Origin of the sequence: Sphingobacterium populi (genome assembly GCF_001586775.1) — a bacterium.
GTDB lineage: Bacteria > Bacteroidota > Bacteroidia > Sphingobacteriales > Sphingobacteriaceae > Sphingobacterium > Sphingobacterium populi.
In genome coordinates this window covers 288,357-403,699 of the sequence record NZ_LQXS01000002.1, presented here as the reverse complement: position 1 = coordinate 403,699, position 115,343 = coordinate 288,357, and the positions used below count along the sequence as shown (strand labels likewise).

The window sequence follows — 115,343 nt, the reverse complement described above, 5'->3', positions numbered from 1 at the left end:
CAGACAAAAGTACTGAATAAATATGATTATATCAAGAGCGTCCAGTTTAAAATTAATTTTATCTTCAGAATTTTGCGCAACACTATGCCTTTTGGCAGGGTAATTGCTCACCTGTCGCCATATCAAATACAAAAATTATTAAGTTATCTAATTACATCAACTATGAAAAAGGTACTACTATCATTAGGCGCTGCATTTGCACTTGCATTTAGCGCACAAGAAGCAAAAGCACAGACTCCGTACGGAACAGCCCTTGGTTTAGGTATTGATTTAGGAGATGGCCGTACATTCGTAGGTCCACAAATTAAGCACAACTTTGGCGGCAATAACGCAGCAAATGCACAGGTTTTATTTGGTGGTGGCGCAACTATTCTAGGAGTAGATTACTCGTACAACCAAGCAATACAAGGCGCTAATGGACTAACATGGTATTTAGGTGTAGGTCCGCAAATCGGTTTTAATAATGAAAGAACTTACTTCGCGCTTCGTCCAGCAGCCGGTCTAGAGTTCAAAGTCCCTCAAGCGCCCTTAGCTATGCACTTTGACTGGAAGCCTTGGTGGAATTTAACGAACAGATCAAACTTTGAGCCAGCTCGTTTCAGCATCGGTTTGAAATTTACATTGAACTAAAAAAAAATCAAATAATAAGAAAGCGCTCTTTTTGCTATGCAAAAGGAGCGCTTTCTTTTGCTATACTGTTAAACATTATGGCGAACACAAACTTAACCGTCAATTGTTTGTGATAATACTCTTGTTTTTTCCATTTTTTTATACCTTTGCAAATCTTGAATATTTTTATTATTAAACTGAAAATACAACAAATCTTAATTATAACGACTGATAGAAATGCAGAGTAAAGGGCTGATTAAATTTTTGGTAGTAGTGGTTTCGTTAGCATGCCTCTACTCCCTATCTTTCACTTTTGTAACCAGAAAAGTGGAAAGCGATGCCGCAGAATACGCACAGGGCGACATGCTCAAAGAAAAAGCGTATTTGGATTCGGTTGCTGGGCAGGTAGTGTACAATCTTGGTGTGGCCAAGTATACCTATCGCGAAGCGAAAGCACGGGAGATTGCTTTAGGACTAGATCTTAAAGGTGGTATGAACGTTACGATGGAAATCTCACTCGATGAGTTGATCCGTAACCTAGCGAACAATCCAAAGGATCAAGCTTTCAACAAATCGTTGGAAAGTGCTTTAGCTAAAAGCAAATCGACTAATACGTCGTTGATCGACTTATTTGTAGATGAGTACAAAGCATCTGGTTCAGGCACACCGATTGCCTCTTTCTTTGCTACAAAAGATAATGCAGCATCTGTTAATGCTAACAATTCAGAAGGTCAAGTTCGCACTTGGCTGAAACGCGAAGCAGACAATGCCATCGAAAATTCATACAAAGTTTTGCGTACGCGTATCGACAAGTTCGGTGTAGCTTCTCCAAACATCCAGATTCAGCAAGGTACTAACCGTATCTTAGTCGAACTTCCGGGTATTAAAGACGAAGATCGCGTTCGTAAATTGCTACAAGGATCCGCTAAATTGGAGTTTTTTGAAACGCATAGCAACCCTGATGTCTACCCATTATTGGAAAATATCGACAAAACTTTAGCAGCAGCTTTGCGTAATGATAAAACAAGCACTGCTTCAGCAACAAGCAACGATACTACCGCTACAGATAGCACTGCTTCAGATGCTAACCTATTAGCCAATTTAGGTGCGAAGAACAATGAGACAGATACTTCAGCAGTACAAGCGCAGCTAGCGCAGCAAAATCCGCTGTTTGCAATTCTAAATCCTTCCGTGTACCAAGGGCAAAACGGACAACCTTCACTTACGCCTGGTGCAACAGTAGGTTATGCACATTTGAAGGATACCGCACGCGTTAACCAATACTTAACTCGCCCTGAAGTACGTTCGATGATTCCTTCGAACTTAAAATTTATGTGGTCTGTAAAACCGGAACACAACTCACCTGATTTTTTATCACTTTTTGCGATAAAAACAAGTAATACCGAGACAGGTGCCGTACTTACAGGTGACGTAATCACCGAAGCACGCGACGATTTCGATCAGAACAACAGACCTGTTGTATCTATGGGAATGAATGCCGAAGGCGCTCGTCAATGGAGACGCATCACAGCACAAGCCGCACAAAGCAACGCTTCTATCGCGATTATCTTAGATGGCGTCGTTTATTCGGCACCTACGGTGAATGAGGAGATTCCAGGTGGCAACTCTTCTATCTCTGGCAACTTTACGATCGATGATACCAAAGATTTGGCCAATGTATTGAAAGCAGGTCGCCTTCCTACTACCGCAAAAATCGTAGAAGAAGCGATCGTCGGACCTTCCTTAGGTCAGGCAGCGATTGACGCTGGTGTCAATTCAGCAGTAATTGGTTTTATTGTTGTCATGATTTTCATGGTAGCGTATTACAACCGTGCAGGTATTGCTGCCAACATCGCTGTGGTATTCAACGTGTTTTTCTTACTAGGAATTCTAGCTTCGCTGAATGCAGTATTAACCTTACCAGGTATTGCCGGTATCGTATTGACAATGGGAACCGCCGTCGATGCGAACGTGCTAATCTATGAACGTATTCGTGAGGAATTGGGTCTTGGTAAATCCATGCGTCAAGCCATTGCAGATGGTTATAAGCATGCAATGCCGTCGATTCTCGATTCACAAATCACTACATTATTAGTAGGTGTCATCTTGTTCTTCACCGGATCTGGACCTATTCAAGGTTTCGCAACGACGTTGATCATTGGTATCATTACCTCATTGTTCACAGCGATTTTCATTTCTCGTTTAATTTTCGAATACTTGTTAGATAAGGGCAAAAAGATTTCTGTGTCTTTCCCTTGGTCTGCGAATACATTGCAAAATGCCAACTTCCAGTTTGTAGCAAAAAGAAAATTATATTTCACTATTTCGATCGTAGTATCTATACTGTGTATCATCTCGATCTTCACGAAGGGATTCTCTCTTGGTGTAGATTTCCAAGGTGGTCGTACGTACACCGTACGTTACGATAATAATGTAAACTTAGAGGATGTACGCAGCAATTTAGATGCTGTATTTGGACTAACTACCGAGGTAAAAACCTTCGGTAGCGAAAACCAGATTAAAGTAACTACGACGTATCACATCGAAGAAACCAGTGACGAAGCCGATGGCGAAGTATTGGCAAAGCTGAATGAAGGGTTATCAAAAGTCGGTGACAACAAATACGAAATACTTTCGCAACAAAAAGTTGGTCCTTCTATTGCTAGTGATATTCGTGACCGTGCAATCTATGCAGCTATATTCTCTATTTTAATCATCGCTGCGTATATATTGATCCGTTTCCGCAGATGGCAATATTCAGTGTCTGCGGCCATTTCTACTACACACGATGGTATCGTATTATTGGGTATCTTTTCGGTGTTAGATGGTTTAGTGCCATTCTCTTTAGATATTGATCAGCACTTCGTAGCTGCGTTATTGACCGTATTAGCTTACTCAGTAAATGACACCGTCGTAGTATTTGACCGCCTTCGTGAATACTTATCAAAACCTTTTGGTAAAAACGAAAACTTAGGCAGCACGATCAACAAAGCGATCAACTCTACATTAAGCCGTACTATCATTACGTCGTTGACGTTGATCTTTGTATTGGCGGTACTGTTTATCTTCGGTGGCGAGGTGATTAGAGGTTTCTCTTTCGCGATCTTGATCGGTATTATTGTAGCAACCTACTCATCCATCTTTATCGCAGCACCTACAATGTACGACTTGACACCAGACGATAGTGCGGTGCAAGAAAGTTCACCAAAGGTGAAAGAAACAAAAGCAGTAACAAACTAATCGGATAAGATAGTTTCTATACAAAAAAAGAGCGGGCTTTCTAAAAATAGAAAGCCCGCTCTTTTTCATCATGATGCGAAGTAAGGGTTAACAAAAGTTAAAGCAATTGCAAACCGAGCAATCTTGGCGTATATTTGACTATTCATAATTTTAGGTTAATAATTGGTTAGTTTAGCATTGCCACTCTCCCGAGTGGCAATGCTTTTTTTATACATAGCCATACGGTGCTAAGTAATACTATTATAGCAGGTCTATGACATATTTAGCAGGCAAGCTATTGTCGATATTCCCCATTTTTAATTAGCTTTGAACCGTATTTAGACGACAATGATGAAAGGTAAATTTTCAATAGTAGCTGTTGCTATCGCCCTTATGATATCGGCCTGCAACAATAATGATAACAGTAATAATCAGGTAGCAGATCCGCACGAAGGACACGACCATAGTACACACACAGAATCGGCTGCTACACATGGGCAAACTCCTCCACCGGCGCAGCCTGAAGAACAAGATCCAACAGCTAGTATCCCGGATTTCAAGTTTTACAAAGTAAAATCAGGATTTGGATATGAGAAAAAAGATATCCCAAGCGGTAAGAATACAGTATTCATCTTGTTTGACCCATCATGCGGGCATTGCCAGCAGGAGGCCCAAGCCTTATCCAAAAATTATGATAAGATTAAAGACATCAATATCTTATACATTTCCATGAACGACCCCGGTTTAATGGTTAACTTCTTACCTTCATTTGGCAAGGAGCTGGATGGTAAACCAAATGTTGAAATGTTGTACGACAGAAATCAGGAATTTATCCGCAAATTTCATATTCCAAACATGTTTCCGGCAAATTATGTATACGGAGCGGATGGCAACTTAAAAACGCATTGGGTCGGAGAAAAAAGTATAGAAGAAATCTTGACAGCCTTCGTACAATAATAGTATAAATGAGGATTGCAATCAATGGATTCGGAAGAATAGGTAGGCACACCCTACGTCATTTACTTCAGCGAGAATTGGATGGTGTTACGGTGGTAGCGATCAATGATCTGGCCGATGCCGCAACGCTGGCTCATCTTTTCAAATACGACTCGGTACATGGTCCTGCTACTATGCCTGTGTCTCATGAGAATGGTCATCTAGAAATTGGAACACAATCGATACAGATTTTAAATGAAAAAGATCCTGAGCGATTACCTTGGTCGATACTAGGAATAGATTTAGTGATAGAATCGACTGGATACTTTACCACATCTGCTGCAGCCGCGAAACACCTCACCGCTGGTGCTCGACAAGTTGTCATTTCTGCACCTTCACCAGATAAGGAAATTCCAACGGTAGTTTTAGGCATCAACGATGCTACGTTTGATTGGAATGCGCCGATATTCTCAAATGCCTCCTGTACTACAAACAATGTAGCACCACTTGTTAAAATATTAGACGATAACTGGGCTATTCAAGATGGTTATATTACCACAGTGCACTCCATGACAGGAGATCAGAACTTACACGATGCCCCACATCGAGATTTGCGACGCGCACGCGCGGCTTCTTCATCGATTATTCCGACCTCGACAGGAGCAGCAAAAGCTATTACCAATGTATTTACCCACTTGGATGGCAAGCTCGGTGGTGCCGGCATTCGTGTACCGGTTTTGAATGGTTCTTTGACGGATTTCACCTGTACCCTGGCCAAACCGACGACCGTCGAAAAAATCAACGAAAAATTCAAGCAGCTGCCGAAGGTGATCTGAAAAATATACTGTATTACACCGAGGATCCGATTGTGTCGGTCGACATCATTAATAATCCGTACTCCTGTGTGTTTGATGCCCAGCTTACGTCTATCGTTGGGGGATTAGTAAAAGTAGTTGGGTGGTACGATAACGAATACGGCTATTCGAGTAGGATGGTGGATATTGTGCATATCTTGAGTCGCTTAAAGTCGACCTTCGACGCCTAATCCAAAAAGCGCAAAATCATATTTTACTGGATCCAATGGATCCAGTAATCGCAATTGAGCGGTGAGTTCCATCGCCATATTCCAGTTGACAGTTGGTGTTGTGATCATGCCTAGCTTTCGTCCTACGCGCTCTACATGCACATCACACGGACATATCAAATCCGCTGGGCGGATTCTGGTCCAAATTCCGAAATCAACCCCTTGTGCATCGCGACGTACCATCCAGCGCAGAAACATATTTAAACGCTTGCAGCTTGACTTCTGCATTGGCGAGCTAACGTGTTTACGCGTGCGTTCCGGATAGTCTAATAGAGAAAAGAAATAGGATTTAAAATAATTTAGCGCTTGCTCTACAGATACACGTTCACGATCTTCTTGTCCCCATACGAAGGCCATTTCCAGCGAGTCGTGCTGCGTATAATGATGGCGTAAGAAAGCTATGAAATAGAGTAGATCCGTATCGTTGAACGTACGATGCTTGAACCCCAGCAAACCTGCGAGATCCTGATCAGAATGATGCAGTACAAAGGCATATGGTTCGCCCTGCATGCGTGCAATCAGTTCCGTACATTTATTGATAATCGTCTTGCGCTGTCCCCAAGCCAATATGCTGGCAAATAACCCCATTATCTCCACATCCTGCTTCAAAGTAAAGCGATGCGGAATCACGATTGGGTCGGATTCAATAAAATCCGGACGGTTGTACTCAGCCACTTTTTGATCCAAAAATTCTTTTAAATCAAAATGAGCCATATCTGATTAACCTACGATCTGTTTGTAAATAGCGTCTTTGAGCTGCTGAATATTTTTACCGGAAACCGATGAAATAAACAGGTATGGAATATCTTGCGGTACTTGCGCTTTCATCTGTTCTTCTAATTCATCATCCAACATATCGGATTTCGTAATCGCCAGCAAACGTGGCTTGTCTACTAACTCCGGGTTGTAGGCAGTAAGCTCGCGCAGTAGGATATCGTACTCTTCAGCGATGGTGCGATCAGTATCTGCTGGCACCATAAATAGTAAAACAGAATTTCGCTCGATATGTCGTAGAAACCGATAACCTAATCCTTTACCTTCTGACGCTCCTTCGATAATACCCGGAATATCTGCCATGACAAAGGATTTATTGTCGCGATAAGAGACAATTCCTAAGTTGGGCACAATCGTGGTAAAAGGATAATCCGCAATTTCTGGCTTAGCTGCAGATACTACGGATAGTAAAGTTGATTTTCCAGCATTCGGAAATCCAACTAAACCTACGTCCGCTAGTACTTTTAGCTCCAAGATCATCCATTCCTCTTTTCCGGGAATACCAGGTTGCGAATACCGTGGAGTTTGTTGCGTCGGTGTCTTGAAGTGCCAGTTGCCCAAGCCGCCTTTACCACCTTCCGTTAAGATTTTTGTTTCACCATCTTCGGTGATTTCAAAGAGCACTTCTCCGGTTTCTGCATTTTTGGCAATTGTACCTAGCGGTACTTCCAATATTTCATCTTTACCCGTCGCACCGGAGCGCAGCGCGCTGCCACCCCGTTCGCCATCGGCTGCGATAATATGTTTACGATATTTTAAATGCAGTAACGTCCAGTGATTGGTGGAGCCTTTGAGAATGATATGGCCACCGCGACCACCGTCGCCGCCATCAGGACCACCTTTGGCAGTAAACTTGTCTCTATGCAGATGCGCCGAGCCTGCACCTCCGTGGCCAGAACGACAACATACTTTTACATAATCAACAAAATTAGAACCCTGTGCCATATCAATATTATAATTACTGTAGATTAACCTACTTGATGTTTATCGATCACATTAGATAAGTTGCCGAATATCTCGTCAATCTCTCCAATACCGTCGATCTTATTTAATTTTCCCTGTTTTTCGTAGTACGGCAATACGTGTATCGTCTTGCTAAAGTACTCTTCAATACGCTTTTTCAATTTATCAGCGGCATCATCTGCACGACCAGAGATTTCTTGTCTTTTGGCAATACGCGTAGTTAGCTCTTCTTCGCTAACATCTAACGCAAGTACCGTACTGATCGGCTGTCCATTAGATTCTAAAAACTGATCCAGCGCTTCTGCTTGAGCTACCGTACGCGGAAAACCGTCGAAGATAAAACCCTTTGCATCTTGATGCTCATTGATCTCCTGCTCAAGCATAGAGATAGTAATCGAATCCGGCACCAAATTACCATCAGCGATAATTTGATTTACCTTCTTGCCCAGTTCAGTTTCGTTCTTAATATGCGCACGAAACATATCTCCAGTAGAGATGTGATGCAGTCCATATTGAGCGATTAGTTTTTCCGACTGTGTGCCCTTACCTGCACCAGGGGGGCCAAAAATTACAAGGTTTAACATAACTTTCTGTTATTTTGTTTATTGCAAAATAAAAGCCTAATCCGTGGATCGAATTAGGCTTTGATGTTAATAACGTGCGCTCAAAGGGAGTCGAACCCCTAACCTCCTGATCCGTAGTCAGGTGCTCTATCCAATTAAGCTATGAGCGCCGCTTCCAAAATTCAACGAGTCAGGCTCGATTTCGTTTTGGTGTTGCAAATATAGTAAAATGCTAGATGTTAACAAATATTTTTTCTTCAAATATGAATTGAATCAAGTGTTGCATGCTACCTATACCGAGCAAAGAGCCTAAAAATGAATAATCTAGCGCAATGCGAATAAGTCATCAACACCTAGCAATTTTCTACTTGTAAAGCCCTCGCCATACGTAGCCTGTATGCTACGTCCAAATTCGCGCGCCCTACCCTCGGTATACAAAATAAAATCTGGTGTAGAAATATAAGTTTGCGGTTCGTCACTATCCACCGGCGCATTAAACTGTGTTGTATAAGCCAAAATTGACTCTTTCTTAACTTCCCAGTAAGGTGTTATATCTAATATAATGTCAGGCTGTATGTATTTATCCTGAATTAACTGCAACTGTAAACGTGGACGAAAGCTCTCTTGCAAACCATTTGCATCGCGCGTCTCTATTCTTCTCAATCCTGACAAGAAGAGCGCATCATTCACCAATTTGCTCGCCCGGCCATGATCCGGATGACGATCATCGACTGCGTTCGTAATCACGACTTCAGGACGATATTGCCGAATGCATTGTATTATCGCAAGCTGATGCTCTTCATTATTTTCGAAAAAGCCATCTCTCAAACCCAGATTAACGCGCATTGCGACGCCTAGAATAGTGGCCGCGGCTTGTGCTTCTGCCGCACGGGTTTCTGCTGTTCCACGCGTACCCAACTCGCCTCGTGTCAAATCCACGATTCCTACCTTTTTACCCTCTGCTACATACCTAGCAATCGTACCACCTGCACCCAGTTCTGCATCATCGGGATGCACTGTAATCACCATCAAATCCAATTCCATACCGGTAGATTATTGTTTAAAAAATATAAACAAATATAATGTTTAAACGCGTATTTTGGGAGAATAATTAAAATTATAATTTCGACGTACAATGATCATTACATACAATAAATAACTAGTAACTAGCGTGTACCAGCCATCGGTCGCGCCTGTTCGTATTCGCGTATAATGGTTTCTATTACGTAATCTTCTTGTGGATCGTAGGTACTTTTGAGATTGTGCCCAACGACACGAGCCACACCTTGATACACAAAGGCAGCTACGCCACCTTTCATCTCTTTAACGAGATCGTAACTCGTATTGCCCGTTTGCCGCTCGATTAATTTGATTAATATTTTGCCTTGACTGATCGAAAGATTCTTGACCTCCGAATTGATTTTGTGCTTGATTTCGCGTTCGCATTCTTTGACCAACTGCTTATGCTCTTTTTTATTCTCAGCCTGAGCCAAATCCCGATCCAATTGCGCATAGCGTTTTTGAGCATAAATTGCATAGGGAAGAACGCGCAAAACATTGCGTTTTAGACGAAGATACTGCATACGCTCTTCTTCGCTTTTCCATAGTCGAACACCAACAACGACCACTTCGGGAATCAAAAAAGCAGGCACCACCTCTCCACTTTCCAAACGAACCGTCTGATAGCTATCAACCACTTGCGCTTTGCCCTCCCCATAGTGGGGCATAACCAATTGTTGAGCACGACCTAAAAAAGGAAGAAATACACACATTACAACCGCACATATCAAGACTCTCATACCCGAATTAAATCGCAAATTCATTTTAAAAACACACGGATTTTCCTTAAATTTATGTTTAAACAAAAATCATGCTACTTTAGTACACTCGCTAGGACAAGTAAAGATAAAGTAAATTGAAGGAACTCACAACCTTGGGAGACGATATGGAAGAATATGTGATTGATATTGAGGCGGAAAACAAGGAGATAAGAAAACGATATCGAGCACTGTTAAGAGCATGTAAGCCTACCTTACAACGTGGGGACAAACAGGAAATTCGTCGGGCGTTTGACTTGTCGCTCGAAAGCCATAAAGAAATGCGCCGAAAATCCGGCGAACCATACATTTATCATCCAATAGCGGTTGCTCAAATCGCTGCTGAAGAGATCGGACTAGGTACCACATCCATCGTGTGTGCTCTGCTACATGATGTGGTAGAAGATACAAGCATGACCGTGGAAGCCATCGAACAACAGTTCGGCAAAAAGGTAGCTCGCATCATCGACGGATTGACCAAGATTTCGGGCATCTTCGATACGAATAGCTCTATTCAAGCGGAGAATTTTAGAAAAATGCTCTTGACGCTGGCAGATGATGTTCGTGTGATCTTAATCAAACTTGCTGACCGACTGCATAATATGCGGACGATGGAATTCATGGCACGACATAAGCAGCTGAAGATCGCCTCAGAAACGAGCTATTTATACGCGCCGCTTGCTCATCGATTGGGGCTGTACGCGATCAAATCAGAATTGGAAGATCTGTCTATGAAATATACAGATCCTGACACGTACAAGTTTATCGCACGAAAACTGAATGAGAAAAAGGCTGAACGTGAAAAGTTCATTGCCAGCTTCGTGGCTCCAATCAAAGAAATTTTGGCTGGCGAAGGCATCAAGGCAGATGTATTCGGCCGGCCGAAATCGATTCACTCTATCTGGAACAAGATGCGCAAGAAATCAATTCCTTTTGAAGAGGTGTACGATCTTTTTGCCATTCGTGTGATTATCGATACGGTCGACGAAAAAGAAAAAACAGAGTGTTGGAAGGTTTATTCGATTGTAACAGACCTTTATCGGCCCAACCCCGATCGTTTGCGCGATTGGATTTCTTCTCCAAAAGGAAACGGCTACGAATCGTTGCACACCACCTTGATGGGTCCGCGCGGACAATGGGTCGAAGTGCAAATCCGCACGAAACGCATGAATGAGATCGCGGAGAAAGGTTTCGCTGCACACTGGAAATACAAAGAATCTAATTCCGATAGCGGTCTCGATCAGTGGATCCAGAAAGTACGTGATGTACTTAGCACGGCAGAACCTGATGCGATCGATTTCGTGGATGATTTTAAGATGAATCTTTTTTCAGACGAGATTTTCATTTTTACTCCAAAAGGTACATTAGTACAGTTGCCGCATAATGCCACAGCGCTAGATTTTGCCTTTGAAATTCACTCCGACATTGGCGCTACCTGTATTGGAGCGAAGGTAAACCATAAGTTAGTACCGCTATCTCATCCGCTTCATAACGGCGATCAGGTGGAAATCATTACATCAGCAAAACAGAGCCCCAAAGAAGATTGGCTTAGTTTTGTCGTCACCGCAAAAGCGCGCTCGAAGATCAAATCTTCCCTCAAAGAAGAGAAACGGCGCGTGGCTGAAGATGGTAAGGAAATTCTAGAAAGGAAGTTAAAATCCCTAAAAATCACCTACAACACCGACAATATCAACAAGATCGCTAATCACTTCAAGTTTGCGAGCTCTCAGGATTTGTTTTTTCAAGTAGCAAAGGGCACAATAGATATTAAGAACTTAAGAGAATTTGCCGCATCCGAGAAATCGGAAGACGCCAATAAAAATGAGTTCCAATCACATGTATCCGGATTGGTCGATAAGATCAATAGAAAGGACATGGATACTATCCTAATTGGTGACGATCTGCAGAAAATTGATTATACATTGGCGCCCTGCTGTAACCCAATACCAGGAGATGATATTTTTGGATTCCTTACAGTGAATGATGGAATCAAAATTCACCGTACCAGCTGTCCGAATGCATCTCGCCTTATGGCCAATTATGGCTACCGCATTTTAAAAGCACAATGGTCTTCGTCACAGCGCAACACTTCCTTTCTTACTGGCCTTCGTATCGTAGGAATTGACGATGTTGGACTAGTCAATAAAATTACCACCGTAATCTCTAGAAACTTCAACGTCAACATTCGCTCACTATCCATCTCCAGCAATGAAGGCATATTCGAAGGCAGTATCATGGTTTTTGTAAATGACATTGAGCAACTAGACAACCTGATCAGCAACGTATTGCGTATCCCCGGTATTACCGGCGTAACACGCTACGAATCAGAAAGTAGAAATTAAAATAGCACAACACACAGCGCGCCTTTAATAGGACATTAAGTTGATATGATATTCCCGCAAATTTTGGTAAATTTGTACAGAAGAATACAAGGAATGTATGAAGCAAGGTGAAAGTTACGAAACAGTAAAAAAGATATTTGAAGCATATCTGGAAAACAAGAATCTGAGAAAGACTCCAGAGCGTTATGCTATTTTGGAAGAGATCTATTCGCGGACAGATCACTTCGATGTGGAATCGTTGTACATCCACATGAAAAACAAGAAATATCGCGTAAGTAGAGCGACGGTGTACAATACATTAGAGCTATTAGTGTCGTGTGATTTGGTGACCAAGCATCAGTTTGGACGCAATATGGCACAATTTGAAAAATCCTATGGCTATAAGCAGCATGACCATGTCATCTGTATTGAGTGCAACAAAGTGGTGGAGTTTTGCGATCCGCGTATTCATCAGATTCAAAGCATGATGGGTGAGTTATTGAAGTTTGAAATCAAACATCACTCGCTCAACTTATATGGAGTCTGCGAAGAATGCAGAGAAAAACAATCAGCTACGACGATTCCTACTGTCACCACAGCAAGCGAAGTTTAGTGATTAACATGCTTTTTTGACATAAGTTTCACTTTTCTAGATAACAATAGTACTTTTGTTCGGGATAATTGAACACATCATTATCCCGAACTTTTTATTTAGTACACATTGCAAAGTATACAATTTATTTAATCATATATCTCAATTCAATATGCAAGTTGATGTCCTTTTGGGCTTACAATGGGGAGACGAAGGTAAAGGAAAAATCGTCGATGTTTTTTGCCCAAAATACGATTTGATTGCCCGTTTTCAAGGCGGCCCGAATGCTGGCCATACGCTGGAGTTTGATAACAAGAAATTTGTTTTAAACACTATTCCTTCCGGAATCTTTAACGAAGATACCTTGAACTTAATAGGAAATGGTGTAGTTATTGACCCGATCATCCTCAAAAGAGAACTGGACAATCTGAAACAAGCTGGATTCGACCCCGTTTCGAAAGGCAAATTGGTCATTGCGCGCAAAGCACATCTGATCTTGCCTACACACCAACTATTGGATGCAGCATCTGAGAGCAACATGGGTACGGGCAAAATTGGTTCTACCTTAAAAGGTATCGGACCTACCTATATGGACAAAACTGGTCGCAATGGCTTGCGTGTGGGCGACACTACCTTGCCAGACTTCTTGGATCGCTACGAGAAACTAAAGCAAAAACACCTTTCAATTTTAGCGCACTACGGTGATTTACCTGATTTTGCTGATCGTGAAAAGGCATTTTTAGAAGCGGTAGAATTCCTTAAGACTATTCCACACGTCGATTCAGAACATCTTGTCAATCAATACTTGAAAGCCGGTCAACGCGTATTGGCAGAAGGTGCTCAAGGCACTTTATTAGATGTCGACTTTGGATCTTATCCATTTGTCACTTCTTCCAACACCACGACAGCAGGTGCTTGTACCGGCTTAGGCATTGCTCCTAATCGGATTGGCGCTGTTTACGGCATATTCAAAGCATACGCGACACGTGTTGGTGGCGGCCCTTTCCCGACCGAATTACACGATGAAACAGGTGAGCAACTTCGTAAATTAGGCCATGAATTTGGTGCGACCACTGGTCGTGCTAGACGTACCGGATGGATTGATATTCCAGCGTTGAAATATGCCATCATGATCAATGGTGTGACCGAATTAATCATGATGAAAGCAGACGTACTAGACACGTTTGATAAAATTTATGCCTGCACGCATTATAAGCATAATGGCGAGGTAATCGACTATATGCCCTACGAAATCATCACCAATGAAGCAGAGCCTGTTTATGAAGAAATTGAGGGCTGGAATCAGGATTTAACGGGTATCCGCAAAGCTGATGAAATTCCGGCTGCGCTTAAAAATTACATTACATACTTAGAGAATGCACTGGAAGTGCCGATCAAATACCTTTCTGTAGGCCCGGATCGCGTACAGACTATCGTACTTTAAGAAAGTATATAGAATGCCTACGGCAACGTTTACGATAGAAGGAGCCGATTTTCTGCCTAAAGCAGTGCTTTGGGCAGAATCTTTTGAATCCGCTTGTTTGCTACACTCCAACGCATTTGCAGATCCTTATACTGCTATTGAGAGTATACTGGCTGTGGGTGTACGAGATGAGATCGTAGCCGATCATACAGGCACATTTCAGAAAATAGAAAATTTTAAAACCAAACATCCTAACGACTGGATGTTTGGTTTTTTTGGGTATGATCTAAAGAACCAAATCGAAGAGCTACGTACCGACCTACCGGATGGACTGGCATTTCCGGATGCCTATTTTTTTATACCTCAAATACTTATCCACTTCCAAGAAAAGCATGTTTTGATCCATGCTCCAGACGGCATAGATATTCAATCAATCTACGAATCCATTTGCCACACAAGCATAAATCTGAAGAAACCGATATTAAATCGCCCTTTCCAGAAGCGCATGAGCAAAGCAACCTATTTGGAATCATTTCATCAGTTAAAGAAACACATTCAACGTGGGGATATATATGAAGTGAATCTGTGTCAGGAGTTTTATCAGACGGATTGTTTTATTGATCCTCCTAGTGTGTATTGGCATCTAAATACGGTTTCCCCTACTCCGTTTTCCACCTTTTTCAAGTTTGGCGATCAGTACATTCTGTCGGCTTCACCCGAACGTTTTATTGCCAAACGAGGCAATACGCTTCTTTCTCAACCAATCAAGGGCACAGCCAAGCGTGGCAAAACCACGCACGAAGATCTCGAAATTATAGAGCGCCTACGCTCAGATCCCAAAGAAATGGCAGAAAATGTCATGATCGTTGATTTGGTACGTAACGATCTGACGCGCAGTGCCAAAGCTGGTAGTGTTACCGCGCAACGTATACCACAGGTTCACACCTTTAGCCAAGTTCATCAATTAGTATCTACTATTACCTGCGAAATTGACCCCAAAGTCACAGATCTGGAAGCGATCAAACGTGTGTTTCCTGCTGGCTCTATGACGGGTGCACCTAAAGTAAGTGCGATGGCTTTATGCGATCGTTATGAAAAGTCAAAACGCGGTGTGTACGCCGGTGCTGTGGGCTATTTCTCACCGGACGGCAATTTTGACTTTAATGTTGTAATCCGAACATTGCTTTACAATCGCTCTAAACGCTACCTATCTTTCCATACGGGCGGTGCTATTACAATTGATGCAGATGCTGAAAACGAGTACGCCGAATGCCTTTTGAAGGCCAATGCTATCTTAACGGCATTGCAAACAAAACTAGAAAACTGACGCCTTCCTTTTCGTATCTGTATGCCATTTGGCACATTTACCATGCCAGTAGAGTGTTAAGAATACGTTATTTAATACGAATCCCCGGAATACCACAGCTAATTCTCAAAATAAACGAGTACATTTACAAAGTAAAAAATTGCATCGCCTGATAAATAGCTGTGCTCATAAAAATATCAAATATTTCGCTACATACGTAATACCCTTATTTCTACATCTTTCCAACTTATATAACCAAGGAAAGTAAGGCGAAATTATGCAAAACATCACCATGAAAAAATCAACAAAATTCAACAATACAAATACATCCTTCTCCAAAATTTTGAAAAGTAGGGTAAATGACTATTTCGCCAGCTCTGCACAACGGACCACTGGCGGTACTAAAATGTATAAAAAGACAATCGTCTTGATCAGTTCTGCGGTGCTGTTATATAGTATCTTGGTTTTTGCATCGCCTTTCTGGCCGATATCTGTAATATTGTGTGTTTTGTTGGGGATTAATTTTGCAGCTATTGGGTTCAATATCATGCACGATGCAGGCCACAATAGCTTATCGAGCAACAAAAATGTAAATACCTTTCTTTCCTATTCACTCAATGCGCTGGGAGGTAATATCTACCTGTGGAAACTGAAGCACAATATCGCCCATCATACCTACACCAATATTGAAGGTGAAGACCATGATATTGAGATCAAATTTTTGCGCATACACGATTCTCAGGAACCCAAGCTGCACCATCGCTTTCAGCATCTTTACTTCCCAATTTTATACGCCATATCGTATTTAGCATGGATCTTTTTCCAAGATTATGAAAAATATTTTAGACGCCGTTTAGGGAAGCATTCAGCCCTATTTAACATGCCTAATAAGGAAAAATGGATTTTTTGGATCAGTAAGGTGCTGCACTTTCAGGTTTTCATCACGATCCCAGTTCTCCTTGTTGGCTGGCTTCCGGCCTTAATTGGTTTGCTGATCGCAGGTTTTGCCTGTGGCATATGCTTAGCTACTGTATTTCAACTAGCACATGTAGTTTCAGAAACTGAATTTACTGCAAGCGAACCGGGCCGAATGGAGGACGAATGGACTGTACATCAGCTAAATACGACAGCGAACTTTGCCACGCGCAACAAGGTACTCACGTGGTTATTGGGCGGACTTAACTTTCAAGTCGAACATCATTTATTCCCGAAAATTAGCCATATACATTATCCAGAGATTAATAAGATCGTAAAGAATGTTTGTGCGGAGTTTCGGGTAAACTATATAGAATTTGCTTCATTAGCTCAGGCTTGGAAATCGCACACCAGCGTCATCAAAAGTATGTCGCGCTAGGCTATTATGTTCAGAACTAATAGAAAAAACAGCTGCAATTGATAAAAAAGTCACATTTGCAGCATGCATCGGTATATCGTGGTGTGAGTAGTTGAAGCTATTTACACCATTTTCATTTAATGATCTATACACCAACGTATTCGCAAATATTTGGGCACAAAAAAACCGTCTTGCATCGCAAAACGGTTTATACAATATATGCAAAAATTAACTTATATCAACTTAACATTTACTGCGTTTGGTCCTTTACGACCTTGTTCAACTTCAAAAGACACGTGATCATGCTCACGGATATCTTGAGTCAATCCTGAAACATGAACGAAAACTTCTTGACCACCGTCATTTGGAGTTATAAATCCGAAACCCTTGGTCTCGTTGAAAAATTTTACTATGCCTTCTTGCATTACTTTTTGGTATAAAATATTATTAATGATGTAAATGTACACAAAAATTATTAACAATAGGTACAAAACCTAAAGCCATTTCGGTACGTAATATTTCTTCGGCGACCTGGCATTGGTGTAGTGTGTACTTTAAATTTTACTTATTCCCTATTCCATCTGATTATTCATAGCTATAGATATGTATCCATCAACGCTGACCGTTCCCTTATATTCTCCAACCAGCACGCCAGCTTCATGCATTTTCAGTACAATCTCCTGCTTAGGAATAGCGTCGATGGCACTGGCACTCCGTCCATGCACAATACATTTTTTTTCATAGCAAAGATAATTTAAATTCTAATGTAATTGGTTGTGAGACAAAGACGGAACTAGCAGTTGTAGAAATATATGAACGCCCAACCACTTGCTGTGGAAGACCGCATTAGTAACTGAAAAAATACTTGATCTTAATTGCCTAAAAACAATATCCGTAGTTCAATCCTTTTTTATACTGAATGCATAAACATGCTTCATTAGGCACAAAATATAGACACTATGGCAACGAAAGTAGAGACAAAAATAACAGGTTTAAAAAAGGATAAAAAAGAAGATACTTATCGAGAATTGACCTCTGTCGTAAAAAAGAATAAGGAAAACAAGCAGGATAAAGACGCAGAAGCCGGCGTAGATGCTGGCGACGAACAGCTGAATGATACGCCTAACGATCCAGAAGCCAAAATTACAAAGAAGAAAAATTAGCGAAGCTGGTCATTTTAGTCGGATTTGGCTTATTTAGGTTACTCGTAGCGCTTTTCGTAGCTTTTGAAAAGATATTAGCCAGCTTCCTTTGTGAGATATCGCTTCACGATCATGATGAGATCATCCATTTCAAATGGTTTGGCCAGATATCCATCCGCACCAGCGCTATCTGCAATCTCGGCAATGTCTTTATTAGCAGACATGAGCACAATTGGTACGTGACGCGTATGCGGTTGATCTTTTAGCTGCCTACAAATCACTCGGCCATCGGCGCCAGACATCCAAATATCCAGGAGAATCAAATCTGGCATATCTGCGGGCGGTAGCTGTGTCACCCGGTTAGGTTCGATTAGCTGATGTACTTCGTATCCTTCACTTTCCAGAATAATACTAACCACATCTAAGATGCCCTCGTTATCATCGATTACCAGTATTTTTTTCATTTTTGTCTTTTTAGTGGAAGTGAGATCATAAATGTCGATCCCTTGCCTTCAGTACTATGCACTGTAAGATCGCCATGATGCCTGCTCATAATTTTGCTGGAAATGAATAACCCCAACCCTAAACCCGCGAAGGTATTTTGAAGAAAACCATCGGCCCTGAAAAACTGATCGAACACATTCTGCTGATTTTTATCGGATATACCAATTCCAAAATCCTGAACAGATAGCCTAACTTGATCCTTCTCCAATGAAGTTTTTACCAATACTTCATCGGCTTGTGGAGAATATTTGATGGCATTGGACAATAAGTTGGTAATTACTTGCCCAATACGATTGCGATCACCTAGTACCTCTACTGATTGATCCAAATTGATTTTAATCTGGTGCTTTCTAGAGGTTTGTTGCATCTCTTCCGTGACTTCGACTACTAAACTATTAAAATCAAAATGGTCTATATTATACTCTAGTTGGCCTGCGGTTACTTTTGTGGCATCGAGCAAATCACCAATCAAAGCGGTAAGTTTATTGATCTGATTATCCATCTTGGCCAAAAAACTCTCCGCCTCTTTGTTGCCTTCTTTCTGAAATCGACGATGTAGCGCTTGCGTGTAACCCTTAATACTTGTTACCGGAGTTTTCAATTCGTGTGAAGCCATACTGATGAAATCGTTTTTCTGCCTTTCCAGTTTGACCTTTTCTGCAATTTGCTTTTGTAATTCCTCCGAAAAGACCTTCTGCTGTAGCAGATCATTCTTTCGTTCGGTAATATCATCCAAAGCCAGCAGAATGAGTTGCTCACCATTGGCCTTTTTTACCGGGTGAATATTGAATTTGACAACTCGCTCGCCTAGCGTTGGGAAAGTAAAACTAATTTCTTTCTCTATAACCTGTTCATCATTTTGCTGGATACGCGTGAACTCGCTAGCTAATCCCGGAATATTCCAGCCGCCATTTTGCAACTGGTAAAAACTCTTACCTACGGCTTGTTCTTGACTTATTTTGAATGTTTTGCAGAAGGCATAATTGACACTCTGAATCATCAGGTCGCTATTCAACATAATGAGTGGCTCGTGCAACACTGCAATGGTTGCCTCCGCGAGCTTGCGACTAATGTTCAACTCCTCATTACTTTCAAAGAGCTCTTGATTTACAGTAAGTAATTCTTCATTGGTACTCTGAAGTTCTTCTTTACTGGTCTCCAGTTCTTCGTTCAGACTTTGTAGCTCCTCGCTACCACTTAAGAGTTCCTCATTAGAGCTTTGCAGTTCTTCTTTAGCAATTTCCTGAGCTTCCGTGATATTACGCATATCTTCACGAATCTGCGTCAGTTCTCTTTCAAGTTGCAAAATTCGTTCCTGCTCCGCTGTCTTCACCGTTTTAGAAGACAACTTTCGCCGTGTCGGCAAGGCGGGCTCCTCTTTAAATAGTACTAAATAATAAGGATCAAAGGTGTTGAGCAGCGGAATAACTTCTATTCCAACCAATATCTCACCACCATTGATAGAGACGCCAGATTTAGAAAATGGTTCAACTGATGATTTTGCGCGATGTAGTGCATTGCGCAACTCAAACGACAGACCATCTTTTGCCATCTTCATCAGATTAAAGGTAGCTTTACCAGATGGTGGCTCCAAAAACCGGCTTGTACTTCCACGAAATTGCACTATATCGAACTGATCATTGACTATGACGCCTGGAGGCGCATGCTTTGACAATACAATTTCGTCTGCACTTTTCTGGTAATCTTCTGTCTTTACTTCTTTGCTACGAAGCGTCATATTTTCTTCCTCAACGGCCGTTTGTTTACCACCACCCATGATGGTGATGTACCTGCCGACTCCAGGTTTTCGGGTATAAAATTTACTTTTACGCTGTAGTGGGTTAAAAAAATCGGATGCTGATCCGACCGTTTCCGAATTACCGAGCCACAATATTCCTTTATCTCGCAGTGCGTAATGGAAGATCGCGATGGTCTTCTTTTGCAAAAATGGTTTGAAATAGATCATTACATTCCTACAGGAAATTAAATCCATCTTAGCGAAGGGAGGATCTTTCAGAAAATTGTGCACCGCAAACACGCACATATCTCGGATCGTTTTAGAAACCACATAATGATCCTTATGCTTGTCAAAGTATTTTGCCAGACGCGCAACACTTACGCCCTCCAATTCTTTTTTGTGGTACATCCCGCTCCGAGCAATTTTGATGGATTTATCGGAAATATCTGTAGCAAAAATATGAATGCGTTGCTGATGCAATTGTTGTCCAAAGAATTCGTGCAAAGCAATCGCGATAGAATACGGTTCTTGACCGGTGGAGCAGCCTGCCACCCAAATGCGTATTGGTTCACCGTCATTTTTACCCTCTAAAATTAGTGGGACAATCTTCTTAATCAATAATTCAAAGCAATACGGATCTCTGAAAAATGCCGTGACGGATATCAGCAAATCATAGAACAATAGATCCTGCTCTATCGGATGATCGGTAATATAGGTCAGATAATCCGATATATCTGCAATCTTTAACATCAGCATCCTGCGGACGATACGCCGGCGAACTGTTGTCTGCTTATACAAACTAAAGTCAGCTTCTTTGCGCTGATGCATCAACTCCATGATCTTGCGATAGGTCGTTTCCTCATCTACGGATTCGGATACTGGCTCGCTGGCAGACCAGCCCTGCCGTAGCATGGCAAAATAATCCGTCAGCTTTCTACCAATTTGATCCGGAGGTAAAACAAAGTCGATAATGTTGGCGTCGATCGCATGCCCGGGCATTGCCGTGTAGCCAGCAGAATTGTCTTGAGCAATGGTTAATCCGCCTTGTTCTCTAATTGCACGCATTCCTGCGGTACCATCAACGCCCATTCCCGAAAGTATAACGGCCGCGGAACTAGCTTCGTACGATGTTGCCATGGACATAAATAAGGCATCTACTGCCTTATTTGCTTTTTCTTTGGTCGGTCTGGGATTGAGTTTTAGCAAACCATTGGCAACGGTAACTATCTTGCCTGGTGGAATGACATAGATATGATCCCGCTCGATATGCAGATGTTCTGTAATGGATACTACAGGTATAGATGTAATCTTTTGCAGAAGATCGGGCAATAAGCTATTTTTCTCAGGATAAAGATGTTGTACTACGATAAATGCCATACCGGAGTAGGCAGGTATAGTAGACAGCATGGCTTTGATAGCTTCCAATCCGCCTGCGGATGCGCCAACCCCTATAACAGGAAATTGTTCATTGATTTCGGACTGATTATTCTTTCTGTTTAATCCCATAGATCTCGGCCTTGCTATCGTAGGCTATTTGATAGCAAGATAGCATTCTAAGAGCACAAATCGTGCTAAATTTACTCGTTTAGCATAAATTAATCGCTTAATTATGGACCAGTGAGCAGCACGGTAGCTACATCTTCATTTTTTATTGAATGTACTAAGAGATAACATCTACTGCTACAAAGGTTTGTATGAATTTGGCACATAAAATAACAATCGGATACTAACAGGGGGAACCTATCAGGTGGCCTTAGTAAAAATCCGCAGAATTGATAAAGTATATGTATCCACATTACTTTTAATAGAACCATACAAAAATCAATACACCCAAATTTCCCATTGGTATGTCGCAATCGGTCTTTATCGTTATTCATGTAGCGCTCCTCCTACAAAAGAAAATTACTTATCACCAACCCCATCACTTTAACATTATTTTTACCTCAACAATTACAGTTTAAGTAGGAGTTAATTACCAAAAATAGGAAAAACGAATCCATCTTTAGACAACCTTAGAACTATGAAAAATTTCACCAAACATGATAATGCTAGCAGCTTAAAGCTATATGCTACACCAAATATCGATACAGAATTTGTTTGTTTGGAACACAGCATTGCTGCTGGATCTGCAATTGTAACACCTTTAGACGAAAATTCAGAGGTATTACATGAATGGGAGACAGGAACGGATGTGTCTGGGGATTTATTGTGGTAAATCCGTGTTAACCGACACCGGTCAACACGGATGTCGGTTAATGTATGCTATATCCATTAATCTTCGCGTCATTGTCAGATCGACAATGTCTTGTTAAGACAAAAAAATGACTCAACAGCTTTCTCATGTATTGCCAATTGCTTAACTTGTCGTATGATCATCGTACGACATGAAACAACACGTTTTATTCGCTGAAAGCGGCAAATCTCCTAAGTGGCTAACGATATTATTTTTGATATCTTATATACTACTTTTGTATGGGGTATTCCGACAGTTTTTTTATAACTCGCCCATTGGAAACAAACCAATGAAAGACGTGCCATTACTCCTGTTCACTATTCTTTACGGCATCTTTATCTATTTCATGGCCAACCTCCGAAGAGAACTCAAAATTACTCAGGAAGGATTCTATCTTAATACGATTCCCTTGGTATATGGCGATTTACTTAGATGGGATCGCATTAAGGAAATTCGAATTGAAAATTATAATCCCGTAAAAGAAAACTTAGGAATTGGATTTCGGAGCGCAAACGCACAAATGGCTTATTTACGAGGAGGACAACCGGGAATAAAAATTATTTGTCATAATGATGATCGCATACTATTGGCAGCTCGCGATCAACAAAAGCTCATATTTACGTTCACCCAACTTGGTCTCATCCACAATCCATAATAAGCATCGCTTACTAGATACTAGTTGAGGAGTGCAGTGTGCTAACGATTATCCAACTCTGCGCAAAGTTGCTTACAATTGAATTTGCAACGCAAAATGCTTTACATTTTTACGGTTATACGTATACGAAACGTGGATAACGCCATCGGCTGCTCGAATAATAGTTGGATAGCTAAATTCTCCATTCTCTTCGTCCTCAAATGTAAAAATATCCTGCCAATTCTGGCCATCTTTAGAGCATGCTAATCGTAACTTTGCCCTTCCTTCCCACCAGTCTTTTCCCGGTACATCTGGATTGTACACGATAAATAATGTGTCGTTTATACAAATTACGTCAGTGCCCGAGTTGGGATTAATTAAGTTGGTGCGCTCCATGGTAGACCAAGTGTGCCCTCGATCTTGCGAGGTTGCTGTGGTCACTACGCCTTCTTTACTACGACAAAATATTTGTAGTTTCCCATTTTGATACTCCACTACACTTGGTTGAATGGTGTTAAGATCTGCAGGATGATTGATAGGCTGAACCGTCCAGGTTTTTTGATGATCATCACTAATCTCGATATGTGACAGCCAGCGTTCTTCACTGATTTCTACGCTAGAAGGAGATACGATGGATCCATCCTGTAGTTGCAGAGGACGATTTTTGATTGGGCCAAGAATTCCATTGGGCAATTTTTGTGGCTCACTCCAGGTTAAGCCGCCATCATTCGATGTTTTGAACATTCCCCACCATTCGCGTGGATTGGGCCCGACTTTGTAATATAAATGAATTTTTTGCTCATTTTTTTCCCGAAATAACACTGGATTCCAACAGGGATACTGTAGCGTGTCATTAATCTTACCATCAGCCCATACGGTTGGTTTCTCCCATTTACCATCTACTTGACGTGAACCATAAATAGCGACATCTTGATTTCCTTCATGACTACCAGCAAACCAACTTGATAGCAAAGTACCATCTTGAGTTTCTTCTAATGTAGAAGCATGACATTGGGCGAAGAAAATTTTTTCTTGGAAAAGAAACTCATCTCGCAGTTTTAGTACGCTTGGTAGCGTGGTAGTTTGCTGCAATGTTTGGGCGGATAAAGATAAGGTCATCAGGCACAGCAAAATCGAACTAGGGAAAGCAAATTTCATAAATTATATATTTTTTAAAGGCAGTGATTTCAGCACCTTGATATCGTTTATTGTCAAGATGGCAAAGACAGAAAAATTAGCTGTATTTAGCAAAAAATTAGGGATAAATAATGACGAAAACAATCGATTTAAATATTAATGATGCTCAGTACAAAGCTACTCTTTATCGACTGCTAGCTCACGAGCTGCTGCTTCGCTCAATAAGGCATCTAAGTATTCTATTGCTTGAGGCGAGGATGGTCTTATGCCGTCATTATCCACGATTATTCCTTGCCCGTTGAGAATGACGGTGTGTGGAATAGCATTTATCTGAAAGAAGTCTTGAAATTGTTTTTTTGCGTCTTCTAATAAGAGCCAGTCCATCTGCTGATCTGCAATGATTTTTTCTCGTGCATCGCGTTTATCGTCAGCTAGCGCGATGCTTGCAAAAATGATATTTTCATTATCTTGATAGTGCTCCTTTAGCTTTTTGAGATGAGGTATTTCTACCAAGCAAGGACCACACCAGCTGGCCCACGTTTCTAGATATATTACCTTACCTTCAATATCCTTCAACTTTAAGGTTGCGCCTGTCCTTTCGTTACGCACAATGATATCTGCTGAGACAACTTTGCCCTGCTCAATTTGACTCGCAAATTTTACGACCTCATCAGATTTAGATTTAAGATCGCGCAGGTAGTGCTCATTTTCTATGAGCGCCACAGTCTTTTGTAGTTGTAGTGCCTCGTCCAATGTGCGGGTTTTCTGTATGCGCTTGCTAATGTTCTGATGCAGTACGACATCTCGAACTTGACCCGAAAACAATTCGTTCAAGATATAAATATCTTTCAGTGAATGATCCGCATATTGCTGCGCTACGGCTTCAGGATAAGCAAAAAAATCACTCGCTACGAATGAATTAAGATAACTAAGAAATAACTGAAAACTTCTTGAATGTAGATTGTTGGGATTGTTGACCTGTGTCCACAAGTCTGGGAATCCCAGTCGAGGCAAATTCTGCATGACCTCCGACATAGTCAAATCATTACTATATGCATAGTTGCCCAAAAATTGCCAAAGGCCGTAATAGGTGTTATCGGTAACTAGAAGAGATTTCCACTCTTGGATGTAAGGCAAATCAGGTTGACGCTGTGCTAAGCTATCTAATGTTTGCGCTGTTTTACTTACGGATGTATTGAGATCTTCTATATATTGAGCCAGCGGAAGTTCTATATCACTCCATAGATAATTAACCGCCAAATTTTGAATAAAGATGTTATTGATTTCACTTCCTTCGCCGGCCATACGCATTTGTTTTCTATCTATACGAAAAGTAGCTGTATCTACTCTTGCCTCGAATAGTAGGTGATAACTAGGAGCGATACAGATCGCGACAGATTCGCCTCTTTGTATCAGACTATCTACTTGTACATGTAAATCTACCTGCATAGGTACATCAATCAAACTCGATAAATCTACGTCAAAAGTACCTTGTGCTGATACTGGTATCTGAATCGGTGTTAGGTGTGAGGGATGTGTCAAAGTTAATAGCATGCGTGATTTATCGCCAGCATAATTGATACGCCCCGCAAGCGTAGTAGTTTTTTGTGCGAAAAGAAAGAAATGGCATGAGCAGAAAAAACAAAGCAATAAATATTTCATAAATAATCGTTCAGCAGACGGGGATAGTAGATATAAACCTAAAGATAGTGAAAACATACTTATTATAATATTTAAAAAAAAGCATGCTGCACGAATACTAGTCGGTAGCTGCCACCCACTGGGAGTAAGTGCGTGAATATTTATCTTATGTATACTATGTTCTTTTAGATAATACTCACTTTTGCAAAAATAGTTTATGGATCACTATCGCTGCATCATGTTTCTAAAAGAAGTATTTACATTCCCCATTATTGCTCGTTTAGCATTTATTTGGTTGGTAGCAAGCTTGTTCTTGTTTTCTGATTCTATATTTATTGAATCAACGCTATCTAATACGATGGCGATCACGGTATTCTTCATCATCCTTATTACCATCATCATCGCTTCATACGGCGCTGTAGCGCAAGCAGACAAACTTGCTAACTTATTAGGCGAACCGTATGGCACATTAATCCTGACCTTATCGATTGTATCGATCGAAGTTGTACTGATTGCCGCAATGATGCTAGGACCTACGGAATTACCTAGCATTGGAAAAGATTCGATTTTTTCGGTAATGATGATTATCATGAATCTCGTTATTGGTTTGTGTATTTTAGTTGGCTCTGCAAAGCATAAAGAGCAAAATTATAACGGCTCAGGTGCATTAACATATATTGCTATGATTAGCATTTTGGGCGGTTTTGCGCTGATTCTACCCAACTATATTATAGGCAATGGTAGTGGCGAATTTTCTTTTGCACAAGCGATGACAATTGCGACATTGATCTTGTTGATTTATGCACAATTTTTGAAATACCAGATGACGGACTATCGACATCTATATGTACAACCAGAGTCACCGCATATCATTACCGCTAGCTCCCAGACTACAAATCCTAAAGATGAGGACTTACCGATTTCGTCCAACGCGGTAAGTTCATCCCGTTTGGTAGTTTATTTTCGCGTTTTTCTTTTATTCTTAATGATCTTACCAATCGTACTACTATCACACGATATGGCGACAATTGTTGATTTTGGTATCCGAAAAGCAAGTTTGCCTCCCGCGTTGGGCGGCGTTCTGATCGCGATCATTGTTTTCATTCCCGAATCCATGACGGCATTGAATGCAGCATTGAATAATGAATTTCAACGCACCATCAATCTGTGTCACGGTGCATTTGTTTCTACAGTCGGATTGACCGTACCAACTATCTTATTTATCGGATTGCTCACGTCCAAAACAGTTCGTTTTGGTCTAAATTCTACCGAGTTAGTGCTTTTTTTGCTTACCCTATTTCTTAGTTTAATTACCTTTCATGGCAAACGTACCTCCCCTATATTAGGAATGCTCCATCTCGCATTATTTGCACTTTTTATATTGTTATTATTTAATCCGTAAAATGTTAATCTTCGTCATTATTACTTATAAATAATTCATTATCCTTTTGGGACACGATCTCCAAAAACCGGTCATAATGTTTCAAGACGTCACTAATGAGTTCATTTTTGGTAAAATACTTCACATCGTACCCTTCCCTACCATCGCCAAAATACGTTTTAGGAAAGTATGTTTTCTGATGCTCTACGTCTGGCAAATTACGCTCTTGTCTAAAATATTCGGCTACAAGTTTGCGATGACATTTGATGCCATAAACAAAGTTGTCCACTGTATCGTGTGAAATTGATATCTCGATGCGCAGCGGCTCGTCGTATTTCTGTATCATGGCGTTAATACCATTACTGTCAAACTCGGCTTTTAGCTCGGTGAGCGCAGGCTCTACATGGCTATCAATAAAATCATTTATTGCAGATTTGCTTTTAAAATTGACCATCTTTTTTAATCGTTCTTTCCATGATTCGCCCGACCAAGGTATAGTCGTTACCGAAAATGTACTATCATAATAATTCTGATCGATAATTAAAGCTTTCATCAGCGAAATGGAAAATAAGACCATAATAACGGCAAATGGTAAGGCGGTAATTAAGGTCATGATTTGAAGCGATTGCAACCCACCAGCATTTAATAACATCAGCGCCAGTAAAGCCAGCAACACACCCCAAAAAATAGTCTGCCATTTGGGCGAATACTTCGCATTTCGTGTAGAATAGTATTCATTACCAAGATACCGGAATCGGCAGAAGTGACAAAAAAGATGATGACGATAATAATCGCCAGTGCACTAGCAATCTGCGAACCTGGAAAGTAATTAAGAAATTGAAACATCATAGAATCTGGGTCTGAAACCAATGCACCTAATGCTCCTTTGGCTATATGTGCATCAATCCAAATCGCAGAATTTCCAAACACGGTCATCCAGATGAAAATAAAAAATGTCGGTAATAATAAAACCGCACCTATAAATTCTCTTACTGTGCGACCTCGAGAAATTTTGGCAATGAATAGTCCGACAAACGGCGCCCACGATATCCACCAAGCCCAATAAAGGATGGTCCAATTATAAAACCACGGCAAGGCTCTTTCATCATAAATATGGGTATCGAATGTGAGTGCAAAAAAATTGTTTATATAATTACCGACGCCATCGGTAAAAGCCCCAATAATATAGTTGGTGGGCCCCATAAATAAAACAAATAGCATGAGCAGTATGGCTGCAACAATATTTGTATTACTGAGTAATTTGATGCCTTTGTCAACGCCTGAGATGGCAGATATAATGGACAGGGAAACCAAAACAGACACTAAAATCATTTGGTAGAAGAAACTAGTTTCTGGCAATATACCCAACTGCTGTAAACCTGAATTTATCTGCACCACACCAAAACCCAATGTAGTAGTGATACCAAAAAAAGTACTACAAAGTGCGAATACATCAATCAAAGTACCCCATTTGCCAGTCATTCGATCTTTGAGTAATGGATACAAACAACTGCGAAGAGACAACGGCAACTTATACCTAAAAGCGAAGTAGGCTAGGCACAAACCAACTAAGCCATATATTGCCCAAGCATGAATTCCATAATGAAAGAAGGTATATAATTGCGCGTTCTTCGCGCGGAGCTGAAAATCGGTTTCTGAAAATGCAGTAGTCGTATAATGCGTCATCGGCTCTGCGACACTGAAGTACATCAAACCGATTCCCATGCCTGCCGCAAAAAGCATGGCTATCCAAGAGAAAAAGGAGTGCTCGGGCGTGCTATCATTGGGGCCTAGCTTAATATTACCATATTTGCTAAATATCAAAAACAGCAAAAAAAGCACGAAAATAGTAATGGCCCAGACATAAACCCAATTCAAATTTACAAATACAAACTCCTTAATCCTGCTCAATGTTGCTTCGGTTGCCTGCGGAAAAATAGCCGAAAAAAGGCATACTGATAGGATAAATATCAAACTTGGAATGGTAACGCTAAGATCCATACTGGTGCTTAGACCGCGCTTATATTTTTTCATAACTTGTCGTAATGTGTATTAAACCTATTAGGTCGCCTATTTGTTTAGATTTTTATTTTGCCGAGATCAGTGTGCGTGTGATAAATCGTGACATCTCAGTAGAAAAATATAAAAAATGAGTAGATTTATACTTAGAATCTAACATTACGACAACCTAAAATTTCACCTATGTCATTTCAATCGTATATTGATAATATCCAAAAAAAGACCGGCAAATCTCCATCAGACTTTAAATTGCTAGCTGAAGAAAAAGGCTTTTTAAAAAATGGTGCATTAACCGTTAAAGCTACGCAGGTTACCGACTGGCTTAAGGAAGAATTTAGCTTGGGACATGGCCATGCAATGGCCATATATGCTAGTTTAAAAGGAAAAACTAGCTAGCAACGTCTAGCTTTTTGTTTGGTGGTTTTTTGTTTTTTATTCCACCACAAAATATAACCGGTCACAGGCAAACTCGCACAGCCAAGCGCAGCCATAAAAACTAAAAACTTCGTAGTAAAACCCCATATTGCGCCTGTGTGCAAATCAAAATTGAGGGCCGCTAATAAATCACCAGTTTTTAACTTCTCGTGTGAGGCTATCTGCGCTATCGTCATATCTGCGCTGTGCACATAATACCAATAAAAGAGCCCACTCCGATCTTCCTGCAAACGAATTTGCACATCGATAATTGGTGCGTCGGCGGGGCGCAATCGTATAGACATCATCCCCGCATCTGGATGCTTGTCTAATGCGTGAGCGAGCAAATTATCTAGCGGTGATTCAAATGGTTTAGAAATCTGCAACTGTGGTTCGTGTGGTGGTCTCTGATCTACGTTCGCCGATGCGAACTGATTGATAAACTGGCTATATGTTTTTTTCCAACTCGGGAAGCTGAAGAGTAATCCTGTCACACAAAGTAGTACTGCCAGTGGAAATACATAAAACCCAAAAACATTGTGCATATCGTAATTGAACCTCTTCCACTTTGCTTTTCGATTAAGCCACAGGCTTCGTTTAAGCGGCTTACCGCGCCACTTTTTTGGCCACCAGAGCACCATACCTGTCAACAAAAGAATCACAAAAAATAGTGTACTATATGCAACCAATGCGTGCCCATATGTTTTACCTAATAATAGATTCATATGCAGCTGCAAGACAAGTTGAAAAAACTCATTCTTAGAATCTTCGATGGCAACACACTCACCCGTGTACGGGTTCATGAATACGCGCTTATAATAGCGGAAGTAATTCCAATGCCCAAATGCAGATGGATCCACATCAGAAGCGCGAAATATCCAACTACGATTTGGTGCAGGATACAAATCTATTCGCGATATGTTTTGTTCTGCGGGAAGCTCTGCTTGCGCTCTTTCGATCAGTTCGGTGAGCTCCAGAGGCGGCGTTACAGTCGTTGTAGGTGGTTCAATAAAATATTTGTTGGGATATATCCACAACTTTAGTTCATCATGAAATGTATAAATAGCTCCGCTAAGGCTCACCAAGAATACGATCAATCCGGTTATTAAGCCGAGCCATTTATGCGCCCAAAGAACACCTTTTTTAAGCATATTAGAACTTGTACTGCAAATTTAATGAGGCAAGAGAGCCTTCACCACGCACATAGTTAGCCGCATTAGCACCATACTGGCTGTACACTGTATAATATGTTTTGTTGAGAAGATTTGCCACTCCCAAACCCAGCATCCAGCTGTTATTTAAGCGATATGAAGCATTAAAGTTCAATAAATCTACTGATTCGACCGGGCCTTCATTTGCACGAAAAACACCATTGGCATTGCGCTCAAAACGGTTGCGCGATCCAGTATGCACCCAAGATAGCTGGAAAGAAAGATCATTACGCGGGTTGAAGTCAAGATATCCAGTTGCTTTTGGTGGCATTATACGGCTACCATTCAAGTATGTACTGCTGCCATCTTCTGCCGCTTCTACTTTACCTTCAACAAAGGAATATGTGCCACCGATCGTCCATTGCGGACTAATGCGTAAATCGGCTGTTGCTTCAAAACCATGAATTCGCTCGGGCGCTCTTTGTGACACGAAATAACCTGCATCATTAGCAACCACACTCAAGCCCAACTTTGAAGTACTTATGAAATAGGCTGCCGAAAAATGAAGATTGCGCCATTGACTGGAGAATCCGGCTTCATAATTATTTGTCACAATCGGATCGGTCTGTACACGAGAAAGATCGCTATCAGTGGCATTGCGTACTATGCGGCCCAATTCATTGATCGTAAAACCCTGCGAAAAGCTGATAAAGGGATTAAAAAGTGCGTATTTATTATAACGCAGACCTGCGTTTAGTGTGGTAGCGCTGTAAGGTATTCGCCCTCCTTCGACGGCGACACTTCCTTCACCATCTGGGCCAGTGGCCAATGTATTAAAGTCATTGATGTTGACTTTTGCATTTTCGTAACGTATGCCTCCCTTGAAAATCAACTGATCTAAGAGATTTACAGTCAATTGTGCAAAGGGTGCATAGTTTATCATATCCATCTTTGGAACGAAAACACGGCCATCTGTAAGATCTTGGAAGGTTACATCATTTAGGATATCCAAGCCATAAGTTACTTGAGAAGGTAGCTTAGCTACTTCGAAAGAAGTATTTAAATCTAATCGAAGACCCTTTTTATTAGAATTGATCATGGTCTGCCCGGGACCAAACCAGGAAGGAGTTTGTTCGACGTAACGATTCATAGAACTAAAACTATTGACAAACGCGGCGGCATTGAGCGAAGTGTTTGCAAATATTTCGGCATTACGATAGCTTAACATGGCATTGTGATTGAATCGCGTACCTGTGTGCTCACCAGGATCGGTTCCTTGCACGCCATAAGTGGGATTTTGGCCGTATACGCCAATTTGGCTAATGTAGCGAGCCTGCTGTAGGCTATTGAAAAAGTTGTAACTAGGGTTAAATCAGACTTTTGATCTATGGCATATCCCACTTTCAAGAAGGCATTGTATTGTCTGTTGTTCGACAATCCGTCGGTTTGACCTAAAGGCAAACCATCACCATCTTTTTGCAAACCTGTATAGTCCATTACCCCACTTACTGCATAATTCCATTTATTTTTTCGACCATACAGACTTTGCGCTAAACGGTATCCGCCTGTTTCGCTCGCGTTATATGGGGCAAGAGTACCACGCAACGTCGTGCTTCCGCCAATGGTGGCTGCATTAGCGTCATTTCGTTTAGTAATGTAATTGATCACACCACCAGCTGAACCGTTTCCATAAATTGAAGTTGCACCTTTAATGACTTCTATACGTTCTAGCACGGCAGGATCGATCGAGCGCATATCTCGTGCTCCATTCATCAATGGCGTAGATTGCGGAATACCATCAATTAAAATAAGTACTGCGCGACCTCGCAATGTCTGCCCAGCGTTGCTGCCTTTCGCAGTTGATGTTCCTAAGCCGGGAATGGTATTGCCCAATACGCCTGCCAAATTGGTACTAATTTGACTTTGCATAGCAATATCACGCTCATTGAGTATAGAAATGGACGAAGGAACGTTTGCCATGCTTTCGGGCTTGCGGCCTGCAGTAACGACTACTTGTTCCATTCTTTGACCAGAACCTAAGGTAAAGTTGATCGGTCCGCTTACAGTGTCAATATTTATATTTCGCACTAAATCCGAATAGCCAACCTTACTGATTCGGATCTGAAATTGCTTGCGGCTTGGACGATCTACTTGTAGCGAACCCCGTGCATTGGTTTTTCCTAATTCGTGGGAATCGATCCATACTTGTACATTGGCTATTGGTTGAGATGTGGCATCTGCAACAGCAACTTCAAGAATTTGTCCGCAGAGTTCTGTACTAAATAATAGTAGCGTTGTGAATAATATAAGATATCTACCTGTATTAGAAAGATTCATTTTTATTTAGACTTGTTTTAAATAATTGCAAACATACAAAAACATTCTAAATCGTTGACACCAAATGTGGGTAAAATTCAAAATTTGTGCGGACAAATTATTTCTTAGCGATCAGCCTCAATAGCATCTCCGTGTAGGTATAAAGCAGGTGGGCTTATATTGGATATAAATACAGATCGTGGAATTTCTTACAGAAAATCCACGATCTCAACATGGTTGTTTTTAAAAAAGAGAATTTTGTTTTTACCAGTTGTATCCGATTGAAAACATGAAGTTTCTCGGTGTACCGACAAAGCCCCGAGTATAATCAAAGCCACCAAGATAGTAGTAGCGATCAAATATATTATTCATATTTAGGGAAACGCGCAATCGGTGAACGTGATAATACAACGCCGCATTAGCTACTGTATATGCTGGCCACTGATCCCAAATCATCGTCCCTGAATCGTCTGTACGTGCGGCATTATCCATCCGACGACGATCCACATAGTTTACACCAACGCCCATTCCTAAGCCTCGTAGCTTTGTTTCGGAAAACAAATATTTGAGCCAAGCTCCTGCCATGTTTCTGGGAGCGTTACTTAACGCTTGTCCTTCTTCGCCCACCAAGTTAGATGAACGTACTTCAGTATGGTTGAATGTATAATTGGCCATCACTTGAAACTCGCGACTCAGCTGCCCACGAAGATCCAACTCGACTCCCTGCGAAATTACATGGCCCGACTGTCTGTACACTGGAAATCCAGCGTCCGACTGAGCTCCAGTCGCTAACAGCATATTGTTTCTTGCAATATGGAAAACAGACAATTCAGTCTGCAATTGATTTTGAAAAAAACCGGCTTTAAAGCCGCTTTCTACTTGGTAACTATCTTCTGCCACGAATGGTCTGTCTGCACCATAATCGGTGTAATTATAAATAAAATCAGCACCTACCGGAATATATCCCTTTGAATAGCTTGCAAAATAATTGACTTGCGGATTGATGACAAAGGTTAAACCGGCTCTTGGCAACCAAACATTTTGTGCTGTCGAAAAGCTAGACTGCAAATCGGCACTGCTAGAACGGTAATATTCGTGGCGCAACCCTAGAATTAAATGCAAGCGATCTGCTATTGACACTTGATCTTGCAAATAAAAACCATAGCTATTGTACGGATTTAAAAATGGGAACGAGGGCTCGGGTAGAAACACGAGAGATGAAATATCATAAATCGGCCTAGTAGTAGCATTAAGATCAATCGTAAGCGGAACTTCGGTATCGCCTTCTCGACGAGAGCGTGCTTCCCTTAATACATTATTTTTATCCCCTGCATATTGCGCATAGTCCATTCCCAAAACAATATGATGAAGATGGCCTTGCGATCCCAAAGCATAGCGCAAATAACCCACTACGTTATCTGTATAATCAGTAGCTTGCTTAGACTGAAAGCGCATGTTCATGATGGTATTCTCTGGCGGATTGGCATACGTATTTAAAGTACGAAACTCATTGAGCTCTTCTTTATATATGGACTTCATATAACTAGCATGTAAAGAAAGAGCAGGTGTTATTTGTTGTGTCAACCTACCGGAAAAAGTTAGAAAGTTATTTCGCATGAAATCGGTAGGCTGATTCACATTAAAGGAGCGCGGCTGCCCGAAGAAATCATCATTTCGAATTCCCAAACCGCGATCCAGAAAGCCATCAAATTTATCGTATGTGACGTCGACATCTATTTGTGTTCCATCAATCGGTTTAAAAGTAAAAGACGGCGCAATTAAAATAGTCTTCCGACTATTGTTGTCGCGAAACGTTCGTGAATCTTCATGGGCAACATTGAGACGATACAAGATTCGTTTAGAAGAATCTAACCCACCACCAATATCCAACGTTGATCGAAAAGTTTGAAAACTACCCAACGAGAATGCAACGGCACCATGTCGCTCTTCCATCGGTTTTTTGGTAACCAGATTGATTGTACCACCAGGTGCAATATCACCAAAAAGCGAAGCTCCAGGACCTTTCAATACTTCGATACTTTCCAAATTTGCTGTCAACGGTGTGCGCCAAAAGCTGGTACCATATCCATAGCCTGAGCGCATCCCGTTTAATAACCTAAAGCCAGTAGCATAACCGCTGTTAAAACCACGAATAGTAAGATCATCGTAAGATGAAGCTTGGTTCACGCCTGCCAGATCTTGAACCATCTCTGTAATCACAAATGCTTGCCTATCCTCCATCAATTCCCTACTCACTAGAGATACAGATTGCGGTAGTTGTTTCAAAGCACCAGAAAACTTACCACCTAGCTCTGTTTGATTAATTAAATATGAATTATTACGCCTTCCCGTAACTGATATTTCTTCGACATTTACTTGATCCGTAAACAATTGTACAAACAGCCCTGTATTCGGATTCCAATTTTGTGCGTCCAGCGTGATTCTGCGAAACTGATAACCTACGAGGCTAAACTGTATCTCTACAGGCAGTTGAACAGGTTTCAAAAAGCGATAACTACCGTCAGCTTTCGTCTGAATGGCTGGCTGGTCATTTACGGAAACAATAACGCCCTGAAGAGGCTGTCCATTGGCTTGCATAACCTTACCGTGAAATCCAGAAATTGTCTGCGAGAATGAATCTGTGCTGAAGAGTATCAGCAGCATAGCGGCTATATGCCGGAGATTTTTAATAAGCCTCATGTTTTAAAAAGTAATTTTTTTAACCAAAGGTACAATTTAGCTTTCAATTTGCATAACCATATGAATGGTTTCTAGACCATCGTGCACAGACGAAATTAAGTTGTTAAAGCTTTGCTTTGCCCAAAAAACTTCTGCTCCAGGCAAAAAAGGATGCGTATGCATGTACAAATTTTGCACATCACGCTCGGCAGCAATGTCTTTCAAACATTGCACTAAATAACTGGCCAATCCCCGCCTTCGCCAGTGTGGTTCTACAAATAATTTGACAACCTCCGTAACGCTACTATCTCCAAAATTAAAATGATCGGTAAAACGGCCGTCGTATTTAAGCATGCCAATAGTTCCTATGATATTATCATTTGAATCTCTGGCTACTAGAAAAACACCATCTTTATCCTTGATATAAGTTTCTTCAAACGCGCACAAGTCGCGTGGTAGTACGTCATGGTCCAACATCGGGAAAAGATGTCGGCGCACGCTACGCACATAATCGACTACCTCGTCAATTTGCATTTTGCCGATCGAAACGATTGTTACATTGTCTTCAAAAATCATTTGAGGTAATCCGTGGGATAATAAGATTTCTATCACCATGTTTAACTGATGCAAGCGGCACCTGATAAGCTTCTTCAAGCGACTGATGAATTTCTAAAACTGATAATTGGCTCAGCGAACGTAGTTGCTGATTCTGCATTAAAAACAAGCGTTCACCATACAAAAATGCCAAATTTGGATCATGCATAATACAGATAATCGTTTTACCTTCTGAAGTAAGACGTTGTAAATTCTCCAAAACTTTTACTTGATAATGCAAATCCAAGTGATTAGTGGGTTCATCGAGCAGGATAATATCAGGATCTTGTACCATTACTCGACATAATAATACTAATTGACGCTCACCACCCGAAAGTTGTGTGTAAGGCCGATCTTTATATACCCAAAGATTAAATTGCTTTAGCACTGTTTCGACACGCTGTCTATCTTCCGCACGTGGTGCAAAATGAGTAAAAGAAGCTCTTCCAGTCATCACAACATCAAATACGGAAAACGGAAACGTGGTCTGGTGAAATTGGCTCATGAATCCAATGCGAACATCAGATGCACGTTGTCGCTTAATAGCTCTACGCTCGATGCCATTTATCTTAACACAGCCGTGATAGTCTTTTTGTACGCCTGCTAAAATCTGGAATAAGCTCGATTTTCCACTACCATTACGGCCCAAAATTACTGAGAATTCACCGCGCATAAATGTAGCATCGAGCTCCTTGAGGATCTGGAGCTTCCCATAACAGAATGACAACTTCTCGATGGTGATCAATTTCATCAGGCACTCCAATTTATAGCATTTTTACGCATCAGATAGATAAATAATGGCGTGCCCAGCATCATGGTAAATACGCCAACCGGAATTTCGAACGGTAGCAATGTTCTTGAGAAATCATCTATTAACAGTAAAAATGTGCCACCAATTAAGATGTTAGCCCACGTGCCCTGCGCGTTGCTTGGACCGACCAACATTCTGCTGATATGTGGCACAATTAATCCGAATAGACTGATCATGCCTACTGCTGCTACAGACGATGCCGTAATCATGGTGGCAGCACCAATCATGACCAATTTAATGATTTTGGGATCGACGCCCACTGCAATGGCTTCCTGTTCACCTAGCGAAAGTAAATCTAATTTCCACCGTAAAGCCAAGATAACTGCAATACCTAGTAAAATAGGTAGTACCGCTGTACGAACTTTTGCCCAAGAGGCTGTATGCAAATTACCCATCGTCCACTGTACGATGGACTGTAATTTATATGGATCACTAAGATATTGTAAGACGGTAAGAAATGCGGTAAAAACACCAGAGATGATCATTCCTGCCAACACCATAGTTACCAACGAGCCTCTGGATCCAGTGTACGAGACGAAATAAGTAATCACCACGGCAACCACTCCAAAAAGAAATGCGGACAAATTGAGTGGTATTAGGGAAATAAGCATAGACAAAGCTGCGCCGAACGCCGATCCAGAGGATATTCCTAATGAAAAAGGATCGACTATGGGATTACGAAATACAGCCTGCAAAACTCCACCTGCAACAGCTAGAGCCGCGCCCACCATAAATGTAAGTAATATCCTAGGTAATCGTACTTGCCAGAGAATTGTTTCTAAATTACGATCGCTCACCGAAATTTCTAATCCGAAAGCAGAGGCACAGCGTGCGTACATATGGTATAACAAATCCGTAATACTGACAAACCCTGTACTACCCAATGCTAAAGAAAATAATAATACCATAACAGGTATTATTATTAGTAAACATATCTTCCACGCTTGCATTTTATTCTATACTCATTTTCTTTTCATATAAGAAATCTACAATTTCTTGCAACGCATCCTTAAAATCTTGGTCAGTAGTGTAGTCTTGATATCCCCAATGCCGGAGCTGTTTTGCAAATAAAAGAAATTTTACGGTGTGCGGATCGAAGAAGAAAGTAGGTTCCATAGCAAAAACCTGTTTATTTACTACTGCAGGAAGCGCCGCCAACTCCGCTAGGCGGTACACGTCTTCCACATCAGAATTCCATAAGACGATCATATCTGGATTCCATTTGTAAATCGATTCTGCGCTTACATTTGGTGCTTCCATTTCTAAAGGGCAAGCATTTACTGCGCCAGCAACCTGAATAGCGAGATCCACCAACGAACCTCGACCTGACGTAGAAAATACTCGACCTTTGGACCAACCATAGTACACACTTTTTTTAACAGTTTCTACTTCACTTCCAATTTTTTCAATCGCATTATTAACATAATTGACGATATCTTCTGCTCGCTCTTTCTTTCCTATCAGTTTACCGACATTGATAAGTTCATCATAAATATGGGCTTTATCTTTGCTAGACACAACGAATACAGGAATATCTAAGCCTTCCAACTGCGCAATGGTCTCGATATCATACTCATAGACAATGGCTAGATCGGCCTGTAGGCTTATCACCTTTTCTACATGAGTCGATCTTCCTCCAAAAGTGGGCGTTGCAATCGATTTCTTAGCTATTCGCGGATCTAACTGCGATAAATAATAATACGAAGAGGAATTTTGATACACCTGCTGTGGTATTCCCACCAGTTTATCTCCTGCACCAAGCATATACATCTCATCAACAAATGGTTCAAACAGTACGACGACGCGTTCTGCATGGCGTGGCAATACAATTTCCACTCCTCGCGCATCGGTCGCACGTACTTGGCTAGCAGCTGCACCTGATTCTCCTTTTTGTGCACAGCCAACTGCCAGCGATATGATGACGCATAGTACTACAAAGAAATGTATTAAACCTACCTCTTTCACCGACATCCAACTTTTGTTTTTTATACTATTGCTTGCCATTCTTAGAATTGCTGTAAGGCTTGATTTGGTATAAGTTTTCTATTTTCTAAACGAATATTCACGCCATATTTTGCAGACAGAGCTTCGTAAAGTCGTGCGTCATATGCTACTCCAAATGTATTATGTTCGACATAAAATACGGGAAGATGCCGATTTCCTACGTCGTAACAGAAATCTCCTATGGTATCCGCATCATTGCTGGTTAATACCATGCAAGGACATGCGAGCGTACTGATGCTGATATACATATCATCATTACTATAGATCACTTGGCCATCATTCAGGTATTTGTGAAGGCGGCGCTGCAAGCAAACTTCAGTTCCTTGTACCGTATTGCGCTTTATGAGTGATCTCCCTGCCTCGAACCATTCGATGCAGAGCTGTTCTTCGCGCAAATGCGTCAAATCGATGTCCAGCTGTTCATCTGTTATTTGTAGCATAGTTTTTTAAGAAACTGAAGCTGCTGATTTTTTGGCATTCACTTTCTCTTGCAACCAATCACACCATTGATCCAAACCATCTCCTTTCAGACTACTGATGGAGATCACTTCGAGATTTGGATTTACTTCGCGCGCATCTTTGGTTACTGCATCTACTGAAAAGGGCACATATGGTAGTAAATCTGCCTTCGAGACGACCATCATTTCACTAGTTAAAAACATACGTGGATATTTTTTTGGCTTATCGTCTCCTTCTGTCGCAGCCAATAGTGTTACGCGATAATCTTCTCCTAAGTCAAATGCTGCAGGGCATACCAAGTTTCCTACGTTCTCTATGAATAGTAGATCAACATTATCCAAATTGATGTGATCTAGTGCTTGTAAAATCATTTGGCTTCTATGTGGCACATACCGCCAGTGACAATTTGTAAAGCGTTGATTCCGACTTCACGCATTCGTACTGCATCACGTTCTGTTTCTGGATCACCCACCAAAACGGCGATATTGATTTTTTTGCCTAATCGTTTACCCGTTTCTTGCATAAGCGTTGTTTTGCCGCTACCTGGTGACGAACAAATATTGATTACACAGATGTCACTCAATCGCTCGCGGATAGCTTTGGCCACAAAATCATTAGCTTTCAGCAAGTTAAGCGAAGTATTCTCACATTGTACAGAGCCTACTGGCATCTGGTTGCTCTTCGGGCTAATTGTATTACTCATATAGCATCTTTTTTAAATATAACCTGACTAATTCTCAACTCTTCTCCTTGTATTATTTGGCTAGATGGTGTACCACAATGACATACAAAACGATGGAAGAGCACTTCAAATGCTTCTTTGCAGTTCGTGCAAAAAGCATGTATTGATAATACTTTCACCTCCAACTCTACATCCGCAAACTGCGGATGATCAATTACGTAGGCTTCAAAAGCATTTTGAATCAATATGGGCTGGATATTACTAAGTAATCCGGCCTCTAATTGGATTTTCACTATTAATTTGTAGCGATCTGGATACTCCTGCTGCAGCGTGTCGAAGATTTCTTCTACTATCCCTGTTTCATGCATATTGATTACTGTCTTACTAACTACGCTGCATTAGATCTCTTTTGCCTTTTTCTTGCTACGACCGATTTCTTTTTTGTGGAAGACAGCGTTTCGTCGATAACTTCACTTTCTTCATCAGCTTTATTCTGTGTATTTTCTTCTGCTACTATCGAAGCTTGCCGGTGTTGAGTGTACTCCCAGCACATTTGCCCCAACATAGATAGAAAATTGTATAACAATTCGCCATTATCACCTAGTGCACGCAATAGAATAGTATCTTCACCAGCATCTGTAAATCCGAAGGATATATCTTCGTATTCGCCAGCTAGAATCTCGTCCATCTCTTGTTTCATACCTGCGGCATAAGGGCTAGAATAAATAAAAGTAGCCTGATGCGTATAGCCTTCAAAAAATAGCATATCGGATACTGGCTGCTCTGCAGATTTGAGACATTGGTTATCGGTAAAAATTAGCTTATTATCCCTAAACAATGTGGTACGCATATGTACTTTATTGAATAAAAAAGCTTCGTTCATGTAAATTCTTCCTGCAGCCAATATGTCACCCCAAATCAATGTCGAGGAAGCTTCCATCTCGATTTTATTTTCTGCCTTGAAAATCGAACCTTTAAACGGCGTTATCGGATGCGGAACATAATGCAATATACAGTTTTCGTTTAAATTAACAAAAGTATCTTGAAATGAACCTGTTTTTGCCGGATGCACTTTGTTGAACGACTGAGTATGCAGCTTCATATGAGCTCCTGCCTTCATATCGACATTGATCGTTAGCCGGTCTCCGTCCATGATACCAGGTGAGGCGCTCATAATGATCATTTCTAAATGTGCCTGAGCACGAGGTGCTCCGTAATGCGTAAGTTTATAAGGGGCATTATGAAAGCTTTCCTTTAACACGCTATACTTTTCGTCCCGTTCTACATTAATATTGATCCTGCTCTCCATCAATTGGTTTTTAGTTTTCTAATAAAGCATTTTTTTTGATCCAGCTTTTTACATCTTCGAGGCCTTGCAGTGTCATTAGATTCGTGAAAATGAATGGTCGATCTCCACGCATCCGTTTGGTGTCGCTTTCCATGATCGAAAGATCGGCATGTACGTACGGAGCTAAATCTATTTTATTAATGAGCAAAAGATCTGACCGCGTTATTCCAGGACCTCCTTTACGAGGAATTTTTTCGCCCTCGGCTACGTCAATAACGAAAATGGTCAGATCGGCCAGATCCGGACTAAATGTAGCTGTAAGATTATCTCCTCCACTTTCTACAAAAACAATTTCTGTATCGGGAAAACGGGATACTAATTCTTCAACTGCTTCGATATTCATAGAGGCATCTTCGCGAATAGCCGTATGTGGGCACCCGCCAGTCTCTACGCCAGCAATTCGTTCTGCAGGTAGTGTTGAGTTTTTTTGTAGAAATTGCGCGTCTTCGCGTGTATAAATATCATTAGTGACCACACAGATGCTGTAATCTGTAGCCATCTGACGAGTTAATCGCTCGATTAGCGCTGTTTTGCCAGAGCCCACAGGTCCTGCAACGCCTATTTTCACATATTTTCTTTCCATACTATTTTCTATGATATATAGATTCGGGTATATAATTTTTCATGCTGCATACAGCGCATATCTTGCGCTACACAACAATTGCCAAGCATATCTTCATCCATATCTGCTTGGCTGTTTACTAATTCCTGAATTAATCCTTGCAAGTCGAACAATATTTGTTGACCGTCCATCTGACTAATAGGTACCAACTTGGCACAATTCGTAACGATACCATTTAGCGTGTTATAATAAAACGCACTCAGCGCATCCTCATACGAGATGCCTTGCGAATGTGCATACATCGCAAAAGCAATTGGATAATGCCCTCCGGCCTCACCAGTTTGTATGGCCTCGAAATAACTTTTGCAACGACGCACGGCGCCAAAGCCATCCACCACTTTCAGAAAGCGTATTGCTAACTTTTTGCTAGCCTGACGGATTTCATAAGGCGATTTGAACGAACTAATTAATCGATCTAGAGAAAGCATTTTGACTTTAGAAAACTTACCGTCGCACAACTGCCAGGCTTTGGTAAAAAATGCGGCATCATTATAATACATATTGTACCGCAACATCCTTTTCGCATAGGTTTTCGTGGTAGCACTGTTATGCACTATTCCTTTATGGATATAAGTTTCCAAACCATATGAGTGCGTAAAGCTCCTATCGGAAATACGGAATCATTGATTTGTAGCAAGGTCAATAATGGATTCATTTACGTTTTTTGATAAGGTTACTTTAAACTTTGTTTTACGTGTCCACTGATGTATTTTCAGGGTTTTTAATTGCTCCAGTACAGCTTCCCGTTGCTCCACGATATAGCCTTGTTTTTGAAATCGATGATGGAGCGGGGCTTCATACGCTACCACAATCTGATCTGCTGATTGAATTGCAATAGGCACGTGCCTATTGCCAATATCAAAACAAATTTTGGCCATCTCCAAGCTATTTCTTGGTTTAATGAACAGACAGGGACAAGGCACCACACGTACTACGACACAGAAATCATGCTGTACGTACAGCACATCCCCAGTCTTCAGCGGTTTAGATTGGTTATTTTTAAAACCGATCTCGCGCCCAGCAACGGTAGTCCTACGCAATACACCCTTATCTAAATCGAACCAATCTAACTCAAGATAATCCTTTTCCAAATCTTGCAAAAGGTACGTTTCCGTATGTGTATTGCCTAAAACCTCTGTCGCCAAAATCATTAAAACAGGAAATATCGCTGTGCCATTGGCAACTCAGCCAGTGGTTCACAGGTTGCTAGAACTCCGTCTACAGTTACATCATATGTTTCTGGATCGACCACAATGTTTGGGGTCGCATCGTTATGAACCATATCCTTTTTCATAACCGTACGACATCCTTCTACAGGAAGACTTTTACGGGCAAGACCAAGCGAGGCAATTGTACCATTATCGATAGATACTTTGGATACAAAATTGAAACAAATATTGCTCATCGCCTTTCCATAATTTCCAAACATCTGACGGTAAAGTACAGGCTGAGGCATCGGAATTGATCCATTAGCATCTCCCATTTTTGCTGCCAAAATCATCCCACCTTTGATAATCATTTCGGGTTTTACGCCAAACATTTCGGGCTTCCAAAGAACTAAATCAGCATGTTTGCCGACTTCTATCGAGCCGACATATTTATCAATACCATGCGCCTTGGCTGGGTTAATTGTGTATTTTGAAATGTATCGTTTTACACGGTAATTGTCATTACCTGTACCTTTATCTTTATCTAAAGGTCCTCGCTGGATTTTCATTTTGTGAGCCGTTTGAAAAGTACGCGAAATTACCTCGCCCACTCGGCCCATTGCCTGACTATCAGAACTCATAATCGAGAATACACCCATATCTTGAAGAATATCTTCTGCAGCGATGGATTGAGGACGAATACGAGAATCAGCAAAGTCGACATCTTCTTTTACACTCTTATCTAAGTGATGTACTACCATCAACATATCCAAATGTTCATCGACCGTATTCACGGTGAAAGGTTTGGTCGGATTGGTTGACGCAGGGAGGATGTTTGGATACATCGCAATTTTTATAATGTCTGGCGCGTGTCCTCCTCCTGCTCCTTCAGTATGGAAAGTATGAATTACTCGGCCATCTATTGCTGCAACAGTATCTTCTAAAAAGCCCGCCTCATTAAGTGTATCAGTATGGATAGCAACCTGTACATCGTACTTATCCGCAACTTTTAGTGCAGCATCGATTGTTGCTGGTGTAGCGCCCCAATCTTCGTGAATCTTTACGCCCAAAGCTCCAGCTTCAATTTGCTCTTCTATTGGACGTGTCGTCGACACATTTCCTTTACCAAAAATACCGACATTAATAGGCAAAGTTTCAAAGGCTTCTAGCATCTTGTGTATATGCCACTTGCCCGGAGTTACGGTTGTCGCATTTGAACCATCAGCTGGTCCAGTACCACCGCCGATAAAGGTGGTAACACCGCTATACAAGGCGGTTTCGATTTGTGTAGGACTAATAAAATGAATATGCGTATCAATACCACCAGCAGTTAGAATCATACCAGCGCCGCCATGTACTTCTGTAGAAGCGCCAATGATCATACCTGGAGTTATTCCGTCTTGTGTATCTGGATTCCCGGCTTTTCCTACACCGACAATTTTACCATCTTTGATACCCACATCGGCCTTTACTATACCCCAATGATCAATAACAATGACGTTATTAATACAAAAATCAAGTACATCCTCATCTCTCAATGCGCGGGCCGATTGTCCCATACCATCGCGGATCGTCTTGCCACCACCGAATTTATTTTCTTCTCCGTAGATGGCGTAATCTTTTTCAATCTCAATCAACAACTCGGTATCGGCCAATCGTACTCGGTCTCCCGTTGTTGGGCCAAATAACGAGGCATATCTATCTCGCGGAATATACAACTCGCCGTCCTCATAACGGATTGATGCTTTATCCAAGCCAAGTTTTTCTAATCCTAAAGCATTTAACTTTGTGGTAGCAATGCTGGCAGATGCAAGTCCTACAATCTTAATCCAGTCTCTTCTATTCCATTCACCCATAGTATACGAATTTTTGGTGTTACTGTGTTGATTTATACTTCTGTTTTTTCATTTTACCGACTCCGGCTTTTTTCACCTTTTCGTCGGTGTACTTACCATTGGTAAGACTATTGAAACCAAATATTTCGCGATTTCCACCCATTTCGACCAAGATGACATCTTTCTTTTCTCCTGGTTCAAAACGGATCGCAGTACTTGCTGGGATGTTAAGCCGCATACCAAACGCTTTTTCGCGATCGAAATCCAAGGCCTTGTTTACCTCAAAAAAATGATAATGCGATCCCACTTGAATCGGGCGATCACCTGTATTTGCTACAGCAATAGTCGTGGTGCGGTAGCCAACGTTGGCTTTGATCTCTGCCGCTTGTAAAAAATATTCTCCAGGTACCATATGTATCTTTTTTATGTTATCGAATAGGATCGTGTACAGTTACCAGCTTGGTGCCGTCAGGAAAGGTAACTTCAATTTGTACGTCGTGAATCATCTCTGGCACACCTTCCATCACCTGCTTACGTTTTAATAGTTTGGTGCCCCATTCCATTAATTCGGCTACGGTTTTTCCATCGCGCGCCTTCTCCATAAGCTCTGCACTGATGTAGGCTATACTTTCTGGATAATTGAGTTTCACCCCACGCTTTAGGCGCTTCGCTGCGAGCTCTCCCGCCATATGCAGCATCAACTTTTCAGTTTCTCTTGGTGTTAATTGCATCGTATATATGTATTAGATAAAAACCTGTGTGACCATTTATTAGTAAATCGGAATGGTAAAATACCCTCCTACAGCAATTCGACTAAATTGAACGGGATCTAAATTTAAGCGATCAGCATAAGTGACATTATTGCCAATGTATCCTAGATAAAAACGTAAATCCTGATTAGGAAAAGGTTTGTGTTGCAGCGCGGCAAAATAGGTGTAGTTGGTACGAAAATCTTTGCCAAAAGTATCATCATCACCGCTACCCGCCGTTTCAATAGCACCTTTCAATGCCAACTCCCATTTATCCGTGAGAAATTGATCATAGCGCAAGACAGCAGATTTGTACACAATATTTTGAGCAAGCTGACGAGCTGCCCCAGTATAAGAATAAAAGTCATTGATGGCATTTGAAGCAATAAGTGCATGATCCACACCCAAGTGAGAATATTGTAGATCTAAATAAACCATCTGCCTATCCGTCAAAAACTTATTAGCTAACGAAATAGCTTGTGTTGGTTTACCTTCAGCAAATTGTGCTAAATTATATGACCACTTGGTATGAAAACGTTGATCTGCAAAAGCACCTATCCACGTCAAATAACCACCAATTGGCGCTTTAGCCCGCCGAAGATCACCGGCAACAAAACCATTGTTGGCCAAATGTGTGTCAAACGTATTGTTGACCGTATTGTACATTTGCACATGAAAGCTGTGATCGGCATTAAGATCATATGATAGCTTGCCACCGACAACGAAAAGATTCAAAATTCTGTCGACGTAATCTGTAAAAAGGAATTCGTAAATTGGATTGTTCTGAAACTCGTACGAACCTACCATGGCACTTTGTTTACCCAAGGTAACTGCCCAGTCGTTGTTTTTGCCAAACTTATACTTCATGAAAGCAAAATCTAATGCTTGTGATGAATTATCTAAACCAGATTGGCTGAATGAGCGATTGAGTCTAAAACGAATATTGTAGGATAATCGATCGTTGTAATCGCCATGAAATAGAATCCGGGCTTCCTCCAAGTTAAAGCGCGCTAATGCATCTTCCCTTCCTAGATTGTCCGCGTCAAAAGCGGAGCGCATCAGGAAATCAAAATTGAACAATTGAGATCGATCGTTTTCTCGTGCGGCGGTTGTATCTACCTGATTGAGGCCTAATTTGGGAATCAATGCCTCACGATCATCCTGTGCCCAAACAGGTAATGCCAAAATGCTAATAAAGAAAAGTGCTAAAAGGTGCTTCATTATGGAATGTAAAGTACGCGTGTTAGCAAGTATACTTTACACTCCTAAGAATGTGGTAAGAACAAGATTAAAATAGTCTTAGAGTTTATTTAATTTAGGCAGCACCACGCTGACATGTGTACCTTTTCCTTCCACAGAATGTATAAACAGGTTTCCGTCGTGCAGATCTATAATATTTTTCGCTAATAAAAGACCTAATCCCGTTCCTTGGATGTTACGAACATTACTTGCTCGAAAGAAGGAATCGTAGACATAATCTTTCTCACTTGATGGAATGCCTACTCCATAGTCTTTTATGTCTATCACAAATTCTGTTGGTTGACTTTGGAGCGAGATGATTACATCTGCCTCTTTTCCATATTTGCAGGCGTTGGACACAATATTACTAAGGGCGATAAATAATAAATTTTCGTTCCCGAAAACTTCTAACATTTCCCCTACTTCCGGCGTAGTTGCTAAATCCAAATAGATGGAAGGATGGCCGCTCGCTTTACTTTCCGAGCTCAGTACGCGAAACAACACTTCATCTAACCGTACATTTGAATAATCTTTTTTGCTATCCTCCAAACCTGACCGTGCTATCATCAATAGATTATTAATCATGGTGATGATTTGATCCGTCTCATTGATGATACGCAATAAAGATTGCATTGAATCTTTATTTAGCCCTGGCACTTGTACAGCAAGCTCGGCTTCACCTTTTATGATCGTTAGCGGCGTTCTAAATGAATGCGAGGCATTTGCCACAAAGCTTTTCTGCGAGTTTACGGATACTTCTAGACGTTCGATCATTTGGTTAAAACTTTCTATTAATCTAGCTATCTCATCATACGCCTTATTTGGGCTGGCTATTCTTAGGTGTAGATTTGTGATACTGATTTTATTGATTTCTTGATTAATGGTAGCAATAGGTTTAATGATATGCCGGGCAAATAAATAAGAGATTAGCGCAACAATCAGCATACATACGCCTGCGGCATTTAATAATGTACGATCTAAATTAACTTGCTCAGCTAATCCATAATTATCTCTGCCAGAAGAAATGACAATCAAATTTTTGTCGGCATCGGGATCGGAAAAGTACAATGCAAAATAGGCGGTATCTCGATCCATATACTGCGCTTTGCCGTCTGTAATTACATCGCGATAGAAATGAGTAGGCAATGGCAAATCAGGCTTTGCAACCACGTCCGAAAAACGCTTATCAACTCGAATAATGTAGTCTTTACCAGCAGACAATTGCCGGAGATAGGTGCGCATTATCTCGTAATAAATTTCATTAATATGCTCTGCTTCTTCAATCGTATGCTTGCCTACGATTTGAGCATTCTCTTCTAGTCGATGAAAAAATTTAGTACGCAAGCTATCGCGTGTGAAATACGATATATATACCGCAAAACCTGCGATAAGCACCCAACAAATGAGATTAAATAGTACTATAATCTTAGTTTGTAGCTTCATCGGGGTCTTTTAAGATATATCCCATGCCTACCTTTGTGTGCAATAGCTTTTTATCAAAACCTTTATCAATCTTGTTGCGCAGATAATTGATATACACATCGACGACATTGGTACTAAGATTAAATTCCATATGCCATACATTTTCAAGAATATCCATACGAGATACTACACGTTTGGCATTGCGTATCAGATACTCTAGTAACCGAAATTCGGTGGCTGTTAACGCGATTGGATTTCCGGCACGCTTCGCACTTTTACTATCCAAATCCAGGTGCAAATCGGCTAATGATAAAGTGTTTGGCTGTAGTTTTTCTTTACTATCTGTTTTCTTTCTCAGGAAGCGACTGACTCGTGCTTTGAGCTCCGTCATGTTAAATGGTTTGGTCAGATAATCATCTGCGTCATTCTCAAATCCATCTACGATATCTTCTGGCTGATCGAGGGCTGAAAGTATTAGCACCGGAACTTGGCGACCGTGTTCGCGAATTTGTTTACAAACCTTGAGGCCATCCATACCAGGAAGCATAATATCCAAGATGATGAGATCGTAAACATTAGAGAGCGCCATATCAAGACCAGATGTTCCGGATAGTGCAACTGATATATTGAAATTTGGATCTGCCAGACCACGACGAACTAGCGATACGACGGCGGTATCATCTTCAATTAAAAGAATTTCCATCATTACTAATTCAGTTTTGCTTTTTGATATTGCGACATCATGCTAGTTGGCAGCGATAATTCCAAATATATTAAATTATTGAGTAGAATACTGCTCGGCGGCTAGATTTGTATGGATCTGGAAGCAATCATCATAAGCTAATCCATATTTCTTGCGAAGTCGGTGTTTTGCTTTACGAATAGATTCTTGACCAACTCCCAGCAAATTCGCCATTTCATGGTTGCTGACGCCAATTTTCTGTAGCAGTACGATGCGTAATTGCGATTCTGTTATGCCTACCAAGTGTTGTATCACATGATCGTAAAATTCGCGATACTCGGCGAAAAATACGCGTTTGAAACGTGACCAATTATCCTCACTCATCAAATGTTCTGACAGTAAATCTTGCAGTTTTTCACGCTGTGCTACGTGGATGCTTGTAGTAGCACTTTCTAGCTTGCTTACCTCTTCTTTGAGATGATCTATTGCCGCATTACGCTCTTCGATAAACTTTCTATAGGATTTAATCGTTTGCTGCACCTGTGCGTATCGGTCTTCAGATTTGTATTTGGCTAAAGATATCGTAGCGATTTTACTTTCGAAAACGGCATGCTGCAAACGTAGTGTTCGTACTTTGGATATGCGCAATAACACCGTTAATAGCAGCAGTAAGGTGCAGATCACCAATAAAGCTATACCTATTAGATTTGATTTTTGCAACTTGGTTTCCTGCGCTTTTTTGTTCCATTCTGCTTGCTCGCGCAAAAGAATTAGCTTCACATTTTTCACGGCGTCGGAGCATCGGTATATTTGAGCTGTTCTTCTACCAGACGTAGTTGTTTGTACAGGTCAAGCAGTGCATCATGGTTGTTTATACTTTCAAACAATTGCAATTTGAGCAACAAAATATCTCGCTGAAAACCTAAAAGATTATCTTTATCAGCGGCAAAACTTTCTGCTTTTAATAATAGCGATTTTGCCTCATCCCAGCGCTGCATATCTAGGTACAATGTACTGAGTCGTATCTGCGCAAACATGGCATTACGTTTATCTTCATGTTGCTCTGATAATGCAATATCTTCCAATAAAAGTTGTTCTGCGGCCGCATATTCCCTGTTTTTTTTCTATGACTGCGAGCTCACCCAACACCTTCGCATAGCGAATGGGATCGTACGTTTTTGCACTAGCTTTGGCTTTTATAAAATACTCTTTTGCTTTGATAGTATCATTCAGTAACAGGTATTCGTATCCCAAACTGTATTCAATAACTGCCGTATCTTTTTCAGCGATGTGCTGCGCCAATAGCGCTTGCTCCAAATTTTGTATTGCTAATTGATGGTCACCAACATTGCCATAGAAATATGCATTTTTGATAAGACAGTCAACAGGATCTAACTCGATTGTAGTATGTGATTCTGCTAAATATTTTGAAGTTTCCAAAAAATAGGGCAAAGCCCGCTCGAGATGGGTATGACGATAATAGTAAAAACCTATTTGAGATTTGACCCAAACGGTTAAACTGGCATATCCAAGTTTTGACGCCAGAGAATCTGCCTGTTTGAGCACTTGTTCTGTACTTGGCTGAATCTGCATCTGATAGTTGGCATTTAATTGCTCACTTCGCACCATTTTCACGATATCAAGCATGGCGTTTTCTCTCGAATTTGCCGGCTTGATCACTGATAAGGCTGCGTCTGATCGTTCGTTATCAGCTCCAGATCTTTCGTGCATAAGTGCGCTATTGATCTGGTTTATTATTTTATTACTGATTGGCTCAGTGCAGGCACCGGATAGGGTTAAAAGTAATAATAGAATTAACAATTTAGGCAATCGCATGGTATTGGACTTGAGCTTGCGAAGATACTCAAATTAATTAGCCCAATCATACAGGATCTAACATTGTCATCTTTTAGCTTTGCTACGCTACGGGAACGCGCTAAATTCTTAGCAAGCACACTTAACCACCTCGTGATTAACGTTTTATAGAACTAAAGTGATGCAATTAGGTCATTTTCCGTAGCTTTGCCCAAATGAAAGTAGCACATCTTATTACTATTTCTTGCTTGATGGGTTTATTTTTTGAATATCATCAACCGTGGACCACAAAAAATAGAACAAAACCCTCGCTGATCACGTCTCAGAATGCGGCTATTTTGGAAACGAAAGAATCCAATCGCTCAGCAGAAGACGATCTGATTGTATTTGCTAGAAAATTTTTGGGTGTCAAGTATCAATACGGACAAGCAGATCCAAAACGTGGTTTTGATTGCTCCGGCTTCGTTTACTTTGTTTTTAAGGAATTTGGAATCAGCTTACCCAGAAGTTCATCTGGCATGGGGCAAGCCGGAGCAGATATTTCTCTGGAAGAAGCAAAAGCGGGCGACATCATCTTATTTACGGGCACCAATCCTGCCAATCGCCGTATTGGGCATGTCGGCATTGTCCTGACCAACACGGATAGTCAAGGTTTACGATTTATACACGCTAGCTCTGGCAAAGCGCAAGCCGTGACCGAAACGAATCTAGAAGGTAGCTATCAAAGAAGATTTATGAAAATTGTGCGTGTTCTTTAGCGCAAATTCAAAAGCACGTAAAGCATTCTCCTGCTATTTATTTCTATTATACTCGTAATTTCATGACACCAGATAACTTAACCAAACAGCTAGCATTTATCAAAGAGATCGATAAATTAAAATACGTACAACGCAGAACAAAGCTATTCAATAGTGATCGTTGCGAGAATAGCGCAGAGCACAGTTGGCATTTAGCCGTGATGGCTATCGTACTCGCCGAGCATGCCAATGAGCCGATAAACATATTGAAGGTGATCAAGATGGTGCTTGTGCACGATGTCGTAGAAATCGATGCGGGTGATACCTTCATCTACGATACAGAGAAAAATCATGAAAATACGGAAGAAGAGCGCCTGGGAGCACAGCGAATTTTTGGATTACTGCCAGAAAATACTGCCGCAGAATTACTAGAAATTTGGGAAGAATTTGAAGCTGGAAAAACGCCAGAAGCCAAGTTTGCACGAGCGATGGATCGCCTAGAACCATTATTACAAAACAGCTCAAATAATGGTGGAACGTGGAAAGAGCCAGGCGTGCACTACGACAAAGTATTTGCCAAAAAAAGCGTAATCAAAGAAGGTGCTAAGACGCTATGGACTTATGCGAAAACTTTAATAGAAGATGGCGTAAAAAAAGGCTTTTTAAGAAAAAACCCAGCAGAATAATTTTTATTCTTCCACGTAGTCAAGATCTTTCCCAAAGCTTTCTTTTAATTGATTAAGAGCTAATAGGGCTATGACGACTGTCATTGCCCCGATCACCATGGCTCCTTCCAAAATACCAATTTTATCTTTAAAATATTGAAAACCTAGCGTAATGGCTACTAATGAACCACGCACAAAATTAGGAACCGTCGTCGTGACCGTAGCCCGTAGATTTGTACCGAATTGCTCTGCTGCTATGGTGACAAATGTTGCCCAATAGCCCGATGCAAAACCCAATAGCAAACTAAGCATAATAAACCCCTCTGGCGTGAGCCCAAAAGAATTAAGGTAAATGCCAACTACGACGGTAGTAAGAATAATGAAGCTCAACATCACTTTTTTACGAGATTGTAAAACTTGAGCCAGTAAACCCGCCACCACATCGCCAATAGAAATACCAATGTAGCAGTACATAATGCCCTTTCCAGCATCAATTATTCCTGTAGCATTCAATGCTCTTCCGAATTCGGGCGAAAAGGTAATAAGTACACCTACAACATACCACAAAGGTAAACCTATCAAAATACAGCACATATATTTTTTAAATCGGGACCAATTGTTGAAAAGCATGAGCAGATTTCCACGTTGAACATTTTTATCTGTAGCCTCTTTGAACATGCCAGATTCCACCAAACCAATACGCAATGTGAGCAACAATAAGCCCATGCCCCCGCCAATGAAATAACTCGTTTGCCAAGTGTAGCGAGCACTAATTAAAGCAGCCATCACTGCTCCTAACAAACCCACAGAAGCTACAATCATAGTTCCATAGCCTCTATATTTTTTACTCATTGTTTCTGTCACCAGCGTTATCCCGGCACCTAATTCTCCTGCCAAGCCTACTCCACCAATAAATCGAATGACCGCATATTGATCCACATTGGTCACAAAACCATTTGCAATATTGGCAAGCGAATAGGTAATAATAGAACCAAACAAAACGCTCAACCTGCCCTTTTTATCGCCTAGCACACCCCACAAAATTCCGCCAACAAGCATACCAAACATCTGACTATTAATGATCATCGCTCCTACACGCAACATATCATCTTCAGAAACTCCCAAATCTGAAAGACTTTTTATTCGCACTACTGAAAAAAGTATTAGATCGTATATATCGACAAAATATCCTAGCGAGGCTACCAGTACGATAAGTACAGTGTTTTTGCGGTTAAGTGGCGCATTCATGAATAATTGACTTAGATTATAATTTAGTAAAACTACATTTTTTTAACTACAAATTTTCAAATGATTTTTTTTAGAAGTCATTTGAATGCTTAATAGGGCTTGCTCTACCAACCATAAAAATTCAACTTATGTGGGATCAAGCATATAGTTAAATGAATACCCTACGGTAAGTAATTACAAATTAATCCCATAATGATCTGCAAGCGCAGTTTTTGCAGCATGATAGCCAGACATGCCATGCACACCACCACCTGGTGGGGTTGAGGATGAGCAGATGTACACATTATTCATTGATGTCCGATATGGTGTTAGCGAACGCACAGGTCTGGTATACAGTTGGAAAACATCCATAATTCCACCATTAATATCTCCCCCTACATAATTCGGATTGTAGGCCTCCAATTGTGCTGGAAGATAAGTGTGTCTTGCCAATATCGTGTCTCTAAACCGGGCGCAAATCTTTCGACTTGCGCTTCTATCTCTTCGGTATAATCTTCTGGAGAACCATTCGGCACATGACAATAGGCCCAACCCGTATGCTTACCATCTGGAGCGCGTTGCTTATCAAATGCACTTTGCTGTGTAAAGAGCACAAAAGGTTTATCTACTTTTTTTCCGTAGTGGCTTGCTTTTTCACTTGCCGCAATTTCTGCATAGGTATTTCCCAAATGAACCGTAGCAGCTTCTTGACAACGTATATCTCGAAAAGGTGTTTTTTCAGAAAGTGCCCAATCAATTTTAAAAACGCCCATGCCCTGCCGGAATCGTTGTAGCTGACGAACATATCCTGCCGAAAAGTTTAGTCCTTTCAATTCTAACAACTGTTTTGGAGTCAGATCAAGAATTAGGAGTTTATACGAAGGTAGCGAGGCCGTATCTGTTACCCAACTTCCGGTTTGCAAATGTCCGCCTAAAGATTGATAATAGCTCAATAAAGCATTGGCAATAGCTTGCGAACCACCAATAGGCACTGGCCACCCATATTTGTTACCTACAGCAGACAGCACCATGGCGATGGCCGAAGTCGTCCAATTACTCAAAGGTTGAATGCCGTGCGCTGCCATCCCTGCCCAAAGCGCAGCAGCTTGATCGGTTTGAAAACGTTGCGCCGTCCAGCTCGCGGGTTGCAGCGCATGTAGACCAAATTCGACTAGTTTCCATGGTTTTTCTGGAAATCGTAGTGGCCCCATAATCGCTCTTGCCAATAATTCCCAATCTGCTACGATTGGCTCGATCAGACTTTGATAACGTTGGCCATCTGCGCCCAAAGCGGCAATTGTATCAGACAGATTATTATGTAAAAAAGCAGTAGTACCATTATCCAAAGGATGCGCTACCGCGTACTTAGGCGTAAGAAATTTGAGACCGTGTGCCCCTAATGGCAACGAGTTAAAGAAAGGCGAAGCCATGGCCATAGGATGTATCGCAGAGCATACATCGTGCTTAAAACCTGGTAATGTTAGTTCTTTCGTACGCATTCCGCCACCGATCTGTTGATCGCCTTCGATTAAGAGCGTACTGAGTCCTCGCTGCTGCAATGTAATAGCAGCAGCAAGCCCATTCGGACCAGAACCTACAATAATAGCTTCGTACCTACTCATCCTATAATTCTACCTCAAAAATCAAGATATAAAGAAATATCCAGAAACCCCGTCTCTACATGCGGTAACGAATCCGTCTGGAAAAGCTTCAACACAAAAAATTCGACATGCTACTAAGATCAATTTCTAGAAAGACCTGCCTAAGTACCGCACCTGGTGCACAAAAAGCAAACTGTCATATTAAAAACATAATCTTAAATGCGCATCGCACCGCTTAGTACAAATTCTCACCATACCACAATTATTGGGAGAAAGTATAAAATGCAGTGAAATAGCTATGTGCGAGAGATTGTTTCATTCAAACAATATAAACGCCTGCATTTACAAAATTTGGAACAATTTTTGACGATGTAATTGTTTACTAAACCTTTTCTAATCTCCTCATTCTGAATACGTATAATATCGGTATATTGGCAAATATTACGGTTATTTTTCGTATTTTTGCAAACATTTCATTAAGGAAGGCATTTAATATAGTAGATGAGACAGCTTAAAATTACACAATCCATTACCAACCGTGAATCTCAATCGTTAGATAAGTATCTTCACGAAATTGGTAAAGTAGACTTAATTACTGCGGAAGAAGAAGTAATCTTAGCGCAACGTATCCGAGAGGGTGATCAAGTAGCGCTAGAAAAACTTACCAAAACGAATCTACGGTTTGTCGTCTCTGTCGCCAAGCAATATCAGAATCAAGGTTTAACATTAGGTGACTTGATTAACGAAGGTAACTTAGGCCTAATTAAGGCGGCAAAGCGGTTCGACGAAACTAAAGGATTTAAGTTTATTTCTTACGCGGTATGGTGGATTCGCCAATCTATATTACAAGCCATCGCTGAGCAGTCAAGAATCGTTCGTTTGCCTTTGAACCAGGTCGGTTCTTTGAGTAAAATTAGTAAAGCTTTTTCTAAGCTTGAACAAGAATACGAACGCGAACCTTCTCCTGAAGAATTGGCAGATATCCTAGAAACCACAGTAGATAAAGTATCTGATACATTAAGTAATTCAGGTAGACATGTTTCGATGGACGCTCCATTTGTACAAGGGGAAGAAAACACATTGTTAGATGTGTTAGAGAACAAAGATCCGGATACGGATAGCTCTCTAATCGACGAATCATTATCCGAAGAGATCAAACGTTCATTAGCTACATTAACCGAGCGTGAGCGCGAAATTATCGTGTTGTTTTTCGGATTAGGATCCAATCACCAATTATCTTTAGAAGAGATCGGTGAAAAATTCAGCTTGACACGCGAGCGTGTAAGACAGATTAAGGACAAAGCATTGCAACGTTTGCGCCACACTTCCAGAAGTAGAATTCTGAAGTCGTACTTAGGCTAGAAAAGCATTCTTGCATCATATTGGACATGAAAACGTAGATGCGTAGCCATAAGCTACGCATTTTTTATTGCCACCATCATTAGCGGGTCTTTCTTTGACCGCTATACAGCCGAAACTGCGACGCAAAACGCAGCGCAGCCACTACATACAGCGTTACAAAAACCCGTATATTTGAAAACATGATTGAATTATACACAGACGGTGCTTCTAGCGGAAACCCAGGCCCCGGCGGATATGGCACTATTTTAAGAACAGTCTACAAAGGCGATAACGAACAATTGTACGGAAAGCTGATCGAAAAGGAATATTCTGGAGGTTTTCGCAAGACGACCAACAATCGTATGGAATTGCTTGCCGTTATCATAGGGTTGGAGGCACTGAAATCTATCAATCAACAAGTTACAATTTATTCGGATTCAAAGTACGTCATCGACGCCATCGATAAGAAATGGGTTTATGGTTGGATACAGAAAGGATTCGTAGGAAAGAAAAATAAAGATCTTTGGATGCGTTTGATGCAGCTCTACAAATTACACCAAATAAGATTGGTGTGGGTAAAAGGGCACGCAGGGCATCCGCTCAATGAACGCTGCGATCGCTTAGCTGTTGCTGCATCCAAGAATAAAGCCGAATGGAAGATCGATCACATCTTCGAGGCCGAAGCTGCGAAGGTTTAGCAAAAAGAAAGTCTTGTCCTCTCGGACAAGACTTCCCACATTTAAAACATATAATCAATCACTACCCTACTTATTATCTTACTTACTACCTACACTGTGTATAGATAGAGTAGAAAAAGGGCATAACGTTTAATCTAGCTTTTGTTAAAAGATGTTAAGCATCTCAAGTGAAAAGGAAAAAGCCTGACAGTGTAATCACTGTCAGGCTTTTGTACCCAGAGCCGGGATCGAACCGGCATGGATTGCTCCACTGGTGTTTGAGACCAGCGCGTCTACCAATTCCGCCATCTGGGCATCTCTGGTTACTTCCTTTGTTTGAAGTGATGCAAATATAGGGACTCCAACTTGATTTGCAAAATGAAATCATCATCTATAACCAAAGCGACTGATTTATAGCGTATTTATTTTCAACTCGATTGTAGTTCAGTCATCACCTGCTACCATTATCCGCAAACAGCGCAACAAAATACGCCATAGAGCGATTACTATTCTCTAACGAGTGATCGGTCTAAATGTACATATCCGCCATCTACGTGGATTAATTGTCCTGTGGTATGGCTTGATTTATTTGACAGCAGGAATACGCACATATCCGCTATTTCGTCTGCAGTAGTCATACGATTGCCCAACGGAATACGATCTGTAATTTTTTTCAAAGTTTCGGTCGGATTATCCAGCGTTTGAATCCAACGATCGTATTGCGGTGTCGCCGCTTCCGCCACTATAATCGCATTTACACGAATCTGAAAGGGCAACAATTCTACAGCCCACTCGCGTGTAAGCGCATTGCGACCACCATTTGCTGCCGCATATGCCGATGTTTCGCCTTGTCCCGTCTCCGCTGTCTTTGAGCTGATATTAATGATTGCTCCTTTAGATGCTTTTAAGGCATCTAAAGCATGGTGGGCCATTAGGTAGTAGTGCACCAGATTTTTGTGTAACGAAGACACAAAAGCGTCGTAATTACCTGATGCCAATCCTACTCCATCATTTACACCTGCATTGTTTACCAGTCCATCAATTCGCCCATATTGCGCTATCGTTTGCTGCACCGCACGTTCGCACGCGGCAGGATCCGACAACTCCGCTTCTATGGCCAATGCTTCTGCTCCCAATGCTTGTACTTCGTGTACCACCAATTGATTGTCGCTAGCACTTCGGCCTACGATGACAGGAATGGCACCTTCCTTCGCTAAAGACAATACGATGCCTCTGCCAATACCTTTCGCACCACCGGTAACTATAATTACTTTATTTTTTAAATGTAAATCCATTTTTATGCATTAAAATTTATAAACTCTTCGTGCATTTTCGCCCCAAAAAGCTGCCATTTCTTCCGGTGTAAAATCACCAATTCTACTCGACATAATCTCTTTGTTCTCTTTATAGCTGGCTGCGATCAGGCATACTGGCCAATCAGATCCAAATAGTATCCTATCCTTCCCAAAGCGATTTATCACATGATCAATGTACGGTGCAAAATCTGTCAGCGTCCAGTTATCCCAGTCTGCTTCTGTCGCTAAACCAGAAATTTTACACACCACATTGGGATTTTTGGCGAGATCGACAATGAAGCTGGCCCAGCTTTCAGCCTCGCCAGATTTGATATTTGGCTTAGCCATATGATCTAGCACAAACTGTTGATCTGGATGTTGCTGTACGCAAGCCAAAGTAGATGCAAAATGCCGCGGGCGAATCAGCAGATCATACGTGTAGTTGTATTTCGTCAAAGCGCTCATGGATCTTTGCACGGCATCACGCATTAAAAAATCAGGATCAGCCTCAGCTTCGACCACATGACGAAAACCTTTTATGATTGGCATTTCACTGAAACGCGCTAAATGCTCCTCCACATCATCGGCTGTCAGATCGACCCATCCTACTACGCCTTTTATCATACGATACATGGTAGATAAATCGACCAAGAACTGCGTTTCTTCCAGCGTACAGGATGCTTGGACGGCGATTACGCCATCCATTTTATTGGCATGCAATTCGGCTCGCAGATCGGTCGGCATAAAATCACGCTGAATTGCGCTCATTTCTTCTGTTATCCAACTGTCGCGCTCCGCGTTATAAATCCAAAAATGTTGATGTGCATCTATCTTCATGCGTGTTTTGATTTAGTCAAAGGGGTTCAATTCCATTCTTAGCGATACGCAATCACTTCCTGACGCGATTCGCCCAAGTAATCTGCTCCCAGTTCAATCACATCTCCTGGCTTCAGATAGATCGGCGGATTAAAACCTAATCCCACACCCGCTGGTGTACCAGTCGAGATCACATCTCCTGGCAACAATGTCATAAACTGGGATACGTAAGAGACAATAAATGGCACATTGAAGATTAAGTTTTTGGTATTTCCATCTTGATAAGTTTTACCATTTACCTTTAGCCACAAACGTACGTTGTTGATATCGGGAATTTCTTCTTTAGTGGTTAACACCGGTCCGATTGGTGCAAACGTATCACAACCTTTCCCTTTGTCCCACGTACCACCACGCTCTAATTGATAAGCACGCTCGGATACATCATTGTGCAATACATATCCTGCCACGTGGTTCAAAGCGTCCGCCTCCGAAACATACGATGCTTTTTTCTCGATCACAATACCAAATTCTACTTCCCAATCCGTTTTCTCTGATCCCTTGGGGATTACGACTTGATCAAAAGGACCGACTAAAGATGTGGTAGATTTCATGAAAATGATAGGTTCCGCCGGAATTGCGGCACCAGTTTCTTCTGCATGATCTTTGTAATTCAAACCAATACAGACAATTTTGGATGGACGCGCTATCGGCGATCCGATCCGCACATCAGCTGGTACTTCGGGCAATTGCCCCTCCTGATCTTGTACGTACTTTGCTAACTTTGAAAGTCCGTTCTCGGCAAAAAAATGCTCATTATAATCGCCACCGAAGGCCGAAACATCGTAATTCTTCTCTCCTACTTTGATACCGATTTTTTCGTTACCGGCTTCTCCAAAACGTATTAACTGCATGTATATATGTTATTTTAATTGTTCAAATTAATAAATCCGCCATCAATCGGATAATCATTACCGGTGATAAAAGCTGCATCATCGCTGCATAAAAATAAGGCTAACTTAGCAATTTCATCAGGCGCAGCCATTCGGCCGATCGGTTGCGATTTCGACAATTTCTCGAACATTTCGGCTTCCTGACCCGGATAATTAGCTTGTATAAAACCATCCACAAAGGGAGTATGCACCCGCGCTGGCGAAATGCTATTACAACGAATATGATCTTGTAAATAATCTCTGGCCACGGATAAGGTCATGGCATGAATAGCACCTTTGCTCATCGAATACGCAAAACGATCGCTGATACCAACCAATGCCGCTATCGAAGCCATATTAAGGATCACACCTCCACCTTGAGCTTTCATAATGGGTACTACGGCATACAAAAGATTATATGCCCCTTTTACATTTACTTGAAACACGCGTTCAAAATCAGATTCGGTACATTTTTCCACGTTACCCACATGAGCAATTCCGGCATTATTCACCAAAATATCGATCTTAGCCAACTGCTGAACCAAATCTAACACTTCTTTTTGGTCGGTCACATTGCACTGATGATACACTGCCCGACCACCTAGATGAACGATCTCCTGTACAACGGCATTGGATACCGCTTCGTTCATATCCACTATATGCACCTCCGCTCCTGCTGCCGCAAAGCTCATGCTAATTGCTCTACCTATTCCGCTACCGCCACCGGTAACCACTGCTAACTTATCTTTTAATGTATTCATTTTTGTCTATTTTACAAGGATACGCCTCGTCTCCACGGAATGAAGTCATCCTGTCCTAATTTTACCGCTTTACAGACTTCGCGACCACTCGCCACCTCTATCACATAATCCAATATTCGATGTGCCGATTCGGCAATACTTTCTTCGCCATCGATAATAGTTCCGCAATTGAAATCTATGATATCTGGCATGCGTTTGTACGTGGCCGTATTGGTAGCAATCTTAATCACAGGCGCAATAGGATTACCCGTTGGTGTTCCTAATCCGGTTGTAAATAATACCAGATTTGCACCAGCACCCACTTCTGCCGTAGTACTTTCTACATCGTTGCCTGGAGTACAAAGTAGGTTTAATCCTGGCTTATTAGCTACTTCGGGATAATCGACGACTGCTTGCACAGGCGAAGTGCCGCCCTTTTTGGCCGCTCCTGCCGATTTGATCGCGTCTGTAATTAATCCATCGCGGATATTACCAGGCGACGGATTCATGTAAAATCCTGAACCATCAGCTTCGGCCTTGGCGTTGTAAGTACGCATCAGATGAATAAATTTTTCGGCCATTGGTTCATCCACACACCGATCACTCATTTCTTGCTCTACGCCACATAATTCCGGAAATTCTGCTAGAATAACAGATCCTCCTAACGTGACGAGCATATCCGAAAGATATCCTAGGGCTGGATTGGCTGAGATACCAGAGAAACCATCCGAACCGCCACATTCAAGACCGATACATAGTTTAGATAGTGGTGCAGGTTGACGCATAATTTGATTAGCCATCGCCAATCCGGCAAACGTGGATTTAATAGCGTTTTGCATCAAGCGTTGCTCGGTACCTTCTATCTGCTGTTCAAAGATGTACAACGGTTTATCAAAATTAGGATCGCGCTTAGCAATTTCCTCACGTAAGATCGAGGCTTGCGCATGCTGACAACCAAGGCTTAGCACGGTGCACCCGCCACATTGGGATGAGTGATATATCCTGCCAATAATCCACAAAGTGCATCCGAATCCATCCGTGTACCGCCGCAGCCCATGTCGTGATTCAAAAACTTAACACCATCCACATTAGGAAATACGCGATTCGGCTGTCGGTCTATCGCTGTAGGGGATAGATCAGCGTCTAGCAATTGAGCAATATCTGCGCCCGATCGAAATTGGCGGATTAGCTCATCTACTTCGCTCGAATAATCGGACGATTGCACGCGATATCCTAACTTGTCTTCCAAAGCAGACTTCAGCGTCAATACATTGCGATTTTCGCAAAAAACTAACGGAATAACTAACCAATGATTTGCCGTCCCGACGGTGCCATTACTGCGGTGAAAACCGTCAAATGTACGATCAGCGATAGCCGACACATCTGGCTTTTGCCACTCGATTTTGCGCTCACCCAGACGGAAATCTTCCGCGGCGTGTCGCAGATTTTCCGTATTAATCAGTTCCCCGGTTGACAAGGCCACATTCACTTTGCCCACCAAGACACCGTACATAAATACTTCTCCATCTACCGCAAGATCTGTTATCGTAAATTTATGTTTGGCTTTGACAGGCTGCTGCAAAGCAAACTGTTGCCCACCAAAATCTACCACAAAACCTGCCGGCAGATCGCTTAATGCCACCAATACATTATCCTTCGGATGGATCTGTAGAAAAGGTAGGCGTTCATTATCTCTTGTCATAATCTATTTTTCTCGGGAGATGATTACCCGTTTATTTCAAAAATTTTATCCATCAACACCCACTTTTCTCCTGCTTTTGCACCTGGTATAGCGACTTGATATTTCCACATAAGCTTTTCCCATTCCTGCACATGTTCGCTTTCGGCATCCGCATTTGCTTTTTGTTCGAAACTAAAATTGTCCGACACTTCCATCACCATCATCAACCGATTACCAAAACGGTAGATGGCCATGTGATGTACACCTGACCGTAAAATGGATTCTTTTATTTCTGGCCACACTTCGCGGTGGTATGCCTCATATTCTTCAATCAAATCTGGTTTATCTACTAGATCCAATGCTAATACATATCGTGTCATGTCAATATTGCTGTTGTGATTTTATGATAGTTTTTCTGTTGTATTCGCACTAGCATTCCTATTATACAGGGCAAATAGTACGACGATAATAAAGCAAAGCAATACAAAAAAGTACGAATACGGCATATGCCCCGTAATATCGGTAATATAGGCGGCGCCTAATGGAATAATTGCACCACCAACAATTGACATGACGATAAGGCTGGATGCTGGTTTTGTATCGGGCCCAACGCCTTGAATACCCATCGCAAAAATAGTAGGAAACATAATCGACATAAAAAAGGTGATACCTAACAGCGCGTATAAAGTAATCATGCCGCTGCCAAAAATCACGACCAAAGTCAGTATACTAGCAATAATTGCGTAAGCTGCCAATAATTTGGCAGGCTGCACAAATTTCATAAAGAATGAACCTATAAAGCGGCCAATCATAAATAGGAAACCGGCTATCCCTGCATAATACTTACTTTCTAATCCGCTCATACCGAGCGCTTCTTTGGCAAACACGAGTAAAAAGCTAAATACATATACTTGTGCACCAATGTAAAAAAATTGAGCTATGACGGCCCAGCGCACCTGCGAATGCTTTAGTACACCGATAAAACCCGCACTTTTTTCAGATGTATCATCTTCTTTAATATCAGGCAATTTGGTAAAGAAAAACAGTATGGCTACTGCCAAGATAATCCCACCCAATACGATGTAAGGTCCTTTCACTAATGATGTTTCTGCCTGTATATAAGCTAATCTTGCAGCTTCGCTCAATCGCGCTAGTTCCTCAGGATTCAAAGGCTCTTCGGCCAAGATAAAATAACCACCTACTAATGGCGCTAGCGATGCCGCCAAGCCATTGAAAGATTGTGCAAAGTTCAAACGTTCGGTAGCACGTGCCGGATCGCCTAATACCGTAATGTATGGATTGGCCGCAGTTTCTAAAATCGTAAGCCCACAGGATAGCACAAATAACGCTGATAAGAAAAAAGGATAACTTACGGTATTGGCCGCAGGTACAAACATAAAGCATCCTAAAGCAAAAAGGCATAAACCCACTAAAATACCAGCTTTATAACCATAACGTTGCATAATTAGACCAGCGGGAATGGCCAGTAAAAAGTAGGCAACAAAGACCGAGGAATCAATCAAAGATGCTTGCAGGTGCGATAGACTGAAAGCACTTTGCAAATGCTTAATCAGGATCGGATCAAGATTGTGAATAAATCCCCAAAAAAAGAAAAGTGAGGTGATTAACACCAGGGCAAAGGTATAACTGTTTTTACTTTTCATCACAGATGATGTATAATTGATTACACGAATTAACGAAGTTACCTTCGAAATTCATTGAATGTTATTACCTAAATAATAAACAATATTACCACTATACAATTTATGTTGAGTATTTTTGGGAATATATCTAATATTTTATTGCATGCAGAGACTGCACCGTTACGAATCGGAACAGCAAAGTTTCCAGATCCGCAAGGATCGCATTCCGCAGTACCATCAAATCTGGCACTATCATGAAGAGTTAGAATTGATTTACATTAAACAGGGCTTGGGCACATTTTTTATTGGGGATTGCATCCAACGTTTTGAGCACGGAGCCTGCGTATTGATTGGCAAAAATGTACCGCATTACTGGCATTTTGATGAGGATTATAGCCGAGATGCACAGTCGGAAATCTATGTGATCCATTTTCGGGAAGATTTTGCGGGAAAGGATTTTTTGGCGCTGCCAGAGATGACAGAAGTTCGTCGTGTGCTACAGCAAGCTCAAAAGGGATGGTGGATTGAAAATTTGCCTGATCCAATAGCAATTTGTTTCCGAGATATGGCTAACGAAACCATTGGTTTCCAAAAACTTTACCAACTATTGCAGGTATTGCACCAATTTTCGCGGTTCGCACCAAAGATAAACTTAATCAGTTCGGCCTACGATATACAACAACAGCACGAAGAGGTAAGCCGTATGAATACGATCATTAGTTTCATCAACACGCATTACCGCACAGATTTAGAACTAGGCACGTTGGCCAATATATCGGGTATGACGCGTAATTCCTTCTGCCGTTATTTCAAGCAGCGTACTGGAAAGACACTGACAGCTTTTATCACGGCGTTGCGCGTTGCGCATGCTTGCAAGCTACTTCGGGATTCGCGCGTATCTATCAAAGAATGTTGCTTTGACTCGGGTTTCAACAATTTTGTCAGCTTTCATAAAGCCTTCAAAAAGATTTCGGGCACTACGCCGCTGGCTTATCGCAGTGCTTTCGCTTAATGGTTCAATGCTTTGGCCATACGCACAAGCGCTTCATGCAAAATGTTTCGAGGACAGGCAACATTAATACGAATGTGGCCTGCTGCATTACTCACAAAAACTGCTTCATCTTCAATCAATACGCCGGCATTTTGAGCAAAGAATACTGACCATCGAGCGATCTCCTTTCGTTGAGGCACATAGTCCGACAAATCGATCCAAGCCAAATAAGTAGCTTCTGGAATCGAAAAATGTGCCTTCGGAAGATGCTCTGTTATCAATTCTTTTAGAAAATTTAAATTGTTATCAATGTACTGATTGAGCTGTTTAAGCCACTCCGCGCCATGTTCGTAGGCAGCTTGAGTCGCTACGATACTCAATGGCGAATGATAGTCGTTGTACAAACGCTTCCATTGTGTCCGCATAGCAGTATGCTTGATAAAAACATGAGATAGCATATTGCCTGCCAGATTAAAACTTTTGCTGGCTGCAGAACAGGTGATTATACGATCGGAGTCTGGAAATAGCGCTGCTATTGGTACATGTTTTTGGCCCGCACGCAATAAATCGCTATGCACTTCATCAGAAATGATCCATACATCATTCGCCAAACATAGCTTACCAAGCTCGGTCAGTTCGTCCACGGTCCACACGCGGCCTGTGGGATTGTACGGATGACATAATATAAAGATGCGGATACGATTAGCCGGATTCATAATCTGCTGCTTAATGTCTGCAAAATCCATCTCGTACCGACCTCCGTTTTTCAACAAAGAACTACATAAGACCTCACGACCAGATTGATCGCCCGCCTTTTTGAATGGCCCGTACGATGGCGTGGTTATGAGCACTTGCTCGTCTGCCTTAGCCAATAATGGAACTAAACGGTACAGTGCCGTCACTATTCCAGGAGCCGACACCAATTCTTCGGTATTGATATTCCAATCATAATTCGCAGCAAACCAACGCTGCAACACTTCTCCATAATGCGAATCATAGATTTTGGAATAGCCTAGAATTTTTTGATCCAGTCTGGCACGAATGGCATCTAAAACAGGCGGCGGACTGGAGAAAGCCATATCGGCCACCCACAATCGGATGAGTTCGTGATCCGCATACGGAATGTTCAAATCCGGATCATTTGGAAAAAGATACGCTTTCCATCCATCGTAAGTCAGACTATTGGTGCCCGCTCTGTCTATTATTTCATCAAAATCATATATCATAAACGTGTGTAGCACCAAACTATGATCTGGTGCTACACAAAGATGTTTAAAACATCACATACATCCTAGCGCTATTGATTAGGACAATGCGGCTTTTACCGTATCTTTCATTGCTGTGGTCGGCCGGCCAATTAGTTTGGAGAGCGTCTTATCTTCGCTATACAAATCGCCTTTAGAAGCCGAAACATCCCAACTCGCTATCAGGCCAGCAAAATCTTCGGGCACATGATGCGAAACTAGCGCACTTTTATACGCTGCCTCCGGTAAGTTGCGATAAGGCACATCTTTACCAGTAAACTCGGATATAGCAGCCGCAAGATCAGCCAATGTGTAAGCTTGGTCACCTGCTAACTCATATACCTTGCCTTCGTGATCTGCTCCAAGCAATACTGCTACTGCTGCTTCTGCCAAGTCTTCGCGCGAAGCAGAAGAGATCTTACCATCTCCAGCGCTACCAATAAAAGCGCCAGCGGCAACCGCATTGGTTGCTGATGCCGCATAATTTTCGGTATACCAAGCGTTGCGCAAGATGGTGTACGGAATACCAGCAGCTTTTAGCGATTTTTCGCTAGCCAAATATTCTCCCGCTAGATTCAATGTCGAATGGTCTACATTGACTAAACTGGTAAACACCAGTTGCGAAACCCCGGCTTTCTTCGCAGCGTGAATCACCGATTCGTGGTGTTGCAGCCGTTTTCCGATTTCGTTACTAGAAATTAGCAACAAACGATCAACCCCCGCTAAAGCTTCTTCCATATGTGCGGGCTGATCATAATCGAAGGCGCGCACTTCTACACCAAGATCATTGGCCTGCTGAGGATTGCGAGCCAAAGCAATTACTGTTGCATCGGCTTGTTTTAATTTCTCTACTACCAAACGACCTAGTTGTCCGGTAGCTCCTGTCACTGCTATTTTCATATATTATCAAGTTTATTTGTAATAAATATTGTTACATTATAAGTCAAAAAAAGAGGATCAAAACTGATCGACAAAATTTTGCAAAGTTTGCTCATTCAGCGAAGCTAGTACGATACGATCTGTAGCTACATAGAGATGATCCAGGCGATTATTTATTTCCTTTCCTACCGGACATTTAGGATTAGTATTCTTGTTTTTTTTGCCTAAAATATCGGTATTGCGGATAGCTTGGTAAAGATCACCTAATTTGATTTCACTCCCGGATACCTGCAATCGCGAACCACCATCCTTGCCTTTTCTACTAACAACCCAGCCCCTTTCCTGCAATACGCTCAACTCCTTACGTACCACAACAGGATTCACATTGATGCTACTTGCTATCCAATCGGAGCTCAGCCACTCCTTGTGGTACTTAGACAGGAGCGATAGAATGTGCAAGGCCGTAGCAAATCGTGTATTATTCATTTCGGTACAAAGATAAGGCTTGAATATTAATGTAACAAATTTTATTACATTAATAGTTGTAAAATAGATTAAAAATAAGCCAAAACACTGATTATCAAGATAATATTTTTTCAAATGCTTTACGCGAGCTACCTCTAAATACCACTTCACCACAATATTGATAGCCCAACTTTTCGAAAATTCGGAGCATCGCTTTATTATCAAAATTGGTGTCGGCACGTATGCTTAATATGTCGTTTTCTTTGGCAAATGCCTCGATATGCAGCAATAGTTGCTGCGCTATACCTTTTCCAATATATTTGTTAGAAATAGCTACACGGTGGAACACGACAAAGGATTGGTCAGATAGCCACGCGCCTTGAATATGCTGATAAGCTGGTTCGTCGTCTATTAATAGTGCGCAATATCCTACCAGTTGATCTCCATCCAACAGCACATAGCCTGCTTTGCGCTGAATGTCTTGCTGAATAACTGCTAAATTAGGATATCCATCTTGCCATTGCGAACTACCATCGGATTTACGACGCTGTATCGCTTCTTCCAATATCTGCCAAATCGCATTCGCCATCTCTGGCCGCGCTAATCTAAAGCTGTACTCATTATTCATGCCTGCAAATCATTATTTCTTCAAGTATGCTTGCCAAGTTAGGATAAAATCCTTAAAATCGACTTACCAACATCGTGTTGCAAATAAACAAATAGATATATGCCCTTACAAAAAGAACTGTTGTGGACGCTCTTACCCTTTAATGAGCTATCGACTACCGAACTTTATGAAATTTTACGCAGTCGATCTGAGGTATTCGTGGTGGAGCAAAACTGCATTTATCAAGATTTGGACAGCAAGGATTTACAATGCCTGCACCTTATCGGTCGTGAAGAAGTAGCTGGCCCGCTAGCTGCTTACACGCGCATTGTGCCACCAGGAATTTCTTTTACCGAACCCTCAATCGGTCGCGTGCTCACCACAGCGGCTTTCAGAAGACATTCTTATGGCAAGCAACTGATGCTTAAAAGTATAGAAGTGGTGAAAGCACATTTTCCTCACCAAGGAATCCGAATTGGTGCGCAAACCTATCTCGACCAGTTTTATCAATCTCTGGGTTTCAAACCAGACGGCGAAAAATATGACGAGGATGGTATCGAACACGTCGAAATGTGTTATACACAACATACATAATTCACAAGCTAAACAATCCGTCTGTTTTATGTTTAAACACTGACTAATCGCCTCATATTACCTCCAAAAAACTTTCGCAATTCACTCGATTTATTATGGCAATTAATTGCCTTAAATCTTTTATTATTACTAAATTTGCGTAATTATAAAGATGATTTTATATTTAAATGGATAAGTTAACTTATTTGAGTAACGCAGACACCAGCTATATCGAAGGACTCTACCAATCGTATAAAGAGGATCCTAGCTCGGTTGATTTTGGATGGCAGAAATTTTTTGAAGGTTTTGAATTCGGGCAAACGGCCGAAGGCTCTGAAGGAGAGAATTTTGATCAAGTATCTGATCACGCTATTAAGGAAATCAACGTTTTGAACATGATACACGGATACCGTGATCGTGGGCACCTATTTACTGACACCAATCCAGTGCGCGAGCGCCGTAAGTACTACCCAGGCAAAGAACTGGAGACTTTCGGTCTGTCTGACGCGACATGGATACAGTGTTCAATGCAGGTGTTGAGATTGGTATCGGGCCAGCAAAGTTACGCGAGATTCGTCAACTTATCGAAGATACCTACTGCCGATCTATCGGCGTAGAATTTAGATATATCCGTAATCCGGAGAAAATCAAATGGTTGCAAGACAAGATGGAAGCGGAGCGCAACACGCCAAACTATTCCACTGACCAGAAAAAAAGAATTCTTCAAAAAATCAATAAAGCCGTCGTCTTTGAAAGCTTCTTGGGCACCAAATTTCTGGGCCAGAAACGTTTCTCTTTGGAAGGTGCAGAGAGCTTGATTCCAGCATTAGATTCCGTTATCGAAAAAGGTGCTGATATCGGCATTCAGGAATTTATGATTGGTATGGCACATCGCGGACGTTTGAACGTGTTGGCGAATATCATGGGTAAATCCTACAAATCTATCTTTTCAGAGTTTGAAGGCAAAATGTACAAAGACGAGGATCCAGAAATGGCATTTGGCGGCGACGTGAAATACCACTTGGGTTTCTCTTCTGATATTAAAACCGATAGCGGAAAAGATGTACACCTGAGTCTGGCACCTAACCCTTCACACCTTGAGACGGTAGATCCAATCGTAGAAGGAATTGTTCGCTCCAAAATCGATATGAAATACGATGGCGACTCTTCTAAGATCGCTCCGATCCTGATTCATGGAGACGCGGCTATCGCCGGTCAGGGCGTGGTGTACGAGGTAACGCAAATGTCCAAATTAGATGGATACAAAACTGGCGGAACCATTCACATTGTGATCAATAACCAAGTTGGTTTCACTACCAATTATAAAGATGCGCGTTCGGGAACGTATTGTACCGACGTGGCAAAAATCTCTTCTTCTCCGGTATTCCATGTAAATGGTGATAATGCCGAAGCAGTCGTGTATGCCATCAATCTAGCAGTACAATACCGTCAAAAATATAAAACAGACGTTTATATCGATCTGCTATGTTACCGCCGCTACGGACATAATGAAGCGGATGAACCAAAATTCACCCAACCATTATTGTATAAAGCGATCGAAAAGCATGCTAACCCGAAAGATATTTACGCCAAAAAATTGGTGGATGAAGGAAGCATAGATAACAACTATGCCAAGGAAGTAGAGAAAGAATTCAAAACCTACCTGCAATCCCAACTCAATGACGCGAAGAAAATCGAGAATATCGAAGATGAAGCACCGATGTTTGGTGGTGCGTGGAAAGGTCTTCGCCCAGCTCGCAAGGTAGATTTGGACGACGCGGTAAAAACGCGTATCTCTGCTGATTCTTTTAAAGCGTTAGCAAAACAAATCACCGAATTACCGAAAGAGAAAAAATTCTTTCGCAAGATCTCGAAGCTATTTGAAGATCGCAGCAAGATGATCGAAAAAGATTCATACGATTGGGCAATGGGTGAGTTGATGGCTTATGCCAGCTTATTGGCCGATGGTAAACGCGTGCGTATCTCCGGTCAGGATGTTCAACGTGGTACTTTTTCGCATCGTCACGCGGTACTGACTTTAGAGGATTCAGAAGAGAAATACGTGCCATTGGCGCAAGTGGATGGCGGAGATCGTTTCAGCATCTACAACTCCTTACTTTCCGAATATGCGGTATTAGGTTTTGAATATGGCTATGCCCTGGCAAATCCAAATGCATTGACCGTATGGGAAGCGCAGTTTGGTGACTTCTACAATGGTGCACAAATTATTATCGACCAGTATTTGGCCAGTGCAGAAAGCAAATGGAGACGTTCTAACGGTATGGTCTTGATGTTGCCACATGGTATGGAAGGGCAAGGTCCGGAGCACTCGTCTGCACGAATCGAGCGATTCTTGGAACTATGTGCTCATGGCAACATGATTCTGGCTAATTGTACATCACCTGCAAATTATTTTCATTTGTTACGCCGTCAGTTAGTCCGCGATTTCCGTAAACCGCTCGTTGTTTTCACGCCTAAGAGTTTGCTGCGCCATCCAAAAGTTACTTCAAAACTAGCTGATTTTACGGATAATGACTTCCAACCGGTATTAGACGACACCTATGCTAAAGCAGCTAGCGTGAAGCGTGTTCTATTTTGTTCTGGTAAAGTATATTTTGATCTGTTGGAGAAACAGCAAGCTGATAAACGTACGGACGTAGCTATTGTACGTATCGAGCAATTGTATCCAGCGCCAGTAGCGCAACTAGAAGAGATTCGCGCACGTTACAAAAAAGCAACAGATTTCGTTTGGGTACAAGAAGAGAATGAAAATATGGGTGCATGGCCATATTATTGTCGCAAATTCCGCAAATCCGATATTGAATTTACCGATGTGATTTCTAGAACAGAAAATGCGAGTCCGGCTACTGGTTACATGAAAAAGCACACGGTACAACAAGAAGAAATCGTTAATAAATCATTTGCATAAACAACAAACGCAAATCGGCAGCACGGTTTAGTGCTTTACCGGTTAAAAAAACAACATTATGAGCTTAGAGATAAAAGTTCCTACCGTAGGCGAATCCATCACCGAAGTTGTTTTGGCCCAGTGGCTAAAACAAGATGGAGATTACGTAGAGATGGATGAAAACATTGCTGAGTTAGAGTCCGACAAAGCGACTTTTGAATTGCCTGCTGAGCAAGCTGGTATTTTGAAGATTATCGCACAGGAAGGCGATACATTGGAGATTGGTGCCGTAGTTTGTACCATCGAAGATGGCGATGCTCCATCTGGCGGTGGTGATAGCGATAAGAAAGAAGAGAAAAAAGAAGAATCTAAAAGCTCAGATAACAAAGAGGCAAAAGAATCTGCTTCTGAAGATGAAAGTGAAGATTCATATGCGGCAGGTACCGCATCTCCAGCTGCTGCAAAGATTTTGCGTGAAAAAGGAATTGACGTGAGCGCGGTAAAAGGAACTGGTAAAGACGGTCGTATCACTAAAGAAGATGCGGAAAAAGCGCAAGCGAAGTCCAAATCTGAATCTAAACCAGCTGCATCAACAGCTACTAAATCAACGGAAACGCCTGCTGCAAGTGCGCCAGGCGAACGCAACGAAAGACGCGAACGCATGAGTTCATTGCGTAAGACCGTAGCACGCAGATTAGTATCTGTAAAGAATGAAACTGCAATGCTTACCACATTTAATGAGGTAAACATGCAGCCAATCATGGATCTACGTGGCAAATACAAAGATGCTTTCAAAGATAAGCATGGCGTCGGTCTTGGCTTTATGTCGTTCTTCACGAAAGCCGTTACCACAGCCTTGAAAGAATGGCCTGCGGTAAATGCACGCTTGGAAGAAAACGAGATTGTGTATTCTGATTTTGTAGATGTTTCTATTGCCGTATCTGGACCTAAAGGTTTGGTGGTACCAATCATTCGCAACGCGGAATCAATGAGCTTATATCAAATCGAAAAATCGGTCGTTGATCTAGCAGTAAAGGCACGCGACAACAAATTGTCAATTGATGAAATGACAGGCGGAACGTTTACCATCACCAATGGTGGTGTATTCGGATCGATGATGTCTACTCCAATCATCAATGCGCCACAATCTGCGATCTTGGGTATGCACAACATTGTGCAACGTCCGATTGCGGAGAATGGTCAAGTCGTGATTCGTCCGATGATGTACATTGCATTATCATACGATCACCGCATCATTGATGGTCGCGAGTCAGTTAGCTTCCTAGTACGTGTTAAACAGTTGTTGGAAGATCCAGCTCGCTTATTATTAGAAGTATAATAGGCGGTGGCAACTGCTAAAGCAAACATAATTAATCCCCAAACCTTATCGGTTTTGGGGATTTTTAATTTTAAGGATTATCGGATTTTACTAATCCAACACCGCAAAACTTTTGCGGATAATATCCAGCGCTTCTAAAAGCTCTTCTTCGGTAATCACCAATGGTGGCGCAAAGCGAATCTTATCACCATGAGTCGGCTTGGCCAATAGGCCATTTTGCAACAATTCATAGCAGAGGATTTCTGCGGCTTTATCATTGGAATGCTTGACGACTATTGCATTTAACAAACCTTTACCGCGTACTTCTGCAATATGTGGATGATTCCAAGAGCGAATGGTGTCGCGAAATATCTGACCAAGTCGATCCGCATTTTCACTTAAATTTTCATCGACTAACACCTGCAATGCAGCCATCGCTGTCGCCGCCGCCAAAGGACTGCCTCCGAAGGTAGAGCCGTGCTCGCCTGGCTGAATCGTAAGCATAATTTCATCATCGGCCAACACCGCCGAAATCGGCATAGTGCCTCCGCTTAGTGCTTTTCCCAAAATCAAAATATCTGGACGCACGTCTTCATGATCGCAAGCCAGCATTTTGCCCGTACGCGCCAATCCGGTTTGAATCTCATCGGCAATAAACAACACATTCGCATCCCGACAAATCTGTGCCGCACTTTTTAGATAACCATCCTCTGGTACCACAACTCCCGCTTCGCCCTGAATGGGCTCAACCAAAAAAGCGACCACGTTAGGATCTTTCACTACTTGTTTCAGCGCTTCGAGATCATTGAATGGAATGGTTTCATAACCGGGCATATATGGACCAAAACCAGATTTTGCGGTGAGATCGGTACTAAATGAAATAACATTCAGTGTACGACCATGAAAGTTCTCTGCTGCCGTAACCACTTTAGCTTGATCTTCGGGAACATGTTTTACCCGATATCCCCAACGCCGAGCTAGTTTAATTGCTGTTTCTACGGCTTCTACTCCCCCATTCATCGGCAGCACTTTATCAAAGCCGAAGAGCGCGGTGATGTACTCGGTGTATTCCACAAATTTTTCTGCGTGAAATGCGCGCGATGTCAGCGTTAATGTCCGTGCTTGATCCACAAATACATCTACAATCTTGGGATGACAATGTCCTTGGTTCACCGCCGAATAGCCAGACAAAAAGTCAAAAAAACGTTTCCCGTTGACGTCCCATACATAAATTCCTTCTCCCTTATTCAATACAACTGGAAGTGGATGATAATTGTGTGCACCAAACTTTTCTTCTCTTTGAATATATGATAAAGTAATTTCGTCGATAGCAATTGGATAACTTGTCATGAGCATTATTTCGTGTTAGTGTCTTACCAATATACTCATTTTGTTGGATACCTTTCCAAATCTCATCTGGTAGATGCTATACTAGAAAAGTCCTAATGGCACAACTGAATGGTAAGCTCAGCAGAAATAATATCAACTACTTTGTTAATTCAGTTACTATTTTTCTAAAATTTTCTACACTGATTCGTACATCTTCGACATTATTATCCCAATTATATTCGTATTCGGCAGCGATCATTCCGGCGAACTGCTGACGCTTCAATTCAGCAATTACCCCTGGAATATCAATAGCTCCTGTACCCCAATGTACATCATGCGCCTTTTTACTCGATTGTTCATTCAGATCTTTGAAATGCAAATGAAATACTTTCCCTTCTAGCTTTTTAAGACTTGCTACAGGATCTAAGCCCGATCGTAGCCAATGTCCTATATCTGCCGCTACGCCTATTTTATTGCTTTTACCTTGTATAGCTTGCAAGACCGTTTCGGGTTGCCAGTAGTACGATGGCGAGGCATGATTATGAATCGCAGCACGAATGTCAAATTCGTCGCAAAGTTTCGAAATCTCGTCAAGCATAGCGATATCTGGCTCACAGGTGATGGTCTCTATCCCCATGCTTTTGGCGAATTCAAAAACTTTTCTCCACTCTGTCGCATCTTTCGCTTTTATCACACCGTAAGCTTGCCAACGCATATTGTTAGCTTTCAATAGCTTTTTGATATACTTACGGCTATCTTCGGACATATGATAATCCATTTTTTCTTGAATTCCTCCTCCTATTTCTTGTTGTGGGTACGCTTCTACATAGTGTAGATCACAACTGGCGATTTTCACGACCGCTTCGCTAAACGTAAACTTTTTGAACGTGTACGCTTGTGCTCCGAGCTGCCAACCAAGCTTTGTTTCTGGGTGATGATTTCGTGATCGTTGCATTTTGTTGGATGAAGCACATCCACCAATGATTAGGACGAAGACGATATAAATCAAGGTATGGCGTCTAGCCATTCTCATTACTTTTCTAGGGGATAATTTTATGCTTTTGATCATAGTTTACATTTATAGATTACGTTTTTTTAATTCGGTTACCGCATGATCCACAGCTCTTGCTGTCAATGCCATGTAGGTGAGTGTTGGATTCTGTGTTGCTGTCGAAGTCATGCATGCGCCATCGGTGACATACACATTTTTACACAGATGCAATTGATTCCATTTGTTGAGCGATGATGTTTTGAGATCATGGCCCATGCGTACTCCACCCATTTCGTGAATATCATTGCCCGGTCGGCGACCATCATCCTGCGTTCGAATATCTTGAAATCCAGCCTTATGAAACATTTCTGTCATTTGCTCATAATAATCACTTCTACGCTGCCAATCATCTTCGGCGTAGTCTACAGAAATATGGAGCAATGGTATGCCCCATTTATCGGTTTGTTGATCTGCTAACCATACTCGATTTTCTTTTTTGGGAATCGTCTCGGCCATCATGTGCGAATGCACTCTCCAATTGCTCCACGATCCATTCAGCAGATTGGCTTTGAGGTTGTCTCCGATATCGTCGCTATTTCGGATAATTTGCCTACCAGCTCCAAACGTCGCTGCCCAGCCACGCAGAAAATCAGTTTCCTGCTTCTGCACATTTCTAAAGTTTGGAATATAGCCACCACCCGCCGGATTGCGACCATCTGTTCGATACTCGAGCAGACCGTCGTAACTTGCACTAATACGCGCGGTGTAATTATGAAATGCGATGTAATGACCTATTAAATCATTATCGTTGCCTAGGCCATTTGGAAATCGATCAGAAATTGAATTCAGTAGGATTTGGTTGGTATTTAAGGTAGAAGCATTCACAAAAATAATCTTTGCAAAAAATCTATTTCTTCGCCACTATCGGTATCGATCACTTTTACGCCAATTGCTTTTTGCTGATCTTGATCATATAGAATAGAATGTACCGTCGAAAATGGTCTCAACGTCAGGTTTCCTGTTTTCATAGCCCATGGCAGCGTCGAGGAGTTGCTACTGAAATAGCCTCCAAAAGGACAACCTCGTTGGCATAAAACTCTATTTTGACATTTTACGCGACCTTGTTCTATATGTATGGCTTTTGGTTCGGATAGATGCGCACATCGCGCGCTGATGATATGCCGTTGCTTTCCATAATGTTGATGCACTGTTTTTTGGAAATAATCTTCCACCGCATTTAATGGATAGCCGGGCAAAAATTCCCCATCTGGCAACGTATCTAATCCATCTTTGTTGCCGGCTATGCCGACAAATCGTTCGACGTGGTCATACCAAGGCGCGATATCTGCATATCTAATGGGCCAGTCCACGGCAAATCCATCTCTAGCTGGTCCTTCAAAATCATATTGACTCCAGCGTTGCGTTTGTCTGGCCCAAATGAGTGATTTCCCGCCGACTTGATATCCGCGTATCCAGTCGAATTCTTTTTCTTGAATATACGGATGTTCCTCATCGCTGGCGAAAAAGTGCTTGGTATCTTCTTTATAGGCATAACAACGATTTGCGATTGGATTTGCCTGTTTGTCCGCGTAGGTGATCTCTCCTCGATGCTCCAATTCGTATGGATACAAGTTCGTGGTTGGATAATCCTTAATATGTGCCACATCGCGACCACGTTCTAAGACTAGTGTCTTTAATCCCTTTTCCGTCAATTCTTTTGCAGCCCAGCCTCCGCTTGCTCCAGAGCCAATCACAATTGCGTCAAACGTACGTGCTTTTACAGTATCTCCTACGATATTTGCCATATATGCATTCTATTTTCTAATCGTTTCATAGTTGTTTAGTTATCCATTGGGAAATAGCCGTTATATCTTCCCGGAGCGATTTCATAATTCACCAAATTGGTCATCACATAGGATGAACTCATATAACCTTGGATCGCGCGCCGCTTCATAATCTTGAAAAATGCGATCAATGATTCGTCATCTGATTCTTCGACTCGCGTCAATAACTCAGTTTGTTGGTTTCTTTCCGCATCATTAAACGGCATCGAAAGTTGCTTTTGAGACCATGTCGCAAATTGCTTTAAACCGTCTTCAAACTGTTTTTGACTTTCTGGGTCATGACAATCATCTACCATTTTTAACACAAACAAATGCAAGAGCAACTCTTTTCCTCCAGGTGTATCATCCGCCGGAATCAATACCTCTACCAATGATTCGAGCATAACTTCATCCGATTCCTTGATCGATAGATGGGTCAATTTAATACTTGCCCGCCCAGAATCTCGAAAACAAGCTGGCAAAATCAAGGTGCCGCCCGCAATGTAAAGCATGGTTCGCAGCGCCGATCTGCGATTTATTGTTTTAGCCATCCGGTTGTATGGTTTATTTCTTGCTTAAAGACAGTATTTGGTTCTGTTCCAATAATCGTTTCTCGAGTTCGGCATAATTGACATCCTGTACAGGTATTTGCTGATCAATAGCCAACACCGCTGCTGTGGCAACGCTTTCGCCCAATATCATAAATACAGGTTCCATTCTGATGCTTCCAAAGGCGATATGCGAACTGGAAAGACAGACAGGCACCATCAGGTTGGTACACTCTTCCCGTTTAGGTACTAGCGAACCGTACGAGATCTGATAAGGTTGTTTTGGAGCCACGCCAATATCACCCTCGTTTTGCACAAAGCCATCCGGCTTGATGTACCGTTGTGCATTGTGCGAATCCAATACATACGAACCCATCCCGACAGGATTGTCGATCTTGCGCTCACTAAATGTATCATGCTCTGTCATCACATATTCACCAATCATCCTGCGAGCTTCGCGGATATAGAGTTGATGTGGCCAATGCCCATTGTCTACGAACTCATCTTTTGCCAATCCCCATTGAGACATTTCATTACGTACATCGTCTGGCACGCGAATATCATTACTTAAAAAGTACATTAAGCCTTGTTGATAATCCGCATGCTCCTGTATGATTTCTTTCCGGCGTTCGTAACTTGCTTCGGGGTAATCATAATTCATTCCGATAAAATCGGTACTAAACGGCCCATGATTATTGGTGTCTGTTTTGCGATTTGGTACTGGGTCAAATTTTTGGAATGTCTCTCGCCATCCAGCATCAAATACTCGCGCCAACAACTCGTAATTATCCGCTTTATAATTATCTGGCTCGGAGAATGGCACCCGATTCTCTGGGTGGTTGCTCAAACACATCCGAAAACAATAGGCCTGCAAACGATGATCGCCCTCGCCGTAATTTCCTGGAAAATCTGCCGATACGCCGTATAAAAGCTGGCTCGTCGTATCACCCGGGATTTTGTAAGGACTGATATCACTTTTGAACCAATGTCCGTGATGTAAGACGCCCACCTGCACACCATTCCATTTCTCGCCATACACACTATTCGCTTCTCTGCCGACATGGTAATTTACTCCTGCAGCAGCCAGTAGATCTCCTTCGTAGGTCGCATCGATAAATACTTTCCCGGCGTAGCGGTGACCGCTCAAAGTGCTTATAGAAGCTATTTTCCCATCATTTTTGTGAACACCCTTTTCTCGGTCCAGCCATTCGTCTCGCCTCACATCAATAGCGTATTCCTGCACGTAGTCTTCAAAAACACTTTCGGCTACATGCGGCTCAAAAATCCACATCGTTCTGGAATCTCCATCAATTGCTGGTGTACCTTGCCCCTTATTGCCATATTCCGATTGATGCTGCCATTTCCAAGCAGCACTGTCTTGGTAGTGCAAATATATTCGATGATAAAAGTCTCTGGCCAAACCGCCAATAACGGATTTGTCTCCGGTATCGGTAAAGCCCAGTCCTCCGGCTGAAAGGCCTCCAAGATGCTTATCCGGAGAAACAACGATCACAGATTTTCCGGCTTTCTTCGCTTGTACTGCCGCTATAATAGCTGCCGAAGTACCGCCATAAATAATAATATCTGCTTCGTACTCGGAGGTTTTTCCACCACAAGAGCTCAACATTCCCAGCAAAAGAAGATATAATAAAAGGTTCTTCATGTTTGACATATTTAAGTTTTTCATAGTTGCTTTTTTGCGCTTACACAGCCGTATTAACTTCACTTATTGGTTGATAGAATAGATTGGACAATATGCGGTGCGATAATCTGTTCACCGGCCTTCTGATTGGGATGTATTCCGTCTGGCACGTATTTTCGAAACTCTTCTTCTCCCTTTTCCAATATTCTCAACCAATTTGGATAATGATCGATCAGTAGGATTCCTTTCTCGGAAGCCACTTCTCTGTACATATCGTAATAGTCTTGGAGATGAGGACGCAGTGCGGCCGACTTACCAATCGGCATGTTCATCACTTGTAAAATAATTTCGCAGGAATCACTATGCAGCTTGATGCGATCAATCATATAGATCAAATTCAATCGTGCAACAGCAACAGGGGTGTTATATTCTGCGAAAGCATCATTAATCCCGAATTCCAAAAAGACAGCATCCGGCTGCTTCATAATCACACTATCCTCCAGGTTTTTCACTCCCCAAGTAGACCACATCCCGCCTTTCCCTGCCAGCGTATAGCTGATCAGATTATTACCATATTGTTTTGCTAAATGGGCAGTAACTGGGCGCATCCAAGCATGTCCATTTCCGCCGCTAGACAAACTGGTACCATATACCACGACATGTTGGGGAATTCCTTTTTCTAATTGCTTTACGAATCTGGATTGCCCTAAAACAAGCACATGTGAAAGAAAAACGCCACAAAAAAGGATCCATATTCTCTTCATGTTATGCGCTGATTTTTGTTTAATAGCCTGGATTTTGATCTGCATGCGTCAATGCTGGATTACTATTTATTTCATTTTCTGGAAGGGGTAGAAGCATTCTTTCTGGAATATAGCTTTTCCCAACTGCTTGAAATGCCTCTTGCACTTTTCCTGTACGTTTTAAGTCCCACCAGCGCTTAGCTTCCAATAAAAACTCATATCCACGCTCTTGCAGCACGATATTTCTAAATGCATTCACATCTCCGATACTAGCGTAATCTACTGGCGAAGCGGTATTTAATGGATAACCATAGGCTCGTCTTTTGATCACATTCAGTCGTTCCAACGCAAGCGGAGTTACCGACTGGGAAGCTAGAGCTGCCGCTTCGGCGTAAACTAAATAGGCTTCGGCATACCGCAGAATCGGAAGGCTATAGACATTCAGCCCAGCTCTATTAGAAATGAATTTTTTGAATAAAATGGGAGATGTCGAAGGTAAATTCACCTCGTTGCCGTTCCGATCGAGATGTTTGGTATATAGATTAAACGGTTTTCGCATGTCATTATCATCCCAGCTGTTACCGATGAAAGAATTGGTTTTCGGAATCCACGCCCAAAATCCGCGACTTGAGTAATTGTATGGAGGCGTATCGCCTCGATGCAGATACAGGGGAATTTCAGAGAATCGATTCTCCGAATGGTGGACTGAAAATATATCTTCGGAACAAGTTTGGGTAGCAAATATTTTATAAAAATCGTCTGGCTGATCGACTTCGACTAAGGCATAGGTACCTGAATTAATCACTTCCTCTGCTTTTGAGGCAGCTTTGGCCCATTCGCCAAGAGTAAGATACACATTTGCAAGGAGCAGCTTAGCAGCGCCAACGGACGCTCTGCCCGTCTCGGCGCCTACCGAAGTGGGCAAATCATTTTGTGCCAGTTCTAGATCTTCTACAATCAACGCGTACACTTGTTCTTCTGGTTCACGTGGGGCAGCCAAGGCACTAAGATCTCGAGCTTCATGCAGTCGAATAGGCACTGCACCCCAAGCTTTTACTAAGTTAAAATAAGCCATCGCCCGAATAAAACGTGCTTCTGCCACGATTCTCTTCTTCACATTGTCCGACATATTTTCGATGCCAGGTACATTATCCAACACCGCATTTGCTCTGTTGATCGATTGGTAAAGTACAGACCAACCGGTCGCCGCGCGACCGATGCCTGCATTATCTAGTACTTGACTAAAATTGGAGATCGGAGCTTGAGAACCTCTTCCTTCGATGTAATCGGCATGCAGCTCTAGCAGCAGATAATAATTGATATTATAATAATCAATTCCAAACGAAGAATAGGCTCCGGCAATAGCACCCAATGCGTCCGTCTCGTTCTGATAGAAGTTTACCCGGCTGATAAAATCTTCAGGAATCTCATCCAAGTCGGTACTGCAGGAGGTGCACCACGTGGTGGCCAGTACGATAAGTGCGATTATAATTGGTTTCATGATAGTGGTCTTTTAAAATGAAAAATTAATTCCAGCCAGGTACATTTTGGCTGTGGGATAAGCCGTCTGGTCAATTCCCATACGAAGTCGATCGCCGACTCCTTGCGAATCTGATCCTGTCGTATTGACATCTGGATCAATACCAGGATAATTGGTAATCGTAAATAAGTTGACTCCTGATATATAGATTTGCGCACGTTTTATCTTAGAATTGGTCAATTTGTCGATCGGTATATTATAGGCGAGTCGTACAGATTTCAAGCGAATGTAGCTTCCGTCTTCTATAAATCGGTCGGATACATCCAATGGCGACGTAGAACTTACTCTAGGATATTTTGCATTCGGATTTGGATTTTCTGCTGTCCAATAATTGCCTATAAGATCACGAAATTGATTGCTACCTCGTTGAAAAGAATTTAGATTATTCCCAGCAGTTGCCCAAAAAATATCGTTTCCGGACACACCTTCTATGAAGAGATTGAGTTCAAAACCTTTGTAAGAAAAATCACTATTGATGCCGTAAATAAAATCTGGGTAAGGGTTACCGATAATGATTCTATCCAGTGCATTTATTTCCCCATCTTGATTTTGATCCACGTATTTGATTCTGCCCTGATCGTCTAAACCATCTTCCACCAAACCAAAAAACATACCGAAGGGATAGCCTTCTCGCGCGATGTTCATGCTTGATCTAAAAAGGTCAAGCGAACTACTAAAGATGTCATTTCCGCCGGCTAAGCTAATGATTTTACTTCTGTTGGTAGAAAGGCGAACGGCCGCATTCCACTTAAATTCTTTCGTTAGGATATTGGAAGACACGTCAAATTCGAAGCCTTGATTTCGGATCTCACCAATATTCTGCAGCATCGTTCCGAAGCCGATCGAAGGAGGTAGTGGTACAGAGGCTAATAAATCTGTAGTTCGCTTGTTGAAATAATCTGCGGTAACTGTCACTCGGTTATTCCACAATGTTACGTCCACTCCCACATCGGCTTGCGTCGTCGTTTCCCACCTCAAAGCAGGATTAGCAATACCTGTCGGTACATACCCGATAATTTCCGTACTGTTTCCATAAATAGATCGTACCGGTGAGATGCGATCTAGCGATTGATACGGCGAGAGCGCGGTGTTGCCAGTCATCCCGATGGAAGCTCTTACTTTCAAATCATTAATAGCTTCAATATCTTGGAGAAATGGTTCGTTGCTTGCTCGCCAAGCTACCGCTCCTGATGGGAATGCGGCCCATTTATTGTTTTCTCCAAACCTAGATGAGCCATCGGCACGGATACTGGCAGTAAACAAGTATTTTTCTGCCAAAGAGTAATTTGCTCTCGCCAACCATGATGACATGGCCCATCTGGAAATTCCCGACGACGGAGGATTGATCGTTTCGGCAACTCCTAAATTAAAATTCGCGGTATTATTATTAGAGAAACCACTGACTCCAATATTTGAAAAACGATTCAGATCATTTTGAAAGGTGAAGCCACCGGTAAGATCCAAGCGTTGTTGTGTACCGAAAGATTTTGTATAATTCAGGATATTCTCATTTAAGAATGAGGTGCGATACGATGTGCCTTGAGATGCAGCGCCCCTATCGTTAGGATAGATCAGTGGCACAAACAATTCGCTTGCACCATGATGCGTCTCAAGACCCAATAAGGTCTTGAAAGTTAAGCCCTCTGCCAAATTTACGGTAAAACTGGTGTTACCGACCACCACGTTGGTTAGATTACGATTTTTATACGGTTCGCTGAAAACCATGGGATTCGACACCTCTGCGAAAGAGTAAATTTGACGAATTTGCGTGTACAATCCATTTTCATCGGTTATACTCAGTGTTGGTGGCGCAGAAATAGCGCCAGAGTACATTGAATTTCCGGCATTTCCATTATCTACTGGAACCTGAAAGCGCTCTCTTCGCGATAGATTGACATTGAAATCCATGCTCAACCAATCGAAAAGGCGGTGATCCATATTCATCCGAACAGACCCTCGCTTAGCACCGGTATTGATAATGATACCATCTTGGTCATAGTAATTTCCCGAAAGCGAATACCTTGTTTTCTCAGAGCTTCCTGAGATCGTGATGGTATGGTTGTGCATAGGGGCTTTTCGCAAAATTTCGCGCTGCCAGTCTGTACCAGGACCTTGAATTTCATCCAGATTAAAAATTGGATCTTGATTCGCGTTCTTCAACCACTCGTTTGCAATTATCGCATATTCTCGAGCATCTAGTACTTCCATTCGTTTGATGTCTTCTTGTATACCAAACTGACTTTGCACATCGATCCGTGTTGGTTGTCCGGATTTTCCTTTTTTCGAGGTGATGATTACCACGCCATTGGCTCCGCGAGCACCATAAATCGCTGTTGCAGATGCGTCTTTCAGAATATCCATAGATTCGATATCCGATGGATTGAGGTAACTAATATCTCCGGTTATCGGAAAACCGTCTACAACATACAAAGGTTGATTATCTCCGATCATCGAATTGGCACCTCGTATGCGCACCTCCATACGTGCTCCTGGAGCACCAGAATTTTGAACTACGCGTACTCCCGTAGCTCCAGCTTTCATCGCTTGTTCTATATTATAGACTGGCACCGCTTCGAGTTGCGCAGTTTTTACTTGCGCAACAGCTCCCGTCAGGTCAGATTTTCGTACTGTGCCATATCCTACTACCACGACTTCTTCAAAATTATTGATTGCCGGTTGTAAGGTTATGTTGATGACGGATTTATTGGCTATCGCCACTTCCTCGGGTCCGTAGCCAATCATGGAGAAGACCAAAACAGTTGCCTCACTTGGAACTTGTATCTCGTAGGTCCCTTGCAAAGAGGTAGTGGTTTCTAGATCTTTATTTTTAAGTCGCACGGTTACACCTTCCAACGGGTTTCCGTCCTTATCAACAACTAAGCCCGAAATAATGCGCTGTTGTGATTTTTCTACTGCTAGAGTACGCTGCTTTTTGGGGCGTACGGTTGCTGGCCGAATGGTGATGATGTCATCTTCTAAAGACCATTCAAGATGATGTCCTTCCAAGATCTTGCGCATCGCATCCGCAAAATCTACTTTCTCAATCTGTACATTTATGCGTGTATCGGCAATATGATCGCCTCGAAATAAGAACGAGTATCCCTGCTGCCGCTGAATATCTTTCATCACGTGCCGCAGATTTGTATTCTTTGCGTGCAAGGTGATTTTTTGCGCAATACCCTCTGCGGTGGCTTGTAGAACAAAGAGAAAGGTTAAAAAAAATGCTATTTTCATAATTAGTAGCCGTCGGTCTATAAAAGGCCACGAAGGTGCTTTTACAAATGGTGTAAAACTCATAAATTCGTATCGTTTGGGTGATTGAAAATTGGTCTATAACTAGGTTATGTAAATAACTAGTTTGTCATGTATTCCAAACAAACTTACGGATGATGTCTTCAGCATCATCCGTTACTATTTTGTAAAGAATGGCTCATCGAAATACTTTATAGCATCATTACGAAGTGTCCATAAGAATCCTCCTTATTTAAGTTTATAATTGGTGCATTTCTGCTACCAACGCCAAGCTGTTGATGTTGGCGTTAATTAGTTACTATTTTTCTCGCCGAGAACGACTAATGTGCGCCGATTTTTAATTTCAACCAATTTGAAATTTAGGCCACTTATTTTCAATGATGACAATACTGACCCAAGATTTTTCTTGCGATCAATCATACCGAATATAGGCGTATTGGGCGCTGCTGTTTCGTACAGCACATCGATATCATACCATCTCGCCAACTGGGCAAGTACTAGTTGAGGAGATAGCCGATCGAAATAAAAAAAACCGTCTTTCCAGGCGATAAATTGTTCCACATCAACTTTACGGATAGTGGTTTTGTGTTTAGATAATACGGCTTGCTCTCCCGGAGATAATAATGTGCTATTTTTGGCATCACTCCTCAAAACGCGCACGCTACCTTCAAGTAGTGTGGTTTTTGTTTCGTCGTCATCTTCGTAATCCGAAACATTGAAACCCGTACCTAATACTTCGACCAATTGCCTTTTGGTCTTAACTTGGAAAGGTATTAATGTGGTATGCTTATCTGCACCTTGATATGGTAATGATGTTATGTCAAAAAAGGCTTCTCCTTCTAACTCTACTACACGTTGTTTTTTATCAAATTTAAGCGGATATCGAAGACTAGATGCTGCGTTGAGCCACACTTTTGAACCATCCGGCAATGTGATTTGATAGGTTCCACCCTTTGGAGTAGTCAATGTGGCATAAGATATACGTCGATTATCTGCATTCTCTTTCAGCAAACGACTCCCGTCTCGATATGTAATATCTTCGTCACTCATCACAATCCCATTTTCGCTTTCATCTAATGCGACACTTGTACCGTCATCGAAAGATAGCGTAGCGCGATTTCCTCCCGGCAAAATTTGCTGAGCATCTACTCCACGTGAAAAGTCCTTGTCGTTTAGCAGGTTTTGTTGCGATGTGTATACTTTCCAAAATACGAAACCAAAACATACGATTATTGCGGCTGCCGCGTAGGGCACCCAGCGATTTTTTGTAATGCGCAAAACGGGTTTATCAATCGTATCGAATACGTGACGTTTTACTCGTCGGGATGCCTGCTTGATTTCTTTGGAGGTACGTAATGCTTCGCTGCCTTTCATATGTTGATTCAAGGCGGCTTCAACGTATAGCTTTTCTTCTATCGTAGCATTTCCAGCCAAATATTTTTCAATCAACTCCTGCGAAGGTTTATTTTTCATGGTAGTCGGGCGCTATTTTGTGTACCCCTGTATATTATAGTACACACGTGCGGGTTATTAATCCCGACTTTTTTTATTTTTTTTTGCTACGAAAGCAAAACTGTCAAAGCTACGGACAAACCTAGACGCAATCGCATATTTACAACTGCTTGACTTAGAAGGTTTTTAACTGTTTTATCAGATACATTTAGTGTATCTGCGATGACTTCATTGCTACAATTTTCAAAATGTGTCATCATAAATACTTTGCCCATTTTGCCAGGGAGCGATTGCGCTATATTTTCTAATCTAGTGATCAACTCTTGCTCAATAAGCATCTGATCTGCTGTATCATATTTGTGGGTTAGATACTGTAGCAGCTCTTGCTTAAATGCAGTACGATTATCTTTGGATCGCTCCTGATTTAGAAATCCATTTCGCACGCTCACCTTTAAATAATTGAAAAGACTTCTGGAATGATCAAATCGTTCTCGATTTTCCCAAACACGGACAAATACTTCTTGGATAAGATCTTCACTTTCTTGGGTGTCTCGGGTTAGCCGATCAGCATACTCCAGTAAAAAATGATAATAACGATTAAAAAGTTCTTCAAAAGCTTTCCTATCCCCCTTGTTCAAAAGTGGTACTAACTTGTCTTCAAGCAGTGTCTGATAATTGGTTAGCTTCATAGGTTCTGAAATGCTTATTTAGCTAAACTAAAAAAATTGAGCGAATTAATATAGTATAACACTTTCAGAAATTGGCAAAGATTTCCGTACATAGGCGTATGTGACAGCACTGCTGACTAAGCAAATATCATTTTCTTCATAATTATGGTCGTAAGTAATAATCCCACATTATCTTCGGCTTAGCTAAGCCATAGTAATTATTGAGTTGTGAAGTAGTTATGAACGATTGTGCATACAATCCTTACTAGAAAAGGATCTAGGATACAAAGTCAAAATATTGTAATAAAGTCTAGAAAATGTATACATTTGCCACGATATATACACATCTGTCTCATGGACAATAAATCACATCTTAATCGCCTTAGTGCCGCCGGCCTACTAATTAGTATTGGAATTATTTTTGGTGATATTGGCACTTCTCCCTTATACGTTTTCAAGGCGATTTTTCATCAAGAAGTTATCCAAGAGAGTCTCATTCTCGGTAGCTTATCTTGTATATTTTGGACGCTAACTCTACAAACTACCGTCAAATACGTAATTATCACCCTCCGTGCAGATAACAACGGAGAAGGTGGAATTTTGTCGCTTTACTCTTTGGTAAGACGCAAAAGTAAATGGTTGATTATCCCGGCTATTTTGGGTGCGTCTACCTTGTTGGCCGACGGTATGATTACGCCAGCAATTACGATATCTTCGGCAGTGGAAGGATTGTCAATGATGAACGCCAACATTCCGACTGTTCCGATCGTGGTACTTATCATTTCCTTATTATTTATAATCCAGCGCTTCGGCACCTCCGTAGTTGGTCGTGTTTTTGGTCCCATTATGCTCATCTGGTTTGTAGTGATTGGGACATTGGGCTTACTGCATATAGACGAGGCACCGCACGTACTAAAAGCGCTAAATCCTTTGTATGCCGTACAAACGATCGTTCAACATCCGAATTCGCTATTTATTATTGGTGCTATCTTTCTATGTACGACGGGGGCTGAGGCACTTTATTCGGACATGGGGCACTGTGGCAAATCTAATATCCGTATTAGTTGGATCTTTGTGAAAAGCATGCTGTTGCTCAATTATCTTGGGCAAGGAGCGTGGTTGCTTACACATCAAGGAGCGCGCCTAGGAGAGTTAAATCCCTTCTTCGGAATCATGCCTGAATGGTTTGTGGTGCCTGGTATTGTTATCGCTACGATCGCTGCTATTGTCGCCAGCCAAGCGATGATATCTGGAGCATATACCTTAATATCGGAAGCAGTAAGATTGAACATTTGGCCGAAAGTATCTATTCGCTATCCTAGTGATCACAAAGGTCAATTGTATGTACCATCCATTAATTTGATCCTGTATCTTGGATGTATTTTGATTATTGCTGTGTTTCGCAAATCGAGTAATATGGAAGCGGCATACGGTCTAGCTATCAACCTAACTTTTATCACCACAACAGTATTGATGTGCTATTTTATGGTGCGCAAGCGTGTCCCAAAAATCTGGATCGTGCTATTTGCTATAGTATACTTCGTAATCGAATTGGCATTTCTGGCAGGTAATCTTGTCAAATTCACGCATGGAGGCTGGTTAACTTTGGTACTGGCATCGGCAATATTTTTTGTTATGTACGCTTGGTATATGGCGCGAAAAATCAAGAACGCTTACATCCGCTTTGTGGATATTCGTAAGTATTATGGGATTCTATCTGATCTAAGTTCGGACACCAGCATACCGCCATTTGCTTCACAGCTTGTATATCTTACAAGCGCCAACAATACACACGATATTGAGGACAAAATTGTTTATTCCATCATCAACAAAAAACCTAAGCGTGCCGATGTGTATTGGTTTGTACATGTCGATGTGATGGATACGCCTCATGCCAGAGATTATACCGTTAAACAATTGATACCAGGCAAACTGATTCGCATCGATTTCAAACTTGGATTTCGTGAAGAACAAAAAATTAGTTTGCTCTTCCGCAAAGTGGTAGAAGATATGGTCTCGAAAGGTGAAATTGATATTACCAGCCGCTACGGTACACTACGTAAACATCAGATCGCAGGAGATTTTAACTTCGTTGTGTTAGAAAAAGTATTTTCTAAGTCGTCAAACCTATCTTGGGGTAATAAAATTATCATGGAAATGTACAAGGTCTTACGCACTTTTAGCCTGAGTGAGGAGAAGAGCTTTGGCTTGGATAGCAGCTTTGTGACCTTAGAACGCGTACCGCTTAATATTCCAGACACTAAACAAGTGACGCTGCGGCGTTTAAATTAAACAAAAAAGAGGCTTATTTAGCCTCTTTTTTGTTTGTCCTTTCGCGCACCTTATCCCGCTCGTAAGTTGTCATATGACGTTCTTTCTTCGTCGGATAAATATCATCAATCGTAATCAAAATACCGGTTTCCTCGACCTCGCCAAATTCGTCATTGAGGGCCGTACCGAATGTCATCATACTCGGGGATATATTCATGTAGGTATTGATAAGCGGCGGTATATTTTCGCCTAATGCACGGATTTTTGAATTTAAAAGTTTATAACCTTCCTTGTAAGGTAAATTATCAAATATGCCTTCAAATGTAGAAATATCTGTTTTGTACCCTAGGAATAAAGATTCGACAGGTTTTGCCAATTGTTCTTTATCTGGAAAATAATGCGCCATAAAATACATCAACAAATCGCGAGCCACTGCGTTGTAGTGAGGATACATGGTGACTTTACCAAATAAATACTTGATCTCTGGATTGGTAATAACCACTGCACCTAGACCATCCCAAAGATTATCCAAGGAATAAATGCCACGTCGGTTTTCGCTGGAAGGTTGATATTTAGGTTGAACCCATGATCTCCCCAACTCTATGGTATAAGGCAGGTACTCGTTGACGAACTTTTCCGAAATATCAAAATAATGAGCTGTAGAAAGGTGAATATTGCCCTCGCTGTCAATGGCTTTGTCGCAACGGATGACACGGTATCCGGCAATGATTTCTTCATCTTCCGGACTCCAAGCGATCAATTGATCATAATTATGCTCACATGTATCATTTTCATCGATATCCAACGGCAAGCCTGTACCACCACCAGCACCGCGAAATGTGAGTTCCCGTAGTCTGCCAATTTCTTGCATAATATGAGGTGCGGTATGGTAATTCACCAGATACACTTCATTATTACCATTATTTGTATGTCGCAAAAAAGACGCTGAAGTCAATTCTGCTTTTATTAACGCTCTATCTACTGGTGCAATAATCTCTTGCATACTATACTATTCTTCTCTATCTATTTTTGGACTGCCCCATGTCGTACACTATTGTACGCACTTCGTTTGCCCATGAACGTTCATTTTTTGACGCATCAAAATGAGTGTACGGTATTCTTTTGCCAATGATGATCTTTACCTGTTTATTTTTCTGCGAAAACATTTCGTCAGGCAAATACAACATTTCAATATTGGCTTTGATACCCAATTGCGCTCTTATACGTGCCAGATTATAAAAAAAATTGGAATTCTTTCCATCAATATAAACGGGCACAACGTCTTTTTTATACTTCTTAGCTTTTGAAATGAAGCTCTTTTTCCACTCTAAATCCTGAATTTTGCCGGCTATTTTACGCGAAACCAGCCCTGCCGGAAAAACCAATAAAGCTTGATCAGAGGCGTACGCATGCTCAATAGCCGCAATGCCGCTTTTACTTTGCCCACCCAACTTATTGACCGGAATAAACAGTGGCTCCAGATTACGTACATTCAGTAGAATGTCGTTCACTAGAAACTTTACATCTTTACGGTATCGGCCAATGGCCTGCATAAAAGCAACACCATCCAATCCACCTAGCGGATGATTAGAAGCAAAAATAACACTATCGTTTAATGGAATGTGTTCGGCCCCTTCAAGGATCACCTTTACGCCAAGCTCCTCCAAAAGTGAATCAACAAAATCCAACCCATAGTCGTCTTTGTATTCGCGCATGATGTAATTGATATCATCTTCGTGTATCACACGCTGCAAATAACTCATTAGAGGTTTGGGAATCCACTTGGCTAGTGTTGGGTTTTTTTTATGAATAACGCTCCGTATCTCTATAAATTTGTCTTGCTCTACTGATCTCATAAAGTGTTAAATACCCTACTCCTTTCTTGTAAAAATACATAATTTATGACATCTACGAATAACTTTGGTAAAAAAAGTGCTCTCCGCAAGCCTTCTATGCTACATGATCCCCTGAATGTTATTAACTTAGCATACGATCACGATACTATAAAGGAAAACACGAAACGATTAAACGTTGGCGCAGATCTCAGTCTAACAAAGTATTAACGAATAAGGAACAGTATGTATATAGGCGAAATCATTTCTAATCTTTATGCAGAAGTCAAGCCGCAAGACACGGTCGAACGCGTATTGCACCGCATCAGCGAATTTCACTTCCATCAATTACCCATAGTGCAGGACAGCGAGTTCATCGGCCTAGTTCGTGAGGAAGATTTACTAGCCGAGGAGGACGAATCCAAAGCCATTGCCGATATCAAGCGTACCTCACCATTCGTGTATGTATACGACTACCAGCATATTTTTGATGGCCTACAGATTATGGCGATACATGATCACGATATACTACCTGTCTTAAATAAAGATCATCAGTATATGGGCATTATCTCTCAAAAAGAGATTTTGAAAGCATTAAACCATACCTTGGCCAATAATGAAGCTGGTGCAGTGATTGTGTTAGAAATGGATAGTCGCGATTATACGCTTTCGCAGGTTTCGCATATCATCGAGTCGGAAAACACGCGAATTCTTAGTATTTCTTCACGACAATTACCAGATTCTGATCGGATCGAAATGACGATTAAAGTCAATAAGAACAATATTGCAGCCATTGTCGCGTCATTATGGCGCTTTGATTATGTCGTAAAAGCAACCTTCAATGATGGTAGTGATAAAAACGATATTCAAGATCGCTACAATCTTTTAATGAACTACCTGGAGTTATAATGAACAATTATTGCGACATTTGCCCGCTGTAAATATTTGCTCACATGAAAACTACCATAGCAATCTATGGACGCGAATTCAATCCCTCGGTCAACACATATGTGGAGGAGTTATTTCGTTTTCTGGCTGCACGTGAAATAGACGTGTTTATCTATGAACCTTTTTTTGCTTTCTTAAAGGACGAGCTGTATTGTCCATCGTACTTTAAGACCTTCCACACACTTAAAGACATTGAGCAGCCGATAGATTTTATGCTAGGTTTGGGCGGTGACGGTACCATGCTTTCTGCTGTATCTTTGATACGTGATTCGGGGATTCCGATCGTTGGGATTAATTTTGGTCGTCTTGGTTTTCTAGCCAACATTGCCAAAAATGATATTGAAGAAGCATTGGACGCGATCTTGAATAAGCAATATACTATACAATCCCGCTGCGTTTTAGCCGTGTCGAGTGAAGAAGATGAGCTGTTTGGCAATGAGAATTTTGCGCTCAACGACATCACCGTATTTAAATATGATACTTCGGCGATGATTACTGTGCAGGCAAAGTTAGATCAACAATTACTAAACGATTACTGGGCGGATGGCTTGATCATTGCGACACCAACAGGGTCAACGGCGTATTCGTTGAGCTGTGGCGGCCCTATTATCATGCCGGGCAGTGGCAATTTTGTGATCACTCCTGTATCTCCTCATAATTTAAATGTAAGGCCAATAGTCATCTCCGCAGAATCAGAGCTTGATTTAAAAATTGATAGTCGCACGGAGAAATATATCTTGAGCTGCGATTCCAGAAGTAAGACATTGCCAAGTAAAACCACCTTAAAAATCAGGAAAGCAGATTTTGAAATCAACCTGATTCGTCTGAAAAAGGATCAGTATTTCAGCATTTTGAGAGAAAAATTGCTTTGGGGATTAGACGTACGGAATTATTAAACACCGCTAACGCCGATCTTGGAGCTAGCCTAGCTCCACAGCATTGGCTTCATAAGATACTTCCTAGAAAAAAAAGCTATCTTTACGCCCGATATAGTATGGACAAACCGTAGGTCCGACATGCATTTTCACGAATAAGTAATGGATTTCAAAAACAAAATCAATAAGGACAGCCTACCTCAGCATATCGCCATCATTATGGATGGAAATGGCCGCTGGGCGAGAGAAAAAGGAGAAGACCGCGTTTTTGGACATCAAAATGGTGTGAATTCGGTTCGCGAAACGCTCGAAGGTTGTGTTGAAATAGGTGTACCATTCGTCACGCTATATGCATTCTCTACCGAAAATTGGAATCGCCCTAAAGAAGAAGTACAAGCTTTAATGGAGATACTCGTGCACTCGCTATCTACCGAGGTAGAAACCTTCAAAAAAACCGCGTCAAATTACATGCGATAGGTAATATTGATGATTTACCTGCACATTGCCAACGTACATTGCAGGAAACCATCGACCAGACCGAAGATAAAGCAGTATGCACCTTGACCCTCGCGCTAAGCTATGGTGCGCGAGCAGAAATTTTACAAGCCACGCAAAAAATTGCGCAGCGCGTGCAAGCTGGCGAACTTGCTACAACAGATATCACCGAAAAATTGTTTTCGGAAAATCTATACACTACAGGCCTTCCAGATCCAGATCTGATGATTCGTACTAGTGGCGAACAGCGTATCAGCAACTTTATGCTTTGGCAAATGGCTTACACCGAATTGGTATTCTTACCGATTATGTGGCCCGAATTTACGCGTGAGAATCTGTACGAATGCATATTTAACTACCAAAACCGAGAAAGAAGATTCGGTAAGATTAGTGAACAGTTGTAAGATTTGTTTACTTTTGACCCTTTGCCCTGTTTTAACAATTCTTAAAACTTGAGATAGGTCTTTTAACATAAATTAACAAGAGATTGGTGTACTTTAGCACCGACAATAATTAGTAGATGAAGCACATATTTGTTAAACTCGCCTTTATAATCTTCGCACTTTCCGTTTTTTATTCAGCACAGGCTCAAACACCTGGAAATCGCCCTATTAACCTTAGCGACCCGGACGAACTGTCGTACCTGAATCAGAAAAATTTCATCATTGCTGGCGTAGATGTTAAGGGAGTAGAATACTTGGACAAAGATGTCCTTATTACTATTTCAAAGCTGGCGGTCGGCCAATATATAGAGGTGCCTAGCGAGCAAACTGCAAGCGTAATCAAAGATTTGATGGCGCAAAATCTGTTCGAAGAGGTACAATTATACGCAACGAATATCCAAGGCGAGAATATCTTTTTGGAGATTCGCGTGGTAGAAAGACCTCGCTTGGCAGGCATCAACGTCGTGGGTCTAAAAAAGAGTCAGGCAGATGAGGTACGTAAGCGACTTAATGCCGGATCAGGTAAGATTGTGAACGAGAATCTGCTTCGAACTACACGTAGTACGGTCGAAAAGTATTTGCGAGAAAAATCATTCTTATACCCCGACATTACGATTACTACTGCTCCAGATTCTCTACAAGCCAACTACGAAACCGTGACTGTTAATGTGGAGAAAAACAGCAAGATTAAGGTTCGTGATGTCAACTTTACGGGAGCAGAAAACTTCACCGATCGCCAGTTGCGTAAATTCTTGAAAGGCGTAAAACCACGCGCATGGTTTCGCATATTTGGGCCAGGTCGTTTTAAAGAAGACAAATATCTAGAAGCCAAAGAAAACCTCATCGCCAAGATGCAGGATAAAGGCTACCGCGATGCCGAAATTTTGCGAGACAGCATCTGGCGTTACAACAAAAAAAGAATCAATATCGACATAGATCTGTATGAAGGGCCTCGATATTATGTGGGAGATATTACATGGACAGGTAATTCCAAATACCAAGACTCGATATTGAATCTTATATTCGGAATTAACAAGGGCGATGTATATAGCGAGGAGAAAATCCACGCGCGATTGATGGGGCCTACAAGAGCTAGTGATGATATTGCGGCCTTATATCAGAATGATGGTTATCTGACGTTCCAAATTGAACCAATCATTAAGCGCATCTCCAAAGACACGATCGATTTGGAAATCCAAATGTTTGAAGGTAAACAGTACACCATTAATAACGTCATTTTAAAAGGTAACGATGTCACCAATGATCGTGTAGTATTGCGATCTATATTCCTCAAACCTGGAATGAAATATTCTAGGGAAGCTCTCGTAAGTAGTATTCGAGAAATTTCTCAGCTCGGGATGTTTGATGAACAAAAAATATCACCAAATCCCATGAAGAATCTTAATATGGAGGAAGGTACTACCGACTTAGAATTTACAGTAGCAGAAAAAGCTTCTGACCAAGTCGAGCTTTCCGGTGGTTACGGTGCTGGACAAGTGATCGGTACCTTGGGTCTAAACTTCAACAACTTCTCTACTAGCAATTTTTTCAAAAAAGATTCGTGGAAGCCACTACCGCGAGGAGATGGGCAAAGGTTCAGTATTCGTGGACAAACTTCAGGTAGAAGATACCAATCGTACAACTTCTCCTTTTCAGAACCTTGGTTAGGTGGTAAGAAACCGATATATTTTGGTCTGAATGCTTATGTATCCAACATGCGAGAAATGTTTTTCCAAGGATCGCAATGGGTGGAAAGAGAGAATGCACCATTCATTAATATGCACGGTGTAACTGCTACGTTAGGTAAGCGTTTGCAGTGGCCAGATCGTTATTTCCAGATCAACAGTTCGTTATCATTTCAACGGTACGTCTTAAATAATTATGCAGGATTATTCTTGTTCGCCGACGGGGATTCTTACAACATCAACTTTACACAAGAGATCAGTCGTAATACAGTAGATGCACCGATCTACCCAACTTCGGGTTCCAACATCCGTTTGAGCGTTCAATTAACTCCGCCATATTCATTATGGAATAATATTGACTACGCAACAGCACCAGCTAATGAAGTGTACAAGTTTGTAGAATACCACAAGTGGAAGTTTGATTCCCAATGGTATACCACGATTGCCGGAAAGTTGGTTCTTAAGTCACAAGCTCAGTTTGGTTATTTAGGAATGTATAGTAATCAAGCACCTATATCACCGTTCGAGCGTTTCGTATTAGGTGGTGATGGTATGCAAGGTTTTGACTTTTTGCAAGGTACAGAGATCATTGCGATGCGTGGATACGCCAATGGTACAGTGATTCCAGAATCTACAGGTGGCGGTAGTGCACAAAATATTGCCATACGTTCGGGTTCACCAATATACGCAAGATATCAATTGGAACTTCGCCATCCGATTATGCTGAATGAGCAAGCTACAGTATTTGCACTTGCATTTGCCGAAGCTGGTAATACGTGGAATAATTTCCGCGAATTCAACCCGTTCAAAGTACGCCGTACAATGGGTATTGGAGCACGTATCTTCTTACCAATATTTGGTATGTTGGGTATCGATTACGGTCACGCATTTGATCCGATCCCAGGTATGCCGGAAAGTCGATGGAGACAGAACTTTACGTTTAGTATTATTCAAAATATGGGCGGTTTCTAAACAGCACTATATAAGAGAAAAAATAAAGAAGGTTATCTGATTTTAGATAACCTTCTTTATTTTAGCTACAGCCTGATGGAATTGTAGCATTTGAAAACACATTGACGTTCCTTCTACATGGACGATTGGCAGTTAAATTTAAGTTAAAAATAGACGTCGATACCTTTTAGCCACGATTATTTTTTGTTACTTTGTGACTCGAAAAGCATATTTTTTTGACAATATGAACAACAGAATGTTTGAAAATTTAAACTTTTTGAACTTTAAATTGTCAGAAAGATTAAATAGGAAAAATTAAAGCATATATTGATGAAAAAGATTCTTATAATAACGGCAGCACTAGCGCTTTCAATCAGCGCAGGTTTTGCACAACAGAAACTCGCTTATGTAAATTCAGAATATGTTTTAAAACACATTCCAGAATATGCAGCTGCGCAGAAGCAGTTAGATGACCTTTCTACCAAATGGCAGGAAGAAGTAGATGCCAAGTTCGAAGAGATTGAGCGCTTATATAAAGCATATCAGAATGATCAGACATTATTGAATGATGATATGCGAAGACGCCGCGAAGACGAGATTGTAAATAAAGAACGTGAAGTAAAAGATTTACAGAGAAAGCGTTTTGGTTTCGAGGGTGAGTTGTTCAAGCAACGTTCTCAACTGATTCAACCAATTCAACAACGCCTTACTAAAGCCATTCAGGACATTGCGGCTGCAGAAAGTTTGGATCTGATTTTAGACAGAAGTACGGAAGCGACATTTTTATTTGCTAACCCAGCATTAGACAAAAGCAATGCTGTAATCACGAAGCTCGGCTTCAAACCTGATCCTAAACTAGCGGATTAAGTTTTTTTTTTAGTATAATTGCGCAAACTAATACGATTAACAAAATAAACAAAACAACAAACTTATCGCAGTATAAGATTTTAGATTAACATGAATATGATGACAAATGTATGGAAAGGTGTAGCTGTAGCGGCGGGATTATTCGTAGCTACACATGTGGCGAGTGCTCAGCAAAAGATTGGACACATTAATTCTCAGGAATTGATGCAAGCTACGCCCGAATTTAAAACTGCGCAAACTCAAATTCAAACCTTAAGAGAAACTAAAGAGAAAGAGTATCAAGGTATGTTGGAGTTGTATCAGAAAAAGCAAACTGAGGCAAATGAGAAAGCGATGAATCGCAGCGAAGCCAACAAAGCGACTCTTGACACTGAGATACAAGGATTGGTTGCTGAAATGCGCCAAATGGAAGAGCGTATTCAAGCAACTAACGGTCAAGCACAAGAAGAGCTTCAGAAAAAATATCAAGAATTGATGAACCCTATCGAGACGAAGGTAATCAATGCAATCAATACCGTAGCAAAAGATAAAGGATATGCTTACGTGCTGGATTTGGCCAGCGGAAGTGTATTTTACTTTGATGGTGGTGATGATCTTACGCCAGACGTAAAAGCAAAATTGGGAATCTAATATTTCTCAATAATGAGTTGGAAAGCCGCTACATAAACTGTAGCGGCTTTTTTTTGTTATATAGATTAGTAATTTTTATTTCGTCTAAATAGGATATTATGCTCGCATAGCATTATACTATTTGATATATTTGTAGCAAACTGATTATAAAAACGATGATAGCTCAACTCTTATTTGCGATATTATTGGTTTTTGCGGGATGGCTATTCTACAAAAATGCCTACAAAATATACCGTAATATTCGCCTTGGCCGATCCGTGAATCGTTTTGGTTCGCCTGCAGAACGCACCAAACTGATGTTATTGGTAGCGTTTGGTCAAAAGAAAATGTTCAAACGGCCAATTCCCGCACTACTCCACCTTTTTGTGTATTTGGGCTTCGTGATTATAAATATTGAAATGTTGGAAATCATTATTGATGGCATTGCTGGTACGCACCGCGTGTTTGCATTTATGGGTGATTTTTACAGTTTTTTGATCGCTAGTTTCGAATGGCTAGCATTATCGGTATTTACTGCGTGTCTGATTTTCCTGATCCGACGCAACATTTTAAGAGTCAAACGGCTCAACCAAAAAGAGCTCAATAATTGGCCAAGAACAGATGCTAATCTAATTTTGATCGCCGAAATTCTATTGATGGGTGCTTTTCTTTTTATGAATGCAGCAGATCACAAGTTACAAGGATTACAGGCAGATCATTATATAGTGGCCGGAAGTTTTCCCGTCAGCCAATACCTAACAGGAATTTTACCATCCAATGTAGGAACGTTAATCGTAATGGAGCGCTTTTTTTGGTGGTTTCATATTATAGGCGTATTGGCCTTTCTCAATTATTTGCCTCTTTCCAAACACTTACATATCTTACTGGCTTTCCCAAATACGTATTTCAGCAATTTAAGACCCAAAGGGCAATTTGCCAATATGCCGAGCGTAACTGCAGAAGTAAAATCTATGTTGGATCCGTCTTTGCCGCCTCCTGAAGGTGAAGTTTCGCGATTTGGAGTGAAAGATGTGCATGATTTGACCTGGAAAAATTTACTGGATGCCTATACTTGCACGGAGTGCGGTCGCTGTACGGCTTCTTGTCCTGCAAATATAACTGGTAAGCTACTTTCACCACGGAAAATTATGATGGATACACGAGATCGCCTTGCTGTGGTTGGCAAAAACATAGATCATAATAAAGGGCAGTTTGTAGATGATGGACAATCGCTGATCGACACTCACATTAGTAGAGAAGAGATTTGGGCATGTACAAGTTGTAATGCCTGTGTAGAAGCGTGCCCCGTCAATATAGATCCACTGCAGATTATTATGGGACTTCGGCAGTATGCTATCATGGAAGAATCTAAAGCCCCTGCAAGCGTTAACAATATGCTTTCTAACTTAGAAAACAACGGTGCGCCGTGGAAGTATGCTCAAGCAGACCGTGCAAACTGGGCTAATTCTCAATAAGAAACAATCGCGAATATAATAGTAGAAAGCGCCGAATGGCCATTTCACCTTTAAGATACAGTATCACATGGAAAATCAACTTCATATCCCAACTGCAGCAGAGTTATTAGCTAAAGGCGAATCGCCCGACTTACTTTTTTGGGTAGGTTGTGCAGGCAGTTTTGACGAACGTGCGCAGCGTATCACACGCGATATTTGCAAAATTCTCCAGTATGTAGGCATCAAATATGCGATACTTGGCACCGAAGAAAGCTGTACTGGTGACCCAGCCAAGCGTGCTGGCAATGAGTTTTTATTCCAGATGCAGGCCATGATGAACATTCAGGTATTGGATGGATATGAAATCAAAAAAATTGTAACGGCTTGTCCACATTGTTTTAATACGCTAAAGAATGAATACCCGGAATTAGGCGGACGATATGAGGTGATACATCATACAGAACTCATACAGTCACTAATCAATGAAGGAAAACTAAAACCTAGCGACGGACATGCATTCAAGGGAAAAAAAATAACCTATCATGACCCCTGCTACTTGGGTCGTGCCAATGAGGTATACGAAGCTCCGCGTAAAGTATTGGAATCTTTAGATACTGATTTAGTGGAACTGAAACGCTGCCGTAGCAATGGACTTTGCTGTGGTGCCGGTGGTGCACAGATGTTCAAAGAGCCCGAACCGGGCAGTAAGGACATCAATGTTGAGCGCATCGAAGATGTCATAGCGTCCAAAGCCAATATTGTGGCTGCTGCCTGTCCATTTTGTATGACAATGCTACGAGACGGCGTCAAGGTCAAGGAACAAGAAGATCGTATACAAGTGCTAGATATTGCAGAGATTACGGTAAAGGCTAATAATATATAAGCTATATTTCAATTTAAACATATAGTTGGCTAAAGTGCTTGTTATTCATGATTTAAAAAGGATTAGCTGTGCTAAATTTCAATAATTTAACTGTAATATTGTAAGCAATATACGACAGGTATTAGCTTCTATTAGTGAAAATTATGTGGTACCACAGCAACTCCTCCCCTAAACGGAAAATCCGTTTCATACTATCTTTTGCCTTTCTTTTTCTACATTATTTTGTGCAGCCAGCATCTGTCGTTGCTCAGGAACGAGATGATAGAGCTACGATTGGTAACTTCAAAGGAATCCAGTTTATGAGTCCGGATAGCTTGTTTTACACAAATTTCCGATTTCGGATGCAAAACCGACTGCGATACACCAACGTATTGGACGAACAAAGCAATAATGAATGGGAAGCACGTGTCCGCAGATTACGCCTGCGAATGGACGGTTATATCTATACTCCAAAAATATCGTATAGTGTACAATTAGCTTTTACACGAGGAGACCAAGATTTTGACGATACCGGAGTACCCAACATCGTGCGAGACGCGGTTATGTTTTATAACTTTACAGATGATTTCTATGTTTCATTCGGTCAAAACAAGCTGCCTGGTAACCGCCAAAGGGTAAACTCCTCGGGTCAGTTACAATTTGCAGAACGCTCCTTAGTCAATGCAGCCTTTAATATAGATCGTGATTTCAATGTCACGATGCACCTTAATAAGCAAGTAAATAATATGCCGATCCACGCTAAATTTGCCGTTTCTACGGGTGAAGGCCGGGTTGCTATTACTACTGACGAGGGATTAGCGTATACTGGACGAATGGAATTTTTGCCATTAGGCGAATTTACAAATGATGGCGATTATTCAGAAGGTGATCTGGAACGCGAACCTACCCCAAAACTATCATTGGCAGCTGGCTATAGCTACAATGATCGCACGACGAGAGCGGGCGGACAAACCGGAAAATTGGTAAGCAATCCCATGACGTTAAAGACAGCTTATGCAGACATGATCTTTAAATATACGGGTTGGGCATATATGGCAGAATACATGCGCCGCGACGTCGATAATCCACTCAATTTTTTGCAAAGCGATCCTTTACAAGCGGTTCATGCGTACAAGGGCTGGGGAGTAAATCAGCAACTTTCCTACTTGCTACACGATGGCTATGAGATCGCTAGTCGTTATACTTATGTCAAGCCCCATCATGATATTGAAGCCGTCGAATTGCAGACCGAAGTAATAGAACTTGGCCTTACCAAATATTTCAAAGCTCACCGACTTAAGTTTCAAGCTAATGCCTCTTATTTATTTCGTGACGGCGAATTCAACAACAGCAATCAAATGGGAACATGGGGTGGCACATTTCAAGTTGAGTTGGGCATATAAGCCTCCACCACCCCAGTATTTAGAAAGTTTTCCGCATCAATTGGAAAGCGCATCTTTGGAAAAGGATTGCTTCAGTAGACGTAGATCATCGGATGCGGGCGCTTCAAACACTTCCAGATCGAAAAACTTAATTGCCGCAAACAAATGGTCAAAAATATCGGCCATCGCTTCTTCATAAAATGCCCACGAAGTACCATCTGTAAACATATATAGCTCCAAAGGAAGCCCATGTTCGGTAGGTGCTAGCTGGCGAACCATTACCATAGAACTTTGCTGGATACGCGGATGTGCTTTTGCGTAAGCAGAAAGATAAGTACGGAAAAGTCCGATATTAGTCATTCTGCGACCATTAACCGGCATGCTTTCGTCTGGAAGAAACTCTTGATTGTAGGTCTGAATTTCTGCGAGTCGCTGATCAATAAAATCTTGTAATAAGCGGATCTGGCGTAGTTTTGCGATCTCTTCGTCTCCAAGATATCGAATAGATGAAATTTTGACATTAACTGCTCGTTTGATCCGGCGACCTCCTGATTGCTGCATCCCACGATAGTTTGTAAATGACTCCGTGAGCAAAGTATGCGTTGGTATCGTAACGATGGTACGGTCAAAATTTCGAATACGTATATTATTAAGATTGATCTGCAACACATCACCATCGGCATTGTATCTCTTCATTTCAACCCAATCTCCTACCCTCACAGAATCATTAGCAGATACTTGAATACTGGCAACGAAACCGAGGATAGTATCTTTGAATACTAACATCAGAATCGCGGAGGCGGCTCCCATAGAAATCAGGAAATCACCTGGTGACTTCCCTGTTATCACGGTAAAGAGAATTGTTCCTCCGATGAAATATAGCACGATCTGCAAGACTTGTAGATAGCTATCCAAAGGCTTGTCTACAAAACCAGGCTTATTTTGGAAAACATCCCGACCAGTTTTGAATACTGAGTTAATCAATCGAAGCGCGATAAAAGCAATTATAAGGTTTAATGACGCTTCAAGGAATGAGAGAGTCGCTGGGAAACCACGAAAAACCAACGGCAAAAACGCCTGTGTTATCGTCAGCAAAATCAATAAACTCAGGTTTGAAAAAAACTTATTCTCCACAAGTCGTTCGTGCGCTACTTGTTGTGAGCGTCGCATCATTTTGGAAAATACACGTATAAAGATATTGCGCACCAGATAATCCACCATAAAAAGTACAATGGTCATCGCGATCAATAAGGCGGCAGTAGTGAATATGTGGGTAAGTTGGCTATTGAGCTGCAAATGGGCTAGCTGCTGGTACGTAGCATTGTAGATTTGTGTGTTGACCTGTTCGTCAGCCAAAAATTGTTCAATCGTATCCTTCATCTTGCAAAAATAGGAATCCATATCTGGATAACAAAAAACCCCTCTTCGAGCGCTCAAAGGATCGAAGAAGGGTAAGCGTATCGGGCAATAAACTGTTTTATTCTTCTGAAATACTATCCGATGCAGGAGCTTTATCGATCAATTCCATAAACTGATCTAGTTTTGGCGTGATAATGATCTGCGTACGACGATTGCGTGCTTTACCTTGCGCAGTGGCATTGTCAGCGATCGGATTGTATTCACCACGACCACCTGCAGTCATCCGCTTAGGATCTACCCCATAGGTATTTTGTAATGCCTGTACAACCGATGAGGCTCGTAATGTACTAAGATCCCAGTTATTGCGGATATTTTTCTGCGTAATCGGATCCGGATCCGTATTACCCTCTACCAGCACATCATAATCTCTATAATCTTGAATAATTTTGGCAATCTTGCTTAACGTAGCACCTGCCTGATCTGAGATCTCATAACTACCAGAGCGATACAGCATATTGTCTGCCAAAGAAATGTACACTACCCCCTTAAGCACTTGCACATCCACATCTTGCAATTCTTCTCTGCTCAGTGAACGCGTGAGTCGGTTGGTCAATACCATATTCAGCGAGTCGCTCTTATTTTTGGTATTCACCAAATGCTGAATGTAGCGATTAGAGGCATTAATCTCATCTACCAGCTTTGAAATATTGACGTTTCCTTGCGTATTCTGGCTGATACTATTATCTAGCGTACCTTGCAATCTCGCTAATGCTTCTTTGAGTGAAGCGTTATTACGTTTTTCCGATTCCAGTTGATCTTCTAGACTTTTGACACGCGCACGTGACTCTGCTAATTCTACCTGACTTTGTTGGTAACGCTCGCCCAACGTACGATGCTCAGCTTCAAGAGCTCGATGCACCTTCTTACTAACTCCACACGCACTGAAAACCACCGTACCGACGATTATCAAGCATAATGCCATATTTTTTGTTTTTTCATATTAGAATTGTGTTTAATGACGTTATACGAATGTAGATACTTAGATCGTGCCAAAATGTAAAAAAATATTAAAATTATTTGTCGTTCGTAGCGGCACATAAACCGACCTTACGGGAGTTTTTACCGACTCCCCGCAGCCATTCACCTAAATTCACTATCAAACATCTGGCAGTGCTGCTACTTTTGATTAAAAGAAATAAGTTATCCATTTAAAAATTACGACCATGTCATTTAAAGAAACATTCAGCATTAACGGTGAAAACCTACTAAAAAAAATCAAAGATCTTATTGCGGAAGGCAATGTACGTAAGATCTCCATTGCAGATAAACAGAATAAAGAAATCATCAGCTTTCCTGTCACTATCGGGGTAGTCGGTATCGTTTTAGCGCCGATATTCGCCGCGGTCGGTGCTTTGGCTGCAATCTTGACAGAATGCAAAATCACCGTAGAACGTACTGATTCGCCTTCAGACGAATCACCATCATCTACTGCTGATAATGCCAGCAATCCGGTAGCGCCGACGCCTCCGACAGACGATCCGCACGCTCCACAGTTTTAAATTTTGACAGCAAATTGAGAAAAGCCCATGCATTATACCATGGGCTTTTGCTAATTTCGTACATATCAAGATCGGAAATACGCTATGGATACGACGCTTTATATAAGAAATATGGTATGCAATCGTTGTATCATGGTCGTAGAGCAGCAGATGGATAAATGGAAACTGCCCGTGTCGCATATTGCGCTGGGCGAGGTAACTACTACAGCACCAATCTCCGACAAGCAATTAGATACAATTCGCAAAGATCTGGAAGCGCTGGGCTTTGGCCTAATAGACGACAAACGCCAACAAACTGTTGAGCGCGTAAAGACAGCAATTATTAAATTGATTTATCAAAAAGATCTGATTCAGAAAATTAATCTCTCAATGTGGTTGGAAGAAGAGCTTAATGAGGATTATGCCCATCTGTCAGCTTGGTTTTCAGAATTGGAATCGACTACGATTGAAAAGTTTTTCATAGCACAGAAAATAGAAAGGGTCAAAGAATTGCTACGCTATGAAGAACTCACGCTGTCTCAGATTGCCGATCAAATGCATTATTCTAGTGTCGCTTACCTAAGTAATCAGTTCAAAAAGGTTACAGGCATTTCTCCCTCCCAGTATAAGCAATCCACCGAAAATACCAGAACACCACTCGATGCGGTGAAATCTTACAAGTAAAACGCGGTAGAACGTAAGCATTTCTGTACACTTGATCCCGATATTTGTCTATACAAACCTCTTATTGGTTGATATGACGAAAGAATATAATACAATCGTATCTCTGGGCAAAAAAAACCTTACCCAAGCGGATGAAAACAAAATACGGCAACTGCTTTTGCATGCCGGTATCAGCGTGACGGCACAATTGGATGCATCACAACTGTTAATAGCAAGCAAAGATAGAGAGCTGTTAAAGCAAATCATTGCCGTGCTGCGGCAAAAAGGCTACGCGCCTGTTACGCAAAAACAAGAAATCCCGGTACTAGATATGAGCTGTGCTTCTTGTGCTAGCAGCATTCAAAGCATGATGCTTGCCCAGCCGGGCGTACTACACGCCAACGTTAATTTTGCCAATACCAGCGCAGAGGTAGAATATTTACCAGATTTAATTCAAGAACAAGATTTACAGAAAGTTGTACGCGCTATCGGTTTTGATCTACTATTAGAGCCAGCCGCTTCTCGTGAAGAGAAGAAAGATGTCTTACAGCAGGCTCAATACAGCAAATTAAAGCGAAAAACCATCATTGCTCTACTGCTAGCGTTACCCGTCTTCGTATATGGTATGTTCTTCATGCATGCGCCTTTTGCCAACTGGATTATGTTTGCGTGTACTACGCCACTACTTTTTTGGGTAGGTCGCGACTTTTTTGTGCACGCTTGGAAACAAGCGCAACATCGTACCGTTACAATGGATACACTCGTCGCGCTGAGTACGGGTACAGCATATATATTTAGCGTTTTTACTTTGTTTTTTCCGGATTTTTGGCTCAAAAGCGGGCTGGCGGCGCATGTATATTTTGAAGCTGCCGCCGTCATTATCGCTTTCGTGTTGCTAGGCAAATTGCTGGAAGCCCGGGCAAAAAGCCATACTTCAGAAGCGATCAACAAATTGATGGGTATGCAGCCCAAAACAGTTGTTCGGCTGGATGCACAAGGTGCCCAGCAAGAGGTTGAGATTGCAGAGGTAATTGTCAACGATTTGATACTGGTTCGCCCGGGCGAAAAAATACCGGTTGACGGAGTGGTAGAACAAGGGCAATCGTTTGTCGATGAAAGTATGCTAAGCGGCGAATCTGCGGCAGTTTCGAAAGGCAAAGGCGAGTCTGTATACGCCGGAACAGTTAATCAGCGAGGCAGCTTTCAGTTTCGCGCACAAAAAGTAGGTCAGGAAACAGTGTTAGCACAAATCATTGCTTTAGTGCGCCATGCGCAAGGAAGCAAAGCGCCCGTGCAAAAACTGGTTGACAAAATTGCTGGTATTTTTGTTCCTATTGTTATGGGTATTGCACTATTGAGCATGCTGATCTGGATACTTTTTGGTGGCGAACATGGACTGACGCAAGGCATTATGGTGTTCGTCACGGTGCTGGTCATCGCGTGTCCATGCGCTTTAGGCTTGGCTACACCAACGGCCATCATGGTCGGCGTTGGTCGTGCGGCCGCGGCCGGAATTTTAATTAAAGATGCCGAAAGTATTGAAAAAGCTAAAGATCTGGATGTAGTAGTATTTGATAAGACGGGCACTCTTACGGTAGGTCGTCCACAGCTGACGGATCAATACTGGCTAGATAATGAAGATCAGCACCATAAAAACGTGCTCGTGGCCATGGAGCGATTATCTGAGCATCCGCTAGCCAATGCCATCGTCACAGCTTGGCCGGACGCTCCTATGCTTGAAGTCGATAATTTTGAGAGCGTAACCGGCTATGGTATTTCGGCGGTATATGACGGCAACGCTTATTTTGCCGGCAATCGCAGGTTCATGACCAACAACAAGGTGCCTATTACCAATTCGCAATTAGAACAAGCTGCGGAATACGCGAAATCGGGCCAAACGGTAATTTGGTTTGCCCTAGCGCAACGCGTACTCGCTCTATTAGCAATTGCAGATCCAATTAAAGATAGCACGCAATCTGCTATTACCACCCTGCACCAAATGGGTATCCAAACTCATATGTTGACTGGAGATAACGAAGCTACTGCAACTGCAATCGCTGAACAAGCAAATATTCAACATGTACAAGCGGAGGTATCGCCAGAAGGTAAAGCGCAATTCATCGCAAAATTACAATCTGCCGGCCATATAGTCGGGATGGTGGGTGATGGGATTAATGATAGCGCTGCACTGGCAAAGGCAGACGTTAGTATTGCGATGGGCAAAGGAAGTGATATCGCGATGGATGTGGCTAAGATGACCATCATTTCATCCGATTTGTGCCAAGTTGCTGTGGCTATTAAGCTGTCGCAATTAACAGTGAAAACCATTCGGCAGAATCTTTTTTGGGCATTTATATACAACGTAGTAGGCATTCCAATTGCGGCGGGCATTTTGTATCCTAGCTTTGGTTTTTTGCTGAGTCCGATGATTGCCAGTGCTGCGATGGCTTTGAGCAGTGTATCGGTCGTATCCAATAGCTTGCGACTCAAATGGCGGAATATTGGTTCTGTGGTAGAGGAAATCAAATAACTATATCATATAATAAATAGCACAACATGGAAAATAACGTATTGACCTTCAAAACCAGCATCAACTGTGGAAGCTGTATCAAAGCTGTAACTCCGTTTTTATCAGAAGTTGGAGGCATTAATCACTGGGAAGTTGACACAACCAATCCCGCCAAAATCCTGACAGTGGAGACCAGCGGTGCAACGGCAGAGGAAGTGCTCGAGGCAGTACAAAAAGCAGGTTTTACAGCGACAGCGCTGTAAGTTTGAGCTTCGCTGGCGCCTAACAAATCAAAAAGTCAGCCTCTGTTTCTAAGAAAAGAAACAGAGGCTGACTTATGGTACAATTTCAAATGCAATCCGTAAACGTGGCAATTATGCCGTCGGCGCCAGAGATTCCAGCAAAGTTGCAATCCGCACTTCAAATGTGGCGAGTTCTTTATTCTGAGAAAGTATAAAACTATTATCAGACAACTTGCCGACAACCGTTTCCATCTCCTCGTCCGAATCATACAGCATTTTACGAAATTCGCTTTCGTAATCTTTCGCTCTCGTACGCTCGATTTCGTCTCGAATCCAGCGCTTGGTTTCTAGTGCTTCTTGCAATAATCCCTGAACAAAAGCCGCATCCCAATTCGCAGCCTGCACGCCGGTTAATTCTTGTAAAGATGCCATGCTATGAAGTACCTTTTCGTGGAGATAGCTACTACTCAATTGATGGTAACGCTGGTGAATTTCCAGCCAAGAATTAAGCGTACCCGCTTTTATATCAGATATCAATGCTTGTAAATCTTGATCTGGTATGAGCTGATTTCCTACGTTAGTAAAAGTCTTGCGTTGTAGCGGCTCACTTTGTAGTAATTGCCAAAGATCGTCCAACGAATTACTTTCAGTATAGGCCAACAGTTGTGTAGCTGCATAATAGCGTATCATGCGTTGGAACAAATGGTATACCTCTTTTGGCTTCTTTAACACGACATTTCGACGGGAGTTTTCTACATTCTTAAGCAATACTTCATACGGAAAACCCGCTGCTGGATCTTTCAACGCTTGTAGCGCCTCATCGCCTAATAAACCGACCGCATTTTCGATTTCCGAGAAGGTATTAAACATCTCATTAACAGTATCCGGCGCGATTACATCGTACTCCAAATGCTGATTTTTCAGTTTACGGTTATCTCGCGCGGTAAACTTGCTGGTATTGCGCATTAGCGCGTACATATTGTACATAAACCAATAGCCTGGGATGATGACCAAGCGATCCTGATGCACATCATTGCTAATGAGTGAAAATGGAATGCGAATGTCCAGTTCATGCAAGAAATCTCCCTTGACGATCAATGAGTAAGACGCAAAACGCGAATTGTGCTTCAAACTCACACACAAGCCCGGCCAGAAGCCACGCCCTGCCATCAGTTCACCATCTGCTGCGCGAGAATTATGGTTGGATCCCACCGTCGCGCCAGCCGCCATATTACTCTGCCCCATGATCAACGAAGCGCAAAGGAAAGAATTATTATGATGCTGCTCGTGAGCTGGAAACAATAAAGAATTTAGCACTTCGCAGCAAGATATCGTAGAATTGTCCCCTAGAAATGAGTTAATCAAGCGCGCACCGTATTTCAATTGGGAGAAAGAAGACAGGATAAACCGTACGGCTTTGACGCCATAAAAAATACGACAACCGTAGCCTACAATACCATTGACCAATTCGCAGCCTTCACCAATTTGCGTATACGCAGATGAGATCGAATTGACGGTGACATTCTTAATTTTATTAACGCCTTTGATATAGGCATCGGAGCCAATCTGCACGTTTTTGATGGTGTGGCAATTCTTGATAACGGTACGTTCGCCGATCATGCTGTAATAACCCCGTTTGGACGAAAACTGCAAATCGGTGATTTCATGCAGTCGACGCTGAAAATCGGCATCATCACGATGGCGCGTCCAAAGATAAACGTCGCCAGCCTGCATGCCATTGAATGGAAGTACAGATCGACCGCCATTTTCATTGCACAACTCTAAATAGATCCGACTTTCGGGATCATCACCATCTTTGAGCACGCCATTTCCAAATTTTGCATTGGAGCTGGTTTCCATTTCATCGATATTCGTGAGGATGACCTCCTTGCCCACGATGTAGTGCGCCATATAGCGCACATGATGGATGGCGCAGTAATCTCCTATATCCGAACTAATAATCTGCGAATGGTAAATACCCGACGCTAAACGCAAATCCCGATATTCGACATAGATTTCGTCCATTTTACCAATACGCACCAAACCATAGAACTTGGAATGGCGAATCTGCTCGGGAATAAAGCCGGCTTTGCTAACGAGCACATCGCCCCAATTGGACGACTCGTTGCCCAACGCAGTTAGCCGATCGATCTCTGCCGCTGTTAAATGCCGGAATTGATCCGAAGCAACAGGATTCTGTTGAAATCGTAGGTAATATTCATCTTGCCCTGCGGGCAAGTATTCTTTGGGCACGAAATCGTAACCCAAAGAACGAAGTGGTCTCTTATTTATATAGGCCATAAGCGCTTATTCGACAGTCACGGATTTGGCTAAGTTACGCGGCTGATCCACATCCAATCCGCGCTCTACTCCAATATAATAGGCCAATAACTGCAACGGAATAGCTGCCAATAATGGCGCAATAATTTCATCGCAGCTAGGCACCACCATAATATCGTCTGCCAATTCTTCTACTCTATTATCTCCCTCACTGACTATCGCAATAATTTTTCCTTTTCGGGCTTTAATTTCCTGTATGTTACTTACGATTTTTTCGTGATAACTATCTTTTGTAGCGACAAAAATGACGGGCAGTGTTTCGTCCACCAAGGCGATAGGTCCATGTTTCATCTCTGCTGCCGGATAGCCTTCAGCGTGAATGTAAGAGATTTCTTTCAGCTTCAAAGCGCCTTCTAGCGCGGTTGGGAAGTTGTATCCACGACCTAAGTACAGCACGTCATTAGCATCGCTGTATTTCTTCGCGATGCGCTGGATCTCTTCTACCTGGTTGTCCAGTATCCATTGCACTTTCTCTGGCACCGCATCCAATTGTTGGATGAAATAGGTGAATTTTTGATCGTCGATCGTACCTTTTAATTTCGCAATTTTCAAGGCAATCAATTGCAACACGGCCAATTGTGCGGTATACGCTTTGGTGCTGGCTACGCCAATCTCTGGACCAGCGTGTGTGTACGAGCCTGCATTAGATATACGTGCGATCGATGATCCGACTACATTCACCAATCCGTAAATTGTTGCCCCTTGTTCTTTGGCATTTTCTAGCGCCACCAAGGTATCTGCGGTTTCGCCACTTTGCGAGATCGCTATAATCACATCTTCACTAGATATTATTGGATTCCGGTATCGGAATTCGGAAGCGTATTCCACTTCTACGTTGATACGACACAATTCTTCGATCACATATTCGGCTACCAGCGCCGAATGCCAACTCGTACCGCAAGCTACAATGATGATTCGGCGCGCCGCCATAATCTTATCAGCGATCGCATCAATACCGCTCAGAGTTATTTGATTCTTGTGCGCGTCCATGCGTCCGCGAAGCGAATCAAAAATCGTTTGAGGTTGTTCAAAAATCTCTTTAAGCATGAAGTGATCGTACCCATTCTTTTCGATAGCAGCTAACTCCATATCCAATTTTTGGACATACGGTGTGATGATTTCGTTACCTAAATTTTTTAGAATGAGTTCATCTGGTTTCACAATGGCTAACTCGTAGTCATTGATATATACTACCTCTTTAGTATAAGCCAACATCGGCGAAGCATCAGAACCTAAGAAATGCTCGTTCTGTCCAATGCCAATCACCAATGGACTGCCTTTGCGCGCAGCAATAATGGTATCAGGATAAGCCTGATCAATCAATAAGATCACGTAGGCACCTGTAACTCGCTTCAATGCGATGCGAATAGCTTCTTCCAGCGAGCACTCATTTTTGATTTGAATATCTTCGATGAAATTCAATAATACTTCCGAGTCGGTATCGCTATGAAAAACGTAACCTTCTTTTAGCAACTCCGTTTTGAGTTGCGCATAATTCTCTATAATACCATTGTGAATCATGGCGATACGACCTGATCGCGACAAATGTGGATGCGCATTACGATCACAAGGCTCGCCGTGTGTAGCCCAACGGGTATGTCCGATACCGGTATGTGCTGCTACGTCGCTAACGCCTACATGAGCTTCAAGTTTTGCTACTTTGCCTTCTTTCTTAAATACGGTGACACCTTTATCTTGCAACAATGCTACGCCCGCACTATCGTAACCGCGATATTCTAATTTTTTTAAACCATCAATCAGAATGGGATAGGCTTGCTTGCCACCTGTATAACCAACTATTCCGCACATATATAAGCTTGTAAAATTTATTATTTTATTCCTAGGACTATTAAAATCCGTTCGAATATATCAATTATCGTAGAAAATCTGTAAGCGCAGTGCTCCTTTTTTGGACAGCCAAAAAAAGTGCGGCGCCTGCTTCTTGAAAAAAGCAGGCGCCGCATGGAATTACTATACCTTACTAAACCGTATTAGTTTAACTCAAATTTATACCCCACTCCCTTCACGGTGGTGACATACAATTCACCAATTTTCTCTCTCAACTTACGAATATGAACATCGATGGTACGATTTGTCACAACTACCGAATCTTCCCAAATCGCTTTCAAAATCTGTTCGCGAGTGAAAACCTTATTGGGTTTGGAAGCTAAAAGATACAACAGCTCAAACTCCTTCTTTGCCAATACAAACTTTTCATCACCTCTAAACACCAGAAAAGAATCTCTATCAATCACGAGATCCATAATTTCTAATTTATCACTCTGCTCATCGCTAGCATCATTGGCATTACGGCGTAGTATAGCGTTGATACGGCTAATCAATGCACGAGGTTTGATCGGCTTGGCAATGTAATCATCTGCGCCAACGTGGAAGCCTGCAATCTCTGAATATTCTTCACTGCGGGCTGTCAGAAATATGACAAAGGTGTTTTTGAACTCAGGCATTGATCGCATCAGCCTACAGGCCTCAATTCCGTCCATTTCTGGCATCATCACATCCAAAATAATTAAATCTGGATTGATTTCTTTAGCCACACGAATGGCTTCCTTGCCATTATTGGCGGTAGATACCTGAAAGCCTTCTCTGCTCAGATTGTAAGATATGATGTCTACAATATCTTGCTCATCATCTACAACCAAAATTTTTGGTTTGGAATTGCTCATACTCATTTTTTCTACTAAAGTATGTAGTTAATGGTAAGATAAAGTTACACAAATGTTATGATATTGTTAACCCGAGCAAGATATAATAACATCCGGTCAATATTAATTTAAGGTTTTCTTAAGAAAATCTTCAAGTGCTTTGCCTCGGAGGTTTTTAGCGATAATATTGCCTGAGGGATCTAACAGGTAAGATGTTGGAATGGCGCGAATACGGTAATCGATAATCAAAGGTGAGCTCCATGCTTTGAGATCTGAAATATTCGTCCACGTCAATCCATCATCCTTCATCGCTCGCATCCACGATCCAGGATTATCATCCAAAGATACGCCAAGCACTTCAAAACCGTGATCTTTGAATGCCGCGTATTGTTTTACGATGTTCGGATTCTCTTCGCGACATGGCAAACACCACGAAGCCCAAAAATCTACCAAGGTGTACTTACCTTTGAAATCGGTCAGCTTTACCAGTTTATTTTGCGTCGTGTAAGCCTCAAAATAGGGTGCGGGCTGGCCGATGGCCAGTGCGCGCAATTTATCAACTTCGGCTTTGAATTCAGTGACATATCTATTGTCGGTGAACTGATCTTTGATTTGATCGCCATAGGCAATCAGTTCTACCTCTGCGATTTCGGGTTCTAAAGTGCTCATGGCGTAGAATCCAGCGAGATTGGGTTGCTCATTCGCAAATGCAACAGCTTGCTGTATATAACGCTTCATGTGCGGCTCAAAACGTTGTAGCATCTCACTGCGCAAATTTTGAATTTGTTCGGAAGATTTGTCCACGGTGGCCGCTGTAAACACTTTTTGTAAAGAATCCTGTACAAATTCTATCCTATTTTTTGCTGGGGCGAATGATTTCAGTATTTCAGATAGCTCAGAGCCCGATAACTGATACTGCTCTGGCTGTTGCAGGTCGGTGTCAAACTTCACCGGCTGGCCGGGTTCCAGAATTATCGGATACCGATTTTTGCCAACAACGACGGTCAGTAAGCGAGGTTGTGTGCTTCCTCGCTCAAATCGAAAACGATTGCCATCGGCAATAAACACGGAATCCAACTTACGCTCTCCTTCAAAGAAGGATACGACTTTAATGTTTCCTGGGTTATTTATTGTACCCGATATGGTAATATTCTCCTTAGAATCGCAGCCCTGCAACCCTGCCAAGGACAACGCTACGATACCTAACTGATACCAGATTTTGAGTAATTTCATATTAGATTACAAATTCACGAGCACGCTCCAATGCGCGATCAATTCCACTTACATCTTTACCACCTGCTGTGGCGAAAAACGGCTGACCGCCACCACCACCTTGCACTTCTTTGGCCAATTCGCGAATAATAGCACCAGCATTCCATCCTTTAGCCTTCGCCAGCTCATCAGCAATCATGACTAGCAAGAATGGTTTATCGTCGATCACGGTTGCTAAAACTAAAAACAGATTGGGCACAGCATCACGAAGTGCGTATGCTAATCCTTTGACGGCTTCAGCATGAGGAATAGCTACTCGAGCTGCCAAATATTGTACATCGCCGATCGGAGTTACTTGATCTAATAGCGTGGTTTTTAGCGCTAGAGAGCGATCGGTAATTGCTTGTTGTACTTCTTTCTTCAGTGCGCTATTCTCGTCGAGGATCTTCTCCAAGGATTGCACAAAGTCTTTTGGGTTA

102 protein-coding genes, 2 tRNA genes and 5 pseudogenes (1 of these 109 only partly in view) are annotated in these 115,343 nt (G+C 41.7%); 36 read left to right on the top strand and 73 right to left on the bottom strand.

Translation table 11 applies throughout. The features are described 5' to 3' along the window. Positions 1–162: 162 nt before the first annotated feature. The 4 genes and pseudogenes from A0125_RS06060 (at position 163) to gap (ending at position 5,809) form a co-directional block, all read left to right on the top strand. Positions 163–630, top strand: a complete 468-nt coding sequence (locus A0125_RS06060) for a hypothetical protein (protein WP_066754260.1) — start codon at positions 163–165, stop codon at positions 628–630. A 216-nt stretch (positions 631–846) separates the two neighbouring features. Next, positions 847–3,849 carry a protein translocase subunit SecDF gene (secDF, locus tag A0125_RS06055; RefSeq protein ID WP_082784923.1) on the top strand — a complete coding sequence of 1,001 codons (3,003 nt, stop codon included), beginning with the start codon at positions 847–849 and terminating at the stop codon, positions 3,847–3,849. 327 nt (positions 3,850–4,176) lie between these two features. After that, positions 4,177–4,785 carry a redoxin domain-containing protein gene (locus A0125_RS06050; RefSeq protein ID WP_066753625.1) on the top strand — a complete coding sequence of 203 codons (609 nt, stop codon included), beginning with the start codon at positions 4,177–4,179 and terminating at the stop codon, positions 4,783–4,785. A gap of 8 nt (positions 4,786–4,793) precedes the next feature. Beyond that, positions 4,794–5,809, top strand: a pseudogene (gene gap, locus A0125_RS06045) (type I glyceraldehyde-3-phosphate dehydrogenase). Here the strand turns inward: gap and A0125_RS06040 are convergent. The 6 genes from A0125_RS06040 to A0125_RS06015 all read right to left on the bottom strand — a co-directional run bounded on the left by A0125_RS06040 (position 5,786) and on the right by A0125_RS06015 (position 9,875). After that, positions 5,786–6,562 (bottom strand): TIGR02757 family protein, encoded by a 777-nt coding sequence (locus tag A0125_RS06040; protein WP_066753623.1) that lies wholly within the window; start codon positions 6,560–6,562, stop codon positions 5,786–5,788. The pseudogene gap and the gene A0125_RS06040 sit on opposite strands and share 24 nt — an antisense overlap. A gap of 6 nt (positions 6,563–6,568) precedes the next feature. Beyond that, positions 6,569–7,567 carry a GTPase ObgE gene (gene obgE, locus A0125_RS06035; protein ID WP_066753620.1) on the bottom strand — a complete coding sequence of 333 codons (999 nt, stop codon included), beginning with the start codon at positions 7,565–7,567 and terminating at the stop codon, positions 6,569–6,571. 23 nt (positions 7,568–7,590) lie between these two features. Next, positions 7,591–8,169: an adenylate kinase gene (locus A0125_RS06030; RefSeq protein ID WP_066753618.1), complete on the bottom strand. Its 579-nt coding sequence runs from the start codon at positions 8,167–8,169 to the stop codon at positions 7,591–7,593. 75 nt (positions 8,170–8,244) lie between these two features. Then, positions 8,245–8,318, bottom strand: a tRNA-Arg gene (locus A0125_RS06025). 154 nt (positions 8,319–8,472) lie between these two features. Continuing rightward, positions 8,473–9,192, bottom strand: a complete 720-nt coding sequence (gene bshB1 / locus A0125_RS06020; protein ID WP_066753616.1) for a bacillithiol biosynthesis deacetylase BshB1 — start codon at positions 9,190–9,192, stop codon at positions 8,473–8,475. A gap of 122 nt (positions 9,193–9,314) precedes the next feature. After that, positions 9,315–9,875 carry a DUF4294 domain-containing protein gene (locus tag A0125_RS06015; RefSeq protein WP_231863142.1) on the bottom strand — a complete coding sequence of 187 codons (561 nt, stop codon included), beginning with the start codon at positions 9,873–9,875 and terminating at the stop codon, positions 9,315–9,317. A gap of 218 nt (positions 9,876–10,093) precedes the next feature. On the opposite strand from A0125_RS06015, the gene A0125_RS06010 reads away from it, so the two are divergent. From A0125_RS06010 to A0125_RS05990, 5 genes are all read left to right on the top strand, one after another. After that, the gene (locus A0125_RS06010) at positions 10,094–12,307 is read left to right on the top strand and encodes a RelA/SpoT family protein (protein ID WP_066753610.1); all 2,214 of its coding nucleotides are present in this window, start codon (positions 10,094–10,096) and stop codon (positions 12,305–12,307) included. A gap of 97 nt (positions 12,308–12,404) precedes the next feature. Continuing rightward, a complete protein-coding gene (locus tag A0125_RS06005; protein WP_066753607.1) occupies positions 12,405–12,899 on the top strand; it encodes a Fur family transcriptional regulator in 495 nt (164 codons plus the stop codon). Between the two features lie 151 nt (positions 12,900–13,050). Beyond that, entirely contained in the window at positions 13,051–14,322 is a 1,272-nt protein-coding gene (locus A0125_RS06000) for an adenylosuccinate synthase (protein WP_066753604.1), read from the top strand. Positions 14,323–14,335: 13 nt separating this feature from the next. Then, positions 14,336–15,628, top strand: a complete 1,293-nt coding sequence (locus A0125_RS05995) for an anthranilate synthase component I family protein (RefSeq protein WP_066753600.1) — start codon at positions 14,336–14,338, stop codon at positions 15,626–15,628. 271 nt (positions 15,629–15,899) lie between these two features. Further along, on the top strand, positions 15,900–16,961 hold the full coding sequence (locus tag A0125_RS05990; protein WP_066754257.1) for a fatty acid desaturase family protein: 1,062 nt from the start codon (positions 15,900–15,902) through the stop codon (positions 16,959–16,961). A gap of 212 nt (positions 16,962–17,173) precedes the next feature. Here the strand turns inward: A0125_RS05990 and A0125_RS05985 are convergent, their stop codons facing one another. Then, complete coding sequence (locus A0125_RS05985; protein ID WP_066754255.1) at positions 17,174–17,365, bottom strand: cold-shock protein; 192 nt, start codon at positions 17,363–17,365, stop codon at positions 17,174–17,176. A 147-nt stretch (positions 17,366–17,512) separates the two neighbouring features. Then, positions 17,513–17,665, bottom strand: coding sequence for a hypothetical protein (locus tag A0125_RS15540; protein ID WP_156472435.1), 153 nt, complete (start codon positions 17,663–17,665; stop codon positions 17,513–17,515). 234 nt (positions 17,666–17,899) lie between these two features. On the opposite strand from A0125_RS15540, the gene A0125_RS05980 reads away from it, so the two are divergent. Next, complete coding sequence (locus A0125_RS05980; RefSeq protein WP_066753595.1) at positions 17,900–18,103, top strand: hypothetical protein; 204 nt, start codon at positions 17,900–17,902, stop codon at positions 18,101–18,103. Between the two features lie 74 nt (positions 18,104–18,177). Here A0125_RS05980 and A0125_RS05975 read toward each other — a convergent pair whose 3' ends face one another. Beyond that, a complete protein-coding gene (locus A0125_RS05975; RefSeq protein WP_066753594.1) occupies positions 18,178–18,546 on the bottom strand; it encodes a response regulator in 369 nt (122 codons plus the stop codon). Then, positions 18,543–21,830, bottom strand: coding sequence for a CheR family methyltransferase (locus tag A0125_RS05970; RefSeq protein WP_066753591.1), 3,288 nt, complete (start codon positions 21,828–21,830; stop codon positions 18,543–18,545). The genes A0125_RS05975 and A0125_RS05970 overlap by 4 nt, the downstream gene beginning before the upstream one ends. Positions 21,831–22,344: 514 nt before the next feature. On the opposite strand from A0125_RS05970, the gene A0125_RS05965 reads away from it, so the two are divergent. Both A0125_RS05965 and A0125_RS05960 read left to right on the top strand, forming a co-directional pair. Further along, positions 22,345–22,539, top strand: coding sequence for a hypothetical protein (locus tag A0125_RS05965; RefSeq protein ID WP_066753589.1), 195 nt, complete (start codon positions 22,345–22,347; stop codon positions 22,537–22,539). Positions 22,540–22,708: 169 nt separating this feature from the next. Further along, positions 22,709–23,212, top strand: coding sequence for a hypothetical protein (locus tag A0125_RS05960; RefSeq protein WP_066753585.1), 504 nt, complete (start codon positions 22,709–22,711; stop codon positions 23,210–23,212). A 72-nt stretch (positions 23,213–23,284) separates the two neighbouring features. Here A0125_RS05960 and A0125_RS05955 read toward each other — a convergent pair whose 3' ends face one another. Together A0125_RS05955 and A0125_RS05950 are read right to left on the bottom strand one after the other, a co-directional pair. Next, a complete protein-coding gene (locus tag A0125_RS05955) occupies positions 23,285–24,349 on the bottom strand; it encodes a sialidase family protein (RefSeq protein WP_082784922.1) in 1,065 nt (354 codons plus the stop codon). A gap of 156 nt (positions 24,350–24,505) precedes the next feature. Further along, positions 24,506–25,882, bottom strand: a complete 1,377-nt coding sequence (locus tag A0125_RS05950; RefSeq protein ID WP_197464805.1) for a TlpA family protein disulfide reductase — start codon at positions 25,880–25,882, stop codon at positions 24,506–24,508. A gap of 325 nt (positions 25,883–26,207) precedes the next feature. Between A0125_RS05950 and A0125_RS05945 the strand changes: the two genes are divergently transcribed. After that, the gene (locus A0125_RS05945) at positions 26,208–27,371 is read left to right on the top strand and encodes a calcium:cation antiporter (protein ID WP_156472475.1); all 1,164 of its coding nucleotides are present in this window, start codon (positions 26,208–26,210) and stop codon (positions 27,369–27,371) included. Between the two features lie 4 nt (positions 27,372–27,375). Here A0125_RS05945 and A0125_RS16365 read toward each other — a convergent pair whose 3' ends face one another. Together A0125_RS16365 and A0125_RS05940 are read right to left on the bottom strand one after the other, a co-directional pair. Continuing rightward, the gene (locus A0125_RS16365; RefSeq protein WP_262507278.1) at positions 27,376–28,026 is read right to left on the bottom strand and encodes a BCCT family transporter; all 651 of its coding nucleotides are present in this window, start codon (positions 28,024–28,026) and stop codon (positions 27,376–27,378) included. Next, positions 28,002–29,384, bottom strand: a complete 1,383-nt coding sequence (locus A0125_RS05940; RefSeq protein ID WP_262507277.1) for a BCCT family transporter — start codon at positions 29,382–29,384, stop codon at positions 28,002–28,004. Before A0125_RS05940 ends, A0125_RS16365 begins: the two co-directional genes overlap by 25 nt. A 168-nt stretch (positions 29,385–29,552) precedes the next feature. Here A0125_RS05940 and A0125_RS05935 point away from each other — a divergent pair, with 168 nt between their 5' ends. Beyond that, a complete protein-coding gene (locus A0125_RS05935) occupies positions 29,553–29,765 on the top strand; it encodes a DUF4287 domain-containing protein (RefSeq protein ID WP_066753579.1) in 213 nt (70 codons plus the stop codon). On the opposite strand, the gene A0125_RS05930 is transcribed toward A0125_RS05935, so the two are convergent. The 25 genes from A0125_RS05930 to A0125_RS05815 form a co-directional block, all read right to left on the bottom strand. After that, positions 29,762–30,934, bottom strand: coding sequence for a PepSY-associated TM helix domain-containing protein (locus A0125_RS05930; RefSeq protein ID WP_066753578.1), 1,173 nt, complete (start codon positions 30,932–30,934; stop codon positions 29,762–29,764). The two genes, A0125_RS05935 and A0125_RS05930, sit on opposite strands and share 4 nt — an antisense overlap. Before the next feature lies 1 nt (position 30,935). Further along, complete coding sequence (locus A0125_RS15535) at positions 30,936–32,216, bottom strand: TonB-dependent receptor (RefSeq protein ID WP_231863141.1); 1,281 nt, start codon at positions 32,214–32,216, stop codon at positions 30,936–30,938. Beyond that, positions 32,156–33,271 carry a TonB-dependent receptor gene (locus A0125_RS16515; protein ID WP_156472433.1) on the bottom strand — a complete coding sequence of 372 codons (1,116 nt, stop codon included), beginning with the start codon at positions 33,269–33,271 and terminating at the stop codon, positions 32,156–32,158. Before A0125_RS16515 ends, A0125_RS15535 begins: the two co-directional genes overlap by 61 nt. 243 nt (positions 33,272–33,514) lie before the next feature. After that, positions 33,515–35,950, bottom strand: a complete 2,436-nt coding sequence (locus tag A0125_RS05920; RefSeq protein WP_066753576.1) for a TonB-dependent receptor — start codon at positions 35,948–35,950, stop codon at positions 33,515–33,517. A gap of 36 nt (positions 35,951–35,986) precedes the next feature. After that, positions 35,987–36,505 (bottom strand): GNAT family N-acetyltransferase, encoded by a 519-nt coding sequence (locus A0125_RS05915; protein ID WP_066753569.1) that lies wholly within the window; start codon positions 36,503–36,505, stop codon positions 35,987–35,989. Continuing rightward, positions 36,495–37,274, bottom strand: a complete 780-nt coding sequence (locus tag A0125_RS05910) for an ABC transporter ATP-binding protein (RefSeq protein WP_066753567.1) — start codon at positions 37,272–37,274, stop codon at positions 36,495–36,497. Before A0125_RS05910 ends, A0125_RS05915 begins: the two co-directional genes overlap by 11 nt. Next, positions 37,274–38,242 (bottom strand): FecCD family ABC transporter permease, encoded by a 969-nt coding sequence (locus tag A0125_RS05905; RefSeq protein WP_231863140.1) that lies wholly within the window; start codon positions 38,240–38,242, stop codon positions 37,274–37,276. Before A0125_RS05905 ends, A0125_RS05910 begins: the two co-directional genes overlap by 1 nt. 43 nt (positions 38,243–38,285) lie before the next feature. Continuing rightward, a complete protein-coding gene (locus A0125_RS05900) occupies positions 38,286–39,305 on the bottom strand; it encodes an ABC transporter substrate-binding protein (protein WP_082784954.1) in 1,020 nt (339 codons plus the stop codon). Positions 39,306–39,340: 35 nt separating this feature from the next. Next, positions 39,341–39,778: an urease accessory protein UreE gene (locus tag A0125_RS05895; protein WP_066753560.1), complete on the bottom strand. Its 438-nt coding sequence runs from the start codon at positions 39,776–39,778 to the stop codon at positions 39,341–39,343. A gap of 6 nt (positions 39,779–39,784) precedes the next feature. After that, entirely contained in the window at positions 39,785–40,168 is a 384-nt protein-coding gene (hypB, locus tag A0125_RS15345; RefSeq protein ID WP_066753559.1) for a hydrogenase nickel incorporation protein HypB, read from the bottom strand. Continuing rightward, on the bottom strand, positions 40,165–40,500 hold the full coding sequence (locus tag A0125_RS16360) for a GTP-binding protein (RefSeq protein WP_066753556.1): 336 nt from the start codon (positions 40,498–40,500) through the stop codon (positions 40,165–40,167). The genes hypB and A0125_RS16360 overlap by 4 nt, the downstream gene beginning before the upstream one ends. Continuing rightward, positions 40,497–40,847: a hydrogenase maturation nickel metallochaperone HypA/HybF gene (locus A0125_RS05880; protein ID WP_066753553.1), complete on the bottom strand. Its 351-nt coding sequence runs from the start codon at positions 40,845–40,847 to the stop codon at positions 40,497–40,499. The genes A0125_RS16360 and A0125_RS05880 overlap by 4 nt, the downstream gene beginning before the upstream one ends. 20 nt (positions 40,848–40,867) lie before the next feature. Further along, positions 40,868–41,788: an urease accessory protein UreD gene (locus A0125_RS05875; protein ID WP_066753551.1), complete on the bottom strand. Its 921-nt coding sequence runs from the start codon at positions 41,786–41,788 to the stop codon at positions 40,868–40,870. A 10-nt stretch (positions 41,789–41,798) separates the two neighbouring features. After that, positions 41,799–42,410, bottom strand: a complete 612-nt coding sequence (ureG, locus tag A0125_RS05870; RefSeq protein WP_066753549.1) for an urease accessory protein UreG — start codon at positions 42,408–42,410, stop codon at positions 41,799–41,801. 8 nt (positions 42,411–42,418) lie between these two features. Continuing rightward, a complete protein-coding gene (locus A0125_RS05865) occupies positions 42,419–43,003 on the bottom strand; it encodes an urease accessory protein UreF (protein WP_231863139.1) in 585 nt (194 codons plus the stop codon). 66 nt (positions 43,004–43,069) lie between these two features. Then, the gene (locus tag A0125_RS05860) at positions 43,070–43,600 is read right to left on the bottom strand and encodes an urease accessory protein UreE (protein ID WP_066753547.1); all 531 of its coding nucleotides are present in this window, start codon (positions 43,598–43,600) and stop codon (positions 43,070–43,072) included. Beyond that, a complete protein-coding gene (ureC, locus tag A0125_RS05855) occupies positions 43,600–45,453 on the bottom strand; it encodes an urease subunit alpha (RefSeq protein WP_082784920.1) in 1,854 nt (617 codons plus the stop codon). The genes A0125_RS05860 and ureC overlap by 1 nt, the downstream gene beginning before the upstream one ends. 19 nt (positions 45,454–45,472) lie before the next feature. Then, positions 45,473–45,844, bottom strand: coding sequence for an urease subunit beta (gene ureB, locus A0125_RS05850; protein ID WP_066753544.1), 372 nt, complete (start codon positions 45,842–45,844; stop codon positions 45,473–45,475). Positions 45,845–45,860: 16 nt separating this feature from the next. After that, entirely contained in the window at positions 45,861–46,163 is a 303-nt protein-coding gene (gene ureA / locus A0125_RS05845; protein ID WP_066753535.1) for an urease subunit gamma, read from the bottom strand. A gap of 39 nt (positions 46,164–46,202) precedes the next feature. Then, positions 46,203–47,402 (bottom strand): porin, encoded by a 1,200-nt coding sequence (locus tag A0125_RS05840; protein WP_066753533.1) that lies wholly within the window; start codon positions 47,400–47,402, stop codon positions 46,203–46,205. Between the two features lie 78 nt (positions 47,403–47,480). Then, positions 47,481–48,863 (bottom strand): sensor histidine kinase, encoded by a 1,383-nt coding sequence (locus A0125_RS05835; protein WP_066753531.1) that lies wholly within the window; start codon positions 48,861–48,863, stop codon positions 47,481–47,483. Continuing rightward, a complete protein-coding gene (locus A0125_RS05830) occupies positions 48,847–49,548 on the bottom strand; it encodes a response regulator transcription factor (protein WP_197464804.1) in 702 nt (233 codons plus the stop codon). Before A0125_RS05830 ends, A0125_RS05835 begins: the two co-directional genes overlap by 17 nt. Before the next feature lie 72 nt (positions 49,549–49,620). Next, on the bottom strand, positions 49,621–50,304 hold the full coding sequence (locus tag A0125_RS05825; protein WP_156472432.1) for a helix-turn-helix transcriptional regulator: 684 nt from the start codon (positions 50,302–50,304) through the stop codon (positions 49,621–49,623). 5 nt (positions 50,305–50,309) lie between these two features. Further along, the gene (locus tag A0125_RS05820; protein WP_066753523.1) at positions 50,310–50,561 is read right to left on the bottom strand and encodes a YfgM family protein; all 252 of its coding nucleotides are present in this window, start codon (positions 50,559–50,561) and stop codon (positions 50,310–50,312) included. A 16-nt stretch (positions 50,562–50,577) separates the two neighbouring features. Further along, complete coding sequence (locus A0125_RS05815) at positions 50,578–51,255, bottom strand: hypothetical protein (protein WP_156472431.1); 678 nt, start codon at positions 51,253–51,255, stop codon at positions 50,578–50,580. A gap of 335 nt (positions 51,256–51,590) precedes the next feature. On the opposite strand from A0125_RS05815, the gene A0125_RS05810 reads away from it, so the two are divergent. Beyond that, positions 51,591–52,097 carry a C40 family peptidase gene (locus tag A0125_RS05810; protein WP_197464803.1) on the top strand — a complete coding sequence of 169 codons (507 nt, stop codon included), beginning with the start codon at positions 51,591–51,593 and terminating at the stop codon, positions 52,095–52,097. A 62-nt stretch (positions 52,098–52,159) separates the two neighbouring features. Continuing rightward, the gene (locus tag A0125_RS05805; RefSeq protein ID WP_066753510.1) at positions 52,160–52,762 is read left to right on the top strand and encodes an HD domain-containing protein; all 603 of its coding nucleotides are present in this window, start codon (positions 52,160–52,162) and stop codon (positions 52,760–52,762) included. 3 nt (positions 52,763–52,765) lie between these two features. Here the strand turns inward: A0125_RS05805 and A0125_RS05800 are convergent, their stop codons facing one another. From A0125_RS05800 to A0125_RS05795, 3 genes are all read right to left on the bottom strand, one after another. Beyond that, positions 52,766–53,989 carry an MFS transporter gene (locus tag A0125_RS05800; RefSeq protein ID WP_066753501.1) on the bottom strand — a complete coding sequence of 408 codons (1,224 nt, stop codon included), beginning with the start codon at positions 53,987–53,989 and terminating at the stop codon, positions 52,766–52,768. A gap of 174 nt (positions 53,990–54,163) precedes the next feature. After that, a complete protein-coding gene (locus A0125_RS16510; RefSeq protein WP_317038801.1) occupies positions 54,164–54,421 on the bottom strand; it encodes a hypothetical protein in 258 nt (85 codons plus the stop codon). Next, positions 54,364–55,590 carry a phytoene desaturase family protein gene (locus A0125_RS05795; protein ID WP_317038800.1) on the bottom strand — a complete coding sequence of 409 codons (1,227 nt, stop codon included), beginning with the start codon at positions 55,588–55,590 and terminating at the stop codon, positions 54,364–54,366. Before A0125_RS05795 ends, A0125_RS16510 begins: the two co-directional genes overlap by 58 nt. Positions 55,591–56,070: 480 nt before the next feature. On the opposite strand from A0125_RS05795, the gene A0125_RS05790 reads away from it, so the two are divergent. Next, positions 56,071–56,931: a sigma-70 family RNA polymerase sigma factor gene (locus A0125_RS05790; RefSeq protein WP_066753499.1), complete on the top strand. Its 861-nt coding sequence runs from the start codon at positions 56,071–56,073 to the stop codon at positions 56,929–56,931. A 179-nt stretch (positions 56,932–57,110) separates the two neighbouring features. Further along, complete coding sequence (locus A0125_RS05785) at positions 57,111–57,608, top strand: ribonuclease H family protein (RefSeq protein WP_066753497.1); 498 nt, start codon at positions 57,111–57,113, stop codon at positions 57,606–57,608. Positions 57,609–57,820: 212 nt separating this feature from the next. Here the strand turns inward: A0125_RS05785 and A0125_RS05780 are convergent. From A0125_RS05780 to fucP, 8 genes and pseudogenes are all read right to left on the bottom strand, one after another. Continuing rightward, positions 57,821–57,902, bottom strand: a tRNA-Leu gene (locus tag A0125_RS05780). Between the two features lie 191 nt (positions 57,903–58,093). Continuing rightward, positions 58,094–58,882, bottom strand: a complete 789-nt coding sequence (locus tag A0125_RS05775) for an L-fucose dehydrogenase (RefSeq protein ID WP_066753495.1) — start codon at positions 58,880–58,882, stop codon at positions 58,094–58,096. 9 nt (positions 58,883–58,891) lie between these two features. Next, a complete protein-coding gene (locus tag A0125_RS05770) occupies positions 58,892–59,719 on the bottom strand; it encodes an amidohydrolase family protein (RefSeq protein ID WP_066753492.1) in 828 nt (275 codons plus the stop codon). Positions 59,720–59,757: 38 nt separating this feature from the next. Beyond that, positions 59,758–60,609 (bottom strand): fumarylacetoacetate hydrolase family protein, encoded by an 852-nt coding sequence (locus A0125_RS05765; RefSeq protein ID WP_066753490.1) that lies wholly within the window; start codon positions 60,607–60,609, stop codon positions 59,758–59,760. Positions 60,610–60,623: 14 nt separating this feature from the next. Then, on the bottom strand, positions 60,624–61,388 hold the full coding sequence (locus tag A0125_RS05760) for an SDR family NAD(P)-dependent oxidoreductase (protein WP_066753488.1): 765 nt from the start codon (positions 61,386–61,388) through the stop codon (positions 60,624–60,626). A 14-nt stretch (positions 61,389–61,402) separates the two neighbouring features. Next, positions 61,403–63,004: pseudogene (locus tag A0125_RS05755) on the bottom strand (UxaA family hydrolase); the annotation flags it as partial. Positions 63,005–63,092: 88 nt separating this feature from the next. Next, entirely contained in the window at positions 63,093–63,428 is a 336-nt protein-coding gene (locus tag A0125_RS05750) for an L-rhamnose mutarotase (protein ID WP_066753486.1), read from the bottom strand. A gap of 21 nt (positions 63,429–63,449) precedes the next feature. Next, positions 63,450–64,712, bottom strand: a complete 1,263-nt coding sequence (gene fucP / locus A0125_RS05745; RefSeq protein WP_066753482.1) for an L-fucose:H+ symporter permease — start codon at positions 64,710–64,712, stop codon at positions 63,450–63,452. A 142-nt stretch (positions 64,713–64,854) separates the two neighbouring features. Between fucP and A0125_RS05740 the strand changes: the two genes are divergently transcribed. Beyond that, positions 64,855–65,703 (top strand): AraC family transcriptional regulator, encoded by an 849-nt coding sequence (locus A0125_RS05740; protein ID WP_066753479.1) that lies wholly within the window; start codon positions 64,855–64,857, stop codon positions 65,701–65,703. Here the strand turns inward: A0125_RS05740 and A0125_RS05735 are convergent. From A0125_RS05735 to A0125_RS05720, 4 genes are all read right to left on the bottom strand, one after another. After that, a complete protein-coding gene (locus A0125_RS05735; protein WP_066753476.1) occupies positions 65,700–66,908 on the bottom strand; it encodes a MalY/PatB family protein in 1,209 nt (402 codons plus the stop codon). The genes A0125_RS05740 and A0125_RS05735 overlap by 4 nt on opposite strands. Positions 66,909–66,986: 78 nt before the next feature. Continuing rightward, positions 66,987–67,826: an SDR family oxidoreductase gene (locus tag A0125_RS05730; RefSeq protein ID WP_066753473.1), complete on the bottom strand. Its 840-nt coding sequence runs from the start codon at positions 67,824–67,826 to the stop codon at positions 66,987–66,989. 57 nt (positions 67,827–67,883) lie between these two features. Then, positions 67,884–68,291, bottom strand: a complete 408-nt coding sequence (locus A0125_RS05725; RefSeq protein WP_066753470.1) for an Rrf2 family transcriptional regulator — start codon at positions 68,289–68,291, stop codon at positions 67,884–67,886. A gap of 94 nt (positions 68,292–68,385) precedes the next feature. Further along, entirely contained in the window at positions 68,386–68,898 is a 513-nt protein-coding gene (locus A0125_RS05720) for a GNAT family N-acetyltransferase (RefSeq protein WP_066753467.1), read from the bottom strand. Positions 68,899–68,997: 99 nt separating this feature from the next. On the opposite strand from A0125_RS05720, the gene A0125_RS05715 reads away from it, so the two are divergent. The 3 genes and pseudogenes from A0125_RS05715 (at position 68,998) to odhB (ending at position 73,697) form a co-directional block, all read left to right on the top strand. Further along, a complete protein-coding gene (locus A0125_RS05715; protein ID WP_066753464.1) occupies positions 68,998–69,471 on the top strand; it encodes a GNAT family N-acetyltransferase in 474 nt (157 codons plus the stop codon). A gap of 167 nt (positions 69,472–69,638) precedes the next feature. Beyond that, a pseudogene (locus A0125_RS05710) lies at positions 69,639–72,379 on the top strand (2-oxoglutarate dehydrogenase E1 component). 58 nt (positions 72,380–72,437) lie between these two features. Continuing rightward, the gene (gene odhB / locus A0125_RS05705) at positions 72,438–73,697 is read left to right on the top strand and encodes a 2-oxoglutarate dehydrogenase complex dihydrolipoyllysine-residue succinyltransferase (protein WP_066753461.1); all 1,260 of its coding nucleotides are present in this window, start codon (positions 72,438–72,440) and stop codon (positions 73,695–73,697) included. Positions 73,698–73,787: 90 nt separating this feature from the next. On the opposite strand, the gene rocD is transcribed toward odhB, so the two are convergent. The 10 genes and pseudogenes from rocD to A0125_RS05655 all read right to left on the bottom strand — a co-directional run bounded on the left by rocD (position 73,788) and on the right by A0125_RS05655 (position 87,685). Then, entirely contained in the window at positions 73,788–75,026 is a 1,239-nt protein-coding gene (gene rocD, locus A0125_RS05700; protein WP_066753458.1) for an ornithine--oxo-acid transaminase, read from the bottom strand. Positions 75,027–75,162: 136 nt separating this feature from the next. After that, on the bottom strand, positions 75,163–76,032 hold the full coding sequence (locus tag A0125_RS05695) for a sugar phosphate isomerase/epimerase family protein (protein ID WP_231863138.1): 870 nt from the start codon (positions 76,030–76,032) through the stop codon (positions 75,163–75,165). Between the two features lie 51 nt (positions 76,033–76,083). Further along, positions 76,084–77,801: pseudogene (locus tag A0125_RS16705) on the bottom strand (GMC oxidoreductase). A 35-nt stretch (positions 77,802–77,836) separates the two neighbouring features. Further along, positions 77,837–78,370 (bottom strand): gluconate 2-dehydrogenase subunit 3 family protein, encoded by a 534-nt coding sequence (locus A0125_RS05685; RefSeq protein WP_066753454.1) that lies wholly within the window; start codon positions 78,368–78,370, stop codon positions 77,837–77,839. A gap of 13 nt (positions 78,371–78,383) precedes the next feature. Then, a complete protein-coding gene (locus A0125_RS05680; RefSeq protein WP_066754247.1) occupies positions 78,384–80,030 on the bottom strand; it encodes an FAD-dependent oxidoreductase in 1,647 nt (548 codons plus the stop codon). Positions 80,031–80,089: 59 nt separating this feature from the next. Further along, positions 80,090–80,773, bottom strand: coding sequence for an SGNH/GDSL hydrolase family protein (locus A0125_RS05675; protein ID WP_197464802.1), 684 nt, complete (start codon positions 80,771–80,773; stop codon positions 80,090–80,092). Between the two features lie 19 nt (positions 80,774–80,792). Next, entirely contained in the window at positions 80,793–82,253 is a 1,461-nt protein-coding gene (locus A0125_RS05670) for a RagB/SusD family nutrient uptake outer membrane protein (RefSeq protein WP_066753445.1), read from the bottom strand. 12 nt (positions 82,254–82,265) lie between these two features. Next, positions 82,266–85,526 (bottom strand): TonB-dependent receptor, encoded by a 3,261-nt coding sequence (locus tag A0125_RS05665; RefSeq protein ID WP_066753442.1) that lies wholly within the window; start codon positions 85,524–85,526, stop codon positions 82,266–82,268. A gap of 309 nt (positions 85,527–85,835) precedes the next feature. Further along, the gene (locus A0125_RS05660) at positions 85,836–87,017 is read right to left on the bottom strand and encodes a FecR family protein (RefSeq protein WP_066753439.1); all 1,182 of its coding nucleotides are present in this window, start codon (positions 87,015–87,017) and stop codon (positions 85,836–85,838) included. An 86-nt stretch (positions 87,018–87,103) separates the two neighbouring features. Next, positions 87,104–87,685: an RNA polymerase sigma factor gene (locus A0125_RS05655; RefSeq protein ID WP_066753437.1), complete on the bottom strand. Its 582-nt coding sequence runs from the start codon at positions 87,683–87,685 to the stop codon at positions 87,104–87,106. A 333-nt stretch (positions 87,686–88,018) separates the two neighbouring features. Here A0125_RS05655 and A0125_RS05650 point away from each other — a divergent pair, with 333 nt between their 5' ends. Continuing rightward, positions 88,019–89,956 (top strand): KUP/HAK/KT family potassium transporter, encoded by a 1,938-nt coding sequence (locus tag A0125_RS05650; protein ID WP_066753435.1) that lies wholly within the window; start codon positions 88,019–88,021, stop codon positions 89,954–89,956. Between the two features lie 13 nt (positions 89,957–89,969). Here A0125_RS05650 and A0125_RS05645 read toward each other — a convergent pair whose 3' ends face one another. Both A0125_RS05645 and A0125_RS05640 read right to left on the bottom strand, forming a co-directional pair. Next, on the bottom strand, positions 89,970–90,938 hold the full coding sequence (locus tag A0125_RS05645; protein ID WP_066753432.1) for a GNAT family N-acetyltransferase: 969 nt from the start codon (positions 90,936–90,938) through the stop codon (positions 89,970–89,972). 16 nt (positions 90,939–90,954) lie between these two features. Next, positions 90,955–91,791, bottom strand: coding sequence for a 1-acyl-sn-glycerol-3-phosphate acyltransferase (locus tag A0125_RS05640; protein WP_066753429.1), 837 nt, complete (start codon positions 91,789–91,791; stop codon positions 90,955–90,957). Positions 91,792–92,013: 222 nt separating this feature from the next. Here A0125_RS05640 and A0125_RS05635 point away from each other — a divergent pair, with 222 nt between their 5' ends. From A0125_RS05635 to A0125_RS05595, 9 genes and pseudogenes are all read left to right on the top strand, one after another. Continuing rightward, positions 92,014–92,676: a CBS domain-containing protein gene (locus A0125_RS05635; RefSeq protein WP_066753426.1), complete on the top strand. Its 663-nt coding sequence runs from the start codon at positions 92,014–92,016 to the stop codon at positions 92,674–92,676. Between the two features lie 44 nt (positions 92,677–92,720). Then, positions 92,721–93,611 carry an NAD kinase gene (locus A0125_RS05630; protein ID WP_066753423.1) on the top strand — a complete coding sequence of 297 codons (891 nt, stop codon included), beginning with the start codon at positions 92,721–92,723 and terminating at the stop codon, positions 93,609–93,611. Positions 93,612–93,752: 141 nt separating this feature from the next. Then, positions 93,753–94,489: pseudogene (locus A0125_RS16590) on the top strand (isoprenyl transferase). A 116-nt stretch (positions 94,490–94,605) separates the two neighbouring features. Beyond that, positions 94,606–97,185, top strand: a complete 2,580-nt coding sequence (locus A0125_RS05620) for a BamA/OMP85 family outer membrane protein (RefSeq protein WP_066753420.1) — start codon at positions 94,606–94,608, stop codon at positions 97,183–97,185. A gap of 309 nt (positions 97,186–97,494) precedes the next feature. Then, entirely contained in the window at positions 97,495–98,031 is a 537-nt protein-coding gene (locus tag A0125_RS05615; protein ID WP_066753417.1) for an OmpH/Skp family outer membrane protein, read from the top strand. Between the two features lie 96 nt (positions 98,032–98,127). After that, complete coding sequence (locus A0125_RS05610; RefSeq protein ID WP_231863137.1) at positions 98,128–98,661, top strand: OmpH/Skp family outer membrane protein; 534 nt, start codon at positions 98,128–98,130, stop codon at positions 98,659–98,661. 155 nt (positions 98,662–98,816) lie between these two features. Continuing rightward, positions 98,817–100,115, top strand: a complete 1,299-nt coding sequence (locus A0125_RS05605) for a 4Fe-4S dicluster domain-containing protein (protein ID WP_066753414.1) — start codon at positions 98,817–98,819, stop codon at positions 100,113–100,115. Between the two features lie 67 nt (positions 100,116–100,182). Next, entirely contained in the window at positions 100,183–100,977 is a 795-nt protein-coding gene (locus tag A0125_RS05600) for a (Fe-S)-binding protein (RefSeq protein WP_066753411.1), read from the top strand. Positions 100,978–101,120: 143 nt separating this feature from the next. Beyond that, on the top strand, positions 101,121–102,359 hold the full coding sequence (locus tag A0125_RS05595) for a porin (protein ID WP_082784917.1): 1,239 nt from the start codon (positions 101,121–101,123) through the stop codon (positions 102,357–102,359). A 36-nt stretch (positions 102,360–102,395) separates the two neighbouring features. On the opposite strand, the gene A0125_RS05590 is transcribed toward A0125_RS05595, so the two are convergent. Together A0125_RS05590 and A0125_RS05585 are read right to left on the bottom strand one after the other, a co-directional pair. After that, entirely contained in the window at positions 102,396–103,718 is a 1,323-nt protein-coding gene (locus tag A0125_RS05590) for a mechanosensitive ion channel family protein (RefSeq protein ID WP_197464801.1), read from the bottom strand. A gap of 97 nt (positions 103,719–103,815) precedes the next feature. After that, complete coding sequence (locus tag A0125_RS05585) at positions 103,816–104,679, bottom strand: OmpA family protein (RefSeq protein WP_066753405.1); 864 nt, start codon at positions 104,677–104,679, stop codon at positions 103,816–103,818. A 241-nt stretch (positions 104,680–104,920) separates the two neighbouring features. On the opposite strand from A0125_RS05585, the gene A0125_RS05580 reads away from it, so the two are divergent. The 4 genes from A0125_RS05580 to A0125_RS05565 all read left to right on the top strand — a co-directional run bounded on the left by A0125_RS05580 (position 104,921) and on the right by A0125_RS05565 (position 108,670). Beyond that, positions 104,921–105,256 (top strand): DUF4342 domain-containing protein, encoded by a 336-nt coding sequence (locus A0125_RS05580; RefSeq protein WP_082784916.1) that lies wholly within the window; start codon positions 104,921–104,923, stop codon positions 105,254–105,256. Between the two features lie 84 nt (positions 105,257–105,340). After that, on the top strand, positions 105,341–105,919 hold the full coding sequence (locus A0125_RS05575) for a helix-turn-helix domain-containing protein (protein ID WP_066753403.1): 579 nt from the start codon (positions 105,341–105,343) through the stop codon (positions 105,917–105,919). A gap of 73 nt (positions 105,920–105,992) precedes the next feature. Beyond that, complete coding sequence (locus tag A0125_RS05570; RefSeq protein WP_066753401.1) at positions 105,993–108,428, top strand: heavy metal translocating P-type ATPase; 2,436 nt, start codon at positions 105,993–105,995, stop codon at positions 108,426–108,428. A 26-nt stretch (positions 108,429–108,454) separates the two neighbouring features. Continuing rightward, positions 108,455–108,670: a heavy-metal-associated domain-containing protein gene (locus A0125_RS05565; RefSeq protein ID WP_066753398.1), complete on the top strand. Its 216-nt coding sequence runs from the start codon at positions 108,455–108,457 to the stop codon at positions 108,668–108,670. 111 nt (positions 108,671–108,781) lie between these two features. On the opposite strand, the gene A0125_RS05560 is transcribed toward A0125_RS05565, so the two are convergent. The 5 genes from A0125_RS05560 to alaS all read right to left on the bottom strand — a co-directional run. Further along, complete coding sequence (locus A0125_RS05560; protein ID WP_066753395.1) at positions 108,782–110,950, bottom strand: DUF4954 family protein; 2,169 nt, start codon at positions 110,948–110,950, stop codon at positions 108,782–108,784. A gap of 6 nt (positions 110,951–110,956) precedes the next feature. Next, positions 110,957–112,798 (bottom strand): glutamine--fructose-6-phosphate transaminase (isomerizing), encoded by a 1,842-nt coding sequence (gene glmS / locus A0125_RS05555; protein WP_066753389.1) that lies wholly within the window; start codon positions 112,796–112,798, stop codon positions 110,957–110,959. Positions 112,799–112,980: 182 nt separating this feature from the next. Beyond that, on the bottom strand, positions 112,981–113,673 hold the full coding sequence (locus tag A0125_RS05550; RefSeq protein ID WP_066754241.1) for a response regulator transcription factor: 693 nt from the start codon (positions 113,671–113,673) through the stop codon (positions 112,981–112,983). 102 nt (positions 113,674–113,775) lie between these two features. Further along, positions 113,776–114,885 (bottom strand): TlpA family protein disulfide reductase, encoded by a 1,110-nt coding sequence (locus tag A0125_RS05545; protein WP_066753387.1) that lies wholly within the window; start codon positions 114,883–114,885, stop codon positions 113,776–113,778. 1 nt (position 114,886) lies between these two features. Continuing rightward, positions 114,887–115,343, bottom strand: partial view of an alanine--tRNA ligase gene (gene alaS / locus A0125_RS05540; RefSeq protein WP_066753384.1) — the end only. 2,159 nt of this gene lie beyond the right edge of the window; 457 of the gene's 2,616 nt are visible here — the last part of the coding sequence; its start codon lies off the right edge, out of view; it ends in the stop codon at positions 114,887–114,889.

Excerpts from the sequence above, each read along its gene's own strand:
- odhB (WP_066753461.1), top strand. The coding sequence starts at position 72,438 with ATGAGCTTAGAGATAAAAGTTCCTACCGTAGGCGAATCCATCACCGAA.
- A0125_RS05970 (WP_066753591.1), bottom strand. The coding sequence starts at position 21,830 with ATGGGATTAAACAGAAAGAATAATCAGTCCGAAATCAATGAACAATTT.
- glmS (WP_066753389.1), bottom strand. The coding sequence starts at position 112,798 with ATGTGCGGAATAGTTGGTTATACAGGTGGCAAGCAAGCCTATCCCATT.
- A0125_RS05895 (WP_066753560.1), bottom strand. The coding sequence starts at position 39,778 with ATGCTACAAATAACAGATGAACAGCTGGACATCGATTTGACGCATTTG.
- A0125_RS05770 (WP_066753492.1), bottom strand. The coding sequence starts at position 59,719 with ATGAAGATAGATGCACATCAACATTTTTGGATTTATAACGCGGAGCGC.
- A0125_RS06060 (WP_066754260.1), top strand. The coding sequence starts at position 163 with ATGAAAAAGGTACTACTATCATTAGGCGCTGCATTTGCACTTGCATTT.
- A0125_RS05695 (WP_231863138.1), bottom strand. The coding sequence starts at position 76,032 with ATGGCTAGACGCCATACCTTGATTTATATCGTCTTCGTCCTAATCATT.
- A0125_RS06015 (WP_231863142.1), bottom strand. The coding sequence starts at position 9,875 with ATGCCCCACTATGGGGAGGGCAAAGCGCAAGTGGTTGATAGCTATCAG.
- A0125_RS05670 (WP_066753445.1), bottom strand. The coding sequence starts at position 82,253 with ATGAAACCAATTATAATCGCACTTATCGTACTGGCCACCACGTGGTGC.
- A0125_RS05910 (WP_066753567.1), bottom strand. The coding sequence starts at position 37,274 with ATGAAATTGATCACCATCGAGAAGTTGTCATTCTGTTATGGGAAGCTC.
- A0125_RS05830 (WP_197464804.1), bottom strand. The coding sequence starts at position 49,548 with ATGATGGAAATTCTTTTAATTGAAGATGATACCGCCGTCGTATCGCTA.
- A0125_RS05595 (WP_082784917.1), top strand. The coding sequence starts at position 101,121 with ATGTGGTACCACAGCAACTCCTCCCCTAAACGGAAAATCCGTTTCATA.
- A0125_RS05615 (WP_066753417.1), top strand. The coding sequence starts at position 97,495 with ATGAAAAAGATTCTTATAATAACGGCAGCACTAGCGCTTTCAATCAGC.
- A0125_RS05960 (WP_066753585.1), top strand. The coding sequence starts at position 22,709 with ATGAAACAACACGTTTTATTCGCTGAAAGCGGCAAATCTCCTAAGTGG.
- A0125_RS05980 (WP_066753595.1), top strand. The coding sequence starts at position 17,900 with ATGGCAACGAAAGTAGAGACAAAAATAACAGGTTTAAAAAAGGATAAA.
- A0125_RS05635 (WP_066753426.1), top strand. The coding sequence starts at position 92,014 with ATGTATATAGGCGAAATCATTTCTAATCTTTATGCAGAAGTCAAGCCG.
- A0125_RS05795 (WP_317038800.1), bottom strand. The coding sequence starts at position 55,590 with ATGAGTAGGTACGAAGCTATTATTGTAGGTTCTGGTCCGAATGGGCTT.
- A0125_RS05685 (WP_066753454.1), bottom strand. The coding sequence starts at position 78,370 with ATGGCTAAAACAATAAATCGCAGATCGGCGCTGCGAACCATGCTTTAC.
- A0125_RS05715 (WP_066753464.1), top strand. The coding sequence starts at position 68,998 with ATGCCCTTACAAAAAGAACTGTTGTGGACGCTCTTACCCTTTAATGAG.
- A0125_RS05810 (WP_197464803.1), top strand. The coding sequence starts at position 51,591 with ATGGGTTTATTTTTTGAATATCATCAACCGTGGACCACAAAAAATAGA.
- A0125_RS05935 (WP_066753579.1), top strand. The coding sequence starts at position 29,553 with ATGTCATTTCAATCGTATATTGATAATATCCAAAAAAAGACCGGCAAA.
- fucP (WP_066753482.1), bottom strand. The coding sequence starts at position 64,712 with ATGAAAAGTAAAAACAGTTATACCTTTGCCCTGGTGTTAATCACCTCA.
- A0125_RS06000 (WP_066753604.1), top strand. The coding sequence starts at position 13,051 with ATGCAAGTTGATGTCCTTTTGGGCTTACAATGGGGAGACGAAGGTAAA.
- A0125_RS05955 (WP_082784922.1), bottom strand. The coding sequence starts at position 24,349 with ATGAAATTTGCTTTCCCTAGTTCGATTTTGCTGTGCCTGATGACCTTA.
- A0125_RS05760 (WP_066753488.1), bottom strand. The coding sequence starts at position 61,388 with ATGAATACATTAAAAGATAAGTTAGCAGTGGTTACCGGTGGCGGTAGC.
- A0125_RS05820 (WP_066753523.1), bottom strand. The coding sequence starts at position 50,561 with ATGTTTGCGCAGATACGACTCAGTACATTGTACCTAGATATGCAGCGC.
- A0125_RS05570 (WP_066753401.1), top strand. The coding sequence starts at position 105,993 with ATGACGAAAGAATATAATACAATCGTATCTCTGGGCAAAAAAAACCTT.
- A0125_RS05645 (WP_066753432.1), bottom strand. The coding sequence starts at position 90,938 with ATGCAAGAGATTATTGCACCAGTAGATAGAGCGTTAATAAAAGCAGAA.
- obgE (WP_066753620.1), bottom strand. The coding sequence starts at position 7,567 with ATGGCACAGGGTTCTAATTTTGTTGATTATGTAAAAGTATGTTGTCGT.
- A0125_RS05985 (WP_066754255.1), bottom strand. The coding sequence starts at position 17,365 with ATGCAAGAAGGCATAGTAAAATTTTTCAACGAGACCAAGGGTTTCGGA.
- A0125_RS06050 (WP_066753625.1), top strand. The coding sequence starts at position 4,177 with ATGATGAAAGGTAAATTTTCAATAGTAGCTGTTGCTATCGCCCTTATG.
- A0125_RS05975 (WP_066753594.1), bottom strand. The coding sequence starts at position 18,546 with ATGAAAAAAATACTGGTAATCGATGATAACGAGGGCATCTTAGATGTG.
- A0125_RS05650 (WP_066753435.1), top strand. The coding sequence starts at position 88,019 with ATGGACAATAAATCACATCTTAATCGCCTTAGTGCCGCCGGCCTACTA.
- A0125_RS05920 (WP_066753576.1), bottom strand. The coding sequence starts at position 35,950 with ATGAGGCTTATTAAAAATCTCCGGCATATAGCCGCTATGCTGCTGATA.
- bshB1 (WP_066753616.1), bottom strand. The coding sequence starts at position 9,192 with ATGGAATTGGATTTGATGGTGATTACAGTGCATCCCGATGATGCAGAA.
- A0125_RS05815 (WP_156472431.1), bottom strand. The coding sequence starts at position 51,255 with ATGCACGAAAGATCTGGAGCTGATAACGAACGATCAGACGCAGCCTTA.
- ureG (WP_066753549.1), bottom strand. The coding sequence starts at position 42,410 with ATGGAAAGAAAATATGTGAAAATAGGCGTTGCAGGACCTGTGGGCTCT.
- A0125_RS05630 (WP_066753423.1), top strand. The coding sequence starts at position 92,721 with ATGAAAACTACCATAGCAATCTATGGACGCGAATTCAATCCCTCGGTC.
- A0125_RS06005 (WP_066753607.1), top strand. The coding sequence starts at position 12,405 with ATGAAGCAAGGTGAAAGTTACGAAACAGTAAAAAAGATATTTGAAGCA.
- hypB (WP_066753559.1), bottom strand. The coding sequence starts at position 40,168 with ATGATTTTACAAGCACTAGATCACATCAATTTGGATAATGTTGATCTA.
- A0125_RS05875 (WP_066753551.1), bottom strand. The coding sequence starts at position 41,788 with ATGGAGAGCAGGATCAATATTAATGTAGAACGGGACGAAAAGTATAGC.
- A0125_RS05720 (WP_066753467.1), bottom strand. The coding sequence starts at position 68,898 with ATGAATAATGAGTACAGCTTTAGATTAGCGCGGCCAGAGATGGCGAAT.
- ureC (WP_082784920.1), bottom strand. The coding sequence starts at position 45,453 with ATGGGTGAATGGAATAGAAGAGACTGGATTAAGATTGTAGGACTTGCA.
- A0125_RS05560 (WP_066753395.1), bottom strand. The coding sequence starts at position 110,950 with ATGGCCTATATAAATAAGAGACCACTTCGTTCTTTGGGTTACGATTTC.
- A0125_RS05840 (WP_066753533.1), bottom strand. The coding sequence starts at position 47,402 with ATGAAGCACCTTTTAGCACTTTTCTTTATTAGCATTTTGGCATTACCT.
- A0125_RS16515 (WP_156472433.1), bottom strand. The coding sequence starts at position 33,271 with ATGAATCTTTCTAATACAGGTAGATATCTTATATTATTCACAACGCTA.
- A0125_RS05735 (WP_066753476.1), bottom strand. The coding sequence starts at position 66,908 with ATGATATATGATTTTGATGAAATAATAGACAGAGCGGGCACCAATAGT.
- A0125_RS05660 (WP_066753439.1), bottom strand. The coding sequence starts at position 87,017 with ATGAAAAATAAACCTTCGCAGGAGTTGATTGAAAAATATTTGGCTGGA.
- A0125_RS05835 (WP_066753531.1), bottom strand. The coding sequence starts at position 48,863 with ATGAAGCTACAAACTAAGATTATAGTACTATTTAATCTCATTTGTTGG.
- A0125_RS05610 (WP_231863137.1), top strand. The coding sequence starts at position 98,128 with ATGATGACAAATGTATGGAAAGGTGTAGCTGTAGCGGCGGGATTATTC.
- rocD (WP_066753458.1), bottom strand. The coding sequence starts at position 75,026 with ATGACAAGTTATCCAATTGCTATCGACGAAATTACTTTATCATATATT.
- A0125_RS05585 (WP_066753405.1), bottom strand. The coding sequence starts at position 104,679 with ATGGCATTATGCTTGATAATCGTCGGTACGGTGGTTTTCAGTGCGTGT.
- A0125_RS05915 (WP_066753569.1), bottom strand. The coding sequence starts at position 36,505 with ATGATTTTTGAAGACAATGTAACAATCGTTTCGATCGGCAAAATGCAA.
- A0125_RS05950 (WP_197464805.1), bottom strand. The coding sequence starts at position 25,882 with ATGCTATTAACTTTGACACATCCCTCACACCTAACACCGATTCAGATA.
- A0125_RS05900 (WP_082784954.1), bottom strand. The coding sequence starts at position 39,305 with ATGTCGGTGAAAGAGGTAGGTTTAATACATTTCTTTGTAGTACTATGC.
- A0125_RS05775 (WP_066753495.1), bottom strand. The coding sequence starts at position 58,882 with ATGGATTTACATTTAAAAAATAAAGTAATTATAGTTACCGGTGGTGCG.
- A0125_RS16360 (WP_066753556.1), bottom strand. The coding sequence starts at position 40,500 with ATGAGTAATACAATTAGCCCGAAGAGCAACCAGATGCCAGTAGGCTCT.
- A0125_RS05905 (WP_231863140.1), bottom strand. The coding sequence starts at position 38,242 with ATGGTATTATTATTTTCTTTAGCATTGGGTAGTACAGGGTTTGTCAGT.
- A0125_RS05605 (WP_066753414.1), top strand. The coding sequence starts at position 98,817 with ATGATAGCTCAACTCTTATTTGCGATATTATTGGTTTTTGCGGGATGG.
- A0125_RS05800 (WP_066753501.1), bottom strand. The coding sequence starts at position 53,989 with ATGAATGCGCCACTTAACCGCAAAAACACTGTACTTATCGTACTGGTA.
- ureB (WP_066753544.1), bottom strand. The coding sequence starts at position 45,844 with ATGGTACCTGGAGAATATTTTTTACAAGCGGCAGAGATCAAAGCCAAC.
- A0125_RS05750 (WP_066753486.1), bottom strand. The coding sequence starts at position 63,428 with ATGACACGATATGTATTAGCATTGGATCTAGTAGATAAACCAGATTTG.
- A0125_RS05930 (WP_066753578.1), bottom strand. The coding sequence starts at position 30,934 with ATGCTTAAAAAAGGTGTTCTTTGGGCGCATAAATGGCTCGGCTTAATA.
- A0125_RS05590 (WP_197464801.1), bottom strand. The coding sequence starts at position 103,718 with ATGAAGGATACGATTGAACAATTTTTGGCTGACGAACAGGTCAACACA.
- A0125_RS05765 (WP_066753490.1), bottom strand. The coding sequence starts at position 60,609 with ATGCAGTTAATACGTTTTGGAGAAGCCGGTAACGAAAAAATCGGTATC.
- A0125_RS05945 (WP_156472475.1), top strand. The coding sequence starts at position 26,208 with ATGTTTCTAAAAGAAGTATTTACATTCCCCATTATTGCTCGTTTAGCA.
- A0125_RS05640 (WP_066753429.1), bottom strand. The coding sequence starts at position 91,791 with ATGAGATCAGTAGAGCAAGACAAATTTATAGAGATACGGAGCGTTATT.
- A0125_RS05880 (WP_066753553.1), bottom strand. The coding sequence starts at position 40,847 with ATGCATGAAACAGGGATAGTAGAAGAAATCTTCGACACGCTGCAGCAG.
- A0125_RS05665 (WP_066753442.1), bottom strand. The coding sequence starts at position 85,526 with ATGAAAATAGCATTTTTTTTAACCTTTCTCTTTGTTCTACAAGCCACC.
- A0125_RS05675 (WP_197464802.1), bottom strand. The coding sequence starts at position 80,773 with ATGAAGAGAATATGGATCCTTTTTTGTGGCGTTTTTCTTTCACATGTG.
- A0125_RS05790 (WP_066753499.1), top strand. The coding sequence starts at position 56,071 with ATGAGACAGCTTAAAATTACACAATCCATTACCAACCGTGAATCTCAA.
- ureA (WP_066753535.1), bottom strand. The coding sequence starts at position 46,163 with ATGCAATTAACACCAAGAGAAACTGAAAAGTTGATGCTGCATATGGCG.
- A0125_RS05575 (WP_066753403.1), top strand. The coding sequence starts at position 105,341 with ATGGATACGACGCTTTATATAAGAAATATGGTATGCAATCGTTGTATC.
- A0125_RS05620 (WP_066753420.1), top strand. The coding sequence starts at position 94,606 with ATGAAGCACATATTTGTTAAACTCGCCTTTATAATCTTCGCACTTTCC.
- A0125_RS06010 (WP_066753610.1), top strand. The coding sequence starts at position 10,094 with ATGGAAGAATATGTGATTGATATTGAGGCGGAAAACAAGGAGATAAGA.
- A0125_RS05995 (WP_066753600.1), top strand. The coding sequence starts at position 14,336 with ATGCCTACGGCAACGTTTACGATAGAAGGAGCCGATTTTCTGCCTAAA.
- A0125_RS05860 (WP_066753547.1), bottom strand. The coding sequence starts at position 43,600 with ATGATTTTGGCGACAGAGGTTTTAGGCAATACACATACGGAAACGTAC.
- A0125_RS05580 (WP_082784916.1), top strand. The coding sequence starts at position 104,921 with ATGTCATTTAAAGAAACATTCAGCATTAACGGTGAAAACCTACTAAAA.
- A0125_RS06040 (WP_066753623.1), bottom strand. The coding sequence starts at position 6,562 with ATGGCTCATTTTGATTTAAAAGAATTTTTGGATCAAAAAGTGGCTGAG.
- secDF (WP_082784923.1), top strand. The coding sequence starts at position 847 with ATGCAGAGTAAAGGGCTGATTAAATTTTTGGTAGTAGTGGTTTCGTTA.
- A0125_RS05740 (WP_066753479.1), top strand. The coding sequence starts at position 64,855 with ATGCAGAGACTGCACCGTTACGAATCGGAACAGCAAAGTTTCCAGATC.
- A0125_RS05940 (WP_262507277.1), bottom strand. The coding sequence starts at position 29,384 with ATGAAAAAATATAAGCGCGGTCTAAGCACCAGTATGGATCTTAGCGTT.
- A0125_RS05730 (WP_066753473.1), bottom strand. The coding sequence starts at position 67,826 with ATGAAAATAGCAGTGACAGGAGCTACCGGACAACTAGGTCGTTTGGTA.
- A0125_RS05725 (WP_066753470.1), bottom strand. The coding sequence starts at position 68,291 with ATGAATAATACACGATTTGCTACGGCCTTGCACATTCTATCGCTCCTG.
- A0125_RS05545 (WP_066753387.1), bottom strand. The coding sequence starts at position 114,885 with ATGAAATTACTCAAAATCTGGTATCAGTTAGGTATCGTAGCGTTGTCC.
- A0125_RS05965 (WP_066753589.1), top strand. The coding sequence starts at position 22,345 with ATGAAAAATTTCACCAAACATGATAATGCTAGCAGCTTAAAGCTATAT.
- A0125_RS05805 (WP_066753510.1), top strand. The coding sequence starts at position 52,160 with ATGACACCAGATAACTTAACCAAACAGCTAGCATTTATCAAAGAGATC.
- A0125_RS05565 (WP_066753398.1), top strand. The coding sequence starts at position 108,455 with ATGGAAAATAACGTATTGACCTTCAAAACCAGCATCAACTGTGGAAGC.
- A0125_RS05990 (WP_066754257.1), top strand. The coding sequence starts at position 15,900 with ATGAAAAAATCAACAAAATTCAACAATACAAATACATCCTTCTCCAAA.
- A0125_RS05655 (WP_066753437.1), bottom strand. The coding sequence starts at position 87,685 with ATGAAGCTAACCAATTATCAGACACTGCTTGAAGACAAGTTAGTACCA.
- A0125_RS06030 (WP_066753618.1), bottom strand. The coding sequence starts at position 8,169 with ATGTTAAACCTTGTAATTTTTGGCCCCCCTGGTGCAGGTAAGGGCACA.
- A0125_RS05680 (WP_066754247.1), bottom strand. The coding sequence starts at position 80,030 with ATGAAGAACCTTTTATTATATCTTCTTTTGCTGGGAATGTTGAGCTCT.
- A0125_RS05600 (WP_066753411.1), top strand. The coding sequence starts at position 100,183 with ATGGAAAATCAACTTCATATCCCAACTGCAGCAGAGTTATTAGCTAAA.
- A0125_RS05550 (WP_066754241.1), bottom strand. The coding sequence starts at position 113,673 with ATGAGCAATTCCAAACCAAAAATTTTGGTTGTAGATGATGAGCAAGAT.
- A0125_RS05785 (WP_066753497.1), top strand. The coding sequence starts at position 57,111 with ATGATTGAATTATACACAGACGGTGCTTCTAGCGGAAACCCAGGCCCC.